Source organism: Alpinimonas psychrophila (genome assembly GCF_014137865.1).
GTDB classification, from domain to species: Bacteria; Actinomycetota; Actinomycetes; order Actinomycetales; family Microbacteriaceae; genus Alpinimonas; species Alpinimonas psychrophila.
In genome coordinates, this window is the sequence record NZ_JACGWU010000001.1 from 461,373 (window position 1) to 575,231 (window position 113,859).

Below are 113,859 nucleotides of genomic sequence, written 5' to 3' on the forward strand. Positions count from 1 at the left end.
TGGAAATATCGAGTCCGACGGAGGCGCCCGGGCGAACGGCCCCTTCGGGAACTGACTGTGAGATCACAATCCCTTTGGGGACGCTGTCGCTAAATGACTCCGTAGGCGTTGACACGATGAGGCCAACCGAAACCAACTTTGCGGTTGCTTCCGCCACGGTGAGGCCAATAACACTCGGAATGGAGCCCGCCGAGACGACAAAACTTACGGCGCCACCGTCGGGATACTCGGCGGGTAGTGGCGCTCCCGTTGCGTCAAGCGCCTCGATGACGTGCCCCAAAACAACGTCTGCCGAGAACTGCTTGACCGAGGCACCGACCACAAATCCAGTTCTCGTGGCAAGCTCCGAAGCGGCCGCCTCGCTGAGATTGGCAAAGCTCGGCACTTTCAGGATCTGCGGTCCCGTTGACACAAAAATTGAAATAAGCGAGCCTCGTGTCGCATGGCCGCCCTCTGCGGGGTCGGTGGCAATGGCCAACCCAACCGGGACAAGGACGCTGCTTCGCTCGACAAGCTTCGTCGTGAAACCTTCAGCGACAATCCGCGCGGTGGCTTGTTCTGAGCCCTGGCCGGCAACGGTGGGAATGAGCGCGAGCGACCCGGGACCGGATCCAAAGTACCAGCCTGTTCCGCCCGCGAGAGCGGCGAAGATGACGACCAGAGCGAGGAGCCAGGCGCCGCGGTTTCGGCGCGATATTGCCACGGCAGAGAGTGTGGACACGGCGTTGACCGGTCGAGAACGACCGGCGTGGGCACCGGCCAAGACGCTTGCCGTCATGACTCGGGTTTCATCGTCTTGCAGGTTCAAAACGCCGGCCGGCATCACCATCGTCTGCTGGGCACTCAGGTCCGAGCGTGAACTGCCCGACCGAATACTGGGCTCCGCCTCGAGCAAGCGGTCCAACAGAGCACCCGCGTTCTCCGGACGATCACTGGGGGTGCGACTCGTAGCCCAGATCACAACGTCGTCGAGGGATGCGGGAACGCTGGGGTTGACGAGAGAGGGCCGAGGCACCTTTTCATTTGCGTGTTGATACGCAACTTGCATGGGCTGCTCGCCGATAAATGGCTGGACACCGGTCAACATTTCATACAGCATGATGCCCACGGCATAGATATCGCTCCGAGCATCGGCCACGCCGCGCGTCAGAAGTTCTGGGGAAAGATAGGCGATCGTTCCGAGGAGGGCTTGTCCCGTAGCGGTGTTCGCCGTGGTTGCGCGGGCCAATCCAAAGTCGCCAAGCTTGATGCGTCCGTCATCGGCCAACAACACGTTCTCTGGCTTGAGATCTCGATGCACGATGCCGGCTTCATGGGCAGCCGCTAGGCCGCGGAGCACCGCATCCATGATGTCAAGCGTCTGCTCGGGGGTGAGTTTTCCATAGTCTTTTAGAAGGTCACGCAATGTGATGCCGGGTAGGTACTCCATGACCATGTACGCCATGTCGGAGTCTTGACCTTGATCGAAAACATTGACCACGTTGGGATGCGCCAGCCTCGCTGCGGAGCGAGCTTCTTGAACAAAGCGCGCCTTGAACGCACTGTCATCGGCGAGGTGGCCATGCATTATTTTGACGGCAACGCGGCGCTCCAGACGTAAGTCTGTCGCGAGGTATACAGTCGCCATTCCGCCACGGGCGATGCGCGACTTTACCTGATATCTGCCGTCAATAAGGCGGCCAATCATAGGGTCGGTCGATGCGGAACTCACTGTTCAAGTCTAGATAAGGGATGTGGTGTTGTCTGCCAGAAACACCGGTGCTCTAGCAGGAGTCCTCGGTGAGCGATACAAAAGGTGCTAGGCGACCGATTCGGCCGGCAATTCGCCCATGACATGAGAATCGGGGACGACGAGGCGTTGGCCAACGATAAGTCGGCTCGAACGATCCAGACCATTTGCTGTCATCAGGGCGCGCGGCTGAACCCCGTAGGTACGCCCGATCATTTCAAGGGTGTCTCCGGCATCCACTCGATGGCGTGTGATTGCCGGCGCCATGGTCGGCACGCTGGAGCCACTGGTCGAGCGAGGAATGAGGAGCTGCTGGCTCGTGAAAATTAGGGTCTTCCAGCTGAGACCGTTGGCCGCCAGGAGCTCGGCCGTTGAGATGCCGGCGGCCGCGGCAATCTGAGCGACCGTATCGCCTTCGACAACCGTATACTTTCCGCCACGAATGTTGGGGGAAACTTCACGCGGTACCTGGTGGAGCACGGACGGGTCAACGGGCTTGGACTTTAAAACGCGGTCGCCGCGAGGAGTGTCGGCGGCATGAGCTCCGGGAGCACTGTGTACCCCCAGCACGACGCCGACGATCGCGGTCAGTGCTACGGGAACGACCAAGGAAGCTCGAGGGTTCTTTCGAACACGAGCGGTGAGCGATGGCGTCACCATGTTGGCGTGATTGGACCGAAATCTTCGCCCGTCCATAGCGACACCCTTTCATCGACATTGAATGGCCCTCAGTCTCTACGTTAACCTGAAGGTTTTAGCTAAAGAACGTCGGCGTGGCGAAGATATGGGCCCAGACATGGAAAGCTTGAGGTGTGTCGAATGAAATGATCCCGCCCACTGTGTGGCTAACAATCCCTGACCTTGTCGAACGAATGGGCCTCAGTCCAAGTCGCATCCGCCGTTTGATTGATGATCATGCTCTCGCCGCTAAACGTGTTAACGGGATCCTCTGCGTTCCCCAAACTTTTCTCGACGGGGTTGAGGCGCGTCCCGAACTTCGCGGAACAATCATTGTGCTGAGTGATCAAGGCTACAAAGGTGACGCCGTGGTCGATTGGTTGATCACTGTGGAGGAGAGCCTCAACGCAACTCCCATTGACGCCCTGATTGCTGGTCGTAAGGCAGAGGTTCGTCGCATCGCGCAAGCCCTGGCCTAACCGGCAGCGCTGGGGTTTTTCGCCAGGGACTAATGGGCGCGTTGGGTGACGCCATCGGCGAGCGCCAAGAGCTCTGCGGCGGTTGCGACCGAGAATCCACTGCCAGAAAGCGCGCTCCGCGCCACCGAAACTTGCTCCGTTATGAGAGCCTCAATCTGATCAACAGCGCCGCTCACAACGAGCATGTCGCGTAGGTGGGCAATTTCTCCGCCGCTCAGGCGGGGGTTTCCCAGAAGATCGTCCATCTGCGATACGTCAGAAGCGGCCAGCGCGCGTTGAGCCAACGCAATCAGCACGGTGCGCTTGCCTTCACGAAGGTCGTCGCCGGCGGGTTTACCCGTCACGCTGGGGTCACCGAAGACGCCGAGAAGGTCATCTCGAAGCTGGAAGGCAATCCCTAAGGGCAGGCCGAAAGCACGCAGGGTGGTGAGGTGCTGATCGGAGGCTCCGGCGAGCGCCGCCCCGATAACGAGAGGCGCCTCAACTGAGTACTTGGCAGATTTATAGACCACGACGCGATGAGCGCGGGGGAGTGCGTCGAGTTTGTCAATGCTGGGCCATGCCCGCTCTTCCACGATGTCGAGGTACTGCCCGGCCGTGACATCGAGTCGCATGCGATCAAATTCTTTGCGAGAACGATGGGCTGCCTTTTTGTCGGGAGATTCGAGCAGTCCGGATGCGATGAGTTCGTCGCTAAAAGCGAGAAGAAGGTCGCCGAAGAGGAGGGCGGCCGACGTTCCGAAGTCAGCGCTGGAGCCTGCCCAGTGGGCGGAGCCATGAACGGTTTCAAATTTTCGATGGGCGGACGGCGCGCCGCGACGCGTGTCGGACTTATCCATGATGTCGTCGTGGACGAGGGCGGCCGCGTGAAAGATCTCCAGCGCGCTGGCAACGTCTATGGCGTAATCCGGAATCGCGGCGTTCTGGGTCCCGAAACCTAGGAGGGCGAACTGTGCCCGAAATCTCTTACCGCCGCTGAGAAATTGCCGAGAAAAGTCAATAAACGGCACGAGATCCGGTCCGAGAGAGCGCAGAATTGATTCGCGTTCGCTAATGAAACTGTCGAGCCGAGTACTGACTCGGTTCACCCACTGATTCCTATCTAGCACGCGCCTAGCCTATCCAGCGCACGACGGTTAGAATGATTGTCTGCTCGTTTTATCGCTTCAAGAAGTCAAGGAGAATCGCATGCCATTATCTGAGCATGAGCAACGTCTTCTCGACGAAATGGAACGCGGGCTTTACGGGCGAGAGGCCGACGTAGTGCAGGCACCGACGAGCGAGTCTCTTCGTCCCAACTATCGGGCCATCGTGGTTGGCGTGTTGCTCGCAGCCGTTGGGCTTGCCGCACTCGTGACGGGTGTTATGACGCACCTCGTCATTATCGGCGTCGTCGGCTTTGCCGTCATGTTCACGGGAGCCTTAGTTGCCGCCCGTCCGGCACCTTCCCTCGTGCCTGATTCACTTTCAGATATTTCGACCGCTCGGGCAAAATCTTCAAAAGGTAAGGCAAAGGGATCCTCGACATTCATGCAGCGGATGGAGTCTCGTTGGGACGACCGCCAGGATGGTCGCCTGTAGGCGCACTTTCTTCGCGCTTTAGCGCCACCGCGTAACCGACCTTCGGGTCGGTTATTTTTTTGTCCATTTTTTCTTTGCGAGGCTCCATTTCCCTCCACTAGCTAGATGCCTTTATTTGCTTGAACTAGATCGAAAAAAAGCGAATAAAAGCGACAATAACTGTAAATTGTGGTGTGTTGTGGAGTAAAGTGGAGCAAGCACCCAACGAAGGCCGGAATTGAAGGGAGGTGCTGCCATATGTTTCTCGGTACGCACTCACCCAAACTCGACGAAAAGGGCCGCATCATTTTGCCGGCAAAGTTTCGTGACGAGCTTGCCTCCGGCATTGTCGTTACCCGCGGTCAAGAGAATTGTCTTTACGTCTTTAGCTCGCGCGAGTTCGAAGAACTCCATGACCGCATTCGGCAGGCGCCCGTGACGAGCAAAATTGCCCGTGACTTTCTGCGCGTATTTCTCTCGGGGGCAAGCGCCGAGACTCCCGATCGCCAGTTCCGCATTACGGTGCCTGCCAACCTGCGAACCTACGCCGGTCTTGACCGTGAGCTCACCGTCATTGGTGCCGGTAACCGCATTGAAATTTGGGATGCCGAAGCATGGAACACCTACTTGAGCGCAAATGAAGAAACGTTCGCCAACACCACGGAGGAGGTGATCCCTGGACTCTTCTAAGACCTAGGTCCTGACTCCCAGCCATAGCTGCCCTGACACACCTTCCCCGGTTGCAGGTCGAGATGGATGGGGATCAGGATGTGGGATCGAAGTCCGGCTACTTATGGCTCTCAACGACATTCACATTCCCGTCATGCTTGACCGCTGCGTTGAGCTTCTGTCCCCGGCGATCAGTGCTCCTGGGGCAGTCTTGGTTGACGCAACGCTCGGCATGGGCGGTCATGCGGAGGCATTCCTCGAACGCTTCCCCGAGCTCACCCTCGTCGGTCTCGACCGCGACACCGATGCCCTCGCCATCGCTGGGGAACGCCTCGCTCCTTTCGGGGATCGGGTTCACCTCGTGCACACTGTGTATGACGGAATCGCTGAAGCCTTGGATGGCCTCGGGATCTCGGGCGCTAACGGCATCCTTTTTGATCTCGGAGTTTCTTCGCTTCAGCTCGATCGAGCCGAGCGAGGGTTTGCCTATTCCAAGGACGCACCCTTGGACATGCGGATGGACGCGACAGCGGGTCAAACCGCGGCCGATGTCGTGGCCTCGTATCCTGAATCAGCCCTGCGGAGCGTTTTTCAGCGTTATGGCGAAGAGAAACTGGCCGCTCGTTATGCGCGTGCCATCATTGCCGCCCGCGCGGTCGAGCCGATCGAGCGTTCGGCGCAGCTCGTCAGCATTCTGACCGATGCGACCCCGGCCGCACTCTCGCACGCGGGACACCCCGCAAAGCGTGTCTTTCAAGCTCTGCGAATTGAAGTTAATCAAGAGCTGGCAGTCTTGGAGACCGCCATTCCGGCAGCGTTGCGCTCGCTCAGTCTCGGTGGCCGCATTGTCGTCATGTCGTACCAGTCGCTCGAAGACCGCATCGTCAAGCAGCTTTTGGTTGCGGGAGCCGCTTCCACCGCTCCCGTCGGATTTCCCGTTGAGCTGGAACAGCACAAGCCTGAATTTCGTCTCCTCACCCGAGGGACAGAACTTGCCTCGGAAGACGAGAAGCTTCGAAACCCCCGCTCAACGCCTGTGCGCTTGCGCGCAGCCGAACGAATCAGGAACGTGGCATGAGCGCTGCAACGGCCATCAAATTCACGACCCCGCGGACCAGCCCTGATACGCCCCGCACGACGCCTAGGCCCACGCGCTTTCGTGTTGTCGCAACGCGAGCTCAACGCCACGCACGGCCCCGAGTCTTTTATGCCGTCGTCACGATGTCCGTCATCTTTGGCATCATTGTGGCTCAACTCCTCCTCAGCGTGGCAGTCTCGAGCGGAGCCTATGAAATCTCGGGATTGCAGGCACAGAACCGCGAGTTGATCCGCACGCATCAGTCCATCAGTCAAGACCTTGACCGCCTTGCGTCACCTCAGAACTTGGCGGCAAACGCCGAAGCCCTGGGAATGGTCAACAACAACACTCCCGTCTACCTTCGACTCTCCGATGGTGCCGTTCTGGGCAGTCCCGAAGCAGCTTCGGTCGGCGCAGGGGTCATTGGTGGCGGCACGCTCGTCTCCAACTCCCTCCTCAAAAACGTTCCCCTCGTGACGACCACTGCCGCCACTGCCGCCACTGCCGCCACTGCCGCCGCCGCTTCACAAGCTGGTGCCGGAGCCAGCGTGCCTACTCCTGTTGTCGCCACTGGCCCGGTACCGTTGCAAAATGGCCTGCCAGGTATGTCGACGCACTAAAGCGCGCTTCCTCCCGCGTCTATGCCGTCGCGACTATTTTTTGACTTTGAGGTTCTCCCGTGAATACTAAGCAAACACGGCGCAGGACCGTTGTTTCGATGCTGCTGATCGTGGTCTTTGTGGCCCTGTTCATGGTCAAATTGGTAGATATCCAGATCGTGCAGGCTTCGGCCTTCAACGAAGAATCGTTGGGCAAACGTTCCATACCGGCCACGATCTACAGTGAGCGCGGAAAAATCGTTGACGCTAACGGCATCATTTTGGCCGACAGCGTCATGCGCTACAACGTCACGATTTCGCCCAAGAACACCAAGGATTTTTTGCGCGTGACGGATCGTGCTGACGTCACCATCACACCGCAGCAGGCGGCCGTGGAAATTGGAAACATTACGGGCCAAAAGCCTGAGGAAATTTTGAAGATTGTGGCGGATGCCCTGGCCGCCAATCCGCTCAGTGACTTCGCGTACGTTGTCAAGGGTGTGGACGTTGATAAGTTTCGTGCCCTCAATGCTTTAGGGATTCCCTGGCTGTATTCAGAACCGTCGCCGGGTCGTAGCTACCCAAATGGCAGCGTCGCGGGAAATCTCCTGGGGTACGTCGGTCAAGATGGCCTCGCGCAGGCAGGCATTGAGCTGACGTCCAACGAGTGCTTGGCCGGCGTCAACGGCGAAGAAAACTATCAACGCGGGGCCGACGGCGTGCGTATTCCTGGCAGTACGGTCACGAGTGTTCAGTCCCAAGATGGCTCCAGCATCAAGCTGACAATCGACTCCGACCTGCAGTGGTTTACGCAACAAGTCTTGGCCAAGCAGGTCGATGCCACAGGGGCAAAGTGGGGCACAGTCGTGGTGCAAGAAGTTAAGACGGGCAAGCTCTTGGCCGTAGCCGACTACCCCACAGTTGATCCCAATAATGTCGGTGGCACGGCGGAGGCCAACCGCGGCTCGCTCGCGTTTATGGCACCGTTTGAGCCAGGTTCAACGATCAAGGCGCTCACGGCGGCTTCGCTCCTGGATGCCGGTCTCGCCGAACCAAACTCCCAAGTCCTTGCGCCCTACAGCATTGAGTTTCCCAACGGCGCTAAGGTCCACGATGCGTCGATGCACGGGGTCCTCCAACTCACGCTGACCGGTGTGCTGGAGCAGTCCTCCAACGTGGGCATCACCCAACTGGGGGAGGTTCTGAGCGCTGAAAAACGCTACGATTACCTCTCAAAATTTGGGTTTGGGGCCACGACTGCCGTTGGTTTCCAAGCGGAATCAACAGGCATCCTTCATCCTTGGCAGGAATGGGATAACCAGACCTATTACAACACCATGTTCGGTCAGGGGCTCGCGACCACCGCAATTCAGGTCGCCAGTGCCTACCAGGCCTTGGGCAATCACGGTGTTCGCCTCCCGGTGCAGCTCGTGGAGGGGTGCGTTGCCCCGGACGGTACGCTGACGCCGACGAAGCTCCCCGCGCCCACGCAGGTTGTTTCTGACGCTGCCGCCACGACCACGGTCAATATGCTCGAAAATTTTGTAACAAAGGGATGGATTTCGAAGTACATTTCGATTCCCGGTTACCGCATTGCCGCCAAAACGGGAACGGCCGAGCAATCGGCCGGTGACGGAACGTATTCAAACAGTTACATCGTTTCTAACGCTGCCCTCATTCCGGCCAATGATCCGCAGTACGTGGTAACCGTCACGATTGCGTCCCCGGCCAGTAACGGGTCGATGGCGTCGCCGCCTGTTCTGAAAGCAGTGATGGCGCAAGTGTTGAAAAAATACCGTGTGGAGCCGTCACCCGACGGAGCACCGGACTTGCCCATCCGTTTCTAGCCTGGCCGAAACCGATAAGATTTTGCTCATGAAGGGAGGTGTTTGAGATGGCCGAATCAGTGTTGTCTTTGCGTCCGCAGCACCCCCGTTCACGGTCCCTTGAGGCACTCCGTGAGACGTTTTCTCTAAGTTCCAGTGACGCTGGCGGGGGAACGGTCTCGGGGATCGAGATCAAGGGAATCACGATGGCGACCGGAGAGGTCGGCCACGGCGACATCTTTGTCGGCCTAGCGGGAAAACGTGTTCACGGTGCAAGCTACGCCGCAGCGGCAATCGATGCCGGCGCGGTCGCCATCATCACGGACGATGCGGGTGTTGAGGCGATCGCCGCTCCTGATCTTGAGACAATTGCCGAACGCGGAATCCCCATATTGGTGACAGATCGCGTTCGCGAAGTTCTCGGAGAACTTGCGGCGTGGGTGTATCGCACTGCTGAGGAAGCGCCGCTGACCTTGGGCGTGACGGGCACCAACGGCAAGACAAGCGTGGTTTACCTTCTCTCCGCTGTGCTCGAGCAGCTGGGGGTAAAGAGCGGATTGAGTTCCACCGCGGAACGACGGATCGGCGCGACCGCCACGGTCAGCCACCTCACGACCCCCGAAGCAACCGAACTTCATGCCCTCCTCGCGCGAATGAAAGAGGATGAGGTTCGGGCCGTTGCTATTGAAGTATCCGCTCAGGCACTCACGCAACACCGCGTCGATGGAATCTTTTTTGATGTCGTTGGATTTGCCAATCTGAGCCACGATCACCTCGACGATTACGAAACCTATGACGCGTATTTTGCGGCCAAGGCGCAGCTATTCACGCACGAGCGTGCGGCGCGTGGGGTCGTCACCGTCGATACCCCATGGGGGGTGAAGCTCGCTGCGCAGGCTAAGATTCCCGTCACGACGTTAGCGACCGACCCGAGAATTGCTGCCGACTGGCGGGTGACGATAACGGGGGAGACCCCGCGCAGCACGTCTTTTACACTTTCATCGTCGTCGGGTGCGAACGTCAGCGTCTCGGTTCCGCTTCTTGGCCAGTTCATGGCCGCCAACGCCGCTCTCGCCATTGTGATGCTGGTGGAGGGCGGATTCCCTCTTGCTGACATTGCCGCAGCACTCGAGCGCGATGGGGGAATCACCGTTTATATCCCCGGACGTGCGGAGATCGTCTCGGGATCGACAGGGCCAATTTTCTACGTTGACTACGCGCATACCCCGGATGCCTTCGCGAGCATCTTGGCTTCTCTTCGCCGTGTGATCACCGGAAAAATTGTGATGGTTTTTGGGGCGGACGGCGACCGGGACAAAACGAAGCGTGAAGACATGGGCAAAATAGCAGCGCTCGGGGCCGACGTCGTTGTTATTACTGATTTTCACCCGCGAACCGAAGACCCTGCGACCATCAGGGCCCAACTTCTGACCGGTGCGCGGAGTGCGGGCGCCGCCAGTGATCTGTACGAAGTTGCTGACCCCACCCAGGCGGTTCGCTTTGCGCTCACGCTCGTGGGTGAGGGAGATGCTGTTTTGTACGCCGGCCCGGGCCACGAAGACTACCGGGAGGTTGCCGGGCAACATGTGGCGTACGACGCCAGAGACGATGTGCGCCATGCCCTTCGGGACGCTGGCTGGGTGGATGCGAAGACCGTGAATGATTGATCTCACTCTGGCTGAAATTGCCCACATTGTGGGTGGCACGCTCATGGGAGGAGACGCCTCCACGGTCGTGTCTGGGCTGACCGACACCGACTCTCGCCTGATTGCACCGGGGGACATCTTCGTCGCTAAGCCCGGTGAAGAAACGGATGGTCACCTCTTTGTTCCTGCTGCCGTTGCCAACGGAGCGGCGCTGGTGATTGTTGAGCAGGAGGTCGTCGGTGAGGGAGATTTGCCACTCGCGGTACCGCAGATTGTCGTGCGCGACACGGTGGTGGCGTTGGGGGCACTGGCTAAAGAAGTCGTGGCTCGCGTGCGCGCACTCGGCGGACTCCGAGTCGTCGGCATAACGGGCTCCAACGGTAAGACGACGACAAAGAACCTCGTTGCCGCCATGTGTGGCAGGGCGGGCATCACAGTTTCGCCGCGCGACTCGTTCAACAACGAGGTCGGGGCACCCTTGACCATGTTGAAAGTCACTCAGGACACCGAGTTTTTGATCCTTGAATTAGGAGCTAGTGGCATCGGTCACATTTCTTTGCTAACGGATATGGTGCATCCGGACATTGCCGTTGTCCTGATGGTCGGCTTGGCCCATGCCGGTGAATTTGGTGGCGTCGAGGCCACGGTCACGGCCAAATCAGAGCTTGTCACAGCACTGCCCCCAACGGGCATCGCAATTTTGAATGCGGATGACGCGCGCGTGATGTCCATGCGCTCACGGGCGCCCGGGGCGGTTGTGACCTTCGGCTTCTCTGCGCGGGCGCAGGTGCGTGCAACGGATGTTGAAGCTTCCCTCGCGGGCACCAGCTTTGTGCTGCACGTGCCCGATTCGGAGCCTGTGGGCGTGCACTTTCAGGTTCTTGGTGAGCACCACGTGATGAACGCTCTGGCTGCGGCCGCGGTGGGGCGGGCTTTGGGCTTCTCGACCGCCCTTATTGTTGACGCTCTCGAGTCGGTTCAGCGCGCCGAGCATTGGCGCATGGAGGTCATGGGGGGTAACGGTGTCACGGTCATCAACGATGCGTACAACGCGAGTCCCGACTCCATGGCAGCGGCACTTAAGACGCTCGTTCTCGTAGCAGGACCACACAACCGCACCATTGCGGTGTTGGGCGAAATGGCGGAACTGGGTGAATTCTCCGGCGAAGAGCACGACCGCATTGCTCTTCTCATCGTGCGCCTGAACATCGACGAATTAGTTGTCGTGGGGGCCGGGGCGCGCCGGCTTCACATTTCTGCCATCAACGAGGGCTCGTGGGATGGCGAGTCGAAGTTCTTCGAGACGCAAGATGAGGCCTACGATTACCTTTCGGGCCTACTTGCCGTGGACGACATCGTTCTCGTCAAGTCATCCAACGCCGCTAACCTTCGTTTTCTCGGTGACCGAATAGGAGAGTTGTACGCATGAGCACTCTCCTCCTTGCTGGAGCAATTTCCCTCGTCTTTACGCTCTTCATGACGCCCGTTTTCATCCGCCTCTTCCGTGCGGTGGGCTGGGGACAATTCATTCGTGAAGATGGCCCCAAAGAACATCACCTGAAGAAGGGCACGCCCACCATGGGCGGCATTGTCGTCATCCTGGGTGTCGTTATCGCCTACTTCGGTGCGGTCTGGATAACGGGCGCGATCGTTGAAATATCATCCCTTCTCGTCATTTTCCTGATGGTGGGTCTTGGGCTTGTAGGGTTCATCGACGATTTTATTAAGACGCACAAGCAGAGAAGTCTCGGCCTCGGCGGAGTTTCCAAAATCATTGGCCAGGTAGTCGTCGCTGTTGCCTTTGCCCTCCTGGTCATCAGCTTTCCCGACGAGACGGGCAAGACCCCTGGCTCCACGCGTATTTCGTTCCTCCGCAATACCTCCATCGACTTCCTGCAACTGGGTCTCGTTGCCGGAATTATTGTCTTCTGCCTGTGGATTGTCTTGATCGTCACCGCTACCTCCAACGCCGTGAATGTGACGGATGGATTGGATGGTCTGGCAACGGGGGCTTCGATTTTTGCGATCGGCTCCTTTGTCATCATCAATTTTTGGCAGTTCAATCAGTCGTGCTACAGCCTGCGTCTCGACCCCGCCGTGCAATACAAGTGCTACGACGTGCGGGATCCCCTTGACCTCGCCATTGTGGCGGCAGCCATCGTGGGCGGCCTGATTGGGTTCCTCTGGTGGAACACGTCCCCGGCGCAGATTTTCTTGGGCGACACCGGTTCGCTGGCTCTCGGTGGAGCATTAGCGGCTCTCGCCATTCTCAGCCAGACCCAACTTCTTCTTATTATTCTTGCGGGACTCTTTGTCGTTGACACCGGTTCGGTCATTGTGCAGAGGGCGTATTTCAAGATCACTCACGGAAAACGAATCTTCCTGATGAGTCCCATCCATCACCATTTCGAGCTCAAGGGATGGGCGGAAGTCACCATTGTGGTTCGTTTTTGGATTATTTCTGGGCTCTGTGTGGCGGCTGGAGTAGGACTGTTCTACTTCGAGTGGCTGTCGAAATAGGCGGTTGAGCTTCGTGAGTGAATCGCCCCGTCTTGACATTCTGACGAGTTGGCATGCGCCGTGGTTAGGCGTGCGCGCCGCCGTCCTGGGACTCGGTGTGACGGGTTTTGCCGTTGCCGATACGTTGGCCGAGCTGCATGCCAACGTGTTGGTTGTTGCGGCCGGGGCCGATGACTTACGGATCCGGATGTGTGACGTTATTGGTGTCCCCTTCGTTCAGGAAACTTCGGGCGCGCTGGTTCCGAGCGAGCTCGTCGAATTTGCTCCCGAGGTGATTGTTGTTTCTCCGGGTTATCACCCGGACCATCCGATTCTGTTGTGGGCGAAGAAACAGGGCATTCCTGTCTGGGGCGACATTGAACTCGCCTGGCGCCTACGAGACAAGGTTGGAGTGCCGGCACCATGGATTCTCGTCACGGGAACCAACGGCAAGACGACAACGGTGCAGCTCACCGCCGCCATGCTGGCTACAGCGGGCTTTCGCGTGGCGCCATGTGGAAACATCGGCGTCCCCGTTTTAGACGCGGTGCGGGACCCGCAAGGCTTCGACGTCTTCGTCGTGGAGCTTTCCAGTTATCAACTGCACTACATGAGTGAGATTTGGCCGCATTCTGCCGTGTGCTTGAACGTGGCCGATGACCACCTTGATTGGCATGGTTCTTTTGATGCCTATGTCGCAGCTAAAGCGAAGGTCTACAACAACGTTTCGGTGGCGTGTGTCTATAACAAGGCAGACGCCCGCACCGAGATGATGGTGGAAGCTGCCGACGTCGTCGAGGGGGCACGGGCCATCGGATTTGGCCTCGGAGTTCCCGGGCGAAGCGACCTTGGGGTCGTTGACGGAATTCTGTGCGACCGCGCGTTTATCGAGGATCGGCACAACACCGCGACGGAACTAACCACGCTCACGGAGCTGCATGATCAGGGACTTGCCGCCCCCCACATTGTGGCCAATATTCTGGCGGCCACCGCGCTGGCCCGAGCTTTTGGGGCTTCTGGCGAAGATATCCGGGAAGCCCTGCATTCTTTTCGCCTGGACGCGCACCGCAATGAGGTCGTCGCCGAGATAAACGACGTGACGTGGATCGATGATTCCAAGGCCACGAATCCGCATGCTGCGGATGCCTCTCTTGCCGCGAATCAGTCGATCGTATGGATCGTGGGTGGATTATTGAAGGGTGTAGACATTGATGCGCTCGTTGCAAAGCACGTGAATCGCTTGCGCGGAGCGGTCATCATCGGCCAGGACCGGACCGCGCTTTCGGCAGCATTCGAGCGACACGCGCCGACCCTGCCGGTCGCACAGGTGAGCGCAGAAGAAAATAGGGACGTAATGATTCATGCGGTGAATCTTGCCGCTGATATGGTGCAGGCCGGGGACGTTGTCCTATTGGCGCCGGCGGCGGCATCGATGGATCAATTCACAGATTATGCGGAACGCGGTCGGCTCTTTGCGCAGGCCGTTCGAGACAGGGTTGGAGGTGAGGCGGATGAGTCATCCGCCTCGCACTAGTTCTCGCCGGAGTTCGCGCACCGGTTCTCGGGGCCAGGTCACGCCCCCGCCGTCAAGCTCCTCCGTGGATTCGTTTCTGACGGCGCGCATAAATCTCGGCAAGGTCTTTCGAGCTGATTCCCCAGATTTTTTCCTCCTGTTGGGGTTGACCATCGTCCTCACTATCATGGGCCTGCTCATGGTCCTCTCGGCATCTTCGGTTGATTCATTTCTCCAAAATGGGCAGTTCTTCGGGGCTTTCGGCCGCCAAGCGGCATTCGCGGCCATCGGTCTTCCCGTCATGATGGTGCTGAGTCAGTTGCCGCTCGTGTTCTGGCGCAAATGGGCACTGGCGATTTTGGTGATTGGCTCAATTGCGCAGCTTCTCGTCTTTACTCCGCTGGGGTATGAGTCGGGCGGAAACCGAAACTGGATCAACATTGCTGGCTTCACAGCCCAACCCTCTGAATTCTTGAAACTGGCGATCGTTATTTGGCTGGGCGTTGCGCTCCCGGTCAGCATCCGTCGAAACGGCGCGGCGAATTGGAAAGTTCTTCTCACTCTGGTGCCGGCGCTGATTCCCATCGGCCTGGTGCTGTTGGGAGGCGATCTCGGCACCGTCATCATCATGGGAATGATCACCATTGGCGCGATTTTCTTCGCCGGGGTTAAGCTTCGAATTATCTTGATTCCTGTCGCCCTCGGGGCAGCGATGGTCGGAGTTATGGCCGTTACGAGTCCCAATCGCATGGCCCGCATTTTCAGTTTCTTGAGCGAAAACTGCATCGACTACACAAATTCCTGCTGGCAGCCCCTTCATGGAAAATGGGCTTTGGCCGGGGGCGGAATATTTGGCGTGGGACTCGGCAATTCGAAAGCGAAATGGTCCTGGCTCCCGGCGGCGGATAACGATTATATTTTTGCCATCATCGGTGAAGAGTTGGGGCTCATCGGAGCTGCTCTCGTCTTGGTCCTCTTCGTCTTGTTGGCCGTTGCCTTCACGCGCATCATCAAGAAGGCAAATGACCCCATGGTCCGCATCGTAACGGGCGGCATCATGGTCTGGATCGTTGGCCAGGCATTCGTCAATATTGGTGTCGTCCTGGGGGTGTTCCCCGTCTTGGGGGTGCCGCTCCCTTTGCTCTCCAGCGGTGGTACAGCATTGATCGCTTCTCTGCTGGCCATCGGCGTCGTCCTCTCCTTTACGCGCGCGCCGTCTACGTTTAAGTAATGACGTCGTATCTGCTGGCCGGTGGTGGTACCGCTGGCCACATTAATCCTCTCCTGGCCATAGCCGACGAGTTGCGGCGCCGTGATCCGGAGGCCGCCATCGTTGTCGTCGGCACTGCCGAGGGTCTTGAGGCCAAACTTGTGCCAGAACGCGGTTATGAACTGGTAACGATCCCGCGATTGCCTTTTCCGCGTCGCCCCAATCTGGCCGCCGTTCGCTTCGTTTCGCGGTGGCGGGGGACGGTACACAGCATCGAAAAACTGATCGCTGATCGAGGCATCGACTGCGTCATCGGCGTGGGGGGATTTGCTTCGGCGCCCGCCTATGTTGCGGCCCGGAGAACGGGAACACCCCTGGTGATCCACGAAGCCAACGCCCGACCGGGACTTGCCAATCGACTGGGGGCCCGGAATACCCTTTTCGTCGGTGTCGCCTTCGCGGAAACGCCCTTGCCCCACGCCACCGTGGTCGGTATGCCCCTCCGACGCGAAATTGAGGGCCTTGACGTTGCGGCGCAACGCGAGGATGCCCGCGTCAGTTTTGGATTGGAGCCAGCACGGCCCACACTCGTGATTACGAGCGGTTCCCAAGGGGCACGCAGCATCAACGAGACGATAGCCGCGGCGGTCCCGCTAGTGATCGGGGCGGGTTACCAAATCCTGCACATCGTTGGCGTCAATGCACCCGCGACGTTACCTGTGGCTCGCGGGTATGTGTCGCTACCGTACTGTGATCGCATGGAAGCGGCCCTTGCCGCCGCGACGCTGGTTGTGTCGCGGGCGGGATCCGCCACGGTGTCGGAGCTGTCGGCACTGGGAATCCCCGCCGTGTATGTTCCGTATCCTGTGGGCAATGGCGAGCAACGCTTCAATGCCGCCGGGGTTGTGCGTGCCGGTGGAGGAATATTGGTCTCCGACCGGGAGTTCACTCCGGAGTGGGTGCGGGACAACCTGATTCCCCTGTTGCGCAATGAGGCAAAGATTGTTCAGATGGGTGCGGCGGCGAAAGCAACGGGTGTGCGTGACGGCACCGCTCGCATGGTCAATCTGGTTGAACTGGCCCTGTCGCACCGAGCATCCTCGGCTTTGTAGGTTATAAAGAAGGTTGGCACTTCGAGTTGTTTATGCCTGCCAGAAAAGAGTTGCGCCGTGATAAAGCCAGAGTCAACAGTATTGGCCCCCGAAACCTTGGGCACAGTGCACTTTGTGGGCATCGGTGGCTCTGGTATGAGCGGCATCGCCCGACTCTTTGTTGACGCCGGACTCACCGTCACCGGCTCGGACATTCGCGAGTCCCATGCCGTTAGCCAAATGCGCGACCTCGGTATTCCCGTGGCGATCGGGCATGATGCGGCCAACCTCGGCGATGCCGACACGGTCGTCGTCACCGGGGCGCTGTGGGAGAACAATCCTGAGTATCTCCTGGCCCGCGAGAAGAATTTACCCATCCTGCATCGATCGCGCGCACTGGAATGGCTGACGCGGGGGCATCGCCTCATCTCCGTTGCGGGTGCGCATGGCAAGACCACGTCGACCGGAATGATCGTGACGGGGTTACGTGAATGTGGTGAAGATCCCAGCTTCGTCAACGGCGGCGTCATCCAGTCCTATGGGGTGAGCGCTGATTCAGGCTCGGGGGACCTCTTCGTCGTCGAGGCCGATGAGTCAGACGGGTCTTTCCTGCTCTACAACACCGCCATAGCGGTCATCACAAATGTCGATGCCGATCATCTCGATCACTATGGAACCAGGGAAGCCTTCGATCAAGCGTTTGTCGATTTTGCCAATGCTGCAACCGACCTTGTTGTGATCTCGAGTGACGACCCCGGCGCCGTGGGTGTGACCCAGCACATTAGGGGACCTCGAGTTCTCACGTTCGGTGAATCCAGCATGGCGGATGTTCGGCTCAGCGTCATCGACACCTCCGGGGGACCGGTCCGAATCGTCATCGAATATGCGGGTGGTCGCTACGAGGGCACTCTGCTGGTGCCGGGGCATCACAATGCCCTCAATGCGGCGGGCGCGTTCGCTGCACTGGTGGGAGTGGGGATTGACCCCGCGGCGGCGCTGGCGGGTATTGCGCGATTTGGCGGTACCGAGCGTCGGTTTGAACTGCATGACACCGTGCGCGAGGTGAGCGTCTTTGACGACTACGCGCACCACCATACGGAGGTCAACGCGGTCCTGCGTGCTGCCCGAACGGTGGTTGGGGCGGGGCGATTGATTGCCGTGCATCAGCCCCACCTCTACAGTCGTACCCAGCTCTTTGCTGCGGAATTTGCCCACACGCTGGAAAATGATGCGGATCTCACGATTGTTCTTGATGTCTACGGCGCTCGTGAAGATCCCATCCAAGGTGTGACCGGGGCTCTTGTGTCCGATCACTTTAGTGACCCCAACAAAGTAGCTTGCATCTCGGATTGGCAGGATGCAGCCGACGCCGTAGCGGCGATGGCTCAGCCGGGTGACTTCGTGATTACGCTCGGGTGCGGAGATGTTTATCGCATCATTCCTCAGATTCTGGCGGCCCTGGAATCGACCCCAGCTTCGACAATCTCGAAGGTGTCGAATTAGGTGAAGAGACCTCCGCAGGAACCGGTCACTCCCAAACGGGTTGAGCCAGCACCTCGGGTGCCCAATCCCCGCAATATCCGCCTCGCGGCAAGGCAGTCGGCCCCGTCGGAGAAGACATCCCGGATCAGGGCAGCTCGTAACGCGCGTGAACCCGACGACGCCTCTATTGCTCGAAAGCGCCTCCGGGAAGCGAGCAAAGCTCGCAAGCTATTTGAACGGGAAGAAGTTCGGCGCTTTACTGCGCACATTCGACGTCGCCGGATTATCTGGTTGAGTGGTCTCGGGGCTTTTGCTTCCTTGATGGTGTTCGTCGCCGTCGGAGTCTTCACGCCGGTGATGGCGCTGCAAGAAATAACCGTGGTCGGGGCATCTCGTGTTCCGATTGCGCAGATTCAGATGGCACTTCAGTCGGAAATCGGCAAGCCCCTGCCCCTAGTGAACTTCGGCGCGATAAAAGATGCCGTTGCCGCGCAGCCGTTGATTCGAAGTTATTCAACGGAGTCTTTGCCGCCGCACACCTTGCTGATTCGAATTGTTGAGCGAACGCCCGTGGGATATCTGACGAGCGACGGGGGATTTACGCTCGTGGATCCTGCTGGCGTTGTCATCGAGAAATCTGCCGAGCGAATAGCCGGCTATCCCCTTTTTGAGGTCACGGGAAACTCCCCGGATTCTCTAGGGTTTCACGCCGGAATTGACGTTCTCAATGCCCTCCCCGCCTCGCTCGCGGGACGCGTTGATCGGGTTATCGCCACGACAACCGATGACGTCGTCATCGTGCTTGCTGATTCCGGCGCACGAGTCTTTTGGGGAGGTCCTGAGAACGCTGCATTGAAATCCAGTGTCCTAGCGGCGCTGATTGCGAGCGCGCCCGTGGGCACGGTCAGTGAATATGACGTTTCCTCGCCGCAGACCGCTGTGGTTCGCTAGCGCGCCCACATTTCATGGTTGTGAGCAACGCGCGTGTCGCTCACGCATTGCCGGGTGCGCGGCCCATAACCTCAAAGCAAGTAAATGCATACTGAGCATAACTTTAATCTTCAAGTAGAAGTTTAGGGTTCCAGTGGAGGCCAAACGTGTCAATGAATCAGAACTACCTCGCCGTCATCAAAGTTGTCGGTGTCGGCGGTGGCGGTGTCAACGCCGTGAACCGCATGATTGAGCTCGGCCTCAAAGGTGTTGAATTTATTGCCATCAACACGGATGCACAGGCTCTGCTTCTGAGCGAGGCAGACGTGAAGCTTGATGTCGGTCGTGAACTCACTCGTGGTCTCGGCGCTGGCGCCGATCCCGAGGTGGGTCGCAAGGCTGCTGAAGACCACGCTGAAGAAATTGAAGAAGCCCTGGCTGGAGCCGACATGGTCTTCGTCACTGCAGGGGAGGGTGGCGGAACCGGAACCGGAGGCGCCCCCGTTGTTGCAAAGATTGCAAAATCCATTGGTGCTCTCACCATCGGTGTTGTCACCAAGCCTTTCAGCTTCGAGGGACGTCGCCGCGCGGCTCAGGCGGACATCGGCGTCGCCCAACTGCGCGCCGAGGTCGACACGCTCATTGTTGTTCCTAACGATCGTCTCTTGGAGATCAGCGACCGCAGCATCAGTGTTCAAGAGGCTTTCACAACGGCTGACCAGGTTCTTCTAGCCGGCGTTCAAGGCATCACTGACCTCATCACCACCCCCGGGCTTATCAACCTCGATTTCGCCGACGTAAAGTCAGTGATGCAGGGTGCTGGTTCGGCCCTTATGGGAATTGGATCGTCGCGCGGCGCTGATCGCGCCATCAAGGCTGCCGAGCTGGCCATTGCCTCACCCCTGCTGGAGGCCAGCATTGACGGCGCCCGCGGCGTCCTCCTCTCGATTCAAGGTGGCTCAAACCTGGGGCTCTTTGAAATCAACGATGCCGCCGCTCTCGTGGGCGAAGCCGTTCACCCGGAGGCCAATATCATCTTCGGTGCCGTCATTGATGACACGCTCGGTGACGAAGTTCGGGTCACCGTCATCGCCGCCGGTTTCGACGGTGGAGAGCCTGCGCACCGACCGGCACCTCGTGCAACGTACAACTCCACGGACACTGGATCGGTCTTGCCGCTGACCGAGACTGTTGTGGTCGAAGAGACCGTCATCACCTCCACTACGGGCGTCTTTTCTGATGATGACTACGTGGCTGTTATGACGACACCGGCCGCCACGACGTCACTGTCCATTGATCCTGCCTTTGCCGACGACGACCTCGATATTCCAGACTTCCTCAAGTAATATGCTCGCTCAGCGACTCGAGAGCGTTCGTGACGGGATCAAGACGGCCTGTGCCACCGCTGGTCGTCCTGCTGACGAGATAACCCTCATCGTGGTGACCAAGTTTCACCCGGTGAGCACGATGCGGGAGCTCTACGCTTTGGGCGTTCGCGATTTTGGTGAAAACCGTCATCAAGAAGCTGAGCGCAAGGCCGAAGAACTCATGGATCTTGAAAAGAGGATTCACTTCATCGGCCAATTGCAGTCCAATAAGGCGGTAGCGGTCCGGCGCTACGCAGATGTTGTTCACTCGGTAGACCGTCCTGGCTTGGTGGCCGCTCTGGGCAAAGCTTCGACGCAAAAACTTGACTGTTTTTTGCAGCTAAATTTGACGGATGATCCAGGGCGCGGGGGAGTTGTGCCGGGTGATTTGGGGGCACTGGCTGAGCTTGCGGCCGCAACGCCCAGCCTTCGGGTGAGGGGCGTCATGGCGGTGGCGCCACTCGAAACGGACCCCCGTGAAGCTTTTGCGCGGGTGCGGGAGTCCTCTGAATTTCTGCGCACAATCATTGCTGAAGCGACAGAGATTTCGGCGGGGATGTCTCATGACTATGTGCACGCAATTGCCGAAGGCGCGACACACCTAAGAATTGGCACGGCAATCACGGGAGAACGTCCTCCAGCAAGTTAATGTCGTCTTAGACGTATAACAAAACTGGAGGTTTCAATGTCCAACCCGCTCAAGAAGACCATGGTCTATCTCGGTCTCGCCGACGAGGACGAATACGAAACCTCCGCTCCCGTGGCGGCCGCACCTCACGCTCACCCGGCTCCGGTCGGCCGTGCCCAAGTCACGCAAATTCGCAAGAACAACGCCTCGAAGCAGCAGGTTGTGAATGACATGAATGAAATCGTGACCGTGCACCCCAAGCAGTACAGCGATGCCAAGGTTATTGCCGAGAACTTTCGCGAGGGTATCCCCGTCATCATGAATCTGTCGCAAATGACCGAAACAGACGCCCGTCGCCTCATTGACTTCGCCTCCGGTCTGTCCCAGGGGCTTTACGGAAAAATCGAGCGCGTGACCAGCAAGGTCTTTCTGCTTTCACCTTCGCACGTCGCCACCACGGGTGATCCCGCTGCCAACACTGCTGAGGTCGACACGACCTTCTTCGGTCAGTAGCATTCGGCGTCTTCGTCGATCTCTCTCGTGAACCCCATTGCTCCCATCATTTGGTGGATTGCTGAGCTTGTTTATCTCGGGCTCCTCGTGTTCGTTTTTGCCATGTGGGGTCGGCTCATCCTTGATTTCGTTCAGGCGTTTGCTCGATCTTGGCGACCGCGGGGAATCATCCTCGTGGTTGTCAATCTCGTGTACACGGTGACAGATCGCCCACTGAAGCAGGTTCGTCGATTCATTAAACCCATTTCTTTTGGGGCCATTGCGCTGGACTTCGGGTGGACCGTCGTCATGCTGGGCGCGATATTTGCGATGTATGTCGTGCGGATTATTCAGGCTCAGGTTTAGTCTTTTTTCGATATCTCCAGCCGACTTTGCTAACGTAGTTAAGTCCCCTTGGGGTGACATAATTTTTTTTGATCGTTACGAAGGTGGCGCAGCATGGCTTTAACGCCCGAAGATGTAGTAAACAAAAGGTTTCAGCAGACCAAATTCCGTGAGGGATATGACCAAGATGAGGTCGACGACTTCCTTGATGAAATCGTTGTTGAACTTCGCCGCTTGACGCAGGAAAACGAAGAACTTCGAGCCAAACTTGATGCCCTCGACGCCCGCCAGGGTGGAACTGCTTCTGTTGCAATTGCGCCGTCTGTTGTCTCAGCGCCGACGCCCGTGGTTGCCGCCGTCGTTGCCCCCACGCCGGTTGCCGCCTCCGAAGATGTTGACACAACCAGCTCCAACAATCTTCTTCAGCTGGCCCGCCGCCTACACGAAGAGCACGTTCGCGAAGGTGTTCAGAAGCGCGATGAGCTCATTGCCGAAGGCCACGAAACGGCAACACGTCTCGTTCTCGAGGCAGAGACCGCTCAGCGCACCGCACTCAAGAAGTTCCAGTCGGAGAAGGCTCAGCTCATCACGGCCATTGACGAGCTCAAGAGCTTTGAAAGCGAATACCGCTCGAAGTTGCACGCCTACATTTCTTCTGAGTTAGCAAACCTCGACGCCATGGCCGAGGGTACTTCCGGATCCTCCGCAAAAGCGTAGGTGTCAATTTCGGAACGTCCCCGCGCTAAATGGGGAGTACTGGTTTTGCTGGGTGTCGCCGCTGTCCTTATCTATGCGGCCGATCAAGCATCAAAGGCGTTCGTTGTGGGCCACCTCGTTGAGGGGCAGGCCGTTTCGGTTTTCGATGACATCTTGGTGTTTCATTTCGTCAGAAATCCCGGGGCGGCATTTTCGCTGGCCTCCGGTTCAACGTGGATTTTTTCGATTCTTGCTGCCGTTGTCACAGCAGCGATCGTCTTTTTTTCCCGAAAAATTAAGTCACTTGCTTGGGCTGTCGTCTTTGGACTGTTGCTCGGCGGCACGCTGGGAAACTTAACGGATCGGCTGACGCGCGAGCCAAGTTTTGGTGAAGGTCACGTTATTGACTTCATTTCAACTCCGTGGATGTTGCCCGCAATCTATAACGTCGCCGATATTGCCATTGTCTCAAGCATGATTCTTTTTGTGTTGCTCACGATCTTTGGCATCAATATCGATGGCACCCGCAACCGCAAAGAAAAAATATCCGAAGAAGTGTTGTAAAAAAAATGGAATCACGTTCATGCTCAGTCCCCGAGGGACTTGACGGGGTTCGCGTTGACGCAGGGATCGCTCGTCTTTTCGGCTTTTCGCGCACGCTGGCCGCAGAAATTGCAGAAGCTGGGGGTGTTGAACTCGACGGCCGCATTCTGGGCAAGTCGGACAAGCTCGTTGGCGATGGCCTTCTCTCCGTTACCTGGCAGCCGAAGGAAGAACCCCGCATCATCCCGATGTTGGTTCCCGACTTTGGGATCGTTTATGACGATGCCGACATTGTCGTCGTCGACAAGCCTGTCGGTGTCGCTGCTCACCCAGCGGCGAGCTGGGAGGGTCCTACGGTTCTTGGCGCCCTTGCAGGGGCCGGCTTCACGATTTCTACCTCCGGAGCCGCCGAGCGCGCCGGAATCGTTCACCGCCTCGACGTTGGCACGAGTGGTCTCATGGTGGTTGCCAAAAGCGAGCTCGCCTACACAAACCTGAAAAAGGCCTTTCACGACCGGCACGTAACCAAGACGTATCACACGGTTGTGCAGGGTCACCCGGATCCGTTGGCTGGCACCATCGATGCTCCCATTGGTCGCCACCCACGATCGGACTGGAAGTTCGCCGTCATCACCGATGGCAAACGTTCCATCACGCACTACAAAACCCTCGAGGCGTTTCGCTCGGCTTCCCTCCTCGAAGTGAACCTTGAGACGGGCCGCACGCATCAAATCCGTGTGCACATGGCTGCTCAACGACACCCCTGCGTCGGCGACACGCTGTACGGGGCCGATCCGACAATTTCGGCACGACTGGGTTTGCAGCGACAGTGGTTGCACGCCCACAAGCTCGGATTCAACCATCCTGCCACGGGAGAGTGGGTTGAGTTCGAAAGTCCCTACCCGGCAGACCTCGAGCACGCCCTCGAAGTGCTCCGCTCCTAGCCCTTGACGCCTTAAGCTAGAGGTTCTTGATAAGCGCAAAAGACCGGAGTGAGACGTGGCGAAAGATAACGATTCGTTCGTTCATCTGCACGTTCATTCCGAATACTCCATGCTCGATGGGGCCGCTCGAGTAAAGCCGCTGATTGAGGCGGCCGTCGCGGCTGACATGCCGGCCATCGCCATCACCGACCACGGCAATATGTTTGGCGCCTACGACTTCTGGAATGCGGCTACCGACGCGGGAATCAAGCCGATTATCGGCACCGAGGCGTACCTCACCCCGGGAACTCATCGTACGGACAAGACTCGGGTGCGCTGGAATGCCGGCGGTGACGATGACGTTTCGGGTTCGGGTTCCTACACGCACATGACCCTGCTGGCGTCCTCGACCGAGGGCATGCACAACCTCTTTCGCATGTCGTCGCTGGCATCTCTTGAGGGTTACTACTTCAAGCCCCGCATGGACCGTGAGCTGCTGCACACCTATGGCAAGGGGCTCATCGCCACGTCGGGGTGTGTCGGTGGTGAGATTCAGACACGCCTCAGAATTGGCCAATACAAAGAGGCTCTCGACGCCGCCGCCGAATTTAGAGACATCTTCGGCAAAGAAAATTTCTTCATCGAGATCATGGACCATGGCCTCGATATCGAACGTCGCGGTATGGCTGACCTCCTCAAGCTGGCCAAAGAACTCGATCTGCCGCTTTTGGCCACCAACGACTTGCACTACACGCACGCTCACGATGCCACGGCGCATGCGGCTTTGCTGTGCGTTCAGTCCGGCTCAACGTTGGACGACCCCAAGCGGTTCAAATTCGACTCCAACGAGTTTTATCTCAAGTCTGCCGCCGAAATGCGCAATGTCTTTCGGGATCATCCGGAATCCTGTGACAACACGTTGCTCATCGCCGAGCGCTGTGAGACGTCATTCGCAAAGCGTGACCTCATGCCGCGCTTTCCGGTGCCCGAGGGCGAGACGGAGGCTTCGTGGTTCTCCAAGGAGGTTGACCTCGGTCTAGCCAAGCGCTTCCCCGACGGTGTGAGTGACAAGCACGTTGCCCAGGCAAAGTACGAGGTCGACGTCATCATCCAGATGGGCTTCCCAGGCTACTTCTTGGTCGTCTCCGACTTCATCGCGTGGGCCAGAGCCCAAGGCATCCGCGTGGGACCTGGTCGTGGATCGGCTGCCGGATCGCTTGCCTCCTACGCCATGGGAATCACCGAACTCGACCCGCTGCACCACGGCCTGATCTTTGAAAGATTCTTGAATCCCGAACGTGTCTCGATGCCCGACGTCGACGTCGACTTCGATGATCGACGCCGTGGCGAGGTTATCCGTTATGTGACTGATAAATATGGTGACGACCGTGTGGCCCAGATCGTCACGTACGGCACAATTAAAGCCAAGCAGGCTCTGAAAGACTCCGCACGCGTTCTGGGCATGCCGTATTCGGTGGGGGAGAAGCTGACCAAGGCGATGCCGCCTTCGATCATGGGTAAGGACATCACGCTTACCGAGATCACCGATCCCAAGGCGCCACGCTATAAGGAGGCTGCCGATTTTCGGGCCATTGTGGACACGGATGCCGACGCGGCCACGGTCTTTGCGACCGCCCGCGGAATCGAGAACCTGAAGCGCCAGTGGGGGGTGCACGCCGCCGGGGTGATCATGTCGGCCGAGCCCCTGATTGACGTCATCCCCATCATGAAGCGCGAAGATGACGGCGCCATCATCACCCAGTTCGACCAGCCGCCGTGCGAGGCTCTCGGGCTGCTGAAAATGGACTTCTTGGGGCTGCGAAACCTCACGGTCATTCAGGATGCCCTCGTCAACATTCAGTACAACCGCGGCATAACGGTCGAGCCAGAGGGCCTCGACCTCGACGCCGACCCGGCCACCTATGATCTTCTCAGCCGCGGCGACACTCTCGGCGTCTTCCAGCTCGATGGTGGCCCCATGCGCGCGCTGCTGCGTCAGCTGAAGCCCACGAGCTTCGAAGACATTTCGGCCGTTATCGCTCTGTACCGCCCGGGCCCCATGGGCATGAACTCGCACACGAACTACGCCCTGCGGAAAAATGGGCTCCAAGATATTGAGGCCATTCATCCCGAGCTTGAGGGCCCTCTTGCGGAGACCCTCGGTACTACCTACGGTCTCATCGTGTACCAAGAGCAAGTCATGGCCGTAGCTCAGAAGGTCGCCGGATTCACGCTCGGCCAAGCCGACGTCCTGCGCCGCGCGATGGGAAAGAAGAAGAAGTCCGAGCTGGATAAGCAGTACGCCGACTTTGAAGCAGGAATGCTTGTCAACGGCTACTCCGCGGCAGCCGTAAAGGTGCTGTGGGACACCCTCATGCCTTTCGCAGATTACGCCTTCAACAAGGCACACTCGGCTGGCTACGGCGTGCTCAGCTACTGGACGGCGTATCTCAAGGCCAACTTCCCGGCCGAATACATGGCGGCACTGCTGACCAGCGTGGGTGACTCCAAAGACAAGCTCGGGATCTACCTCTCCGAGTGCCGCCGCATGGGGATGAAAGTCTTGCCCCCCGACGTGAATGAGTCCGATGGCGTCTTCTCTGCTGTTGGAACGGATATTCGTTTTGGTCTGGGCGCCATCCGAAATGTTGGCTACAACGTCGTGGAATCCATCAAGCTCGCCCGCACCGAGAAGGGCCGCTTCGAGTCATTCCATGACTTCTTGAAGAAGGTTCCCATTCCGGTGGCGAACAAGAAGAATATCGAATCACTTATTAAGGCCGGCGCCTTCGATGCCATGGGCGCCACGCGTCGTGCACTTCTTGAAATTCATGAGGATGCGGTGGAGTCCGCCGTGAGTCTCAAACGTAATGAGGCCCACGGCCAGGTCGACCTTTTTGGTGACATGTTCGAGTTCACACAGGAGCAGAACAACGTTCCCGACCGCCCCGAGTGGAACAAGCGTGACAAGCTCGCTTTTGAACGAGAAATGCTGGGACTTTACGTGTCGGATCACCCGCTGGCGGGGCTCGAACTGCAGCTGGCCAAGCACGCGAGCATCACCATCAACGAACTCACCATGTCCGATCACACGCAAGACTCTGACGTTGTGACGCTCGCTGGCCTTGTTACCGAGGTGCAAAGACGTATTGCCAAGAACTCCGGCAACCAGTACAGCATCATCAAGCTCGAAGATTTTGGTGGCGAAATTGACATCATGATTCTGGGGCGTGTGTACCAAGAATTTGGCCCCACGCTCGAGACAGACCAGGTCTTGGTGGTCAAAGGGCGCGTCAACGTGCGTGATGATGGCCTGAACATTCAGGCCATGAGCATGTTTGTGCCCGATGTCGGGGGAGCGCTCGACAACGGACCGCTTACCCTCACGCTCTCGGAAGCGCGAGCCACAACCAAGACCATCCAGGCACTGTCCGAGGTGTTGCGACGCCATCCGGGCCAAAGCGATGTTCGCTTGCGGCTCACCAAGGGGCTCACAACGCGAATTTTTGAAATTCCCACGCCGGTGATGCTGACGCCAGACCTCTACGGCGAGATCAAGTCACTGCTGGGCCCGGGATGCCTGGGCTAACGTCCGTCCTCGGTCTTCTCTAGACTGGAGAGAACATGATTCGTACGCTCAATCTTCGCGGAAAGCGCCCCTCGCGCTCAGAATTGCTGACCCTCATTCCTCGTAACGCCATTGATGTGGATGCCGCGTCGGCCGTTGCTTCGGACCTCATTGCCGATGTGCGCGAACGTGGCTCTGTGGCCCTGCGTGAGCAAGCTCAGCTGCTCGACCATGTCAGCGAATATGACATTCGCGTTCCCGCTTCGCACTTCGAGGATGCCCTGACCGCGCTCGATCCCGACCTTCTCTCCGCTCTTCAGGAGACGATCGCCCGGGTGCGCTTGGCATCGGCGGCTCAGGTTCCTCCCGCGCACACGACACAGGTAGCTCCCGGCGCCACTGTCATTCAGCGCTGGCAGCCGGTGGAGCGCGTGGGCCTTTACGTGCCCGGCGGCAAGGCTGTCTACCCCTCCAGCGTCATCATGAATGTCGTGCCCGCGCAGGTTGCCGGAGTTGACTCCATTGCATTGGCCTCCCCGCCCCAGCAGTATTTTGGTGGCCGAGTGCACCCCACAATTTTGGCGGCGGCGTCACTGCTTGGCGTGACGGAAGTCTATGCCATGGGCGGCGCCGGGGCTATTGGCGCCTTCGCTTACGGCGTGCCCGATCTTGAACTCGAGCCGGTCAACGTCGTGACAGGCCCCGGTAATCTGTACGTGGCGGCCGCCAAACGACTCGTTCGTGGCGTCGTGGGAATCGACTCTGAGGCAGGACCCACCGAGATTCTCATCATCGCCGACCACACGGCGTCGGCAGACCTTGTGGCGGCTGACCTGATCTCCCAAGCAGAACACGACGAACTTGCGTCAGCTGTTCTTGTGACTGATTCGGCCGATCTCCTTGACGCCGTTCGCGCTGAACTCGAGCGCCAAACATCGACGACAACCCACCGGGAACGTGTCCAGACCGCTTGTGGCGGGGAGCAATCGGCCCTGGTTTTGGTTGATGACCTTGAGGTTGCCACGGATTTCTCAAACGCCTATGGCCCCGAACATCTAGAAATTCAGACCGCGAACCCCCAAGTGGAATTGTCGCGGATCGTGAACGCCGGCGCTGTGTTCTTGGGTGACTTCACCCCGGTCAGCCTTGGCGACTATTCGGCGGGCTCGAACCACGTTCTCCCGACAGCAGGGCAGGCGCTCTTCTCGGCGGGCCTCGGGGCCTACACATTTTTGCGGGCCCAGCAGATTATCCAATACGACAAGGCTGCCTTGGGCGTTGTTGCGGCGGGAATTCGCCGCCTCTCCAATGATGAAGACCTCCCGGCTCACGGCGATGCCGTTGATGCGCGTTTCACCGTGAACAACAACTGAAAGAAGAGCGCGCATGTTTTGCCCTTTCTGTCGCCACTCCGACTCGCGCGTCATCGACTCTCGCACCTCAGACGACGGACTCTCCATCCGCCGTCGCCGTCAGTGTCCCGAGTGTGGCGGTCGCTTCTCTACGACGGAAACGGCGAGTTTAAGCGTGATCAAGCGCTCCGGGGTCATCGAGCCTTTCAGCCGAGAGAAAGTCGTTTCCGGCGTGCGCAAGGCATGCCAAGGGCGTCCGGTGACGGATGCTGACCTCGCCATTTTGGCGCAAAAGGTCGAAGAGACTATTCGTGCCACCGGGGCATCGCAGATCGAAGCCAACGAAATAGGCCTGGCAATTCTTCCGTCGCTACGCGATCTCGACGAGGTTGCCTACCTACGTTTCGCCAGTGTTTATCAAGGTTTTGAGTCACTCGAGGACTTTGAAATGGCGATCGCGGACTTGCGCTTGCAGCATGCTCGCTCACTTTCCGACTCGGCGGATTCGGCGTCATGACCTATGGCGCGTCGTTGACGGCTTCTCAGGTCCGCGGTTCTCGGTTGTACGCCGCCCTCTTCTCATTGGTTCTCTCAAAATTTGACCCGGAAGATGCCCATCACCTCGGGGCCTTGGTCATTCGGGCTGTGGGTAATACGGTTTTTCGCTCGGTCAAAGCTGGTGCCACGCGGGCATCAGTATCCGATCAGGTTCAGACCTTGGGACTTCATTTCGATTCTCCTTTTGGCGTGGCCGCCGGGTTCGATAAGGATGCCACGCTCGTCGCGGGTCTCGGTGCCCTGGGATTCGGGCATATTGAAGTTGGCACGTTGACGGCTGTAGCCCAACCGGGAAACCCGCGACCCCGTCTTTTTCGCCTCGTGAGTGATCGGGCGGTCATCAATCGCATGGGATTCAATAACGGCGGCGCTGCGGCTGCCGTTCCCCGATTAACGAAACTTCGAACACAAAAAAATCGCCCCGTCATTGGTGTGAACATTGGAAAAAGCCGGGTCGTGGCCGTTGAAGATGCGACGGCTGACTATCTCGTTAGTACGCGTCTTTTGGCTCCCGTAGCCGATTACCTGGTTGTGAACGTTTCCTCGCCCAACACTCCAGGGCTCCGGGGTCTGCAGGAGCTCGACCAACTTGAGCCATTGCTGACGGCCGTCAAAGCCGAGTGCGGTTCGACGCCGCTCTTGGTCAAGATATCTCCCGACCTGACAAACGACGAGGTTGTGCGAATCTCTAAACTCGTTGTGCGCCTCGGGCTTGCCGGCATCATCGCAACCAACACAACGCTCTCGCGTGACGGCCTCAACGCGAGCCAAGCGGCCGTTGAGCTCGCCGGTGTGGGCGGACTCTCCGGAGCGCCGCTTGCCGCTCGATCCCTCGAAGTCTTGACCGTGATCCGCACTGTGGTTCCAGCCGAAATGTGTGTTATTTCGGTCGGGGGCGTTGAGAACGCTGCCGATGTGCAGGTTCGTCTTGACGCCGGCGCCACCCTGGTACAGGGCTATACCGCTTTTATTTACCGGGGCCCAACGTGGGCGTGGCAGATAAACCGCGGGCTGGCGCGCATTCGCGCCGTTCGCTAGTTGGGGAACTCGCGGCGCTTGACCTGAGGTTTTGGCAGACGCAATTGACGCATCTGCAGGGTGCGCATTGCGGCGTACCAGCGAACACCGCGCTCCATTTTGCCTTCACCAAACTTTGCGTCGATGCGTCGACGCAAGGACCACGTCGCGAACAAAACGTCGATGATGGCAATGAAGAAGAATCCCCACAGCGTCAAGATGCCCAACTGAGCAATGTTCTGGTCTGGTAGGAAGGTCATGATGATGACCAAAAACATAAAGGGAACCATGAGCTCGCCTACGTTGTAACGAGCGTCAACGTAGTCACGGGCGTAGCGCTTCTGAACGCCACGGTCACGCATGGGAAGGTACTTTTCTTCGCCAGCGGCCATACCGATGCGGGCACGGTTGCGGGCCTCGGCCTGCTGAGCGCGGTATTCCTTTGAGGCACCCTTGCGGTCGGAGGGAACAAGGGGGCGCTGATTCGCCGCTTCTCGTTCCTTTCGGGTGGGGGTCGCGTGTCCCTTGGAAGGCTCGGTGACAGCGTTCTCGTCGGCATTCCTGTCCGTTGAAGATTTTCCCAGTGCCACGTTAGATCCCTTGTTCGTGAAGTACGTCCCTAAGATTACCAACATGAGCCTGAGAACTGCTGACGTAGAAAACGTTGCCAACCTGATCGCCCGTGACCTCGACGCGATCCTTGCCGAATTGGCGTCGCTCGTTCGAATTCCGTCCGTCTCGTGGAACGCGTTTGACCCCACCCAGGTGCAGCGAAGCAGCGAAGCGGTAGCCGCATTAGCGACCGGGCTCAGTTTTTTTGACAGTGTCAGCATCCTGCAAGCGAAGAAAAGTGATGGCACTGGATTGGGGCAACCCGCTGTTGTGGCACGCCGCGATGCCCGGAACGGTCGCCCCACGGTCCTGCTTTACGCGCATCATGACGTACAACCTCCGGGGGCCGATGCAGACTGGCTCACCACACCTTTCGAGCCCGTCATCATCGAGGATCGAATGTTCGGGCGCGGCGCGGCCGACGACAAGGCCGGTGTGATGTCGCATATCGCTTCACTGCGGGTTCTCACCGAACTGTCCGATCAGGTTGATCTCGGAATCGTGCTCTATGTGGAGGGAGAGGAAGAATTTGGTTCGCCGTCGTTTCAAAACTTCCTCAACGACAACCGGGAGGTCTTGGCATCCGACATCATCATCGTTGCGGACTCGGGTAATTGGAGCGAAACGGTTCCCGCCCTCACCGTGAGCCTTCGCGGCAACGTCACGTTCAAGCTCACCGTGCGTACCCTCGACCATGCCGTGCACTCGGGCATGTTTGGTGGCGTCGTTCCGGATGCGATGCTCGCCATGATTCACCTCCTCGCCTCCCTCAACAACGCCGATGGTTCGATTGCTGTGGAAGGACTCGTTTCGAATGCTCCGGAGACTCCGGACTATGACGAGGCACAGTTGCGCCGTGAATCCGGACTTCTCGATGGTGTGAGCCCCCTCGGCACCGGGAGCTACCTGAATCGCATCTGGAATCAGCCGTCGATTACGGTAACGGGCATTGACGCCCCGAATGTGGATAACGCGTCCAATACATTGCTTCCCGAAGTTTCGGTGCGGGTCTCCGTCAGGGTCGCTCCGGGGCAGGCCGCATCAGAAGCAGCTGCTGCGGTGACGGAACATCTCCTCGCGCACGCTCCGTGGGGTGTCGTGCCGGTCATCTCCGACCTGAGCACGGGGGAGCCCTTCTTGGCCGACACCACGGGGACGGCTGCCATTGCCGCGAGAGCCGCCATGACGGATGCCTGGGGCGTGACGCCCGTTGATATGGGGGTTGGTGGATCTATCCCGTTCATCTCGGATTTTGTGGCGATGTTCCCCGAGGCACAAATTCTCGTTACCGGGGTCGAGGACCCTGATTCTCGGGCGCACAGCCCCAATGAGTCTCTTCATATCGGTGCCTTCGAAAAAGCTATTTGCGCGCAAACACTCTTGTTGTTGCGTCTCAATGACGAGCAGTGAATCAGGAATAACCCAGCCTGCTGTGGTGTTCATTACATAGACTATAGACACTGACGAAACATGTTCCGAGGAGTGGAAATGACCGAAACAATCTTGACTGATGTCCGTGCCCACGGTGTGGGTCTTTCTGCTGTGGCCCAAGAAAAGGTTCGGAGCCTGCTTTCTCAGGAGGGGCGCGATGATTTGCGCCTGCGCGTTGCCGTTCAACCCGGTGGCTGTTCAGGGCTCATTTACCAGCTCTACTTTGATGAGCGTGTTCTCGACGGAGATGCTGTTGTCGATTTCGAGGGAGTCGGCGTCGTGGTTGACAAGATGAGCGTTCCCTATCTTGATGGTTCCTCTATCGACTTCGAAGACACGATTCAAAAGCAGGGTTTTACGATCGATAACCCTAATGCCGAGGGCAGCTGTGCCTGTGGAGATTCCTTCCACTAAACGCATCCTTTTCAATGATTTTTGTGAGCGGAAACGGCCCTTGCGAGCACAACATAAAGCGCCCTAAGCGATAAGCTGAGCGGTGACCACACGTAGGTGTTGTGGTTCCCGGCAAGTCTTTGTGAAAGGTCAGCGGTGCGTACTTCTCGTCGTCTCCGATGGGCTGCGATTCCAATCGCGGCAACGTTAGCGTTTGTTCTGGCTGGGTGTACTCAGCAGCAGCTTCAGGGGTATCTCCCTGTTGGTGATGGTGGTGCTGCAACCAACCACGTTGATCGTGTTGTTGGTCTGTGGGTCACCAGTTGGATTGTTCTCCTCGTTGTGGGAGTCATCACCTGGGGCCTCATGATCTGGGCGATGATTGTTTACCGTCGCCGCAAGGGTCAGACGGGCTTCCCCGTTCAGTTGCGTTACAACATGCCGATCGAGATTTTCTTTACGATTGTGCCCCTCATCCTTGTGCTTGGCTTCTTCGCCTTCACCGCTCGTGACCAGGCCATCATCGAAGCGCGTTATGACAACCCCGATGTGACGATTCAGGCCTTTGGCAAGCAGTGGGCCTGGGACTTCAACTACGTAGACCAAAACGTCTACACCTCGGGGATTCAGGTTCAGCCCTCCACCGATCCGACCGCGCCAGTGGGCTCCATCGATCGTTCTTCGATTCCCACGTTGTACCTGCCCGTGGGCAAGACAGTCGAAATCCAGCTCGAAGCTCGCGACGTCATCCATTCTTTCTGGGTCATTGATTTCTTGTACAAGAAAGACTTGATTCCGGGCAAGACCAACTACATGTCATTTATCCCCGAGCGTGAGGGAACGTTCACGGGAAAATGTGCTGAACTCTGCGGTGAATACCACTCGCAGATGCTCTTCGAGGTGAAGGTCGTTTCCGAAGCGGAATACCTCGCCTATACGAAGAAACTTGCATCCGACGGCTTTGTGGGCCAGCTCGGTTCCGAGTACAACCGCAACCAGAATCTTCCGGGCGTTGTAGCGCCTGCTTCCGAGACCGCAAAGTAGAGGCGACCAGAATGAGCTCAACTCTGACACCCAGCACAGTGCAAACGACTGCTTCCAAGCCGCAAACGGTGGGCGTTACACGCCCCGTGAGCAAAGGAAATATCGTCGTCAGCTGGATTACATCCACCGACCACAAGACGATCGGGTACATGTACCTGATTTCGTCCTTCGTGTACTTCCTGATTGGTGGCGTCATGGCGCTCATCATTCGCGCTCAGCTGTTTGCGCCCGGCCTCGAAGTTCTACAGACCAAAGAACAGTACAACCAGCTCTTCACCATGCACGGCACGATCATGTTGCTCATGTTTGCAACGCCGCTCTTCGCTGGTTTTGCGAACGCGCTCATGCCGCTGCAAATTGGTGCGCCGGATGTCGCGTTCCCTCGATTGAACGCTTTGGCTTTCTGGCTCTTCTTCTTTGGAAGCCTCATTGCCGTAGCCGGTTTCTTCACGCCTCAGGGTGCCGCAAGCTTTGGGTGGTTTGCCTATGCCCCACTCTCCAGCCAGACATTCTCGCCGGGAATCGGTGGAAACATGTGGGTCATGGGTCTTGGCCTCAGTGGTTTCGGAACGATTATGGGTGGCGTCAACTTCGTCACGACCATCATCACGATGCGTGCACCTGGCCTCACCATGTGGCGCATGTCGATCTTCACGTGGAATACGCTCGTGACGTCGATTCTGATTCTTCTCGTATTCCCCGTTCTCGCGGCAGCGATGCTGGCGCTGGGGGCAGACCGCATCTTCGGCGCTCACGTTTACGATGCTGAAACCGGCGGTGCCATTCTGTGGCAGCATCTGTTCTGGTTCTTCGGTCATCCGGAGGTGTACATTATTGCGTTGCCGTTCTTTGGAATTGTTTCTGAAGTTATACCGGTATTCAGTCGCAAACCAATCTTTGGTTACAAGACGCTCGTGTACGCCACAATCGCCATTGGTGCTCTCTCCATGACGGTGTGGGCTCATCACATGTATGTCACGGGCTCGGTCCTTTTACCGTTCTTCTCGCTCCTGACCATGTTGATTGCCGTTCCTACCGGTGTGAAGATCTTCAACTGGATTGGCACGATGTGGCGTGGATCCGTGACGTTTGAGACTCCCATGATGTTCGCACTGGGGTTCCTTTTCACGTTCGTGTTTGGTGGTTTGACGGGTGTCATTTTGGCCTCACCTCCGCTCGACTTCCACGTGTCTGACACGTACTTCGTGGTTGCCCACTTCCACTATGTCGTTTTCGGAACCGTTGTTTTTGCAATGTTCTCGGGCTTCTACTTCTGGTGGCCTAAGTGGACTGGTCGAATGCTCAACGAGCGTTTAGGCTACTGGCACTTCTGGCTCCTCTTCATTGGGTTCCACACCACGTTCCTCATTCAGCACTGGTTGGGCGTAATGGGGATGCCTCGTCGTTACGCGACCTATCTGCCGGAGGATGGCTTCACGTGGATGAACCAGCTCTCGACCATTGGCGCCATGATTCTCGGTGTCTCGATGATTCCGTTCCTCTTGAACGTGTACCTCACGGCTCGTAATGCGCCCAAAGTCACGGTCAACGACCCGTGGGGCTTTGCTCGTTCACTCGAGTGGGCAACTAGTTGCCCCCCACCCCGCCACAACTTCACCTCGATTCCCCGGATCCGTAGCGAGTCTCCGGCATTCGACCTGAACCATCCCGAACTTGCACCGGCCGGCTACTCCAGTGGCCAAGGTTCGACGACCGCTGCTATCGGCGAGAAGGCTTAAGGTCATGCGGGCAAATGTTGTTTTGATGTGGGTTCTCGCCGGGTATTTTCTCGTCGCGGGCGTCCTGTACATCGTGTGGAATCACAATGCCGGGCATCCTTTTGACCCCGCACCGACCCTGACCATCCTGCTTTCCGCAGGCCTGTCCGGATTGATCGGTTTTTACCTCAACGCGGTGAACCGTTCTCAAGGAGGCATCCTCCTCCCTGAGGATCGTCTCGATGCCGACATTGATGATGGTGACCCAGAGATTGGGTACTTCAGTCCGTGGAGCTGGTGGCCCTTCATCTTGGGTCTCGGTGGCGCTGTTGTCATCCTCGGCCTTGCTGTTGGCGTCTGGATCGCATTGTTCGCCATCCCAGTCGTGCTCATTGCCCTCGCGGGTTGGAGCTTCGAGTACTACCGCGGTAACTTCGGTCGCTAGGCGCACATATTCTCTGAAAAGGGCCGCTTTCCCAAACGGGGGAGCGGCCCTTATCTTTTACGTTGTCGCGTTGTCGCGTTGTCGCGTTGTTGAGTTGTCGCGTTGTCGCTCACAGACGCTGCGGCCATGCGGCCATGCGGATCAGTAGAATGCATCCGACCAACGCGAAATACCGCCTCGCCAGGGGACGTAGGCGCCGAGACCCCACGTTGTACGACCTCGCGACGAGGTAGCCCGTTTTTCGTGGTACCTCGGCGGGGGAGGCTCGGCGCCGGTCGGATTTCACGGCAACTCGCCACCCAAGCTGTGAAAGAGCCCCACCAACACCCGGCACCCAATACCAGCCGCCAGAGCCCTTCCCAGCCAAGTGGACGGTCTCGTCGCACTGCACGCCTTCTTGCGGCGCATGTCTGAGAGGATTCACCGTGGCAAACATGATTGGCGGAGGGTGCCCACCGTCGACACGGCGCACACGGCGTGCAGGGCCGCACCTGACTAAGGAAGTCGTCAGCGGCGGGGTGCCCCTTGCAACAAGGTAACGCCCCCGGTTTCAAAAACCGAGGGCATTACGTGTGAACACCAAAGTGTTGGGTGCCGATGAGCAATTAGCGGATGACCTAGTGGTGGCTTTGTTCCAGCTCGAGTGCGTGCTCGGTCGGGGTGACCGGTGCAATACGATCCTCGAAGAACCACCGTGACAGGCGAGCGCGTGCCCGCATTCCGCCGGTGATCTTTCCCTTGGGGTTCGGGCGCAACATGAGCGGAGCGTTGTCGTTGAAGGAAACCAACTTCCAGCGGTCATACTCATCTAGCTGCTGGTGCACCTCGATGTACTCTCCGCCTGGCATGCGCACGATGCGGCCCGTCTCAAAGCCGTGAAGGGCCATGGTGCGGTCCTTCTTCTGCAGGGCCAAACACACGCGCTTCGTTACTGCGAAAGCGATGATGGGCCCGAGGATCAGAAGGATTTGAAGGGTGTTAATAACGCCCTCCATCGTCACTTTGAAGTGGGTGGCAATGATGTCTGAGCTCGCCGCAGCCCAGAGGACCGCATAGAACGTCACGCCAGCGGCACCGATTGCGGTGCGCGCGGGAGCATTGCGAGGACGGTCGAGAAGGTGGTGCTCACGCTTATCTCCCGTGACCCACGCCTCGATGAAGGGGTAGGCGAAGACAGCCGCCAAGAACACCAGCAAAATGAGAATCGGGATCAGAATGTTCCATGACCACACGTAGCCGAGCCAGACGGTCTCCAAGTGGGGAGGGATCAGGCGCAGGGCGCCATCCGCGAACCCGATGTACCAGTCCGGCTGGGTTCCCGCTGAAACGGGGGAGGGGTCGTAAGGCCCGTAAACCCAAATCGGGTTGATGGTGACTAGTGAGGCCATTAAGGCGACCACACCGAAGACGATGAAGAAGAATCCACCAGCTTTTGCGGCATAGACCGGCAGGATGGGGAAGCCAACAACGTTGTTTTCCGTCTTGCCGGGGCCGGGGTACTGCGTGTGCTTGTGAATAATGACAAACATCAAGTGGAGCACGATGAAGATCAGGAGAATCGCTGGCAAGAGCAAAATGTGGAGCGTATACAATCGCCCGACAATGTCGCTCCCTGGGAACTCCCCACCAAAGAGGAGGAAGGTAATCCACGTACCGACAACGGGAACGGCGTTAACCATTCCATCGATGATGCGAAGACCGTTACCCGAGAGGAGGTCGTCCGGCAGGGAGTAACCGGTGAAGCCTTCGGCCATCGCCAGAACGAAGAGAACGAAACCAATCGACCAGTTCAGCTCACGGGGCTTGCGGAACGCTCCCGTGAAGAAGACACGCAACATGTGCAGGCCAATAGCTGCCACAAACAGCAACGCTGCCCAGTGGTGAATCTGGCGCATGAGGAGTCCACCGCGAAGGTCAAAAGAGATATCGAGTGTTGACGACATCGCTGCCGACATCTCGATGCCCTTGAGGGGAACGTATGAGCCCGTGTAGGTCACGACATCCATGGATGCCTGGAAGAAGAACGTGAGGAAGCTGCCCGAGAGCAGAATGATCACGAAACTGTAGAGGGCTACTTCACCGAGGAGGAAGGACCAGTGGTCGGGAAAAATCTTGCGACCGAATTCCTTGACGGCACCGGAGATGCTTGTGCGCTCGTCGAGGTAGTTTGATGCTTTGCCGACGAAGCCGGTCTGTTGATTAGTGGCGACGGTACTCAATTGAGACGCTCCCAGAAACTAGGGCCAACGGGTTGATCGAAGCCTCTTGCGGCGACGAGGTAGCCTTCGCTGTCCACCGTGATGGGGAGCTGAGGCAGGGGACGAGCAGCGGGGCCAAAGATGACCTTGCACTCGTTTTCAAGGTCAAATTGCGATTGGTGGCACGGGCACAACAGGTGATGCGTTTGCTGCTCATACAACGCGACGGGGCAACCGACGTGGGTGCAGATCTTTGAATACGCCACAATGCCTTGGTAGGACCACGACTCACGTTCGGCACTGGTCCAGTTGAGTTCTTCAGGCTTCATGCGAACAAGAATGACGGCGGCCTTAGCCTTGGCATCGAGTCGCTCGTGCGGGGGAAGGTCTGCCAGTCCCTCTGGAATGACTTGGAAAGCCGAGCCAATCGTGAGGTCTGACGCCTTGATGGGAAGGCCGGAAGGGTCACGCGTGAGACGTAAGCCCTTCTCCCACATAGTGTGCTTGAGCTCGTTATTGGGATCAACATCCATGGGGGCGAGTCCGCGGAAGAGGGCAATCGCGGGAAGCGGGAAGGCTACGAGCGACGCAATGAGACCGTTGCGAATAAGCGAGCGGCGGCTGAAACCAGACTCCGCGTCCGCTTCTTTGAAGATTTCAATGGCACGGGCGCGAGTTTCTTCGGAGCCGCGGGTGGGGTGACGCTCATCGACTGACTCGTGGTCGGCCATGACAGCTTTGCCCCAGTGCACGGCGGCGATGCCGATCGCCAGGAGGGACAACGTAATTCCCAAACCGATGTACAGGTTGTTCAGACGCACTGAGTTCAGGTCGTTGGGGTCTAGTGCAAAGAACATGTACGCAAAGACAGCAAAAACGCTGCCAACGATGGAAAGGTAAAAGAGAGCGTAGACAACGCGCTCGGCCTTCTTCGCAGCCTTGGGATCTGTGTCCACAACGCGTAGGCGGTGAGGGGGTAGTCCTGGGTCAGGGAAGGCGTCGGGGGAGACCACGGCGGTGCCTAAGACAACGTCGGTGCTTCTCTCGTGACCCGATGCGGGAACGATGTCGGCGGGGCCGCTCTCGTTCTTAGCCATGGTTCTCCTTCAGTTGCTTTAATTCGAGACCGAAAGGTCGACTAGTTCGATTTTGCGGTAATCCATACGGTCAGGGCGACAATTGAGCCCAAACCAAAAATCCAAAGGAAGAGGCCTTCCGATACGGGACCCAAGGAACCAAGCTCCAGGCCGCCCGGGGATGGGTTGGCTTCGTTGTAGGCCAAGTACGCGATGATGTCTTTCTTCTCATCGGGGGTCAAGTTCAGGTCGTTGAAGACCGGCATGTTCTGGGGGCCGGTCAACATGGCCTCGTAGACGTGCACGGCAGCGACACCCTTAAGGACCGGAGCAAACTTACCCTCGGTGAGTGCTCCACCGGCACCAGCAACGTTGTGGCACATGGCGCAGTTGATGCGGAAGAGCTCGCCACCGTTGGAAACGTTTCCGTTCTCCAGCTGGGTCTGCGTAGGAATCGAGGGGCCTGGTGCTAACGAGGATACGTAGGCGGCAAGGGCCGAAGTTTGCTCCGCAGTGAACTGCACGGGCTTCTTCAAAGCTTGAGGGCCTTGAGCCTGCATTGGCATGCGCCCGGTGCCGACCTGGAAGTCGACGGCGGCGGAACCCACACCGATCAGGCTCGGACCGTTTGCGGTTCCTTGCGCCTGCATTCCATGACAGGTCGCACAGTTAGCCGCAAATAGCTTCGAACCCTCGTCGATGACGGCGGGGCTAGAAAGGTCTATCGACGCCGTGGCCGAGACGCTGCTAAATGCGACGTAAGCACCGCCTGTGGCGGCAAGTCCGAGAGCAATAAGGACGATTGAAGCGAGGGGGCCCCGGCGGCCTGATCGGCGAGCGGAGCGAGAAGTCTTGTTGCGCATGCGAGTCAGTATCCGTCCGATTGCTATTTGAGTACGTAAATGACGAGGAAGAGGCCAATCCACACGACGTCAACAAAGTGCCAGTAGTACGAGACAACGATTGCGCTAGTGGCTTCGCGGTGCCCGAAGTTCTTGACCGCAAAACCGCGACCAATGACCAGAAGGAAGGCGATGAGGCCACCCGTCACGTGAAGGCCGTGGAAGCCCGTGGTAAGGAAGAAGGCCGATCCATAAGCGTTTCCGCTGAGCGTAACGCCCTCGCTCACCAGCATGGCGTACTCGTAAACCTGACCGGCCACGAAGATAGCACCGAGGGCATAGGTAAGGAAGAACCACTCGACCATGCCCCATTGAGATGGTCGCCAGCCTGTTGAGCGAGCCTGAAGTCGCTCAGCTGCGAACACACCAAATTGTGCGGTGAAGGAAGACGACACGAGAATGAGGGTGTTGGTGAGTGCGAACGGAAAAGCGAGCTTGTTCGCCTCCGATGCCCACATTTCCGGAGCCGCGGCCCGAAGCGTGAAGTAGATCGCGAAGAGGCCTGCGAAGAACATAACTTCGCTACCAAGCCACACGATTGTGCCGACCGCAACAGGGTTGGGTCGACTCACAACTGGGGCCATGGATGTGGGTGTAATAGAGGCGGTGGTCACTCGTCCATTATGGCGCAAAAGTGGCCCGTCGACACAGAGATGCAATCTCGCCACGCGGGTCCCAAGTAACCTTGAGGACATGACCTTGACACTGACGTGGCCGACACTCTTGACCCAGTTGCTTTCGGGAGAAAACCTCACCATCACGGAGGCAACGTGGGCCATGAATCAGGTCATCACCGGTCAGGCCACGAATGCTCAACTTGCCGGCTTTTTGGTCGCGTTGAAGTCAAAGGGTGAAACGGTTGATGAGCTTGTCGGCTTTAGGGATGCGGTGCTCGCCAACGCGGTCCCTCTCCCTGTAAATGCGCTGGCGTTAGACATTGTTGGTACGGGCGGAGACCGCCATAACACGGTCAATATTTCGAGCATGGCGTCCATTGTGTGTGCTGCTGCCGGCATCCCTGTTATCAAACATGGCAACCGGGCTGCCAGTAGCGCGTCAGGTTCTTCGGACGTCCTTTCGGCCTTGGGCCTAGACCTGGCGCTCTCGGGCGAGCGGGTTGCCGAGGTCCTCAAAGAGGTCGGAATCACGTTCGCATTCGCGGCGCAATTTCACCCCGGTTTCCGCCACGCGGCAGAGGTGCGCCGTGAGCTCGGCATCCCGACCGTGTTCAACATTTTGGGACCCCTCTGTAACCCGGCTCGGCCAGAGGCATCGGCGGTCGGAGTTGCGCAATTAGACCGCGTCGCCCTCATGGTGGGCGTTTTTCAAACCCGCGATGCTACGGCTTTGGTCTTTAGAGGTGACGATGGTCTCGACGAACTGACGACAACCGGTCACAGCCACATTTGGGAGGTCTCGCGCGGCCAGGTCATTGAACACGATATCGACCCCCTCGACTTTGGAATTGTTCGTTCGGATCTCGCAGATCTCATTGGGGGCGACCCCGAACACAATGCGATGGTCGTGAGAAAACTTGTTGCGGGGGAGACCGGCCCCGTGCGTGACATTGTTCTCCTGAACGCTGCCGCTGGACTCGTTGCCTTCGCCTTAACCAAGGACTCGACCCAAGTTCTCCGACCCATCAACGACAGGTTTCGTGAGCAGCTAAGTGTGGCCACGGATGCGATCGACTCCGGTGCCGCGTCAAAAAAGCTTGACGAGTGGATCGCTGCAACAGCGAGCTAATGCGCCGAATGCGCCGAATGCGCCGAATCACGCGAGATTTCTCGAGGCTAGCCCTCGACCGAGTCTGCATCGACCCAGTCGAAACTTTTTGACACGGCCTTCTTCCAGATGCGCATTCTGCGCGCGCGTTCGTCATCATCAATTTCGGGAGTCCAACGCCGATCCTCGAGCCAAATCTTGCGAATCTGATTCCGGCTATGCCAGAAGTTAACGGCCAGGCCGGCGGCAAAGGCTGCCCCTAAGGCTGTTGTTTCGGTGATCTGGGGCCGTACTACCGGCACTCCCAAAATGTCAGCTTGCACCTGCATGAGGAGCTCATTGGCGGTCATTCCGCCATCCACGCGAAGTTCCGTGAGGGGAATTCCAGTGTCGGCGTTAATGGCATCGAGAACGTCGCGGGTCTGAAATGCAGTCGATTCCAGCGCGGCGCGAGCGATGTGAGCTCGCGTGACAAAACGTGTGAGGCCGACGATGGCGCCCCGAGCATCCGGACGCCAGTAGGGGGCAAAGAGCCCCGAAAATGCCGGGACAAAGTAGGCTCCGCCGTTATCTTCCACGGTGCGCGCCAGCTGCTCGGCTTCGGAAGCAGAGGAAATGATGCCGAGGTTATCGCGCAACCATTGAATGAGTGAGCCGGTGACGGCAATCGAGCCTTCGAGGGCGTAGCGCGCGGGCTCCTTGCCCACTTTGTAGGCGACGGTCGTGATGAGACCGTTTTTGGAGTGCACGATGTCGGTGCCGGTGTTGAAAATCAGAAAATTTCCGGTGCCATAGGTGTTCTTGGCCTGGCCCTCGTCGAAGGCGACCTGACCAAAGGTGGCCGCCTGCTGATCTCCGAGGATGCCCGCCACGGGAACGCCCTGAAGCGTGCCAACGCAGGTTCCATAGACCTCAGAAGAGCTGCGGATCTCGGGCAGGAGCGAGCGTGGAATATTGAACGCTACGAGCAGGTCGTCATCCCACGCAAGGGTCTCCAGGTTCATGAGGAGGGTACGGGAGGCGTTCGTGACGTCCGTGACGTGAATGCCCCCGTCAAGGCCCCCTGTGAGGTTCCAGAGCAGCCACGTGTCGGGAGTACCAAAATAAAGTTCCCCGGCCTCGGCGCGGGCGCGCACGCCCTCGACATTGTCGAGGAGCCACACAATTTTGGAAGCGGAAAAGTATGTCGAAAGGGGGAGGCCCGTTGTGATGAGAAACCGTGAGGGGCCATCGGCGCCGGCAACGGCATCAATGATGTCCTGGGTTCGAGTGTCTTGCCACACGAGCGTGTTGTAGACGGGTTCGCCTGTCTTTCGATCCCACAGCATGGTGGTTTCGCGCTGATTTGTGATGCCTACCGCAGCAATTTCGCCGATCGTTGCCTGCGAGCCGTCGATGGCGAGCGCGATGACTTTCTGGGTGTTCTGCCAAATTTCTCGGGGATCCTGTTCGACCCAGCCGGGGCGGGGAAGGATTTGCGTTGTCTCTAATTGCCCCGAAGACACCTTGGCACCCGAATGATCAAACAGGATGGCGCGCGTGCTCGTCGTGCCATGGTCGATGGCCAAAATATAGCGAGACATGCCGGCGTTCTATATGGCCGGGGGAGCGTCGAGGGTGGAGGGGTCCATCCAACCGATATCCCACGTGTGACCGTCGGGGTCCTCGAATTGCCGCGCGTACATGACACCGTGGTCTTGAGCGGGAACCGGCTCTCGGGCGCCTGCGGCCAGGGCGAGCACAAGCAGCTCATCGACCCGGTCACGACTGTCGTACATGAGGGCATTGAGGGTTTCGACCTGATTATGGGCATTCACTATCGTCTTCGTCGTGAATTCGGCGAAACGGGAATTTTCGAGAAGCATGACAAAGATTGTGTCGCTGACGATCATGCATGCGGTGCGTTCATCCGAAAATTGCGGGTTAAAACTGAAACCCAACTTCGTGTAGAAGTCGACCGATCGTTTCAGGCTTTTTATCGGCAAATTGACAAAAATCATCGTTGACATGGGCATGACATTACCAGCCCGACTGTCATGTCTAGTTCGGGACGAGTTCGTCTGTGCCCTGCTCTGCATCCGCAGGAGTTGGAAGCGGCTTTGTTGCCTTATTGACGGAAATGCCTGCGGCAATCAACGCCACCGGAATCGCGAAGGCGACGAAAAGCCCCAGGTACTGACCGATTCCGCCGAGCATCGGTGGGATTGCCAGGCTGCCGAAGTTGCCGCTGACGTAGACCATGCTGACGCGGGGAGGTGCGAGGCGGGGATCATCTGTTATCGAGGCAATGCAGAGCGGGAAGCCGAGGGAACACCCCAAACCCCAGAGGGCAGCACCGAGGTAGGGGAGGTTGATGACATTGGTCAACATGACGATAACGATTCCGGATGCGGCAATCACGGCAATCACGAGGAGCACCCGCGAACGGCCATAGCGGTCGACGAAGATGCCACCACCGAGCCGCCCAACGGCCATGAACGCGACAAAGACGGTGAAACACGCGGCCGCCGCTGCGGGCGTAAGGCCCGCATCGACCAGCGAGATGGGGAGCCAGGTGGCCGCCGTTCCCTCGGCAAGTGTGAAACTGAGACCGATGAGAGCCACGCGCAGGGTGCGCGGCTCACGCCACACCGCGAGGCGTTCCTTTTTTGAGGGAATGGTGCGAATTTCCATGGTTGACATATCGGCATGTTGGCGAAGGCCGGAATCATTAGGGATAAAAGACGCGGCAACGACGGAAGCCACGATGGAAATGACCGCCATGGCCGAGAATTGAACCGCGACACCGACCCCCAAGACAATCGAAATGGTCCCTAAGCCGGCACCAATGAGTGTGCCAAAACTGAAAGATCCGTGAAGCGAGGGAAGGAGGCTCCGGGTGGATCTACTGTCGAGCATTGCGCCCTCAATATTGCTGGCAATACCACCGGCGCCCATAGAGGCGCCATACAAAAAGGCTGCCACGATAGAGAGCACAAGATTGTGCTGGATCGCCGCAAAGCCGAGCACGGGGAGGACCGCGGCGGCCACGATGAAGCTCAAAACAATTGACTTTCGGGCCCCAAAAAGCGGGACGGCCGTGTTTCCCAAAAGAAGGCCGGCCAATGAACCAATAGCAAGGATGAGGGCGAAGAGACCCATTTGGCCCGTATTGAGCGACAGGAGCTGCTGAATCTCTGGCGTGCGACTCACCCAGGTCGCAAAGAAAACTCCTTGAATGCCAAAGGAGGTAAAAATGGCCCAGTACCACGCTCGGTTGCTGGGTCGTTTGGGGGAGGTCACCGCATGAGTTTAGTTCCTTCACTTGACACCAAGAGAATGGTGGCGTGGTGCTCAGATGTTGGCCGCAATCCCGAAACTGGGTGCATGTTCAGGGCGACCTGTTAGCGTCAATGTGCGTAAGTTTTTTTACGAAGGGAAGAGGCGTTGCATGGTTGAATTTTTCGTGGCCTATGGCTGGATATTCTGGCTTGGCCTCATTCTCCTGTTTCTCACCATTGAGATGTTCACGCTCGACTTCACCTTTCTGATGATCGGGATCGGAAGCGTAGGAGGTCTCCTTTCTTCTCTGGTGGGCGCGCCGTGGTTTGTGCAGGTTCTTTTGGCCGCCGTGGTGAGTACCCTCCTCATCTTTACCCTCCGCCCGCCACTGTTGCGACGACTTCGGCGGAACGCTGATCCTGTGCAAAGCAACATTGCTGCTCTGATCGGTCTGGGCGGCGCGGTCGTGGCCGCGATGTCGCTTGATGGTGGTCAGGTCAAGCTCGTCAACGGGGAAACGTGGACAGCCAAGCTTTCCCCCACGATCGAAGCACAGGAACTCGGCCTCGGCGAACGTGTCGTCGTCGTAGAAATTGAGGGAGCGACGGCACTCGTCGTCCCAGAAGAAAGGACAACCCAATGAACGTGGACGTTATCGGACAGATCGTCGTAGCGGTGATTGTTATCGTCGTCGTGATCTTCGTGTTGGTGATTCTGGCGCGCTCCATCCGCATCATTCCCCAGGCTTCGGCTGGAATAGTTGAGAGACTTGGGGCATATCAGACGACCCTGACGCCGGGCTTGAAGATACTGATTCCCTTTATCGACCGGCTTCGCCCGTTGATCGACATGCGGGAACAGGTCGTCTCTTTCCCGCCTCAGCCGGTGATTACTGAGGATAACCTCGTTGTCTCCATCGATACTGTGGTGTTCTTTCAAGTAACAGATGCCCGGGCCGCCACCTACGAGATCGCCAACTATCTTGGTGCCGTTGAACAATTGGCCACCACCACCCTTCGTAACGTCGTGGGTGGGCTGAATCTCGAGCAGGCTTTGACCTCTCGAGATGAAATCAATGGCAAGCTGCGCATCGTGCTGGATGAGGCAACCGGCAAATGGGGAATTCGCGTCGGCCGCGTGGAGCTAAAGGCGATTGACCCACCCGCATCCATTCAAGATTCGATGGAAAAGCAGATGCGTGCTGAGCGCGAGCGCCGAGCCGTTATTTTGACCGCAGAGGGAACGAAGCAGGCTGCAATCCTCGAAGCCGAAGGTTTTCGTCAAGGAGTCATTTTGCGGGCCGAGGGTGATGCCAAGGCTGCCGTTCTTCGTGCCGATGGTGAGGCTCAGGCCATCTCCACGGTGTTCGAGGCCATTCACCGCGGCGAACCCGACCAGCTCCTGCTGGCCTACCAGTATCTCCAGGTACTGCCCAAGCTGGCCGAAGGTACGGCCAACAAGCTCTGGATCATCCCGAGCGAACTCACAGAAGCCCTCAAGGGCATCGGGGGAGCCCTCGGCGGTCGCAAGGAGTCTGCCTAGCGCTAAAAACCATGGAGCTCTTGGCATTGCGCGTGCTTACAGGCTCGCTTGTGACTCTTGAACCGCTCTCAACGTCTCGTTCGGGCGTGGCTCACCGGGAGTGGATACGCTAATTAAATGATGGTGCCGGATGGATTTCATCAAGCGAACCGAGAGTTCTTTGCCCGGGAGGTGCTCGATGTCGCGCCCGAAATTCTCGGCTGCATCCTTCAACGCACCGATGACGATGGCACTGTGACCATTCGAATTACCGAGGTCGAGGCGTATGCGGGTGAACGCGACCCCGGCGCGCACACGTATCGGGGCAAGACGAATCGAAATAAGACAATGTTCGGTCCCGCCGGGCACCTCTACTGTTACTTCACCTACGGAATGCACCACGCGCTGAACCTCGTCGCCGGACAACCAGACCAGCCATATGGTTGTCTTATCAGGGCAGGAGACGTGGTGGGAGGTACCGTCATCGCCCGCAGCCGGCGAGAAAGCAGACCGCGGAAGGTTCCTCTCCTCAATAGCAGTTTGGCGCGGGGCCCCGGTTGCGTTGCCCAATGCTTCGGGGCAACCCTGACGAACGACGGTGATGATCTTTTCGGCGGACAGTGGAAGTTTTTCGTTCCGGATGACGGTGTGGTACTACCTCATCGGACCGGACCACGCGTTGGCGTCAGCGGGCCCGGCGGCAATGCGGCGGAATTCCCCTGGCGATACTGGTTAGCTGATGCGTCATCCGTCTCCGCCTATAAACCTGCCCGCCCGCCATCGGCGCACCATCTTGCCCCAGATCCGGATTTGTAGCCACGTTGATTAATCTTCCGCTGGGTACCAGACGCGGTCACCATCGACCTTCGCGAAGCTGGTCATGGTGTGTGGCGTGGTCGAGGTAAGGCTCATAATGTCGGCAACCTGCAGGCCGCGAGCAAGCAACGCGTCTCCGATCAGCGATCGGTGACAACGCCATGGCACGGCTTCGGCACACATGATCGCCACCGTCTGCTTCTTCGCCAACACAATCAACTCACCGACGCCGGCAACGAACTCTGGGGTTTGCATGTAGTCGGCGTAGTTGCGAAAGCTTCTGTTACGCCACGCTCCGTTGATCGTCGCTGCTGCCGCCGGAGTGTGCCGTAACCCGCCGAGCTCTGGGAGTCGCTGATAGTCAATACCTGCCTTCGGCATGCTTTTGACGAGTTCATGTTCCCCGAATTGCGGGTTGTGCCGAGACCCGGGAACGGTGCGCACATCGATGAGGCGTTCGATACCATTTGCTTTCAACATTCCGACGAACTCATCAATCGGATGAGTCGAATGCCCAATCGTGTACACGCTGGTTCCAGCCATGCTCCTATTGAACCTTATGTGCTGACGGAAGCCCCTGAACGAACGGAGGAAGTAAGCGACCGATATTGTCCGATTCCGACCATTCTCACCAAGCTGAATCTCATTTCACGACTGCAAATTGCCTCGTTCGCTTACGAAACTGGGCTGCTGAGGTGATCGTGGCAGTGTCCAAGACGGCGTAGCGTTACCTCATGGAACTCTTGGCATCGCCCATGCTCACAGGTTCGATTGTGACTCTTGAACCGCTCTCGCATGATCACGTTGATGACCTGCGGGAGGCAGCGGGGGAGGGGGAGCTGTGGCGGGCGTGGTACACGTCGATACCGCATCCGGATGCGATGGCCGCCGAGGTTGAACGTCGGCTAAGCCTTCATGATCAGGGCCAGATGTTGCCCTGGGCCACCCGCCTCGCGTCGACGGGCCGAATTGTCGGAATGACGACCTTTATGAACCCTCAGACAGATTCACCGCGATTAGAAATCGGCTACACCTGGCTCGCGACAAGTGCGCAAGGGACAGGGGCGAATAGGGAGGCCAAGCTACTCCAGCTAACCTATGCTTTCGACGAATTGGAATGCATCGCTGTGGAGTTTCGCACTCACTGGCATAATCGACAATCACGCACAGCGATAGCAGCGCTCGGGGCGAAGCAGGACGGAATCATTCGCAATCACTCGGTTGGTCCTGCCGGCGCGCTTCGAGACACCGTCGTGTTCTCAATCATCGCCAGCGAGTGGCCGGCCGTGCGTGTTGGGCTCGAATACTCATTGGCTTCGCGAGGTCGTTCGTCTCAATAGGTTCACTGCTTGTGGCGTCATTACTTACGCTCCGTCGCGAGAAGTAGCCGTGCAGGCGGCAATCACTCGGTTGGATTAAGCAGCTGGGGAGCACTAACGCTGATCGGCCGCTTCGAATTCCGCGACAGTATCCTTTGTACCTCGCGGGGATCAGGCCAGGCGGTGGTCGTGTTTGGTGAATGTACCGGTTAGACACCCTTCACCGGGCATTTTCTCGGGCGGGTGTTACGGGAATCGGGCGTCCGCGGAACCATGCGGACCGTCTTCCGGGGTCTTTGGCCATTCGCGTGTCCCGCTGATCGTCCCTTATATGGATACCCAGCCGATAGATTCGGCCACAGTGAAGTCAATCAAATCGACAGCAGTCGCTACCGTCCGGTGGCATTCGACTGATCTATAGCGGTCGGCTTTCATGTCGTCGGCAGCGTTGAGCGCTGACTCTAAATCGTTGACCGCAGTCGCCGCATCGAAGTCAGCCACGGCCAGTGTTGATGCCTGGCTGCACGCGGCGTGGTCAGATCCGACCCGTATCAACCAATTATTATGCAGATGACAAAGTCCGAGATTGGGTACCGCTGGACTGTACGAATTGTGGCAATTTTAGGGGTGATCGTTGCCGCGGGTGCCGCCTTCGCCACCGGGCCAATGTTGATTCACGGACATCCGGCCTATCTCATCTTGCTGGCCGCGGCTTTCGTCATCAGCGTGACGGTGGGCGTGCGGTCGTGGCGGCTACCTGCGTCGCGTAAATCTGCTAGCTGGGGGCGCAGAGTGGTGCAAGGGATGCTGATTGGCGCGAGTGTTCTGATGATCGCGGTGATTGCCTGGCTGGTACCGTCGACAGCTGAAGCTCCTGCGCTGGCTGCAATGACGTCCGACCGCACCGTTACTGTGACGGAGAACTCCACCGAAATTGTGTTGAAGCCGACCGGACCCGAGAGCCCGGTTGGGGTTTTCTTTCAGCCCGGCGCTCGTTTTGACGCTCGCGCCTATTCCGCGATTCTTCGCCCCCTGGCCGAGGCGGGGCATCTGGTGGTTATCACCAAGCAGCCGTTTGGAATCGCTTTTCTGTCGACCGGAGCGTTTGCGGCTGCCCGAGCCGAACATCATCCGGTCACACGGTGGGTGGTCGGCGGTCACTCCCTTGGTGGGCTGGTGGTCACTCCCTTGGTGGGCTGGTGGCGGCCACGGACGCTGAAACGTATGCCATGTCCGATCGTGATCCAGTCGTCGGGTTGCTATTTTTTGCCTCCTATCCAGCAACGAATATCAGTCACGTGAATGTCAAGGTGTTGTCGATCTCGGGGTCGAAAGATGGCCTTTCCACCCCCGCGAAAGTTAAGGCGTCGAAGCCGACACTTCCGGCCACTGCCAGCTACCTTGAGGTGGAAGGCGGGGTTCACGCGTTCTTCGGGGATTACGGGCCGCAGGACGGAGACGGTAAACCTGCTATTAGTCATGAACAGGCTCGGGCTCAAATCTCCGCAGCAAGCGTCGAATTTGTGAACGGGCTTAGCGGCTAATCGATCCGACACGCTGCGCAGAATTTTACCGGCGAGAAGGTAGGGCACTTTTCGGCCGTTACAGAGCGCAGGACGGCAACTAATATTAAAGCGTTCAGCGAAATTCGTAACGCGACCCCGTGATAAGAGGCCAGACGTGAAATATCTTGTACCTGCTCTGCGAAGCTCTGTCGCACTTCTGGGTCTAGCTGCAATTGTGTCGACATTCTTCGACACTGCCACCCGGGCGACGATCAACCCTTTCAACTTTTTCGGGTTTTTCACCATGCAAAGCAACATCATTTTGGTTGTCGTGTTACTTATCGCGGCTGCTGTTTCCCTGTCCGGAAAAAGCCAATCCGAGGGTGTGATACTCGCGCGTGGATGCGCCACCACGTACATAGCAATAACCGGCGTCGTTTACAGCATTTTGTTGGCTGGACAAGAAGGCGGCGTGACTCTCGCCTGGGCCAACACTGCGCTGCACGTGATCCTGCCCTTGTATGCCGCCCTGGATTGGGTGATCTTCAGCGACCGCAGCCCCCTCCCGTGGAACAAACTGTGGGTTGCGCTCATCTACCCGGTCGTTTGGATAATCGTCGTTCTCATCCGCGGCGCAACCGACGGATGGGTGCCCTACCCGTTCCTGAACCCCGCACAAGGTTACGGTGTCGTCGCGCTTTTCGCTCTGGCTATTGCGGTTGCTGCCGTCGTGTTCGCGGTGGTTATTTGGGCTGTGAGCCGAATACAGCTTCTGCAGGTGTCACGCTCGGCTGAGGAAAGCGCATCCCTCAACGCACGATGAAGCTGATTCGTTCGGAGCGCTTTGCCGCGTCTTCGTTCTTGTCCCCGCCGCGGTGTGCTTTCTTCTCGCAAACACCAGTGCAGACCCCGCGCCCGTACTCTTGCCGAATAGCCATCTGGCAATTGTGGGCACGCCGCTGAGGAGGCAAATCGATGGGCGCTCGGAGTGCGCAGCCGCCACACATGAGAGTCTCCCGTTTTGGTGATCCAGCCCTCAATCCTGGACTGGCCGGAGAAACACTCTGAACCGGATTTTCAGCAGCGTTCTTTCTGGTGAAAAGACAGGATTCAAGCCGAGAAGGTGCCCGGTCGACGTTCCGCATACGGACTGTGATTAGAAGATTGGTGATACTGCGGTGTAGTAGTCAAACTGGTCGCGAGGGAAGGTTTTCCAAGAATGACGTCTTCGATCATGTTCAACACGACAGGGACCACGACGAATATTTTTTCCCGCGCACGTCAAGAGGTCCCGACGTTCTTATCGGCTGGGGCCGTCGTTCCGGCAGTTGACGGGACCGTCTTTTGGATCGAGAACATACGCGGCTACAGCACCGGATTGACGCTCCTGACCCAACTTATCGTGTCACCCGAGTTGTAGACTCGGCTCGGTCTCGAGGTGGGACCATCGCTCCCCGGATACCATCGCGCCGAGTTCGATCCAGCAGCGGAATTCATCGAAGTATGGATCGACACAGATGGAACAAGACGAACCAGTGCCAATGGCAGCCTCGTCTCAATCGGTGGAGGCGGGACACCTCGACTTATCCACGCGTCCTGGTGGGTTCCTGTTGCCCTCCCTCAGGAACTCACCATTGGGGTCTCCTGGCCGGCCGCGTCCCTCACCGGAGAAACCACAATCGATACATCCGGGTGGAAAGCCCTGCACAGCGACATCCTCACTCTCTGAGCCCACCTGACGACTAAAGCCGCAGTTGACGATGCGCACAGGGTTCCCAAGTGAGGCAACCCGAGATGGGCGATTTCCTGCTCGAACTGCGTCGCGGAAAGTCCGACCGGTGGGCACGCAGGGGCGAAGTTGGACGTTCGGCTTCGTCGATATTGGCAAGCAACAGTGCTCGGTGTTCCGTTTCGCTTGCCAGGATGCGAGTTACGGAGCAGTCATCGGAGCAATTGCCAAGTCGACGCTTCCGAATGGGAATGGGTAATAGAAGGCATACGGCCCTGACGAACTCCATTCGGTGACAGGGATCAGCGCAAACCACACCTGCGCGATGACGATCGATACAGCGATGAGGATTCCGACCACTGCCGTCGCGCGACCCAGAATTTGCATAGCAGCTTCTACGTCTGGCGCCTTCTTCAGTACCTTGGTGATCGCAAAGATAACGATGAAGGCGATGGCTGCGTAAACGATGGGGCTCGGTCCGAGCGTGAGAGTGACGCACATTGGTGCAGCACTTGTGGCTTTACCTGCGGCATCGATGAATCCGCCATCAGCGTCGAAGCCGCCAGGGCAGTACCCCTTACTGGCCCGCAGAAATAACGCATAGGCGATCCCAGAGGCGAGAGCCACGACGAGCAACCTACGGATGTGGGCCACGATCGGCACGTAGGAATTCAAAACAAGATCTGAACCCAAGACGGGCGACTGTATTTGAGACACCGGTGCACCCCTTTTCTTTGATTGTTTGTCAACGATCGTCGTAACTGTGCGCCGTTGTCAAGAAGCTCGGCACTTAGCCGGTGATCGTGTTTCTCTAGCGGGGGTCTGTCGCAACGGAAATCGCGCGGCGATGCAACCAGGAACACCGTGGTGCGCATGACGTTCCCATCTGACACAAGGTGGGAGAGCTGGACAGCCTGGTGATGCGACTCGCAATCTGTCCCGTAGACCGTCCCGCTTGCGGGCGGCTCGTCGAGCGAACTATCTCGCCGTTAGATGCTTTTGGTCACGCCTTGGTCACTCCTTGGACCAAACGGGGACAAGCTGCTTGACGTCAGGGGGGCCCAGGAGAAAAGGGGTGACCTCGTGCTCGTAGTCGCGGTAGGCGTTGGTGGTCAGGAAAGCGGCGGAGGCGGCCGCATCGCGATACACCTGGAAGGCGCACACGACGTCCGGGACGGCGGGGTCGACGCAGTAAAAGTAGGCGTCGTGGCCGTCGTTGGCCTGGACGGCCGGGGCCATGTGCCGGTGCCAGATGGCACGAACGGTATCGCGTTGACCAGGCTTGGTCCGGTGCGTGATCAATACGGCGATCTGAGACATGGTTGCCCTTTCGATTCTGGCGAAACGAAGCGTTTCGGTTTGCAGCCTACACGAATCGTTTCGTTTCGTTAGACTCGCCCTGTGACCGATCAACACCGCGAGAAGCCGATCCCTCCCTCTCGGCGTTCATCACGCACACACGAAGCGGTCTTGAAGGCGGCGATCGAGCTATTCGAAAAATCTGGATACTCACGCATGACCATCGACGCGATCGCGGACCGGGCTGGCGCGAGCAAAGCCACAATCTACCGGTGGTGGGCGGGCAAGGGAGCGATACTACTCGAAGCGTTTCTGTCCGGGGTCGAAGCTGACCTTGCTTTTCCTGACAGCGGGACCCTGCGGGAGGACCTTGTCGCACAGGTGTCCGCTCTCGTAGACGTGCTCGGACAAACCAATCTGGGGCTGATGGCTGTCGCGCTTTTGGGCGAGGCTCAGCACGACACGCAGCTAGCGGCGGCATTCCGGTCGGGCTGGCTTGAGCCGCGGCGGACAGTGGGGCGCGACGTCCTCTTCCGCGCCACTGAGCGTGGCGAACTGCGTGCTGATCTCGACCTTGAAGTCGTGCTCGACGGCCTGTACGGACCCGTGTACCTGCGGTTATTGTTCGGACACGGTCCTCTGGACCGGCCCACGATCGAGACGTTGGTCGACCAGGTTCTGCAGGGAATCGCAACGCCAGAAAGGCGCTGAAAGGAAGTGTTCGCCGGCCCACGCGAATCCGACGGTGGAAACGGAACGCTGGGCCATCCTCACCGATAGCGCGTGAGATACCCAATACCGCTGAGCCTTCGGTATGCGGCCTTCCTGTCTCTTTCGGAAGGCTCAGATGAGGTTTTTGAGCATCTTCACCGAAGTTGTTTCGTACCCAAGCGAGTTGTAGAGCCCCCGAGCACCGGTGTTGAAACCGAAGACGCTAAGGCCGAGAGAATGCGCACCATGTGAGCGTGCGTATTCCTCGCCGAGGAGCATGGCCGCTCTCCCGAAACCCTGACCACGCTGGTCAGGGTCGATGACAACGTCCCAGACCCACCACGCCCCTGGATCGGCGCTGACATCCTGTCCGATCCACAGGTATCCCACTGCCTCACCCGCTTTGTTCATGACGTGAAAGACCTCATTACCAGGGCTCGGAGCACCATCCGGGAACGAACGAGCCATGCTCTCGGCCGCTATGCGTTGAGCTTCCTCGTGCGATCCACCCTGGGTAACTAAATCACCGACGTATTCGGTGCAGCTGCGGTCCAACCACGACGGGAACTCGCTAGTGAGGATTCGCTGAAGGGTCACAGTCATCTCCCGATTCTTCCAGACAAGAATCGGCATCAGCGCCAGCCGAAGATTGCTCGAATGGCGTTCGGGTTACGGGACGGTTCGATCCAAACGGAATGCACTCTCTCCTCACTGAAAACGGTGCAAGTATGGTGGTTCACATGACCCTCCTAGAACTCGATTCTCTTTTGGCCACGGAACGCGCAGGTTGGGATTCACTCTGCGAGGGAAGCGGTGGATCTTTCTACGGAGACCTAATGACCCCCGACGGGTTGATGATCATCTCCAATGGGATGGTCCTCGACCGCGCGGCGGTCAAGGCGAGTCTTGATGGTGCACCCACGTGGGATCAGTACGAGATGTCAGAGACCCGACATGTCCCGCTGGGTACTGAAACCGCCGCGTTGATCTATAGCGCCCAATCGGTTCGTGGCAATGAAGCACCTTTCGTCGCGACAATGACCAGCGTCTACTGTGTAATTGAAGAACGGCTGCGCCTAGCGCTCTACCAGCAGACTGTCGTCTCCTACTGACAACGCCAGCCTGACCCATTCCGCGAAAGTGGAACGGATATGTGGCGAGGCGCATCTGGTGATCGAATCGGTTGAGCAGTCGTCCCGTTGACCATTAAGACCGATACCGGGACCACCCGCATCCAGGTTCCAATCGGTAAGCGTTGCCCATAAAAGTTGTCCCGAATGACCCGTGAATTGGGAAACCGACACCGGGTGGATCTCAATCTCTGGGCCAAACGGGGCCCGCAAGCGAGACGGCTTGCGGGCCCCGGCACACGGTGGGACGTTTGCGTCAAGAGTTACTCGACCGGTATAGCGGATGCGCCCATGGCCGTCGTAGGAGCCTGAGGAAGTTCGGTACGGTCACACTCGCTGCTGGCCTTGGCGGTGCTGGACTTGTTTCAGGATCCTTGGCTCCGCTCGGAAGTCAATTCGCTGGACCATTCCACAATCGATTCTGAAGTCGAAAACAACTTTCGGTTCGCCGCGGTGAATCCAGGCGGCTCCCGGCCGCTCTTCAATGTAGACGGGGAACGCGGCTTTGGCTGCGCCATTGAAGAACCGCGCCACCTGTTCAGCCCCCTCTAGGTGGTCCGGTGTTCCGAGGGTGACGGCGGCTGGGTCGCCTTCCACTACGACGTTGGGGGCGAGGAGCTCCAGCAATCGGGTGAAGTCCCCGTTTCGGGCTGCGGCCAGGAACGCGTCGACCACTTGCCAATCGGCTTGCCCCTCCAAATTAACAGACCGTGTCGTCGGCTGCGCCACTTTGCTCCGTGCCCTAGACGCCAGCTTGCGTGCGGCCACCGGTGTCCTGCCCAAGATTTCCGCGATCGTGTGAAAGTCGAACCCGAAGCTGTCGTGCAGCACAAACGCAACCCGCTCTGTAGGGGTCAACCGATCAAGCAAGAGGTGAAGGGCTACACCAACCGTCTCAGCGAGAGCTATTTTCTCAGACGCATCGGGTGCAGTCTCAACAACGTCGACGTCCGCTTCGGGGACCGGGATGCGAGCCCGCAGCCGGTCCAAACACAATCGGGTGGTAACCGTCGTCAACCAGCCCGGAAGATTGTCAATGTCGCCGTCTGCCGCATCCATGCGCAGCCACGCGTTCTGGACGACATCCTCAGCTTCATGTGGGTCGTTGAGTACTCGCGCTGCGACCCGCAGCAACCGGGGCCTCTGCTGCTCGAACTCGGCGGTCTGTTCCATAGTGGTCCTAGTCTTCATCAGCCTGCGCGGACGGTCGAGGCTCACCTTAGTCCTCAGGGAGCGCGGCGAACGCCTTTTTCGTGCCTGAGTACCAGTCCATCGATTGCTTCGGGTGTTTCCAACGGTTTTTCATGTCCTCACGCGCCTGCTCATGTGTGGCGTCACCGTCCTTAACTGCCTGCTTGAGGTGGCGGTCTTGGTACTTGATGACCTGATCGGCTGTCTGCGCACGAAGCTCATGGTCACACGGACCGCCTAGCTGTCGGCATGTCATTGTTTTCATCAGTGTGCTTCCCGTTCGTTTGGTTGCGCAGGGCTGCGAATTGCATCCCTTATCTATATGACGATTCGCGCGGGGCGCGTGTGACCGCCAACCGCTTAAGTTTTCGGAGAACGACAAAATGACCAACCCGATGAGGGCGGCCCTACGCCTACTCTGACCGTGCTGCGTCATAAAGGGAACGAGAGGCGAAAAGGTCGTCCTCTCAGAAACGCAAATCCACTAGCCCTCCACAATTATCAACGGCCAAGCCTGCGACACCCGTCCGTAATCAAAGGAGAATCAGCGTGAGCCACAGGGAGTCTTCCCCCATCACCGGTCCGTTGCGCAGCCCTTCACCCGCTCGCGCTGCCGCATAGGTCTGGAGGCTGAAGGCGACGAGTGCTTCGAAGAAATCGCCGAGGCGACTCCGGTCCCGGTTGTTCGTCGCGGTCCCGGTGGCTGAGAGCAGTTTGACCTCATTGAGGCCCAGCAGGCGCGCGGAGAGTGCCGGATCGGCGAGAAAGTGCTTCGGCGTGAGGGGTACACGGGAGCCCGCGTGGGCTTATGGACTCTGTTAGCTACCGCACGATGGCTGGGCGGAGGAGGAGCCATGTTCCGATGGCAGCGAGAATGATGACGGTGACGGATGCGGCTGCGAGCCACCAAAGTTGAAAGGCGGTGGCGATGGCGGCGGCCTGGGGTACGAGGGTGATTGCCGCAATAGCGAGGGCAAGGACGACGCCAACCGCGATGAGTTGTGGACCGAGTGCGCCGAATCGTACCCAGCCTGCGGCGAAGACTCCGCCGATGGTTAGTGTCGTGAGCACCCCGAGGAACACGATCAGCAACAGCCGCGGCATGTCAGCGCCGCCCAGAACGTAGATATCGAAGATGTAGAAGCCGACGAACCAGTGGTTGGTAGCGATCTCGATCGCGGTCAGGATGGCAAATATGACGGCTATGTAGGCAGCCATCATTGCGTCCCAGATGAGGGTTCCGGCGACAAACGCTCGTCTGGTCGCTCCGAGGGTGAGTGCGAAAGGGAAGGTGGTGGCAACGGTCGAGACCCCCAGATAGCCAAGGAACCCCAGGAGGGCGTACACGATGCCGGGATTGCTTTGTGATCCGTAGATCCAACCCTCGCTGCCCGGCTGACTGCCGGACCGCCAGAAGATCAGCGCAATCAGCACCGAGATGAGGGCGACCGTTCCGGCGATGGTGAGTGGCACGATGAACGTTGCTGCTCGACGGTTCAGGTGGAGCCTGACGGTGGAGACGACGGCACTCATGCGCGTGCACCTTTCTTGATGAGAGTCGACTCCGGGGCGTCTGCACCGTATGCCGCCACGAGTTCTGGAAGGGATGCCGATGAGATCGTGGCGCCCAGGGTGCGAGCCTGAAGAACGAGCTCGTCGCTGGCTTCTCCCGTGATGGTCGCTGATCGAAGGCCGCCAGCGGCGTGGGTGAGCAGGACCCTACGGTTGGTAGACAGCTTGTCTACGGCGTCCGCGGGTCCGCTGATGGTGAACGCGAGATTCGAAGCTTCGTCACGCTCGCAATCGACGCGGACTCGACCCCGATCGATGATGATCACTCGGTCGAAGAGCGCCTCAGATTCCTCAATGAGGTGCGTTGAGAGTATGACGGTGCGGGGGTGTGCGCTGTAGTCGCGCAAGAGCAGGTCGTGAAACAGGGCGCGTGCGGTGATGTCCAGGCCGAGGTAAGGCTCGTCGAGGAGTGTGAGCGGTGCGCGCGATGCGAGGCCCATCACGATCGCGATGGAGGAAAGTTGCCCACGGGAGAACTTCTTGATAGGAATTTTCGCAGGGATCCGCAGCCCGTCAACGAGTTCCGCAGCAACGTCCACGCTCCAGTTCGGGGCGAACCTGGGTGCGATTCGGAGCACGTGATGAAGGCGATAGTCATCGGGATAACGCTGGTTGTCGCGAACAAAGCTGATCTTGGACAGGGTTGAAGAGTTTTCAAACGGATGTTCCCCGAACACTTTCGCGTTGCCGGAGGTTGGTCGGTCTTGACCGGCCAGGATCGACATGATCGTCGTCTTGCCAGCACCGTTCCTGCCAAAAAGACCGCAGATTGACCCGTCCGGCACGGAGAGTGTGATGTCCTCAAGTGCTCGCGTGCGCCCGAAGCTGCGGCTGATGGAGCGAATATCGACTGCGTTAGTCATCTTGGATCCTGTCCTTCGTCATCGATCATCGAATGCAGTTTGCCGGTCGTGATACCGAGAACGGCAGTTTCTCGAAGAAGCGGCTGCAGGTATTTTTTGCGGAACTCATCGCGACGCTGGGCGCGGAGAATCTCCCTCGCCCCCGACGCAACAAACATGCCGACCCCGCGCTTCTTGTAGAGCACACCAAGGTCAACGAGCGTGTTGACGCCCTTGCTCGCCGTGGCCGGGTTCATTCGGTGGAACGCCGCGAAGTCAGTTGCCGAGGGTACAGCCGTCTCCTCGAGATAGGTTCCGTTGACGATCCCGTCGGCGATCATCGCAGCGAGTTGCTGAAATATCGGGCCCTCGTTCGTGAACATAAATCAACCCTAGTCCATTAGTTTACTAATGGACCAAAGGACCGCAGTTAAATCGGTTTCGGGTCGTTTGAAAGAACCTAAAGAACCCATCGCTACAACGTCCCGTGACACGTTTCCTTTGCGATTCCCTTGAAAGCCTATTTCATTCGATACTTACACTTCATAGCGAGAAGTAGTAGTGCAGGCGGCAGTCCTCGGTGCATTAAGTAGTGGGGGAGTGCTAACGCTGATAGGGCGCTTCACATTCCGCGAGCACTCGGTACATCGGATCGATTTTGGATGAACCTCCAGACCCGATACGACCTTGATGTGCAATCTGCTGCTCACGCAGGTGAACTCATTTATATAAAGTCGCTCCTGAGCGTCTAACGCAGCTGTGACACGTCTCGTGAGAGCGTTCCCCCAATACTGGACGGTCGCGCTCGATCAATTGACGCGATGAGCGGTGCGATCACAGAGCGGTAGCCATACTCCAGCCGGCTTCCACTCCCAGGTGATCTCTTGACTGCGACCGTCAACACTGAATCTGTAGGTTGCTCGCTCGTGCCCGCCGGTCAGCGTCCACGTACGACCGTCGACGGTCACGGTGTAATCGCGAGCGAAACCATGGTTCTCAATCGTTCGGATGAAATAGCGGCCAGCTTCCACGTCCCAGCCCATCAGACTGAGTGTGTCGAACGGACCGTTCGCTCGCTCGTCTTGCACGATGAAGTAGTTGCCCGAGTGCCACCGAGCGGAGTGGATGCTGTTCCACGGACTGGCTCCTGCGTGCGGATTGTCCAGCGACTGCTCGTCACCACCATACGAGGTTCCCTCAGCGTGCCAGTCGCCCAGGAAAACTGCCAGCTCTTCATGCTCAGCCATGATTGGACACTACATTTGGTAGCCACGTCGTGCAATCATCTCAAGCCGTTGCCGGTATTTCTTTGTGAGGTTTCTTGCCTCAATGGATTCACTGCTTGTGAGGTCAATACTTATGTAGCAGGGGAGTGCTAACGCTGAGCGTTCGTTCCAAATCCAGGACGTTGAGTGCGATCTTGTAATCTTTCGAGTTCTTCGAAAATCGTGATTTGTTGCCCGGCAGGGGCCTCGAGCCGTGAATTCAGGGACTTCCACGGTGTCTCGCGTGGATCGCCAACGATGACGGCTCCGGCGGTCTCGAGTTGTGCAGTGACACCGCGCCCGTCCGTTACCTCGAACGCGAGCCGAATACCGGGACGCTGAGGTGCGCCCGTCTCGACCAGGTCGATCATTCTTTTTTGGGCAGGGTTTGCAATTTCGAGTGTCGCTCGTCCAGCATCCAGGATTGACACCCGGGCATCGCCGTCGCCTTCAAACGCTGCTTGCTCGGGCAAACCGAGCGCGTCTCGATAAAAGGCAATTGCGGCGTCGAAATCTTCGGCCTCGACGATGACCCGGAGTTGGAGGACGGGGACGGGTTGGTTCGCAGCTTTGCTCATGAGCGCCACCCTAATCGAGTCACTGTAATAAACACTGACCATACTGACGGCTGATGCGTAACAGGGCTCATGGTTTCTTTAAACTGACATAATGTGCATTATCGGACATATCTTTGTGAGACGGAGCACGATCGAATTTACTCGTCTAGGCTGGTTGACATGGACACTATGCGGGGTACATCCATCGAATTTCAGTCGATCACTAAATCATTTGGCGCTGTCAAGGCAGTGAGCAATCTCAGCTTCACCGTTGAACCAGGCGTTGTAACAGGCTTCCTAGGACCCAACGGTGCGGGAAAGACCACGACATTGCGCATGTTGCTTGGGCTTGTTCGTCCCACGAGTGGTACCGCGACATTCGCCGGGGCTGCCTACCGCGACCTGCCCAACCCGCTCTCGACTGTGGGTACTGCATTGGAGGCCTCCAGCTTTCACCCAGGACGAACTGCACGCAACCACCTGCGGGTGTACGCGGCAGCCGCGAGTATCCCGCGCGAGCGGGTCGGAACGGTTCTGGACCTTGTCGGTCTGCACGATGACGCCGACCGCCGTGTGGGCGGTTACTCTCTTGGCATGCGCCAACGCCTTGGTCTGGCCTTCGCCCTGATTGGGGACCCTGGTGTGCTCGTACTCGATGAGCCAACAAACGGGCTCGACCCGGAAGGAATCCGCTGGATGCGCGGTTTCCTGCGCGCGCGGGCTGCAGAGGGCCGTACAGTGCTTGTCTCCTCTCACCAACTCAGCGAGGTACAACAAAGTGTAGACCGCGTGGTGATCATCACGCGCGGTGAAGCTGTCTACGAGGGATCGCTCGCCGGCCTCGAGTCGGGCGCGCGGGTAAGGGTCAGTGCGGTCGACCAACCCGCGCTCGCACTAGCTCTCATTGCCGCTGGTGCCGAAGTTCACCCGGATGCCGGGGTGTTGGTTGCGACAGGACTCACGGCGGACGAGGTTGGCGCTGCTGCGCTGGCAGCGGGCATCGTCCTCAGCCTCCTTGCGCCGGAACATGTCGGCCTTGAAGAAGCATTTCTCGGACTCGTGGGTGCCGACCCCGATCCGGCCGCTCAGGTCGTTCCGACCGCGACGGAGGAAGCCCGATGATCGCCGCAATGCGTTCCGAAACTCTCAAGCTCGTTACAGTGCGCCTCTGGTGGATTCTCGCACTGATTCTCTTGGGCTACGTCGGTTTCACGGCGGGCTTGCTCGCCGGCCTGTTTGGGGCGCTCGGTAATCAGCTCGCAGCCAGCCCCGGCGCGCCGCAATTGCCTCCCGAATCACTGCCGGCCATCGTCTACAGCACCACGACGGCCGTCGGCTACGTCTTCCCCCTCATCTTCGGTGCGCTTGCCGTAACCGGTGAGTTCCGCTACCAAACACTCACCCCCACTTTCCTTGCCGAACCTCGCCGCGGTGTCGTGCTTGCCGCGAAGCTCGTGGTGGTGGGCGTGGCTGGGGCGATCTTTGGGGTCGTTGGGCTTGTGGCATCCATGGGAATTGGGGCCCCAGTGCTCGCTCTCACTGGCAACGACGGTGCACTCGGTAGTTCCGAGACGTGGTTACTCGCGGTACGCATTGTGCTAGCAATGGCGCTCTGGGCCGTCATCGGTGTAGGAGTGGGTTCGCTCATTCCCAACCAAATTGCCTCGATCATCGTCGTGCTCGCCTTCACCCAGTTCGTCGAGCCGATCCTGCGCTTTGGTACCTCCATTTGGGACTGGACAGCCCAAATTGGCCAGTTCCTGCCGGGATCAGCCGGAGATAGCCTCGTCGGCGCCAGCTTCTTCACGTCTTTCGGCGCTGGTGCAGCCGGTGCAGTAAGTCTCGAATGGTGGCAGGGCGGCCTCGTACTGGTCGCTTACGCTATCGTGCTCTCGCTCGCAGGACTTGCAACCTCGTGGCGACGAGATGTCACCTGATCACTCCGGTTAGTGCCTTCCTGTAATAACATTGGCGACGCGGGCGATGGCCGAGGTGCTGGCACTGTGGCTGGTGTCTTCGCGCGCATCGGCAAGAGAATATGCCGCGTACAGACCGTGCGTGGCGATCCAACGTAGTGGCTCAATCTCCCATTTGCGGGTCTGATGGTTCACCCACGGCAGTTTGGTGAGCTCGGTGTCGCGTCCCAAAATAAGGTCGCACAGCGTTCGGCCGGCAAGGTTCGTGGCCGTAACGCCGGTACCCACGTATCCCCCGGCCCACGCAATTCCTGTGGTGGCATCCAGCCCAACAGTTGCGGCCCAGTCTCTGGGAACACCCAACACGCCTGACCACGCCCGATCAATGTTGGCACCAGCGGCAGCCGGGAAATAGCGTTTAATGAGGCCCGAAAGTGATTCCACGGTGGAGGCCTGAGTCGTGCCGTCATTGTCGGTGCGAGAGCCGAAACGGTAGGGCACTCCCCTGCCGCCCATGGCGATGCGGTTGTCGGGCGTGCGCTGCGCATAGAAGTAGACGTGGGCCATGTCCCCGAGGGTCTCGCGTCCTTCCCAGCCGATGTCGGTCCAGACAGCTTCCGAGAGCGGTTCTGTCACCACGATGGAGGAATTCATGGGCAGCCAGGTGCGATGCTCCCCCTTGAGTGATGCCGTAAAGCCCTCCGTGGCGCGAACGATGTGGTCGGCAGTGACACTCCCTCGCCCGGTGTGCGCAACGTGCGGCGCAATCTCGGTCACCCGGGTGTTCTCGTAGAGTTCGACGCCGAGCGCCAGCACCGTGGCTCGCAGACCCTGCACAAGCTTTGCCGGATGAGTTCTGGCGCAGTGTGGATGCCACATGCCAGCCATTACCCCAGGGATATTGATGCGCGCGGCCGCCTGGGCGGCATCCAGAATCTCGACATCGTCGAAACCCCAAGCATGCTCATCCTTGACCGCCTCGCGCAGACGGGCAAGCTGAGCCGGATTACTCGCGATGTTCAGCTCGCCGCCCTTAACTATGGAGGCGTCGATACCCTCGGCCGTAGCAACCCGGATGACCTCATCTACGGTGTCATTCATCGCGTCCTGAAACGCAGTGACAGCGGTTTTGCCGTGACTCGCGACATATTGATCGCGGCCCCCCGTGATGGAGTTGGTGAGCCAGCCCCCGTTGCGACCGGAGGCACCATAGCCCGCAAAGCGCTCCTCGAGCATGACAATGCGGAGGGTCGGGGATGCTTTCTTGAGGTAGTAGGCCGTCCACAGGCCCGTATAGCCGGCACCAACAATGCAGACATCTGCGGTGAGCGACTCGGCCAGAGCCGGTCGCGGGGCAGGAATCCCCTCTTCGTCGTACCAAAAGGAAACATTGCCGTTGACGACGTGAGCACTCATATGCCAACTCTAGATTGTGGTTGCCACCCGTGTGGGGCGATGATGATGACATGCATATTTCAGCGGATGCCGCACTCATCGTTATCGACGTTCAACAAGGTTTCCAGATCAATGACTATTGGGGCCCGCGCAACAACCCCGCGGCCGACGACAACATTGCCCTCATCTTGGAGGCTTGGAAAAAAGCCAAGCGCCCCATTGTGATCGTGCATCACGACTCTGCCGATCCCGACAGCCCCTTGACTCCTTCCCATCCGGGCAACGCGCTTAAGCCCTACGTGGCAGCGGCAGAACCGGCTCTTGTCATTGCAAAATCCGTCAATTCTGCTTTTTATGGCACTCCTGACCTGCATGCGTGGTTGCAAGAGAAAAATATTGGTCAACTCTTCATCGTGGGGATTCAAACAAACATGTGCTGCGAAACGACAGCACGCATGGCGGGAAATCTCGGCTATGACGTATTTTTTGTAGCGGATGCCACCCACACGTTTGACCTTAAGAGTGACGATGGTGACACCATGACCGCGGCGGAACTGTCCCGCGCTACCTCCATCAACCTTTCGGGCGGAGAATTCGCAACCGTCGTCACGACCGCCGAAGTTGTGGCGTAAATGCCGGCAAAGTGGTCGATGCCTCGCTAGGGTTACGTGTTGGACCCACTTCGGGACCGAAATGTGAATGGGGAGAAAAAAATCCATGTCAACACCAAACTCAGAATTTCAGGGTTTTGCCTTCTACGGCGACTCCGCTAACACGGCCAAGGCCACGGTAAAAGTCATCCAAACGGGTCTGATCATCGGTGCCGTACTGTCGGCGCTCGTTGGCATCATTGTTTTGTCCTGGCCGATGGCAACGCTCGTTGTTGTCGCCGTTCTCTTCGGTCTCTACTTTCTGGTTCGCGGCATCGTTCGCGTCGCCGTCGGAATCTTTGCGCCCGGACTGACCGCGGGCGGCCGCACCCTGAGCATCATCCTGGGCGTTCTGCTCGTCGCCGTGGGAATTTTTGCCCTCAAAAACCCCGGTGATTCCCTTGCACTGCTCGGTATTCTCATTGGTATTTCGTGGATCATTGACGGCATTGCTACCCTCGTGGAATCCTCCAACAAGGCGTCGCGCGGTTTCGCCATTGCTGCGGGCATCATCAGCGTTGCTGCGGGTGTCGTCGTATTGTTCGTGCCCATTGATGGTGTCGCAACGCTCACCATCATTGCCGGCATCTTTCTCATCGTGCTCGCTGTTGCTCAGGCGCTGGGAGCCATCACGTTGGCTGCTGCCGCTAAGAAGGCTACGCAGGCGTAAGTTTTCTACGTTTAAGCGACGTGGGTTTCGGCATTTGTGCCGGGGCCCACGTTTTTAAGGGGTGAGGGCAGCTTCAACCAGCGAAATGAGTGGCTCCGGTGAGTAGGGCTCGTCGGTCGACTTCAGCTCTTCGAGGCTCCACCAGCGAACATCGCGAATGTCATCGAACTCGTTTTCCATCCAGTGATCGGTCACGGGGGTGAAAGCGGGGGTGCGCACGACAAAAAACTCGCTGTGCGTGGTTTGCACGTGGCCCGAAGCAAAGAGGCGACTGCCATCAATGGTGAACACAGGTGCGCCGACGTCGCTTACGACGAGCCCCGTCTCTTCAAAGAGTTCACGGATGGCGCCCTGCTCGTGACTCTCCCCCGCCTCGACTCCCCCACCGGGAGTAATCCACTGAACGACCGGGATCTTTAGCCGCGAGGAGACCGTGAGCATCAGGAGAAATCTGTCTCTATCATCCAGCAGAATGACACGGGAGGCCCGACGGTGCTTCGGAGGGGTCATGAATTATTGGACGAATCCGCTGACATCTCCGACGAGACGAGTGTTGTCCGTTGGAACAGGCTCGACGGCTGCCAGCACAACCTCGGCCGCAAATTCACTTACGTTATAGAGTCGGCCGGCTGATTCCTTTCGGGCGCTGATGGAGCCTGGATTAGCGCGTTCCAGCAGTGTTGCCGTGATGGTGCCCTCAATCATGTCGCCAGAGACCACGGTGAATCCGATGCCGCGGGCCTCGAGCAATGGAATCATGGCACGCAAGGCGTCCTCGCCAGCGCGCTTCGACAGAGCGACCGGAAGGTACTCGTGCATTGTGGGGGTTGTGTGGATGAAATGGGCTTGGTGACTGGTCACGAAGACGACGCGGGCGCCATCGACCAGAACGTCGAGGGCCGCGGTCAACAGGTTGACTTGGGCGTCGCGGTTGAGCTTCATGGCGTAGTCCTCGCCCATGCCGCTTTCCATGCCACCAGACGCATTCATAATCAAAATATCTAGTCCACCGAATGTTGTCTTTGCCTGCTCAAACATGGCCTCAACGGAAGCGGAATCGGTCAGGTCTGCCCCGACGGCAATGGCCTGGCCACCCTCGGCTGTGATCGCATTCACAATCTTCTGGGCGCGAGCTTCCTTATTGCGAAAGTTCACGACGACGCTGGCGCCTGCGGTGGCGAGGTAACCGACGGTCTCGGCGCCGATGCCGCGAGAGGAGCCGGTGACCAAGGCGCGCTTGCCGAGAAGGGATCCGGGGGCAAGAGGGTTTGTCATGAGTGCTCCAAGGGGTGGCTAGATGAAAGAAGATACTTCCTCCAGACTAGCAATGCGCACCTCGCCGCTCTTCGTTCTGCTGGGAGTCGATTACCGGTGCTAGGTTCACTTCGTGAGCCGTCCCCGAGATTTCCCTCCGAGAGTCTGGTCGCCTTTTTTCGATGGCGAGCTCCCTCGCATTTTGGCCCACCGGGGGCTTGCGCTTGAGGTCGACGAGAATACTCTCGCTGCTTTTGGCGCGGCCCTTGCTGCCGGCGCCCAGATTATTGAAACGGATGTTCGTGCCACGGCCGATGGCATCCCCGTTCTCGTTCACGACGAGGTTTTACCCACGGGCGCGCGGATCGCAGACCTCACCTGGGCGGAGCTGCAGGCAGTTCCCCTCCCCCGCGGGGGAAGCATTCCGTCGCTTGACCAAGCCTTAGCTTTCTTCCCGGAGGCAAAATTCAATATTGACGTGAAATCATCCGACGCCATTTTACCTACGGTCTTGGCCATCACAAACGCGTCAGCCACGGATCGCGTTCTCATTGCCTCGTTCTCCCGAGCTCGTCAACGACGCACTCTCCGACTCCTTGCGGGCGTGGCATCCAGCGCGAGCGCAATGACCGTTCTCGGGGCCGTTCTGGCGGGAAAAGTTGGGTGGGTCGCCCTGATGCGTTACCTGTTACGTCACGAGAATGCGGTTCAGATCCCGCTCCAGATTTTAAGCTTGCGAACGACGAGTTTGCCGATGATCAGGCATTTTCACGCCGCCGGCGTCGAGGTGCACATCTGGACCGTCAATGAAGAACGGGACATGATCGCCCTGAAAGCCGCCGGGGTTGATGGCATTGTGACAGACCGGTGTGACGTGGCGCACAGGGTTTTTGCCCTGTGAGTTAGCTGTGAGGCTGCCCCCAGAAGGAACAGGACTGCACTCTGGGGTGTTGGCTTAGATAGGGACAACTAAGGAGGTCGCACATGGCTCAGAAAAGTCTTCGAGGAGTTCGGCTCGGAAGTCAAAGCTTACAAAGTGACATTGGCGTTGAACTTTCGGAACGCAAACGGTGTGTCTACACGTGTGTTTCCTGCGGCCATGATGTAGCGCTGATGTTTTCTGCCGACGCAGAGGCACCACCCACATGGTCCTGCCCCGTCTGTAGCGCAGATGCTCGGCTCACGGATGCCGACGGTGTCCTTGTTGCACTGCCCGATGCCCCCGACGAGAAGCCGGTTCGCACCCACTTCGACATGCTCCTTGAGCGCCGCTCGCGCGAGGAACTCGAAGTTTTGCTGGAAGATCGCCTGTTGTATTTGCGGTCGCGCCGCGGACAAGAGAAGCTGGGCGCTTAGTTTCGACGCCGTAGTTTTTTGGCGCCAACGGGATTCTTGATCAGGACGAGCGTTAACCCCACGAGTCCTGTAGCAACGATGCCGAGTTCAATGGTGCGGCCCCACGCCATGGCTGGGGTAATTGTCGTGCTCAAAGGAACATCGTTGAGCATGGCCCCCGCGGTGAATGTGGGGAGCTGATTTAGGGTGGATCCGCCGGGAGTGATGATGGCGCTCGTCCCTACCGTAGAAATATTGACCACGCTCCGGCCGGTTTCCACCGCGCGAAGGCGGGCGATCGCGAGCTGCTGAACACTCTCATCGGTATGCCCGAAGTCGGCGTTGTTGGTCTGCGCCAAAATAATCTGAGCTCCGCGAGCAATCATGTCGAACGCCTGCTGATCGTCGGCGATATCGAAGCAGATTGCCACGCCCGCGGGGACCCCCGCGACATCGACCACGTTAGGGCGGGTTCCAAATTGATAGTCACGCGAGACGAGGTCCACGAGGTCGGGTTGGAGCGAACGAAAGAATTCCCGATTGGGCATATATTCGGCAAAGGGCACCGGATGAATTTTGTCATACTGGGCCGTGGCGCCTTTTCCGGCTTGCCAAACGAGCGAACTATTGAAGTACTGTCCTGGTTCGGGGTTTGTGATGGTACCGACGACGATCGGGGCGTTGAGCGCGGTGCTCACGTAATTCAGCGTCTGGGCCGAAAGAGTATTGCGCAACGGATCGATGTCAGAGGCGTTCTCGGGCCAGATCACCATGTCAATTTTCTCCCCGGCATAGGGCAGAGTTTCTGACACGTGATCCTGCAAAATCTGTCCCGGGGTGTATTGGGCAAAGAGACCAGAATCAGAGTTTCCTTGGACAGCAAGGACGCGCGTGGATCCCGAGATCTGGACGGGGAATGGTGGAATGACGAGAGCGACAACGGTGGCTACGGCAAAAACGGGCCACATTTTGCGCGCCTGCCCGGATCGCAGAATTTGAAAGAGAATGGCGGCCAGGAGGGCAACGATGAAACTCAAACCTGATGTTCCGACCCAGGCGACGAGGTTGACGAATGGCCCCTCCGACTGGGAGTGAGCAAGCCTCCCCCACGAGAATCCACCGTAGGGCCACACCGCGGAAATTGCCTCCCGCGCGGTGAACAGTGCTGCCACAACAACAGGCACAAGCCCAAACCGCCCCCAGCGAGAAGGCCACCGGGCGTTGCCGCGATTGAGAACGACCGCAAGCGCCATTGCTCCGAACCCGAAGAAAATAGTTTGGAGGCCTGCCAAGGCCAGCCAGGGAACGGGACCCAAGTAGAGCGTTAACCAGTGAATCAATGAACCCCAGAACGCTGCCCCGGCGACAATACCAATGAGAAAAGCTGTCCACAGTCCGCGGCCGACGAGGGACCAGAGGAGCAAAATCACTCCTGCAAAGGCCAGAGGCCACCAGCCGCGCTCCGGGAATGAGGCTTCTAAAGCAAAACCGCTGATAGCCGCCACGATCAAGGCGAGCCACAGTGTGAGGGGACGAAGAAGGGCAGTCACCTAGCCCACCGTGGAATAGGCGACAATGCCGCGTCGAACGTTGTCGAGAGCGGAACGAGCCGTTCGAGCGACGTCGCCGTCGCCGACGTTGGAAAGCTGGTCGAGCAGGTCAATGGTCTGCTTGCACCAGCGCACGAAGTCCCCGGCGGCCATATCAGCATCGAAGAGAACATCGTCGAGGCGACCGCCCTTGGCCCAGCGATGCATGGCTTGACAGAGGCCCGTTGACAGCGGGTTGCCCCCGGGAAGCTTGTGGTGGTGCTCGAGTTCGTCGAGCTCGGCAATGAGAGTCTGAGTGTTAGCGAGGGCTTCTCTGAATTCTCCCTTGGGGAGGTAGCGTTCGTTGATGACCCCCTCGTCGCGGCGGGGCTCAAAGACCACCGCGCAGGCCATAGCCGCCAGTGAAGCGGCATCGAGCTTGTTCCAGAGGCCCTGGCGCAAAGCCTCCGCCACGAGGAGGTCGCGTTCCCCATAGATACGTCCGAGGGTGGAGCCGCTGGGGGTGAGCGCAAGGTCGCGGGAGTCCGGGTCCCGGGCCAGATAGTTCAAGTCGACGAGCACGTCACAGACTCGGTCAAAGACGCGCGCAACGGCACCCGTGCGGGTATTGATTTGCTGAACCAGTTTGTCGGTCTCACGCTTGAGGCGCCACCAGCGCTCGGCCCAGCGGGCGTGTTGTTCCCGGTCCGGACACGAGTGGCAGGGATGGCTCTTCAGGCTCTTTCTCAGGCGTGCAAGCTCCTGGTTGCGCTTTTCCCGCTCCGCCCGCGACCCGTGCTCGACCTGGGCGCCGGTCTTCTCCAGATCGGTGAGGCGGCGTCGAAGGGTGGAGTAGCTCTCAAAGTCCCCGAGGTGGCATGCCATTGGTTCGGCAAATCCCAACAAGGATTCCTCTTGCTGTTTTACTTTGCGGGCGAGATCGACCACGGAGCGGTCCGCTTGGAATTGAGCAAAGGAGGACTCGAGAATGTCACGCGTTCGCGAACGCCCGAACTTCGTGATGAGGTTGATGGCCATGTTGTACGTGGGTTTAAAACTTGAGTTCAACGGATACGTGCGTCGGCTCGCGAGGGAGGCAACCGTCTGCGGATCCAGGGCATTACTCCACTGAATGACGGAATGTCCCTCCACGTCGATTCCGCGGCGCCCGGCGCGGCCAGTGAGCTGCGTGTACTCCCCCGGCGTGAGTGGAACGCGGGCTTCACCGTTGAACTTGTCGAGTTTCTCGAGAACGACTGATCGCGCCGGCATATTGATGCCCAAAGCCAAGGTTTCGGTTGCAAACACGGCTTTGACCAACTTGCGTTGAAAGAGTTCCTCCACGACCTCTTTGAACGCCGGGAGCAGACCGGCATGGTGCGCTGCGACACCGCGTTCGAGGCCGTCCAGCCAATCCCAGTAGCCGAGGACACCGAGGTCCTCATCGAGCAAAGACTGGCAACGGTCATCGACGATCGCACGAATCTCTTCCCGTTCCTGGGCGTCAGTGAGTCGGATCCCAGAGCGAAGAACCTGCTCCACAGCGGAGTCGCAACCCACGCGCGAGAAAACGAAGAAAATAGCCGGCAGAAGGTTCTTCTCCCCCAGCATTTGCACGACATCGGCACGATTCATGCGCCCGAGCATTGGTGCATTAGCACCAAAACCGCCCTGGCCACCACCCTGACCGCCACCGTTGTGACCGCCTCCGCGTTTACCCTTGCCACCACCACCGCGACTGGATCCCCCGCCACCAAAGCTTTGACCGCCACGAATGTGAGGGGCTCGAGATTGGGACTGAGCCAGACTCAGGAGCTCCGGGTTGACGCGATGCTGGGCGGCAGATGCTGCCGAGTCAAAGAGGTCGATGAACTTGTTGCCAATGAGAACGTGCTGATCAAGCGGCACAGGCCGATCTTCGGAGACCACGATCTCGGTGTCCCCGCGCACGGCCTGAAGCCAATCTCCAAACTCCTCGGCGTTGGAAACCGTTGCGCTGAGGGAGACCAGCCGCACGGGCTGCGGCAAGTGGATAATGACCTCTTCCCACACGGCGCCGCGAAACTTATCCGCCAAGTAGTGCACTTCATCCATCACGACAAAGGCAAGGTCATTCAAGGTATCCGAGCCGGCATAGAGCATGTTTCGCAGAACTTCTGTGGTCATCACCACGATGCGGGCGTTGGAATTTACGTTCGTATCTCCCGTGAGAATCCCGACGTTATCAAAACCCCACTCCTCGACAAACTCGTTGTACTTCTGGTTACTGAGAGCCTTCATGGGGGTCGTATAGAAAATCTTTGCCGCCGGACGGCTCATGGCGAGAAAGACCGCGAACTCGGCCACAATCGTCTTGCCGGCCCCCGTGGGGGCAGCGACGAGGACGCTCTTGCCCTCCTCCAGGATCTGGCACGACGCAATCTGGAACGGATCTAGATCGAAGGTGCGTCCCGAGCGAAACTCTTCGAGGAGAGGAGCCTTGGAGCGTGCCTGGGAGAGCGCGAAGCGCTCGGCGGCCGAGAGTTGCGTCACAAAAGAGCCCTAAACCGGTAGTTGTTCGCTGGGAGGGAGAACGCTGGCGACATCGGGGTCAATCAGCAACAATTTGGCTTTCTTTGCCTTACGCCGGTCGTGTAGCCAGGCAATTCCGGCGGCGGTGAAATACAGCACCACCATAGGGATAGCGAGCATAAACATCGAGAGAATGTCGGCGGCTGGTGTGGCGATCGCGGTGAAGAGGACAATCAACAAAATGGCAACGCGCCAAGACTTCAGGATGCTCTTCGCACTAATGACCCCGGCGAAGTTCAAGAGCACCAAGAAGACGGGCAGAACGAACGCGACCCCTACGACGAGCACGAGTTTGAGAACGAAGTCAAAGTAGGTTTTCGCCGTGATAATGGCCGAGTCTTGGGACGGTGCAAAGCTCGTCATCAGTTCCACAATGTGGGGAAAGACGGTCCAGCCGGCCCAGCATCCGAGAAGAAAAAGAGGGATCGCGCTCAGGAAGAAGCCGAGCGTGTACTTCACCTCACGACGGGTGAGTCCCGGCATGAAGAAGGCCCAAATTTGATAAAGCCAGACGGGACTTGTCGCCACAATCCCGAGCGTGAGGGCTATCTGAAGTTTCAAGTCAAAAGCACTGGAAATACCGTCATAGTTCAACGTTGCCACACGGTTTTGGGCTTCCGCAATCGTATAAATGGGTTGGCGAAGCAGATTGAGTAAGAGGTCTGCCACGAACCACCCGCCGACCGTGCCGACCAAAATTGCTGCGGCAGCAATGTAGAGACGCTTGCGAAGTTCTAGGAGGTGATCTCCCAGAGTCATTCGTCCTTCGCGGTTCTTGCCACCCCGAAACCGGGCTGCCACGGTGCTACGAACTGGACTTCTGGTCGCTCTGAATCTTCTCGGAAGACTCGGCCGCGACCGACTTTGCTTCTCCCGCCGAGGAAGGAGCCGAGTCTGCCTTTGCGGCAGCTTCAGCCTTTGCATCCGCGCCTTCATCCTTCATTGTCTTGATCTCAGACTTGAAGATGCGCATGGACTGTCCAAGGCTCCGGGCCAAGCCGGGAAGCTTGGGGGCACCAAAGAGCAAAACGACGACAGCAATGATGATGAGCAGGTGCCAGCCGGTGAAAGCGTTTCCAAAGATGCCCATGATTAAATCCTTAGGTTGAGTGACCTGAGCGGTCCCAATCGTAGGTCTAGCCTACCTCCGAAGCTGGCAAACAGCATGTGAAACCCTGAGCGCGAGATGTAACGGGCTAGACGTAGCGGGCGCGTGCCTCGCGAGCATATTCGGCCACCGCACGGATGGCCTCAGGCGGTTCGATAACCTGCACGATTCCGGGGTATCGGGCCACTAGGCGCGACAGGTTGGTGAGGTGCGCAAAAAGGATGGTGGCCAGAACCTGACCACCCGAGGCGGCACTGTGGACATCAGGGTGGTATTCCGCGATCAAGGGCAATGCTTCCTCGGCTAGGCGAACGACCACGGCAAGGTCTGTTTCGCGCACGTCGAAAAGAGCCTCGGGAAGAGTCAGCGCGTGATCCTCGGGAGAAATTTGACGGTCGGTGACCACCATTTCGTCTATACGGTCGAGGCGAAAGGTTCGAAGGGCGTCACGCAAGTGGCACCACCCCCGCAGGTACCACGTGTCCCCCACGAGATCGAGGCGAAGCGGTGACACGGACCGCATCTCGGCCGCCCCGCGGGCATTTTGGTAGTGGAAGCGAACCTGACGATTCTGAGAGAATGCCGTGCGCAGAAGGTCAAAACAGGCGGGGGGCTCCGGGGTAGCCACGAAAATACTGGAGGGTTTGGCCGAGGCGCCCAGCCCAATTTTTTCGATGAGCGTCGCGACGGAGGCGCGCTCCTCCGCGGCCACGATGCCCGAAATGAATTGCAATCCCGCTACGAGTGTTGCCGCTTCGGTGCCTGAAAACTTTGGCGTGGCGACAATACCAACCGCACTGAGGAGATCGATGATGTCGTTATCTTCGAAGAGATCGAAGTTGATTTCGAAGAGGTCGTTAGGTAAGTAATATCCCTCGGAACCAGGAATACCGAGGTTGGAGAGCTTGCCCACAAGGTCACGCATGTCCGCCGGAGAGACATGGAACCGGGAAGCTGCTTCAGCGACACTCACGGGTGAGTTCTGCAGAAGATACGGCACCAGTGCTAGGTAGAGCGTAACGCGATCGCTCGCCCCCAAGGCGGGCGTCTTTTCTCGGCCGGTCTTAGACTCAGCGGCACCCGTGCTGGTGGAACGTGCGGTTGTGGAAGGGGTTCCCGATGTTGTCACGACCGGCCTCCCGCAGTGTGCTGCAGCTCCACAAGGGTGAGCTTGGCAATAATGCTGGTGATGAGCTCGGGGGGTGAGACGGCGAGCACATCGCTTCCAAATTCGACAAGCTCGTCGGTGAGGAGGTCCAGGTCAGCAAACGGAATGACGACGCGACCCTCAAGCGGTTGTCCATAACGTGAACCCAGTCGCCGGGCAGCATCAGTATGTGGGGAGACATCGACAACCGCCTCGGCGCCGGCGGCCCGCTCATCCAGTTCCGAATGGAGTCGGGACGCAAAATCCTCGACCACGCGTTCATGAGTCCTATTGGGTACTTTTCGGACATCGGAAACAATGCGCGACAACAGAAACGTTCGTTCGACTCCGGCGGGCAGATCACAAGCCAGGACGTACCAGTTTCCGTGCCAATTCGTCAACCCCAGCGGAGCTGCCGTGCGCTCGTGTGCTTGAGTATCCCCTGGCTTGATGTAGCTGAAAACGGCGACGCCGTGGGCGGCTTGAATCGATCGCAGGGCCTCGAAGGCGCGATCATTCGTGCGGATGCGCGGGGCAACACCTAAGAGCTGGCTATCGGCGGTCACGCCCAAGGAACGTAGTTTAGTGAGAGCGTGACGCGATTCTGTGGAGAGCGAGCCTTCCCGCCAGGCTCGTGCCGCCAGCTCCAGTAGAGCCATCTCCTGTGGTGTGAATCCCACATCCGCGGGTAATTCGTAAGCGTCCTCAGCGATGCGGTATCGCTGATTCTTATTGTCATCAACGTCATCAAGCGGCGTCAGCGTTTCAATGACGACCCCCATTTCGCGCACCGCATCTTTATCGCGTTCAAACATGCGATCCAAGGAGGCGTTTGCCTGCGTAGCGGCTGTGGATGACCCACTGGCGTAGCCGGGCGAATACCCGTAAACGGTGGAGAGAATCTGGTCTTTGGTGAGGCCATGGCGCGAGGAGATGAGCGCGAGGATGAGAGAGAAGAGCCGCTCATCCACACGCACCATCGGGGGAACTTAGTTCGACGCGAGAATGTCGATAACGAAGACCAGCGTCGAACCTGCAGGAATGGCCCCGCTGGCCTGGTTGCCATAACCAAGGGCCGGCGGAATGATCGCGATAACTTGCGATCCCACCGTTTGCCCTTCAATAGCTTGAGCAAAACCAGGAACGACAGCCGTCAGGCTGAAGGTGGCCGGGGCGCCCTTCGACCAGCTGGAGTCAAAGATACTGTTATCGGCCCAGAGGGCACCGGTGTAGTGAACCGTGACGGTAGCTCCCGTCTTGACAACGGGTCCATCGCCTTTTTTGAGAACGGCAACCTTGAAATCGGTGGGAGCAGCGGTCTTGGGAATGGTGATTCCGGGAACGCCCTTGTCATCCAGCACTACGGACGGGAAACCATCCACAGCAGGCTGGCTCGCACCGTTAGCTTTTGCAAGAGCGGTACTGACGATGTCCGCAACCAAGACGATGGTCGTATCGGGGCCGATCCCGGCTTGCGCGTTTCCGGCCGTGCCAAATGCGTCGGCGGGAGCAATCGCCGCGGCAACACGGGTGCCGATGGGGAGGCACTCAAGCGCCTTGACAATCCCAGGAAGCGTCGCCGTGTCGCTGAGGGTGACCGCCATGGTGGTCGAGCGGTCAAACTTCGAGTCCTGAAGGACCTGGCCGGTGGCACCGTTGTAAATGCTGACGTCAATAGTGACGGTCTGACCCGAGGTGACCATGTCGCCACTGCCTTGAGTGATGACCTGGCGCTGGGTGGTCGAGGTTGTCAATGCCGACGGAATCACGACGGTGGGAACCGTGCCGAAATCGCCGGTGATGTTTAGAGCCTGGGTCGCCGAACCGGTCTCGGCACGAACGGTGCAGTCAGCAGAGGCGCCGCCGGCCGCCGAACATCCTGCCAGGGCCGCAATGAGTGTGACGGATGCTATGAGCGCTACAGATTTGCGCACGAGTGCCTCGCTTCAAAAGTGTGAAAAAGTGGGAGTTTGGACAGCAGCAGCAAAGCGCATCCTGTATTACTGAGTGTATCGGCCACGTTACTGGGAATCTGGTGATGCGTCGTCCACGGGGGCCATGGCCAGCTCGGAACTTTCGGTTGCCGCCCGAACGCGCTTGCGAAGGCTCTTAGGGCTTATTTCTCGTCCGCCGAGGGCTCCCGGTGTCCACGCCTCAACATCTTCATCGGTGAAATCACTCTTGGACGCACGTCGTTTCAGGTCGGGCAAGATGGCTCCCGGAGCGAGGCGACGTGCGGTGACCAAGAAGGCTGTGTGGCCAATCATGCGGTGATCGGGGCGAACGGCGAGTCCCTCGACATGCCAGGTGCGAACGAGAGTTTCACTTGACGCGGGGTGGGTGAAATTACCGGATGCCCGCAACGCCTCCACGACGCGCGAAAGTTGGGTGACCGTGGCGACGTAGCAGAGCAGTACTCCCCCGGGCACGAGAACGTCCGAGACGGCATCCACGCATTCCCACGGGGCAAGCATGTCGAGAATGACCCGGTCAGCGGTTCCGGCGGGCACAGTGGCGGGAAGGGATTCGACGAGATCGCCTACCGTGATGGTCCAGTTTTCGGGGTCGTAACCGTGAAAGGTGCTTCCGTTTGCCCGCGCAACGTCGGCAAATTCTTCGCGACGCTCGTAGGAAAACAGGTGGCCGGTGGGGCCGATGGCGCGAAGGAGCCACAGTGAGAGTGCCCCGGAGCCGACACCAGCCTCGACCACGCGCGCACCGGGAAAGATATCGGCTTGACCCAAAATGGCTTGGGCTTCCTTGGGATAAATGATGGCGGCGCCGCGGGGCATCGACATGACAAAGTCGATCAGGAGCGGGCGCATGGCCAGGTAAGGCACCCCCACGGTATTGGGCACGACAGACGCATCCGGAACACCAATGATGTCGTCATGCCTGATGGCGCCTCGATGCGTGTGATACTCGCCGCCAACCTGGAGTGTGAAGGTGTTCAGCTTGCCCTTGGGGTCCGTGAGTTGCACGCGGTCGCCGGCACGGAAGGGTCCTGGAAGGAAACGAGCATTCGTGGTGTCGCTCATGCGCGAGCCTCCTGTGCTTGGGAATACAACGAAAAAATGTCCTCGGCCGTGACGCCCGCCAGCGAAGGCAAGATGACGAAGCCCATGTCGCTGGTGAGGTCAACCATGTGGTGCACGCCAATGGCCACGGTTCCGGCTGTGCGCGCCGAGCCCAAACCGGCTGGAGAATCTTCGATGGCCACACACTCCGTCACGTCAACGCCGAGAAGCGTGGCGCCCAGAATATAGGGCTCGGGATGCGGCTTGGAGTTTTTGACATGATCGCCAGCCACGATATGAGAAAAGGGCTGCCCGGGAACGAGTTCGGCGATTCGGTTTGCCATGCGCTCGAAGGACATCGTCACCAGGGCCTGGGGAATACCGGCGGCGGCCAGCTCGGTGAGAAGCTCGAGAGCTCCAGGGCGCCAGGGCACCGCAATTTCGAGCTGCTCCACTACGCGGGTGGTCAGGCGCTCAATAATCTCACTCAGCGGGAGGTCGACGCCGCGCTCGAATAGTTTGGCGGCTGATACGGCGAGGCCGTTTCCGACAAGGCTGAGACCGTCGGCGTGGGTCCACGTTTGACCGAAGCTTTCGCACAGCTCAATTTCGGCCACGATCCAATAGGGTTCGGTGTCGACAATGGTTCCGTCCATGTCCCACAGGACACCGGAGGGCAAAGGAAGGGGGGTATTTCGTTCAAGGCTCACAACTCTCAAGCCTACTGTCGGCAGTAGGTCGTATCCTTTGAAGTGGACGTAAACGAGATAAGGCTGGGCGTAGTGAGTGAAAAAGACAAGGTTTTTCGGGGGCGACTGCTGGTCGTTGCCTTTGAAGGTTGGAACGACGCGGGCGATGCCGCGAGTTCCGCTGTGCGCACCTTGCAAGAGCAACTCGAGGTTATCGAACTCATCTCGGTAGATTCCGAGACCTACTACGACTTTCAGTTCAACCGCCCAACTATCGGTTTTGATGACGAGGGCAACCGCACTCTGGCGTGGCCGACGTCCACCTTGTACGCTCCCTTGGTTCCCGGCCAGTCGCTCCCCGAGCCCGTTGAGGAACCCATGTTGAACGTGACCGGGACCAACACGGCCAACATTTACTTGCTGCAGGGTGTGGAACCGTCCCGTAACTGGCAGACGTTTGTGACCGAAATTATGGATGTCGCGCTCGCCGCTGATATCAGCGGGATGGTCTTTCTGGGAGCGATGCTGGCCGATGTACCCCATTCCCGGCCGGTGCCCACGTTTGTCTCTAGTGACAACGCCCAGGTGCGCTCTCAGCTGGAAGTTGAACGCAGCACGTATGAGGGCCCCGTGGGGATTCTGAGCGTATTGGCCATCGCTGCCGAGTCCGCGGGAATCCCGACTGTCTCGGTTTGGGCCTCGGTTCCGCATTATGTTCACCACGGACCCTGCCCCAAGGCAACGTTGGCGTTGATTGACAAGCTCGAAGAGATCATCGATGTTGTCATTCCGCGCGGAACCCTCGTGGAAGACACCGCCGAGTGGCAAAAAAACATCGACAAGCTCGCTCAAGACGATGAAGATATGACGGCGTACATCACACAACTGGAGCAGGCGCGAGACGTCGTGGACTCCCCCGAAGCCACGGGCGAGTCGATCGCTCAGGAGTTTGAGCGTTTTCTTCGGAGCGAAGACAAGCCCGACGCGAATGGTCCTGCAGGATTCGGTGGCCCGACCGGCCCGACCGGCCCACCTAAGGCTTAGCGAAGGCCTAGTAGGGCTGAAGCACTCCGGTGAGAAGGAGGGCAACGAGCGCCATTCCGAGAACGATGCGGTAGATGACAAATGGCATAAAGCTGTGCTTGCCGAGCCAGTTCATCAGGAACGCGATGATGGCGAGACCCATGAAGAAGGCAACCACAGTGGCGGTCAAGGTTTCAAAAGGCCCAAAAACGGACGGTTCTTTGAAGCTCTTAGCGAGCTGGTAGAGCCCGCTTCCGAACACAGCTGGAATCGCGAGGAGAAACGAATAGCGGGCTGCTGCCGTGCGGCTAAAGCCCATGAAGAGCCCGGCTGTAATGGTGCCGCCCGAACGGGAAACCCCGGGAATCAGGGCAAGGGCCTGAGCGAGACCGAAGATAATTCCGCGTCCAACAGTGATCTGGTTGAGGTTTTTGGTCTTTCGCCCCACGATGTCGGCGATCCCTAAGAGGATTCCAAATCCAATGAGCGTCCCGGCGACTATCCAGAGGGAACGCAGGGTCGTTTCGATCTCTTTTTGGAAAAGGAGGCCCAAAATGATGATCGGGAGAGAGCCGAGAATGATCAGCCACCCCATTCGGGCATCCTCGTTGCGGCGGGCAACGCGGCCGATGAGGGATCCGGCCCACGCCTTGACGATGCGCACAATGTCGCGCCAGAAGTACAAGATGACGGCCGTCTCGGTGCCGAGCTGGGTTATCGCAGTAAACGTTGCCCCCGGGTCGCCGGCGTGAGGCAAGAACTCACCGAGAATGCGCAGGTGCGCCGAGCTCGACACGGGCAGGAACTCGGTGAGTCCCTGAACAAGTCCGAGAATGATGGCTTCGAAGAATCCCATGGCTATTTCTTTCGCGAAAGGGGGCGCCAGAAGCGCGCGTGAAAAATCTAAAGGGGGTTATTTAGTACGTGCGGAGAAGGTCTGTGAGAACGGCCCTGCCAAACACTAACGCGTCGAGCGGGACGCGTTCGTCAACGCCATGAAACATCGACGGAAAATCAAAATCTTTAGGAAGCTTGAGAGGGGCGAAACCAAATCCGCGGATGCCCAGTTTGGCCAGGGCCTTGTTGTCGGTTCCCCCGGAGAGCATGTAGGGCAAAACGTGAGCATCAGGGTCAAACCTGAGGAGAGAGGACGTCATCTTCACGGCAAGAGCACCGTCGAGGGTGGTCTCGAGGCCAATGTCGCGATGGGAAATAACGATCTCGATGTCGGGCCCGACGATGTCAGCGATGGTGGCAAGGGTGGCTTCCTCATCCCCGGGTGCCGTGCGCACGTCAATGAGGGCACTCGCCTGGTCGGGCACGACATTGTGCTTGTAGCCGGCCCTCATGACCGTTGGATTCGCGGTGGTGCGCAGCGTGGCGAGAATAAACTTGCTGGCGCTCCCGGTGGCAATGGCCACCTGTTCGTGGCCGATCTTCTCGATATCGGTGCCCAGGATGCCGGCAACCTTGGTCAGGAGCTCTTCTGTGGTGCGTGTCAGGCGCAGTGGCCACTCGTGTCGCCCCAGGCGAGCAACGGCTTCAGCGAGCATTGTCACGGCGTTGTGGGGGTTGATGAGAGAACCGTGTCCGGCGGTCCCCCGTGCCACAAGTTGGATCCAGAGCATTGCCTTCTCGGCCGTCTGCACCAAATAGGCCGTTTCGCCGGCAAGGTCCACTGAGTACCCGCCAACTTCACTAATGGCTTCGGTGGCCCCCTCGAAGAGTTCTGGATGTTCATCGACGAGGTGATGGGAGCCAAACGCTCCGCCATTCTCCTCGTCGGCGAAAAATGCGACGACGAGGTCTCGTTCGGGTTGGTGACCGCCTCGAATGATGTCGCTGAGGGCAGTCAGGATCATGGCATCCATATTCTTCATGTCCACGGCACCGCGACCCCACAGCATTCCGTCTTTGATCACACCTTCGAAGGGGTCTACCGACCAGCTTTCCGCGTCCGCGGGAACCACATCGAGATGCCCATGCACAACCAGTGCCGGCTTGGTGCGGTCGCGACCGGCAACCCGGGCGACAACACTCGTGCGGCGAGGGGCTGCATCAATCAGCGTGGGCGTGAGTCCGAGGTTTGTGAGATAGGCGGCAACGTATTCGGCAGCCTCGGTCTCTCCATTACTTTTTCCCGAACCAAAGTTTGAGGTGTCAAAACGTATGAGATCCCGAGCAATGAGGGCTGTCTCATCGAGAGAATCTTTCGCGATGTGGGTGGGCATGACTTAACCGTACTTTGATTCGTGATAGTCTAAATTTTTGTTGCTTCGGCATCAAAACCTGCGCGGGTGGCGGAATGGCAGACGCGCTAGCTTGAGGTGCTAGTGTCCGAAAGGACGTAGGGGTTCAAGTCCCCTTTCGCGCACAGGTGTGATGTCTCAGGACATCGCGTACAGAGAAAACCCCGGCCCTGTGTGGGCTGGGGTTTTCTACATTTCTGAGGCAAAGGGCTAATAAGCAAAATCTTTGCCCAGACTGGGATGATCACCCGTTTACAACCGAGGTGGACTTCGCCGCGTATGCCGACGTCGCTAAAATGTAGTGCACTATCCTTCTTGACCACGGAATTGGGATCATGCCACCGGCCCACCTGCATAATTTGATGCTGCAGAACAGCACGTCCACGAAACATATCCGTGCCGGACTCACGGGCAATGACGTCACCTGTCTCCTTCTGCGCGAGCTCGACCAGTGAAAAGCCCAAAGCCTGTCTGGCAACGGCAATGGCGCCTGCGCCTCGTTGTTGCCTGGGTGGTCGGAACAGTTGGGGTGACTGCCACCATTATTTCGATTTCACCGAGTTTAAGTTTGACATTCTCTTTTTTCGGCAATTCTTCATACGGCGTTTTTCATCTCACCACCTTTACGATCGCGGCGGTCGAGTTGGCCATCCCCATCTTCATCGCTCTCGCGATAGCAAATGCCCGTAGACGCTGGTGGCTTTGGCTCGGTTCAACCGTTATCCTCGTGCTACTACTGCTTCTCCTGCGACCAGCTTTCGGGTCGCTAAATGTTTTCTGGTTAGGGTGAAATTAGGTGTAACAAACCACGCCGGCCTCAACCCGGATTTCGTTTGGACTCCACGGCGACGGCAATTTAATCGGTGAGACGTTAATCGGACCCGATGTTCGTGAGCCATTGCTGTCAGGCGTTGACGAGGGCTTCCTGAGCCAGTGACGCTTTCCAGCCGACGAGCTTGCGCACGGTTTCGCTCTTATCAGAGGCGAGGAGGGTCATGACGTCATCGGGCACGAAGAAGTTCACAGCAACCCAGCTGCGGACCTGTTCGCTCTTGTCGGTGCCGAGGTGGCGCAAGATGTCGCACGGCGTGCTCTCGTTGCGGGCTACACACACGCGCACACCCTCGTTTTTGTCCTTGGCCAAGTCCCACATGACATCTTCGGGTGTGTGGTACCCGAGGGCAGCACTTTCGCGAATCTTAGGGTTCTTGTCCTTGGCCATGGCGCGAATCCGCAGAATCTTGGATTCCGTGATCACGGGAGAAAGAAACTGGGCAATGGACTGGTCGCGTTTGCTCTTATCGCCCCGAAGTTCATCGAGTTGACGAAGCTGGGCTGGGGTATTGAAACGGATGCACGACATCCAAAAATATTACCCCCGAGTTCTCGTTATCGGGGGCTCGAAATGCGGCGGCGCATGAGATCAATTCGCGACTGCAATTGCGCAACCGTTGCCGTAGCCACGGCAGGTCCCCCGCAGGTTTGACGGAGCTCGTTGTGCACCATGCCGTGCGGCGTGCTGGTCTGCTTTGACCAGAGCGAAACCAAGGAGTTGAGAAGGGTGCGCTGCTCTTTCAAACTTCGGAAAAGCGCCTGTGGGCGAACCTCGGCTACGTCATAGGACGTGGCTCCAGGTTTACTCCCCCGGGCGGATTGACGGCGTTGCCGTTGCTTGAGGAGGTCACTGATCTGGTCCGGTTCCAACAAACCCGGGATCCCAATGAAGTCGAGTTCTTCGTCACTGCCCGATTCGGCGTACGCGCCAAACTCGTCACCCTGAAAAAGGGCTCGGTCAAAGTTCGCATCCGACCCGAGAGCGGCAAACTCAAATTCTTGTTCGAGAGCCTCGCTGGCCTTGTCATCACGCTCGGCCTGTTCCATGAGGTTGGCCTCGGGATAATCGGCGTCCTCCCCCGGCTTCAGGCGTCGCTCAAGAGCGTGATCACGCTGCACTTCGAGTTCCGTGGACAGCGCCAGAAGCGACGGCACGTTGGGGACAAAAACGGTGGCGGTCTCTCCGCGGCGGCGTGCCCGCACGAAACGTCCGATGGCTTGGGCGAAGTAGAGGGGGGTTGCCGCGCTGGTGGCGTAGACACCGACTGCTAAACGAGGAACGTCCACTCCCTCCGACACCATGCGAACGGCGACCATCCAGCGACGATTCGAGGCCGAGAACGTGTCGATGCGCTCCGAGGATCCGGGTTCGTCCGAGAGGACCAGCGTCACCTCTTCGCCGGAGATTGTCTGCAGAATGGCGGCATAGGCGCGCGCGGCATCTTGATCAGTTGCGATGACCAGACCCGCGGCATCCGGAATGCTATGACGTACTTCGGTCAGACGCCGATTGGCGGCCTGCAAGACCTGCGGGATCCAGTCGCCTGCGGGATCCAGAGCAGTGCGCCACGCTTGCGCCGTGATGTCCTTGGTGTTGTCTTGACCAAGCCGGGCTTCCATCTCATCGCCGGCACGGGTACGCCAGCGCATGGCCCCGGCATAAACCATGAAGATGACCGGCCGCACAACGCCGTCACTGAGGGCGCGGGAGTAGCCGTAGTCGTAATCGGTTTGTGACACGAGAACGCCGTCGCGGTCGGGCAGGTACGCCACGAAGGGGATGGGAGCGGTGTCGGAGCGAAAGGGAGTACCGGTGAGCGAGAGTCGGCGCGTGGCACGATCAAAGGCCTCGCGAATCGCGTCCCCCCAACTGAGGGCGTCTCCCCCATGATGAATCTCGTCGAGGATAACCAGAGTGCGGGAGGACGCGGTGAGGTCACGGTGCACATGGGCCTTGGTGGCGACCTGCGCGTAGGTCACGGCAACGCCGTGATACTGGCGGGCATGGCGCTTTTGGGAGTTCGTGAAGCCGGGGTCGAGCCGGATGCCGACGCGGTGCGCCGCTTCAGCCCATTGATTCTTGAGATGCTCGGTGGGCGTAACCACCGTGATGCGGTCGATGATGCGCCGGCGCAGGAGCTCGCTGGCCAGACGCAGGGCAAACGTGGTCTTGCCGGCACCAGGGGTTGCCGCGGCGAGGAAATCCTTGGGTTCGGTGGCGAAGTACACCTCGAGGGCTTCCACCTGCCACGCCCGCAATTTCTCGGCGGTACCGCGGGCGGCGCGATCCGGAAAGGAAGGAGAGAGGTGTTCGGCGGCGGCGGTTCCAAAGCTCGTCGATTCACCCGTCATGATGATTCAATTTTACTAGGCGTTAGAACAATTCACCGGCGTGCGTCAGCCGCCATCCGGCCCCGGGGTCATCCAGTGCCACGGTGAGATCAAGCGGGATCGACAGTGACTCGGTGCCAACGGATATTTCGAGGGTGCCGACAACGGTGCCGATTCCCCCGGAACCGACCCGGGAAACAACTGGCGTCACGATGATGGGGGTATCGCCAAATACAACGCGGGTCAAGGACTCCTGGGAGGCAATATCAGCGGATGCACCCCAGGCGGTCACCGCGGAGCCGAAGGTTTGACCGTCTGTCGTGACGGTGACCTCGTGAAAGCTCGCGCGAACGGAAGCCAGGAGGGCCGTCACGGAATCTCGCAACTGTGCGTGCGTTTCGGCCCCGAGCGTGACCCCAATCACGTGCACGCTCTGGGTGCCCACCTGGAGGACTGCCGAATAGAGCAGCGTTGCGCCGGCATCAAGGGTGGTGCCGGTTTTGATACCGTTGACTCCCTCGGTACCCAAAAGTTGATTGCCGTTGCGGATGGCCCCAATCTCGGGAATATCGGCGGTTTGAGTGCCAACAATCTCGGCCAAAGAAGGGCTTGCCATGACAAGGGAACCAATGGTCAGCATGTCGGCGGGAGTGCTGCGACTTCCCGAGGAGATCCCGCTGGCATCGTCGACGACTGTGTCAGTAAGCCCCCGCGTGGCCAGCCACGTGTTCGCCGCCACGAGGTAGGAGTCGAAAGAGCCATACGCCCAGGTCGCGAGAGAAACAGCATAGTTATTCGCAGACACCATGAGCATCACCGTGAGGGCCTGCTTCTGCGTGAGTTGCATGCCGTTAGTCACGACTTCAAACGAGCCCAACTCCGCCTGCGTCTGTTGCAGAATCTGAACATCCGTTTGGGTAAACGTAATGGTGGGGCCAGGGTCGGCGGCATCCGCGAGGGGCTTGGCGTCGAGGATGACGAGAGCCGTGATGACCTTGGTGATGCTGGCGATGGGGACCTGCTCTTGTGGACCATCGGTAGCCAAAGTGCCGAACCCCTCGGCGGCAATCGCACTTTCGCCGTAACCGGGGAGCGTCAATACTGCGGCGGGCTGCGTGAGCGCCGGAGCATCCAGCAGGGTGACCGCGGCTGCGGGAAGTGGGGCGACAAGGGTGGTGACGGCAAAGATAACAGCGAGCAACATGGCGGATGCCGTGCCAAAGACGACCTGCCGGCGGCGGCGGAACACGGCGGGAGAGGGCATTTGACCAAGCGTAGTCGGGACTATTGCTGCAGGGCGTATAACGCGACGGCGCTCGCCGAAGCCACGTTCAATGAATCGATACCGTGCAACATGGGGATGGTCACAATGGTGTCGGCGGCCTCTAGGGCCGTGCGACTGAGGCCGTCCCCCTCTGTGCCCAGAACAAGGGCAACACGTTCGGGAGCGTGTGCGGCGAAATCGCGCAGACTGACGGCGTCATCGGCTAACGCGAGGGCAGCAACGTGGAAACCCGCATCGGCCAAGAGCGTGCGCGCCTCGGGCCACTCGGGCAACCGGGTCCACGGCACCTGAAGCACCGTGCCCATGCTCACTCGAACGCTGCGGCGGTAGAGCGGATCGGCGCACCGGGGGGTGACAAAGACGGCGTCGGCCCCCAGACCCGCAACCGCACGAAAAATGGCCCCCACATTGGTGTGGTCGACGATGTCCTCGAGAATGACGACGCGTTTGGCGTTCGCCAGCAATGCAGCAGGATCGGGAAGGGGCGGCCGATGCATGGAGGCGAGGGCGCCGCGGTGCAGGTTGTATCCCGTGAGGCTCTCCAAGAGCTTGCTCTCCCCCACATAGATCGTGCAGTCCTCAAAACCTTCAACCAAAGGTTCAAGGTCTGGCAGCCACTGTTCCTGCAGGAGTACGGAGCGCGGACGATGGCCGGCCGCTAACGCACGCTGGATGACTTTCGTCGATTCCGCGATGTAGAGGCCCCGTGCTGGTTCGCTCATGCGGCGCAGAACGGCATCCGTCAGACGATTGTAATCAGCCAATCCGTCGGCAGTGAGATCTTCGATGTGAACGATAGTGGCCATCCCCCCAGTTTGTCAGTGAACTGAAACATGCACGAAACGCGTGCCCTTTAGGCTCGGCCTATGGCCGCGGTGCTCACGAGCGAAGTGTATGTCGAGGGACTAGATTCCCTCGTCGAAATTTTGGCGGGCAAACGCGTGGCGGTTCTTACGGGTGCCGGGGTCAGTACTGACTCGGGAATCCCCGACTATCGAGGACAAGGTGCGTCCAAGCGCACGCCCATGAACATCTCCAGTTTTCTGAACAGCGAGACCTCGCGTCAGCGCTATTGGGCCGGAGCGCACATTGGCTGGCGCACATTCTCAGATGCCGAACCAAATGGTGGCCATATCGCCCTAGCGGCGATGGAGCAGGCCGGCATTATCGAGGGTGTCATCAGCCAAAATGTGGATGGGTTACATCGCCGTGCTGGGTCCTCGCACGTTGTCGACCTGCATGGAAGTCTTGACCGAGTGCGATGTTTGGACTGCGGCCAAATGTTTGACCGCACCGGCGTTGAGCGCCAACTTCAAGAGCGCAACCCGTGGCTCGACCTTGCCGACAGCGTCACGCTAGCCCCCGATGGTGACGTGGAGGTTCGAGAATTCGAGCGCATCGTCGTGCCGCACTGCACCGTGTGCCTCGGAACGTTGAAGCCGGATGTCGTATTTTTCGGTGAATTCGTGCCGCCTAAGACATACGCGTCAGCGGCTTCCTTGGTTAAGCGCGCCGACGCTCTGTTGATCGCGGGATCCTCGCTCACCGTGAATTCTGGGATTCGCTTGCTCGAACAAGCGCGTCGCAGGCGCCTCCCCATTGTGATCGTGAACCGCGGAGAAACCAAGGGCGATCAGCGTTCAGTGTTGAAGCTTTCCGCCGGCACGAGTGACGTCTTGGCCCAGCTAGCCCTTCGCTTGGGCGTCGGCGACCTCTACGAGGACATCGAGTAGTTTTTTCGCAGACACGGGCCAGCTGAACGCCGCCGCTTGTGTCAAAGAGGCGTGGGATGCGCGGCTCCACGATCTATCCTCCTCAAGGGTGCGAATCGCTGAGGCAAACCCGGCAGCATCTCGTGGGGTGACGTAGCGGGCCGCTGCTCCCCCAATTTCGTGAAAAATCTCGATGTCACTGACGACTACCGGTGTTCCCAAGGCCATTGCCTCCACGAGAGGAATCCCAAAGCCTTCATCCAGGGAAGCGGAAACCAGTGCCGTGGCGGTGCGCAGCGTGGCCTGATAGTCCTCTTCGGAGGTGCCGTTGTGAAATATGAGTCGCCCGGTTGGCGCAATGGCCTGAAGACGTGTTTTGTCGGCTTCAGACACTCTGCTCAGGAGGTGTAAGTCGTATTCCGGTAACAGGTCCATGGCTCGCACGAGGGTTTCGACGTTCTTGTAGGGCATGAACGATCCCATGTAGATCAGGGACTTTGTGCGGGTAACAGGATCGCGAAAGGATGTGGCTCCAGACGCGACGGCGGCAGTGTCGGCGGCGTTCGGTACGACGTAGACGGGCTTGCGGGTGAGGTGATGTTCGGCGATCAATGTCGCGGTGGTGTTTGAGACCGCCACGATGGCGTCGGCGCCGTTCAGCAACAAGCGTTGCGGCCACCAGGCGAGGTGGTACAGGCGCCACAGGAGGCGCACGGGCCATGACAGCGATGTTGGAGGCTTGGGGTGCCGGTAGTAAATGAGGTCGTGCACAGTGAGAACCAGCGGATACCGGCGACCGCGTGAGCCCATTGTCTGCATGGGGCTGAAGACGATGTCGGGGCCGAAGGCGTTGATCTGGTGGGCCACGATCATCTCGCGGGCACTGGTCGGCGCCGAGATGAGCTTCCATGGCACAGCGGGGAGCAGGGCGAGCTGAGCTGGGTCATGGATGAGCATGGTGACGGTGTGCTCCCCCGTTTCCGCGGTAATAGCCGCCAACTCTTCAACGAGCCGAGCGCTGAAGCGCGAGATTCCATCGTGATGGTCGGTACGCACGTAACGGCAGTCAAAGAAAATCTTCATGGCGTGCGGGTTGTCGCGGAGGTCGCCTGCCGGGGTGGTAGCCCCAGAAAGGATCGAATGTTGTGGGCAGCGAAATCCGGGGCTTCGTAGTGAACGAGATGGCCGACGCCCTTGACAACTTCGAGGCGGGCTCCCGTGAGGCGTGAAGCGAGGGCTTTTTGCTCGGGAAGAGCGGTGATGTCGTCTCGATCAGCCACCAAAAGCAAAAACGCCACCGGATCTTTGCGCGCATTGATGGCATCCACGAACTGGTTGACGTCGTTGTTCACGGATGTCTCGAAAGCCTCGAGAACGGATGCCCGGCTCACAAAATCGCTGAAGTACGAGTCGTGCTGCTCATGGATCCAGGTGCGCAGCTCTGGGTCCTTGGTCTTGGCCATCGTGACGCTCATGATGCGCACGATGGCGGTGTTCTTCAGGAGCGCGAATCCGGCTTTCTCCGGCAGGACCGCCGCGGCCTTGTAATACAGCACGGCGAGACGCGTCATGAAACCGTTGGGTCCCTTGAGCGCGTTGACCGCAATCGGGTTGATCAAGACGGCCTGATGTGCCGGCAGCCCCCCGGCCAGCGCTGCAGCGACGACGATGGAGCCAAAAGAGTGGCCCAGAATCACGCTGTGAGGGTGTGCCGACGGGACCGTCACAGCTGCGTAGAAATCTTGCAACCACAGGGAGTATGCCTGGATATCACTAACGCCGGGTAAGGCATCCGAAGCGCCGAAGCCTGGAAGGTCCGGGATAATCACTCGGACGTCGCCGCCCAGTTCGGCCACAATGGGTTCGAGGCCGTGATGATCGCCGCGGAATCCGTGAATCATGACGATGGTCTTCGAGGCGTCGGGTTGACCGTATTGCCAAAAGTGTGTGGTGACGCCCCTGACGCCCACGGTGTGCTCGTTCACGGGGATAACGGCCAGCTTGGCGGCGAACGGGGAGAAGGGACTCATGGTGGCTAAAGTCTACGGCTCACGGCGCACAGGGCCCGAGATGTCGGGGGCCGCCTCTAGAGTGAAGGGGTGACTGACTCGAAACTGCCCGAATGGGCCAATGTCCTAGCCGTCTTTGATACCGAAACAACCGGCATCGCAACGGAGACCACCCGCATCGTGAGTGCGCATGTCAGTGTGCTGACCCCCGATGGCGAGAGTACTCAGGGGCGTGATTGGCTGATTGATTGTGGCATCGAGATCCCCGCCCAGGCGACCGCCGTTCACGGCATTACGACCGAACGAATGCGGGCAGAGGGTGCCCCCGCTCCCGACAGCATTTTCGAGATTTTGACACTGCTGCAAGGGTATTTCGACGCGGGCGTCCCCGTTGTCGCGTACAACGCCTCCTATGATTTCTCGATTCTTGATCGTGAAGCGAAACGGTACGGCTTAGACACAATTGCGTCGGTGAAGCCCGTCATCGATCCTCTCGTCATCGACAAGCAGGTCGATAAGTATCGCAAAGGCAAGCGCACCCTCGAGGCGGCGTCGGCCTACTACGGTGTTTCTCTCGAAGGAGCCCACGATGCTGCAGTGGACGCAATTGCAGCCGGCCGTGTCGCGCAAGCTATCGGCCGCAAATACGCCACGGAGCTCAACATGAGCGCTAACGATTTACATGATGCTCAGGTCACGTGGGCGGCTGCTCAGGCGGCAAGCTACGCCGAGTGGCGTCGCGGCCAGGGCCTCGCTGTTTTCCCGGGAGATGGTCTTTGGCCCGTCCGCTAAGGCGATTTTTCGGGAGTAGAGGCAATAAAAAAAAGTGGTCAGCTGATGCTGACCACTTTTTTTGTGAAAACTAAAGAGAAGTGTCGAATTACGCGCCGAAGCCCTTGAAGCGCTGGTTGAACTTCTCGACACGACCGGCGGAGTCCATGATGCGCTGCTTGCCCGTGTAGAACGGGTGCGAGGCGCTGGAGATCTCAACGTCGATGATGGGGTACGTGTTGCCGTCGGTCCACTCGATCGTCTTGCTGCTCGTGACGGTCGAGCGCGTGAGGAACGATTCGTCTGAAGCGAGGTCGTGAAAAACGACGGCGGCGTATGTGGGGTGAATGTCAGACTTCATCAGGAATTCCTTTGAGTGATAATGCGTGGTTATGTGTGGTGAGAACTCTCACGCACGAAGCTTTCGGCACGAACATACTAGCTACGATGCCGACTTATAACTATAACAGACGGGCAGGCATGCTCAGGGCGTTGCTGTGGGCCTCATCGCGTTGGGCCTCATCGTGTTGAGCCTCAGCGCCGGTGACGAGAAAGCAGGGATTACTGGGGTCGTGCCGCCGCACTAAAGCGACCGTTATTATTCACGACGTCAACACTCACGCCGAATGCCTTCGTGAGGTTGTCGCTCGTCAGAGTTTCGTTCAGAGGGCCCGCAGCGACGACCCTGCCGTTAGCCAGCAGGAGCGCGTGGGTGAAGCCCCGAGGAATCTCTTCGACATGGTGAGTGACCATGATGATTGCCGGAGCGGTCGAGCTGGACGCGAAGGCGCTCAGCATGGACATGAGTTCCTCGCGCATTCCCAAATCGAGGCCGGCCGAGGGCTCATCCAACAAAAGAACCTCTGGATCGGTCATGATCGAGCGGGCAATCTGCAGGCGCTTCTGTTCGCCTTCGCTCAGCGTGCCAACCTCACGGTTGGTCAAGCCCTCCAAACGCCATTCAGTGAGGACGCGACGGGCGCGGCGGAGGTCAATGTCTTCGTACACTTCACCACGACGCTCGGCGGCAGCATAGGCGGCCGTGACAACCGCATCGACAACGATCTCGGTCGGAGGAATGCGCTTGGCCATGCCGGAAGACGCCAATCCCACGCGTGGACGAATCTCTTCGGGATCACCGGTGGCGAGATCCTCGCCTAAAACGAGGGCCGTGCCAGAGGTGGGGACTTCCCACGCGGCAGCTAATTCAAGAATGGATGTCTTGCCCGCGCCGTTGGGCCCGAGGATGACCCAGCGCTGGTCAGAAGTAACTTCCCAGCTGACGTTGTCAACGATGGTGTTACCACCTCGTTCGAGGGAAACATTAGAGAGTCGGAGCACCAAAGACATAGCTCCCATGTTATCGACCTATCGAGTGCAGACGATGTCGTAGACGGCCCGTGTCTGGGTGGCAATGCGTGCCCAGTCAAAATGATCCTTCGCCCGCTGGCGCGCGGCACGGCCCATCTCCGCGGCGCGAGCAGGGTCGGCGAGGGCGTGATTCAAGGTGGCGCTTAAATCTTTGATGAATGTCTGGGGGTAAAGCGGCGTGCCTGTCCCGTCCGTGACTTGTTCGAGAGGGACGAGCCAGCCGGTCACTCCATCCTCAATGACTTCAGGGATGCCGCCGGTTGCTGTACCCACAACGGGAATCCCGCAGGCCATGGCCTCGAGGTTGACGATCCCGAGAGGTTCATAGATCGAGGGGCACACAAAGATCGTGCCCTGCGTGAGGACTGCCGAGAGCTCGTGCCGAGGAAGATGCTCGGAGATCCAGATCACCCCTGATCGTGTCTGGCGAAGGGTCGCAACTTTTGCTTCAACCTCGGTAAGGATCTCGGGCGTATCGGCGGCACCGGCACACAGGATGATTTGCACGTCGGCAGGTAATGTTTGAACAGCCTCGAGAAGGTAGGGCAACCCCTTTTGGCGAGTAATGCGTCCAACAAAAACAACCGATGGACGGGTCGGATCGATGTCATAACGCTCAAACACGCCAGCGTTCTCGGTTGGACGCCACGCCTCACAATCGATGCCGTTGTGAATCGTGTGCACCTTGGCTGGATCAATGGCGGGGTAACACCGCAGGATGTCCTGACGCATGCCTTCGCTCACGGCAATCACGGCGTCCGCTGCTTCATAGGCCGATTTCTCAATGAAGCCGGACAGCCGATATCCTCCACCAAGTTGCTCGGCCTTCCACGGGCGTAGCGGTTCGAGGGAGTGTGCGGTGATGACGTGCGGGATGCCGTGCACGAGCTGCGCGAGTCGTCCAGCCTCGTTGGCATACCAGGTGTGGGAGTGAACAACGTCGGCGCCCACAACATCGTTTGCCATCTGGAGATCGACGCCGAGGGTGGCAAGGGCACTGTTCGCCGAAGTCAGTTCGGCAGGTACCCGGTACGCAAACACGTCGGCCTCAGTGCGGTCCGCGCCAAAACAACGAACGGTCACGGAAATACTCTCGCGAAGAGCCGCGACAAGCTCTGTGACATGCACGCCCGCTCCCCCATAAATTTCGGGAGGATATTCTTTGGTAAGTAGCTCTACACGCATGTTTTCCACGTTAGTGCAGAGGTGCCAATGCCATCGTGAAAACACTTCTTGATTGAAAGAAGGAACCGAGAAAATACTGAGATTGCTGGCGTATGATTTTGGCCATGACGCCACAGAAGGTTTTCGGGATTGTTCTTGCTGGAGGCGAAGGAAAACGGCTGATGCCGTTGACCGTAGACCGGGCAAAGCCCGCGGTTCCCTTCGGTGGTCAATACCGCCTCGTGGACTTTGCAATTTCGAATCTCATCAATTCTTCGCTCCGCCAAATTGTAGTGTTGACGCAATACAAGTCACATTCCCTAGACCGCCACGTTTCGCAGACGTGGAGAATGTCATCGCTCCTCGGTGCCTACGTAGCATCTGTTCCAGCGCAGCAGCGCCTGGGGAAACGATGGTTTAGCGGCTCAGCCGATGCGATTCTTCAAAGCCTCAACCTTGTGCGCGACGAGAAGCCAGACATCGTTGTTGTGGTGGGCGCCGACCACGTGTATCGCATGGATTTCGATCAGATGATCGCGGCCCATGTTGCCTCTGGAAAACGCGCTACCGTCGCTGCTATTCGGCAGCCCATCGCTTTGGCAGATCAATTTGGTGTAATCGAAGTCGACCCCGCTGACCCGACGGCGATCACTCAGTTTCTCGAAAAGCCCAAAAATCCCATTGGGTTGCCCGACGCTCCCCACGAAGTGCTCGCCTCGATGGGGAATTACGTCTTTGACACGGATGCGCTGATCGAGGCCGTCGAAGCGGATGGCGAACGGGCCGAATCGACGCATGACATGGGGGGCGACATCATTCCGTATTTCGTTGACCGTGGTGAGGCCGGCGTGTACGACTTTCAACGCAACACGGTTCCGGGCTCTACGCTGCGCGATCGTTACTATTGGCGCGATGTCGGATCTATAGATTCATTTTTTGACGCGCATCAGGATCTCATTTCGGCCCTTCCGATCTTCAATTTGTATAACAGCGACTGGCCCATCTACTCGATGCAGGTGAACTCGCCCCCGGCCAAGTTCGTGAGGGATGCCAAAGGCAGTTTGGGGGCGACGATTGATTCGATCGTGTCACTGGGTTCCCTCATCTCGGGTTCCCACATTGAGCGCAGTGTTCTCGGTCCTTGGACCAGGCTTCACTCGGGTTGCAGAGTTGTTGACTCCGTGCTGTTTGATCACGTTGAGGTCGGTCAGGATGCGGTTGTGATTCGAGCGATTCTTGACAAGGAAGTCGTCGTCAGGCCAGGTGCCACAATCGGTGTGGATGCCACGCGCGACCGTGCTCGGGGGTTTACGGTGACGGACTCGGGCATAACCGTCGTAGCAAAGGGAGTGTTGGTCGAGCCATGAGTTATGTTGCCACCACGACAAGTCCGATCCGCACAATCCGGTCGCAGCGGGTTCTCGTCGTCCTCGATGTCGATTCCACCCTCATCGAGAATGAAGTCATTGAACTTCTTGCCGCCGAGGCAGGCTCGCTGGAGCTTGTCGCCGAGGTCACCGAACGAGCCATGCGCGGTGAGCTCGATTTTGTGCAGAGCCTACGAGAGCGTGTTGCCACACTGGCCGGCCTTCCCGAGAGCGTCTTTGACGTCGTTCGCTCCCGCATTCGCGTCACGAAGGGTGTCCCTGAGCTCATTGCCGGTGTCAAGGCCTTCGGCGGCCACGTGGGTGTCGTTTCGGGAGGCTTTCAGGAACTTCTTGATCCCCTCGCTGAGGACCTCGGTCTTGATTTTTGGAAGGCCAACCGCCTGGAAGTTGTGGACGGTCGGCTGACGGGTCATGTCGTCGGTGAAATTATTGATGGTGCCGCGAAGGCTGTAGCGCTCAGCGCGTGGGCCCTCGAGACCCAGACCTCGCTGAACGACACCGTCGCGATTGGCGACGGCGCCAATGACCTCGCCATGATGGCGGTAGCCGGTCTTTCCATTGCGTTTTGTGCCAAGCCGATCGTTCAAGAGCAAGCAAACGTTGTACTCAATGAGCGCGACCTCGCCAAGGCACTCGACATCATCGGCTTGATCTAAAGAGCTAGTGCCCCATTCCTAGACCGCCGTCTACGGGAATGACGGCTCCCGAAATGTAGCCCGCGTCATCGGAAGCGAGCCACGCTACAACTTTCGCCACCTCTGACGGTGTGGCAAACCGGTTTGCGGGAATGTTCCGCTTGTACTCGGCCTGCTGTTCTTCGGGTAACGCGGCCGTCATGTCGGTTTCGATGAACCCCGGGGCGACGACATTTGCGGTAATACCCCGTGACCCTAGTTCCCGGGTCAGTGAGCGAGCCATTCCGACGAGAGCACTCTTGGAAGCAGAATAGTTAACTTGGCCCGCGGACCCGTAGAGCCCGACGACGCTGGAAATCAAAATAATTCGACCGAAACGAGCCTTGAGCATGCCTTTGGTCGCACGCTTGACAACTTTAAAGGCACCGCCCAAGTTGGTGTCCACAACAGTGTCGAAATCTTCATCGCTCATGCGCATGATGAGCGTGTCCCGCGTGATACCAGCGTTTGCAACGACGACCTCCACCGGTCCAAGTTGAGCTTCAATCAGAGCGTAGGCGGCATCTAACGAAGCCCCATCGGTAACATCGGCAGTGACAGTTAAACAACCGGCGGGACCTTCCCCCGATCGTGCCGTGACTGCCACGCGGTGCCCTTGGGCCACGAACTCTTCGGCCAAGGCGTAGCCGATGCCACGATTACCACCAGTAATGAGAACGGTACGAGCAGTCACTTTTCCTCCAGCCGGATGCGCTTCACGCGCTTTGAGCGAAATCACGGGCTCCTAGGGGCGAACGGGGTCCATTTTAGATGCGCAGAGGCAAGCCTAGCCGTAGGCTTTAGGCCTAACAGTTCACCTAAGGACACGTCTCAAGATGAAGAAAGCCCAGCAGTCCGTCACCTCTCTCCCCGCTTCTCCTGATCATGAGCGTCACGTTCGCATGATCAAGTATTCGGTTGCCATGGGAATTCGCATGGTCTGTATCGTTCTCCTTCTCGTCGTGCAGGGTTGGTGGTTGATTATCTTTGCGGCTGGGGCCATCGTTCTTCCCTATTTTGCGGTCGTCGTTGCAAACGTTGCTGCTGCCCCTAAACATGCTGAGGTTGTTCGGCCAGGCTCGATTGTCTTAGCCAACAGTTTCGGTGCTCATAACGGCGGGAACGACAAGCGTTCGTGATCTCTCTTGCTCCTCTCGACGTTCAGTGTTCACGGGCGGGATGTCGAAATACGGCGACGTCTCAGGTCGTCTGGCGAAACCCGAAAATTCACGCCAGTGACCGAAGAAAAATCTGGCTTACCTGTGTCGAGCATGAAAAGTTCCTGCTTGAATTTCTTTCATCTCGGTCATTTCCTGCCGTCGTTGAAGAGTTGGATGGAGCCGAGTGAACGCGCCGTGGCTCAAGCAGGTCTTCACCCGACGGTGGTTGGCCTACCTTCTGGTGACCATATTGTTCGCCATTTCCTGCGTGGCCTTAGGGATGTGGCAGTTTGCACGCCGGGACGAAGCGCGCCTGGAGATGACGCGAATCTTAGAGAACTTTGACTCGACACCTGTGTCACTCACAGACGCTCTTCCCGCACTGGACGCCTTCAACGCCGACGAAAAATGGTTACCGGTGACAATGACCGGCACCTATGTCGCCGAAGATGAAATGCTCGTGCGCGGCCGTCCACGAGATGGAGCTCCCGGCTTCGAAGTTCTTACGCCGCTCAGGTTGCCTTCCGGCGCGGTGTTTATTGTTGATCGCGGCTGGCTACCAACCGGGGAGTCGCAGGATGCCCCCGACCATATTCCTACCCCTCCGAGGGGGGAGGTCACCGTCGTGGCACGGCTCAAGGCGGGAGAACCGAGCATCGTTGGTCGGGGAGCTATCCCGGGCCAGGTTGCGACCATCGAATTGCCGTTGATTGCTAGCATGTTGGCCCAGCCAACGTACACCGGTGCCTACGGGGTCATGACATCAGAATCGCCTGATCCCATCGAGGCTCCCCCGGCATCCGTTCAACGACCCCAGTTAGACGAGGGCCCCCACTTGAGCTACGCGTTCCAATGGATTCTTTTCGCGATTATGGGTTTCATTGGGCTCGGCTGGGCCATTCGTAACGAGTGGCGCATCCGTAATGCCGACGATCCGAAAGAGATCGAACGAAATGCTGGCGTGCGGGCTAAGAAAGCTCTTCGTTCTCCATCAGATGCCGAGATCGAAGATCAACTGATGGATGAATCACACTGACCGATTCTGGTCCGTGAGGTCCTATTCGAGACCGATGAGGTCGAAGTAATCCTTGTTCCAGTGGTCTTCAACGCCATCAGGCAAGATAAGTACGCGTTCGGGGTTGAGGGCCTCGACAGCGCCCTCATCGTGGCTCACGAGAACGACGGCACCCTTATAGGATGCCAAAGCACCGAGGATCTCCTCACGACTGACGGGGTCCAAGTTGTTCGTCGGCTCATCCAAGAGCAAGAGATTGGCGCTGGAGACGACGAGCATCGCCAAGGCCAGACGAGTCTTTTCACCACCGGACAGAACTCCGGCAGGTTTTTGCGAATCGTCCCCACTAAAGAGGAACGAACCGAGGACCCGGCGCGCTTCCATCTCCGTAAGGTGAGGGGATGCGCTGACCATGTTCTCCAACACGGAACGCTTTACATCTAGGGTTTCGTGCTCTTGGGCGTAGTAGCCGATCTTTAGACCAAAACCAGGAATCAGCTCCCCGGTGTCGGGCTTGTCGACTCCTGCGAGAATACGGAGGAGGGTGGTCTTTCCGGCACCGTTGAAGCCCAAGATAACGACCTTGGAACCGCGGTCGATGGCCAGGTCCACGGCGGTAAAGATCTCGAGCGAACCGTAGCTGCGCGAGAGATCGGTGGCCATGAGCGGCGTTTTGCCACACGGTGCGGGATCGGGGAAGCGTAGCTTGGCAACGCGATCGGTGGCGCGAACGTCGTCCAGTCCAGCCATGAGAGTCTCGGCACGCTTGACCATCTGCTTGGCAGCTACGGCACCCGAGGCACGGGCACCCATCTTGGCTGCCTGGGTTTGGAGCGTCGTGGCTTGACGTTCGGCGTTGGTGCGTTCACGTTTGCGTCGTTGTTCATCCGTCTCACGTTGACGCTGGTAATTCTTCCAGTTCATGTTGTAGATGTCGATGACCTGACGATTTGCATCGAGGTAGAAAACCCGGTTTACCGTGTCGCCAACGAGTTCGACATCGTGGCTGATCACGATCAGGCCACCTTTGTAGCCCTTCAAAAATTCGCGCAACCAGACGACGCTGTCGGCATCGAGGTGGTTCGTGGGCTCATCGAGAAGCATGGTCTCGGCGCCGGAGAAGAGAATGCGGGCAAGCTCAATGCGGCGGCGCTGACCACCGGAGAGGGTGCTCAGGGGCTGATCGAGGATGCGGTCGGGCAGGCTCAGGTTGCTGGCGATCGATGCTGCTTCGGCTTCGGCCGCGTAACCCCCGAGCGCCATGAAACGGTCGGAGAGATCACCGTAGGATTTCATCGCTGCTTCGCTGACCTTGAGGTCGGTGCTGGCCATGCCATCCGTTGCTTCGCGCATCTGCAGAACGATGGAACCGAGACCTCGGGCATCGAGGATGCGTGTGCGCGCAAGGTCTTCCGGGTTGCCAGAACGCGGGTCCTGGGGAAGGTACCCAATCTCGCCAATGCGTTCGATGGAACCACCGGAAGGCTGTAAGTCCCCGGCTAATGTCTTGGTGAGGGTGGTTTTACCCGCACCGTTACGACCCACAAGGCCGATTTTGTCCCCGTTAGAGACGCGGAACGACACATTCTCCATGAGAACACGAGCGCCTACGCGAAGCTCAAGGTCTTGGACGTTGAGCACAGAAATACCCGATCTTTTGTGACGCGATTGCTAAGCCCGAGTTGTCGGGGGCTCCTCTAGTATAAAAGCAAGGCGAAGACTCTGCGGAGCACCGCCTGTAATATTCCCTTTGACTCTAGGAGACCTGTGTCCAATTTGACTCTCGCGCCAACGCGTACTGTATTAGTTGATCGGCTTGGTGCCCGCAGCGCGGCGGCAAATATCACGATGGTTGTTGCCGGAGCTGCCTTGACCGCGGGAGCGGCTCAGCTTGTCATTCCAATGTGGCCCGTGCCGATTACCGGTCAAACATTCGCTGTGCTCCTCGTAGGGACGACCTTGGGCGCGCTCCGGGGTGCCCTTTCCATGGTGCTCTACATCGCGCTTGGGGCAATCGGCCTTCCGATCTTTACTGAAGGTTCCGCCGGCTGGCACGTCATCGCTGGCCCCACCGGTGGTTACCTTGTCGGCTTTGTCCTTGCGGCCGTGCTCACAGGCTGGCTCGCACAACGCTCGTGGGATCGTCAGATTGTCGGCGCCGCTGTCGCGTTCTTGGCCGGTACCGCTGTTATTTATGCTGTGGGACTCCCCTGGCTTTCCGTTGCCCTGGGGCAACTGGGGTACCCCAATGACATGGGTGCCACGCTTCAGGCCGGTTTCTTGCCTTTCGTCCCCGGTGACATTCTCAAGGCCGTTGCGGCCGGAGTGCTTTTGCCCGTGACCTGGAAACTCGTCTCTCGCGCCAAGAAATAGGCGTCTTTGACGACAATCGGCCCTCTCCTGTGACGGAGGGGGCCGATTGCCTTTTCCTGGTGGCTGGCGGTCGGCAGTGAAAGGCGACTCTAGAGAAGGTGCGGGTGATGAGCTGCGACCACATTGGGATGGGCCCGGACCCGACTCTTGAGCCAATTTTGCCCATAGACCGAGTGAATAATGTTGCCGGGGTCCGTGGTGATTCCCTGTGCGGCATTGCGGTATTCAAGGTCGAGATCAATGACATTTATGTGAGCGTCCAGTCGAGGTCCGTAGAAAAACGGCAAGGAGATTCGGTCCTCTCCCTCCTGAGACGAGATAACGCGGTGCAACGTTGCCTTGAGATAACCGTCTGTCGCAATCTCCAATAGCTCTCCGATATTGACAACGAAGGCGTGACTCACGGGCGGAGCATCGATCCACTGACCGTCATGTTGGACCTGCAATCCTTCCTTTCCCTCTTCGACATAGAGCAACGTCAACACGCCCAGGTCCTTGTGAGCACCGACGCCTTGCACTGGCTCTTGGCCCGCTCCCGCGCGCGAGCCTGGATAGCGCGCAATCTTGAGGTGAGGTGACGGCATGCGATCAAAGGCCGTGTCGAACGTGTCGCGCGGGGCTCCAAGAGCCACCGCCCACTCGGCCAAGAGCGTGCGACTTATGTCTCCCAGACGTTCCATCCAATCGATGGCGGCAGGTTCAAGTTGAGGGAGATTTTCTGGCCAGAGATTGGGCCCCTGTAGGACCCAAAAATCGTCTTGCTGATCAGTGGCGGAGACGGCGTGGCGTTCCGCACCGATATCGATTTGCTCACGCCAGTCCGTCTTGCCCTGCGTCAGCTCTCCACCCATTCTGGTGTAGCCCCGAAAATGGGGACTGTTCGTATTCTCGATAGCGAGCTTCTCGAACTCCGGGAGGGCGAAAAATTGTCGCGATACCTCCATCATGTTGTCGATGACAGCCGTCGGAATTCCGTGGCCGATCAGATAGAAGAACCCAACTTCGTGAGTTGCCCTGCGCAGTTCTTCACGGAATTCTCGAACGTCGGCCTCAGATCCCGCTAGGAGAGAGAGATCAATTACGGGAAGCGTCGTTGTGGTGGGGGTCGTCATCAGATGCTCCTTAAGCGTTGTTCGCTAGCGAGTCGAGCGAGTCGAGGGCGGCGACAATGTCGTCGGTGAGATCGTCGACGTCTTCGATGCCGACGCTGAGGCGAACGAGATTCTCGGGAACGGCGAGGGCGGTTCCGGCGACCGAGGCGTGCGTCATGGCAAAGGGGAATTCAACGAGGGATTCCACGCCGCCCAGAGACTCCGCCAGGGTAAAGAGATGCGTGTTGGCAACGACATGACGAGCGGCCGCCTCTCCCCCGGTGACGGTGATCGAAATCATGCCGCCGAATCCTGACATCTGAGCCCGAGCAATGTCATGACCAACGTGTGAGGGAAGCCCGGGGTAGAAGACATTTTCTACCCGCGGATGCGACTGAAGGCGCTCAGCAATTGCCCCCGCGTTCTGCGAGTGACGGTCCATGCGTACCGCAAGTGTCTTGATGCCGCGAACTGTGAGGTACGAGTCAAAAGGTGAGGCAATGGCACCGGCCGCGTTGTGGAGGTACGCCACCTGCTCGGCGAGCGTGTAGTTCTGCAAGATGACGGCACCTCCCACGACATCACTGTGCCCACCGAGGTACTTTGTCGTGGAGTGAACCACCGCGTCGGCACCGAGCGAAAGTGGTTGCTGGAGTGCGGGCGTGGCAAATGTGTTGTCGACCACGACGACGGCGCCAGACGCGTGAGCAACCTCAACCATGGCGGCGATGTCAATGATCCGAAGCATGGGGTTGGAGGGTGTCTCGATCCAGACCACCTTAGGCTTCGTGCTGGCGATGACGGCACGGGCACCCTCAGGATCACTCATGTCGATGGCGGTATGGGTGATTCCCCATTTGCTGAAAACACCGTTGATGAGACGGTACGTACCCCCGTAAACGTCATTGGCAATAACGACGTGATCCCCTGGTTGAAGCAGGGACCGCAGAAGCGTGTCTTCGGCGGCAAGGCCGCTGGAGAATGCAAAGGCGTGCGATCCTCCCTCGAGCGCCGCGAGGTTTGTTTGCAGGTTGGCCCGGGTCGGGTTGCCGCTGCGAGAGTACTCATAGCCGGCCCGCATGTTGCCCACGCCGTCCTGTTTGAAGGTCGAACTGAGGTGCAGCGGCGGGATCACGGCGCCGGTTGCGACGTCGACATCTTGACCGGCATGGACGGCGAGGGTATTGAATTTTGACATGGCAAAGCTCCTTTATTGGGGGTAAGTGGTCGCCGTTTTAGGCGAAAATAGGGTCGAGGACGGCGGCGATCCGCGCGCGAAGCTCAGCTTGCTCAGGGGTTATCGCCACGTCGTAGCCGTGGTCGATCATCCATTCGTCATTAAAGATTTTGCCGAGGTAGCCGCGTCCACTGTCGGGAAGCAAAGCTACGACAACGTCATCTTTGGTCAGGGCTGCGGCTGCCTTGAGAGCGGCAACCACGGCCATGCCGGATGATCCGCCGACGAGCAAACCCTCCTCACGGGCAAGGCGACGTGTCATGGCAAAAGATTCAGCATCCGTGACCATGATGACGTCATCGGGCAGGCTCGCGTCGAAGGCGCCGGGCCAGAAGTCCTCACCGACTCCCTCGACGTTATAACCGTGGATCGGTCCGCCCGAGTAGATGGATCCTTGGGGGTCGGCACCAATGATCGTGACGCGGCCGTCCGATGCTTCTTTTAAGAAACGACCGGTGCCGGTGATGGTGCCGCCGGTACCAACCCCCGCGACGAAATGGGTGACTCCGCCATCGGTATCGTTCCAGATTTCGGGACCGGTGGTGGCGTAGTGGCTCGCAGGTCCGTTGGGGTTGTCATATTGGTTGGGCTTGAAGGCTCCGGGAATCTGCCGGGCGAGACGATCCGAGACGGAGTAGTACGATCGCGGATCGCTGGGTTCGACGTTTGTGGGAGTGGAGATAACCTCGGCGCCATAGGCACGCATCGTGTTCTGCTTATCGAGGGAGACCTTGTCGGGAACAACGAAGATGGTTTTGTATCCCCGTTGCTGGGCAAAGAGTGCCAGCCCAACGCCCGTGTTGCCCGAAGTTGCCTCGACGATGGTGCCGCCCGGCAAGAGAAGGCCGTCGCGCTCGGCAGCATCAAGGATGCGTTCAGCAATGCGATCTTTTGAGGATCCCCCTGGATTCGCGTACTCAATTTTGACGAGGATTGTGGCCGTTATTCCTTCGGTGACGGAGGTCAGGCGGACGAGGGGGGTATTGCCGATGGTGCCCGTAATGGCGTGTGAATACTTCACGTAGAGGGTTCCCTAAAGATGAGGGAGAGCATCCCCTGTGAAAGAGGAAACGTCTCGAAATTGTTGTGTGGGGGCGTGCGCTACAGATGGCACGCAAACGAACTAGTTCAGTTATGAACTAGAGACAACAACAACAGAGACGAGTGTTTATCACGATGGGGCAACGTTAGCACGAAGCAGCGTGACCCCTTTCGCGGATGATGAATTGTTACGTCACAATTCCGTCGCGCTACGTGAACTGACGACGGGTTTGCTGACTTTGTATTGATAACCGCGGTGGGCGGGGGCCAGGTGATCACCCTTATTGAACAGTTTTTGGCGGAATGTTCCGGTGGCGTATTCGGTCGGGTATACGCCCCGACGTTGGAGTTCAGGGACGATCCACTTCACTATGTCCTCGAACGTCCCGGGGGTAACGGCGTAGGCCAAGTTGAAGCCGTCGGCATCCGTGAATTCTGCCCACTCTTCGAGCTGGTCGGCAATCTCACCAGGGTCGCCAACAATGACGGAGCCGAAACCGCGCACCTTGGAATATTCAGCGATGTCGCGCACGGTCCACTCCCCCGCAGGCTTGTCACCCTCCTGCTGGGCAGCGGCAATAGACTGTATGGCGTTTGATTTGATGTTGCCGAGAGGTTCATCGAGATCGAACTCCGAGAGGTCCACACCCATCCAGCCCGACATCAGGACCAGCGCGGCCTCCGGCGAGGCGTAGTCAAGGTATTCCTGGTGCTTGGCATGCGCCTTCTCGTTCGACTCGTCGACGATGACCGTGAGCATGGCATAGATGCGCGCCGAATCACGACCGCGACCGGAGGCTTCGAGGGCTTCGCGAATCTCGGTGACCTGACGAGCCACAATTTCTTTCGTCGGACCCGCAACAAAGATCGCCTCGGCGTTATCGGCAGCAAACGCGATGCCACGCTTCGACGCTCCTGCCTGGAAAATAACGGGGGTGCGCTGCGGCGAAGGTTCAACCAAGTGAATGCCGGGAACCGTGAAAAACTCGCCTTTGTGGTTGATGCTGTGCACCTTAGCGGGGTCGGTGTACACGCCGGTCTCGCGGTTGCGAATCACCGCGTCATCTTCCCACGAGCCTTCCCAGAGTTTGTAGAGCACCTCGAGGTATTCATCGGCATGGGCATAGCGCGCGTCATGCTCGAGCTGATCTTCGTTGCCCATGTTGCGGGCAGCTGAAGGCAAGTAGCCCGTCACGATATTCCAACCGATGCGACCCTTCGTCAAATGATCCAATGTAGACAGACGGCGGGCGAAAGGGTACGGATGCTCGTAAGAAGTTCCGGCGGTCACACCGAACCCCAAGTGTTTTGTGGCTGCAGCCATGGCCGACACCACCATCAAGGGATCCGTCACAGGGACCTGTGCGGCGTGAGCGATAGCGGCATCGTGGTTGCCGCCGTAGACGTCGTAGGTTCCCAACACGTCCGCAATGAAGATGCCGTCAAAGATGCCCTTTTCTAGCAACTGGGCGAGCTCGGTCCAGTAGTCGATGTCTTTGTAGCGGGACGCTTGGCTGTCGGGGTGGCGCCAGGTTCCCCCGGTGACATGCCCGACGCAGCTCATATCGAAAGCGTTGAATCGAATCTGACGGGCCATGGTGTGGAGTCCTCTTGTTATTTCGCGTCACTTTCACGAGGCGAATGGGTACGCCATAAGCATGCAGTGAAAGCCCGGGATGAGGAATTTGAGTTGAGACTTGTAACGACTTGTGACGTTATGTAACCTCATAAGTCGTATCTTGACGCACCGTTTTGCTATCGATTGCTGAGGGAGTCCAATGCCTGGGTAATGTCCGCGAGTAGATCCTCGATGTTTTCGATGCCGACACTGAGGCGAACGAGGTTATCGGGCACTTCAAGCACGGTGCCTCCGACCGATTGATGGGTCATGGCACTCGGGTATTCAATGAGAGACTCGACGCCGCCCAGTGATGGCGCGAGAATGAAAAGTTCCGTGCGTGTTTGAAGGGCACGGGCTGCTGCGGAACCGCTGGCAAGTTGAAGGGACAGCATTCCACCGAAGGCGCTCATCTGCCGGCGAGCAACATCGTGCAACGGATGCGAGGCAAGACCCGGGTACAACACGCGGGAGATTGCGGGGTGACGCTCCAACGCTTCGGCAAGCGTTTGGGCGTTACTGGAATGGCGCCCCATCCGAAGGCCAAGCGTCTTGATCCCGCGGAGGGTGAGGTAAGCATCGAAGGGCGAGGAAACGGCGCCGAGCCAGTTCTGAATCTGCGCGACTTTCTCGGCAAGTTCGTCATTGTTGACAACAACAGCTCCGCCAATAACGTCACTGTGGCCCCCGAGATACTTCGTTGTGGAGTGCACGATGGCATCCGCTCCGAGCTCAAATGGACGCTGCAAAGCAGGCGTTGCAAAGGTATTGTCCACGAGGACCAGCGCTCCGTGCTGATGGGCAATGGCGCTCACGCCGGCAACATCGACGATGGTCATCATCGGATTCGTGGGGGTTTCAATGCGAACAACGCGTGGTTTCGTGGCGCTGATGACCTCGGCCACATGGGCCAGATCGGTGAAGTCGATACACGAGTGGGAGACCCCCCACGGAACAAGGATGTTGTCGATGACGCGGTAAGTTCCTGCATAGGCATCGTTGCCTAAGACAATGTGGTCGCCAGGCTTGAGCGTTGCCCGCAGGAATGCATCCTCGGCCGCCATCCCGCTGGCGAAGGAATAGGCGTGCGTTCCGCCCTCCAGAGACGCCAGATTTGCTTCCAGAGCAGATCGCGTGGGGTTCGCGCAGCGCGAATATTCGAAACCGCCAAGTGGCTCTCCTGGAACGTCTTGCCGAAAAGTAGTTGTGAGATACAAGGGCGGGACGACAGCGCCCGTGACGCGATCAGGTTCCTGTCCAGCGTGAATAGCACGAGTGTTGAAGCCAGTCATTTTCGTGGATCTCCTGTTCGACGAGGTATCCCAAAACTTTAGCTCAGGGGGCATACCCCAATGCTGGAGCGGTGAGTTTAACGTCATAATTCGCCCCGATGAGAGGCATCTGGCGGGCGGCTACCAATACCTGAAGCACCGGAACGGTGGTATGCGAACGTGCCGCAAGGGGCGTTTTCGTATCAGCGACTAGGGTGACTAGCCCGTCATGCCCAGCGAACGAGGTCTCGGTTACGCGCCACCCCTGGCCCGTAACGAGAGAGAGTGATTCTGGGCGAACCATGAGGGAAACAAGCTCTCCAGGAACTGGTTGCGTGCCACCTTCCATCCAGGTCATTGGCGTGATTCCAAGAGCACTTAACGCTGAATCATGAGGGCCATTTAAGCCGTTGGGATCGCTTTCGCCCTGAACCGTCGTGGCGTGAAGAACGTTCGCGTCCCCCAAAAACTCGGCGCACCACACCGTAGCTGGCGACGAATAAACGTCCAGCGGAGATCCGGCTTGCTCAATGATGCCGTCATGCATGAGAGCGACATGAGACGCCAACGAAAGGGCTTCCGTTTGGTCGTGGGTGACGAGCAACGCGGCCGTTTGGGCACGCGCCAAGATGGCTTTGACTTCGGAACGCAGATCAGACCGCAGGATGGGGTCGAGGCCAGCAAACGGTTCGTCGAGCAAAACGAGTTGAGGCCGGTTCGCTAGCGCTCGCGCAAGGGCCACCCGCTGGGCCTGACCTCCTGAAAGTTCGTGGGGCATGCGAAGCCCAAATGCGGTGAGGGAAACGAGCTCTAGAAGCTCTGCCACCCGGTTACTGCGGGCGGCCTTCTTGACTCTCCTGAGCGATGTTGCCAACCCAAAAGCAATGTTTTCCGCGACGTTGAGGTGAGGAAAAAGAGAGGCATCTTGGGGAACCCAACCGATATTACGTTTGTGAGGGGCGAGGTGAATGCCGTGAGTGGTCAACATCTGAGTGCCGAGGCGCATGTCGCCGGATGTTGCCCGCTCAAGACCGGCGATTGTGCGCAAAAGTGTCGTCTTTCCGCATCCACTCGGGCCCACAATGGCGGTGAAATCAGCATCGGATACATCCAACGTGATTCCGCGTAAGACGGGGGTTGCACCGTAACCAACTGTGAGATCAGTGATGCTGAGAAAAGCGGTCATAGCGGGGAACCTCCGCGGCGATCAGATTGGGAGAGCAGAAAAGCAGGAATGGCGGCCAACACTATAAGCATGAGGGCGTACGGGGCAGCCGCTCCGTAGGACGCCACATCTGTTCGGGACCAGAGCAGTGTTGCCAGGGTGTCCATCCCCGTAGGTCGAAGCATGAGGGTGGCAGGAAGTTCTTTCATCGCCGTGACCATGACCAGGAGTCCCCCGAGAAGGAATCCGGGGCGCGATAGCGGCCCGGTGACAGAGCGCCAACTCTGGAGCGGGGTGTAGCCGAGCGTTCTCGATACGTCATTAAGGGATGACGGGATAGCCGCCACTCGAGATCGGATTCCGCCGATTGCCTTGGGGAGAAACATGAAGCCGTAGGCGAGGGCCAGCAGAAAAGTTGTTTGGTAGAGCGCTGGTGCTGTCCCCAAAGCGAAAAAGACAAGTGAAAGACCGACGACGACTCCGGGGAGGGCCAGGGGAAGATATCCGGCTGATTCAATGGCGCCGACGAGGCGACCACCATAGCGCGCCGCCAGAAGGGCAATGGGAGTTGCGAGGGCCACGGCAACCAGAGCTCCACCAAGACTGAGGATGAGAGTATTGACCGTCGCTGACCATAATCGCGCCGGATCAAGGCTCGCCAGGGCCTCGGCTGAAAACATTCGAAGGAGCATGACGGTCACGGGAATCACTACCACTGCGAAAGCGGGAAAGGAAAGAACCGCAAACAACGGTGTTAGTCGTGGGTGAAGGTCACTAATTCGCGTTCGCCCGACAGTGAGCCTCGAGACATTTCTGGTCCGGGCTTTTCCCCTGGCGAGCCGTTCGCCAAACACAATGATGATCGCCAGGGTGATTAGGATAAGGCTCAGAACGGCGGCCAAGTTTCTGTCGTAGCTTGCCCCGTACGCCTGGTATATGGCGGTCGTCAATACGGGAAAGCGAAAGAGGGCCACTCCCCCAAAATCGGAAATTACGTAAAGAAAAACAAGTAGTGAACCGGCAAGCGCGGGGGTGCGAACGTTGTGCCACGACCCTGACAGCAATGCGGAGAAGGGTGACCTTCCCAAGGTTCTCGCGACATCTTCAAAGTCGGTTGTTGCCGACTGCAAGGCTGAGGCGACCGGCAGCGTGATGTAAGGAACCGTGACCATGGTCAAGACGAGCCATGCTGCCGCGAATCCCTGCATGGTAGGAAACGCTGCCAGAAGTCCGTACGCGGCAAGGTAGCTGGGAACGGCAAGTGGAAGAGCGGCTATCACCATCCAGAATGCGCGCAGCGGGATTCTGACGCGAGAGAGGAGAAAAGCACTGGGGAGGCCAATTGCAAGGGCACTGAACGTAACGGTGATGGCCAACCCCAGAGAATTACCAATCAGGAGCGGGAGGCGCGGACGCTCCAAGAGGCTCAGAAATGATTCGCCACCTTCAGCAAATGCCCGAACGAGGAGGTAGCCAACGGGAATCACCGCGACAAGCGCGGCGACGGCGGCTACCGCGACAAGAGGTCGGGGTAGCCGCTGATTTGCTACGGTACGTGGCACGGTCGCAGAATCCCTTGGGTTACTGGTTTTAGGTTCTCGGGGTTTACAGGAGACCGTGCTTGGCGAGCATTCTTTGGGTGTCGCTGAGAGACTCTAAATCGTCAAGATTCAACTCTACATTGGCAAGACTTGAGAGGGACGGCAATCCAACCGGAGCATCGATTCCCGGCAACAACGGGTATTCGAAGGTCTCATTGACAAAATACTGCTGGGCTGCGGATGAAATCAAAAAGCGGAGAAATTGCAGTGCTTCCGCATTGGACGCCGAGCCTTTCATGATGCCGGCTCCGGTAACGTTGACGATTCCACCGGCGTCTCCTGGCAAGAATTTCAATTGCGCGCGCATGTTCTCAACCCCTAACTCTGCGGCACTCTGGTACCAGTAGTAGTGGTTGATCAACGCAATATCGAGTTGCCCAGAATTGACGAGGTCGAGGGTTGCACCATTCTTCTCGGTCAAAACGGGGCTGTTAGCGGCCATATCTGACACCCATTGCTCAGCTACGGTTTCACCCTCAATCACACGCAAAGCGGTGACGAACGACTGAAAGCTGGCGTTCCCGGGAGGGAACCCTACGCGACCGCTCCATTGGGGCGCCGTTAGCTCTAGGACGGAATCGGGAACATCCGTGGCCGCAATTTTTTGAGAATCATATGCAATAACACGAGCGCGGCCGGTTACCCCAACCCAATCGCTATTGGTCGAGGAAAAGTCCTGAGGAATCACTTCAGTGATGTCGTTGGGGAGGCCCGCCAGTAGGTCAGCGGTTGACAGGGCACCTAACGCCCCTGCATCCTGCGAGAGAAAGACGTTGGCCGGAGACCTATCTCCCTCTTCAATCAACAGCGCGGCGAGTTCTGGGCTCGTGCCGTAACGCACGTCCACTGCGATGCCGGTCTCTGCCGTGAACATTTCCAGTAACGGAGAAATCAGAGCCTCATCGCGACCGGCATAGATTGTGAGGACGCCAGCGTTTGTTGTGCCGCTGCCCGAGCCAACTTCGGCGCTGGTGGCGCCGGCGCAACCCGTCAGGGCAAGAGCTGACGCGGCGATTAGTGAGATAAAGGGAACGGTGCGTGACCGTGTGGAGAGACGCAAAAGGAGACTACTTTCAGCAATGTTTCAGTAATAGTTCAGGACACAAGCTAAAACAAGCCCGGCCGAGCCATGTCTTACTTAGGTAAGCCTAACCTAACAAATCTAACAATGCTAGAGGGAGAAACGAGATCGAAAAACTAGATGGAGAAGCCGAGGGCGCGCATCATGTCACGACCGTCATCCGTGATTTTCTCAGGTCCCCAGGGTGGCATCCAAACCCAGTTAATGCGAAAGGCATTCACGACGTTATCGAGCGACTCGGCGGTCTGTTCCTCGAGAACATCGGTCAGGGGGCAGCCGGCGCTCGTGAGGGTCATGTGAATGATGAGAGCGTCATTCTCCTCGTCCCACGCGAGGTCATAAATGAGACCGAGGTCGACAATGTTGATGCCGAGCTCGGGGTCCATGACCTCTTTCAGGGCCTCAATGACCTCGTTGTACTTCTCGTCGCTCAGTGAAACAGACACTCTTAAACGGCTAACTCAAGGAAACGGTCGTATCCCTCGTTTTCGAGGCGATCGGCCAGTTCAGGACCACCCTCTTCGGCAATGCGGCCATTCACGAAGACGTGAACAAAGTCGGGCTGAATGTAGCGAAGAATGCGGGTGTAGTGCGTGATGAGGAGAACGCCAAGACCGGTGCTTTCCTTCGCGCGGTTGACGCCTTCCGAAACAATCTTGAGCGCGTCTACGTCGAGGCCTGAGTCGGTCTCATCCAGAACCGCAAAGCGAGGCTTGAGTAATTCGAGTTGCAAGATTTCGTGACGCTTCTTCTCGCCGCCGGAGAATCCTTCGTTGACGTTGCGCTCGGCGAACGTCTTGTCCATGCGCAAGCTTTCCATGGCAACGCGAACATCCTTGATCCAATTACGGATGGCCGGTGCTTCCCCGTCAATAGCGGTCTTGGCGGTGCGCAAGAAGTTGGTGACGGTGACGCCAGGAATCTCAACGGGGTACTGCATCGCCAAAAATAGGCCGGCACGGGCACGTTCGTCGACGGTCATGGCCAAAACATCGGCACCGTCCAGCGTGATTGAACCACTCTCGACTTTGTACTTCGGGTGACCCGCGATGGTGTATGCGAGCGTTGACTTGCCGGAACCGTTGGGACCCATGATGGCGTGGGTTTCGCCCGAGTTGATTATCAGGTCGACTCCGCGCAGAATCTGCGTGGTGCCCTGTTCGGTCTCGACGCTGACATGCAGGTCGGTGATCTTCAGTGTTGACATGAGTTAGATCTCTTTCGTGAGCGTTGGGTCAATGTAAATGTCACCGTCGATGGTCACGACAGTAAACACGGGAACGGGTTCGTAGGCAGGAAGCGTGAGCGGCTTCCCGGTGCGCAGCTCGAACTTTGAGCCGTGAGCCCAGCATTCGAGGGTGTCATCTTCAACGAATCCTTCGGAGAGGGAAATGTCACCGTGCGTGCACGTGTCACCAATGGCGTGGATGTCACCAGCCGAGTCCAACACCAGTGCCATGGGAATTCCACCGACGATGACGCGCTTGGCGGTGTTTAACGTGAGCTCTGATACGGAGCAGACTTTTTCTTGAGCCATTAGCGAAGACTCGCAATGTGAACGTTCTCAAGTTCGCTATCGAGCGCCGCATGAATGTCGGCTTCGAGCGCGGGAACATGCAATTGCTGAACAATTTCGTTCAAGAATCCGCGCACAACCAGTTTGCGAGCCTCTTCTTCGTTGATGCCGCGAGCTTGCAGGTAGAAAAGCTGTTCGTCATCGAAGCGCCCTGTGGCACTCGCGTGACCAGCGCCGGCGATGTCGCCCGTTTCAATTTCAAGGTTCGGGATCGAATCGGCACGGGTGCCTTCGGAGAGAACAAGGTTGCGGTTCTGCTCGTAGCTGTCGGTTCCGATCCCCTTGGAACCGATGAGTACGTCACCGATCCAAACGGTGCGAGCACCCTTGCCTTGAAGGGCGCCTTTGTAGGTGACCCGAGACTTGGTCTGGGGTGCATCGTGGAAAACGTAGACCTGCTGCTCGATGTGCTGGCCGGCGTCGGCGAAGTACAGACCGAGCAGCTCAACGGATCCCCCGGCTTCGGCAAGGTGGGCGGAGGGGTTGATACGAATCACATCGCCGCCGAGTGAAACAAGGGCGTGTTTGAGGTTGGCGTCGCGTCCAATGCGTGCAAAATGCGACCCCAAGTGGACGGCGTCGGCATTCCACTGTTGAACAGAGATCACAGACAGATTCGCACTCTCCCCCGCCAGAATCTCCACGTTCTCGACGAGCTGAGCGGCGCCAGTGTTGCGAATAATGACGGTTGACTTTGAGAATGGAGCGGCCTCAATGATGATGTGCGCGGCGCGCGGCGCGGAACCCAGAGCATCGCGCGTGATTGTGACCTCGCTCACGTCCTCCGCACCGATCGACACGAGAAGCACCTCAGTTGCGGCGCTCCACGCATTGGCCGATGCTCGATCCTCGGGGATGCCGACCGAACCCACGCGGGGGTCGGTCACGGGAATCCAAGAGAAGCTCACACCGGCAGACTCCGTTGCGGAGTATGGAAAACGCGAACCGTCGAGGTCGCCACCGGTGAAAGCTGTGAGCTTGGCGACCGGGGAATGCTTCCAGTCGAGTTCGCGACCGTTGACGGCCTCGAAATCTTCGGGGTGAGTGGATTTAAAACGCGCCGAACGCGTCTGAACGGGCGCAACCCGGCCGGCTCCATTGGAATGGGCCTTGATGCCGTGCTGTTCGGTTGTCGTTGTAGGGGTGGTTGTCGTAGCGGTATCGGGTGAGGCGAGGGACATTTAGCCGACGGACCCTTCCATGCCCATTTCAATGAGCTTGTTGAGTTCGAGCGCGTATTCCATGGGCAACTCGCGGGCAATGGGTTCGATGAAGCCGCGCACAATCATGGCCATGGCTTCGTCTTCGGGCATGCCGCGAGACATCAGGTAGAACAACTGTTCTGCGCTGACTTTCGAGACGGTCGCTTCGTGACCCAGTTGCACATCATCGACACGAATATCGATGGCAGGGTAGGTGTCACTTCGGGAAATGGAATCAACCAAGAGCGCGTCGCAACGGACGGTATTGGCGGAGTGGTGTGCGTTGGCATCAATTCGTACTTCGCCGCGGTAGCCGGCTCGGCCACCGCCACGGGCCACAGACTTCGAGATGATTGATGACTGAGTGTACGGAGCCATGTGAATCATCTTCGCGCCGGCATCTTGATGCTGACCGGGGCCGGCAAACGCTACGGACAGAGTCTCACCCTTGGCGTGCTCGCCCACCAGGTAGATCGAGGGGTACTTCATCGTGACTTTGGAGCCGATGTTGCCATCGATCCATTCCATGGTGGCCCCCTCGTGCGCTATGGCACGCTTGGTCACAAGGTTGTAGACGTTATTCGACCAGTTCTGGATGGTCGTGTAGCGAACGCGCGCGTTCTTCTTCACGATGATTTCCACAACTGCAGAGTGCAACGAGTCGCTCTTGTAGATCGGGGCGGTGCAACCCTCGATGTAGTGAACGTAGCTTCCCTCGTCGGCAATGATAAGCGTTCGCTCAAACTGCCCCATGTTCTCCGTGTTGATGCGGAAGTAGGCCTGGAGAGGAATCTCCACGTGAACGCCGGGCGGCACGTAGACGAACGAGCCACCGGACCACACCGAGGTGTTGAGCGCCGCAAACTTGTTGTCTCCCGCGGGGATAACCGTCGCAAAATATTCCTTGAACAATTCAGGATGCTCGCGAAGCGCCGTGTCGGTATCCATGAAGATGACGCCCTGACGCTCGAGGTCCTCGTTGATCTGGTGATACACAACTTCAGACTCATACTGTGCCGCCACACCGGAGACGAGACGTTGACGTTCTGCCTCGGGAATTCCAAGGCGTTCGTAGGTCTCTTTGATCTCGTCGGGAAGATCGTCCCACGTTTGGGCTTGCTTTTCCGTGGAGCGAACAAAGTACTTAATGTTGTCAAAGTCGATGCCCGAGATGTCGGCGCCCCATTTTGGCATGGGCTTGCGCAGGAACATCTTGTAGGCCTTAAGGCGTGCGTCCAACATCCACTGAGGCTCGCTCTTGAGGTTAGAAATATCGGTGACGACATCCTCGTTGATTCCGCGGCGAGCACTGGCTCCAGCGGCGTCTTTGTCGTGCCAGCCGAATTCGTATGTCCCTAAGCCATCAAGTTCGGGCCGGTCGATTAGTACGTCTGACATGGCTTCCTCTCATTGCGTTGTGTTCTTTAATAAGTCACGCGCGCATCAATGCATTCCCGCCTTGTTACGAAAGCGAAAGAGAACGTCGACCAAGGCGACTCCAGCGAATCTAGAATGATGAAAGAACTCGAAAGGCAATCACGAAACCCGCAGGTACCTTGCGTGTCCTCGCCTTCGAGATATCAGCTTGCGCTGACC

General features: G+C 58.5%; 115 protein-coding genes, 1 tRNA gene and 2 pseudogenes (1 of these 118 cut by a window edge). 57 read left to right on the forward strand and 61 right to left on the reverse strand.

The features are described 5' to 3' along the window. Positions 1-1,711 carry the 5' portion of a Stk1 family PASTA domain-containing Ser/Thr kinase gene (gene pknB, locus FB555_RS02065; RefSeq protein WP_343046375.1) on the reverse strand. Its footprint begins 203 nt before the window's first position, so only the first 1,711 of its 1,914 coding nucleotides appear in the window; it begins with the start codon at positions 1,709-1,711; its stop codon lies off the left edge, out of view. An 87-nt stretch (positions 1,712-1,798) separates the two neighbouring features. Beyond that, on the reverse strand, positions 1,799-2,425 hold the full coding sequence (locus FB555_RS02070; protein WP_182483768.1) for a lytic transglycosylase: 627 nt from the start codon (positions 2,423-2,425) through the stop codon (positions 1,799-1,801). Between the two features lie 116 nt (positions 2,426-2,541). Between FB555_RS02070 and FB555_RS02075 the strand changes: the two genes are divergently transcribed. Continuing rightward, the gene (locus FB555_RS02075) at positions 2,542-2,886 is read left to right on the forward strand and encodes an Rv2175c family DNA-binding protein (RefSeq protein WP_425485575.1); all 345 of its coding nucleotides are present in this window, start codon (positions 2,542-2,544) and stop codon (positions 2,884-2,886) included. 29 nt (positions 2,887-2,915) lie between these two features. On the opposite strand, the gene FB555_RS02080 is transcribed toward FB555_RS02075, so the two are convergent. Further along, entirely contained in the window at positions 2,916-3,974 is a 1,059-nt protein-coding gene (locus FB555_RS02080; protein WP_182483769.1) for a polyprenyl synthetase family protein, read from the reverse strand. Positions 3,975-4,074: 100 nt separating this feature from the next. Between FB555_RS02080 and FB555_RS02085 the strand changes: the two genes are divergently transcribed. The 24 genes from FB555_RS02085 (at position 4,075) to FB555_RS02200 (ending at position 30,499) form a co-directional block, all read left to right on the forward strand. Continuing rightward, positions 4,075-4,467: a DUF3040 domain-containing protein gene (locus tag FB555_RS02085; protein ID WP_182483770.1), complete on the forward strand. Its 393-nt coding sequence runs from the start codon at positions 4,075-4,077 to the stop codon at positions 4,465-4,467. Between the two features lie 237 nt (positions 4,468-4,704). Further along, the gene (gene mraZ / locus FB555_RS02090) at positions 4,705-5,136 is read left to right on the forward strand and encodes a division/cell wall cluster transcriptional repressor MraZ (RefSeq protein WP_182483771.1); all 432 of its coding nucleotides are present in this window, start codon (positions 4,705-4,707) and stop codon (positions 5,134-5,136) included. A gap of 103 nt (positions 5,137-5,239) precedes the next feature. Next, positions 5,240-6,193: a 16S rRNA (cytosine(1402)-N(4))-methyltransferase RsmH gene (gene rsmH, locus FB555_RS02095; protein ID WP_182483772.1), complete on the forward strand. Its 954-nt coding sequence runs from the start codon at positions 5,240-5,242 to the stop codon at positions 6,191-6,193. Then, entirely contained in the window at positions 6,190-6,813 is a 624-nt protein-coding gene (gene ftsL, locus FB555_RS02100; RefSeq protein WP_182483773.1) for a cell division protein FtsL, read from the forward strand. The genes rsmH and ftsL overlap by 4 nt, the downstream gene beginning before the upstream one ends. Positions 6,814-6,872: 59 nt before the next feature. After that, on the forward strand, positions 6,873-8,639 hold the full coding sequence (locus tag FB555_RS02105) for a peptidoglycan D,D-transpeptidase FtsI family protein (protein ID WP_343046376.1): 1,767 nt from the start codon (positions 6,873-6,875) through the stop codon (positions 8,637-8,639). Positions 8,640-8,686: 47 nt separating this feature from the next. After that, entirely contained in the window at positions 8,687-10,285 is a 1,599-nt protein-coding gene (locus FB555_RS02110; protein WP_182483774.1) for a Mur ligase family protein, read from the forward strand. Next, positions 10,278-11,693, forward strand: coding sequence for a UDP-N-acetylmuramoyl-tripeptide--D-alanyl-D-alanine ligase (locus FB555_RS02115; RefSeq protein ID WP_182483775.1), 1,416 nt, complete (start codon positions 10,278-10,280; stop codon positions 11,691-11,693). The genes FB555_RS02110 and FB555_RS02115 overlap by 8 nt, the downstream gene beginning before the upstream one ends. Beyond that, positions 11,690-12,784 (forward strand): phospho-N-acetylmuramoyl-pentapeptide-transferase, encoded by a 1,095-nt coding sequence (gene mraY, locus FB555_RS02120; RefSeq protein WP_182483776.1) that lies wholly within the window; start codon positions 11,690-11,692, stop codon positions 12,782-12,784. The genes FB555_RS02115 and mraY overlap by 4 nt, the downstream gene beginning before the upstream one ends. Positions 12,785-12,797: 13 nt before the next feature. Next, positions 12,798-14,297 carry a UDP-N-acetylmuramoyl-L-alanine--D-glutamate ligase gene (gene murD / locus FB555_RS02125; RefSeq protein WP_182483777.1) on the forward strand — a complete coding sequence of 500 codons (1,500 nt, stop codon included), beginning with the start codon at positions 12,798-12,800 and terminating at the stop codon, positions 14,295-14,297. Beyond that, entirely contained in the window at positions 14,275-15,507 is a 1,233-nt protein-coding gene (locus tag FB555_RS02130) for a peptidoglycan glycosyltransferase FtsW (protein ID WP_281362534.1), read from the forward strand. Before murD ends, FB555_RS02130 begins: the two co-directional genes overlap by 23 nt. Next, positions 15,507-16,598, forward strand: coding sequence for a UDP-N-acetylglucosamine--N-acetylmuramyl-(pentapeptide) pyrophosphoryl-undecaprenol N-acetylglucosamine transferase (locus FB555_RS02135; RefSeq protein WP_182483779.1), 1,092 nt, complete (start codon positions 15,507-15,509; stop codon positions 16,596-16,598). The genes FB555_RS02130 and FB555_RS02135 overlap by 1 nt, the downstream gene beginning before the upstream one ends. A gap of 57 nt (positions 16,599-16,655) precedes the next feature. Beyond that, complete coding sequence (gene murC, locus FB555_RS02140) at positions 16,656-18,080, forward strand: UDP-N-acetylmuramate--L-alanine ligase (RefSeq protein WP_182483780.1); 1,425 nt, start codon at positions 16,656-16,658, stop codon at positions 18,078-18,080. Then, positions 18,081-19,010, forward strand: coding sequence for a cell division protein FtsQ/DivIB (locus tag FB555_RS11065; protein ID WP_182483781.1), 930 nt, complete (start codon positions 18,081-18,083; stop codon positions 19,008-19,010). Between the two features lie 146 nt (positions 19,011-19,156). Continuing rightward, entirely contained in the window at positions 19,157-20,335 is a 1,179-nt protein-coding gene (gene ftsZ, locus FB555_RS02150) for a cell division protein FtsZ (protein ID WP_182483782.1), read from the forward strand. A gap of 1 nt (position 20,336) precedes the next feature. Continuing rightward, entirely contained in the window at positions 20,337-21,005 is a 669-nt protein-coding gene (locus FB555_RS02155) for a YggS family pyridoxal phosphate-dependent enzyme (protein WP_182483783.1), read from the forward strand. 36 nt (positions 21,006-21,041) lie between these two features. Then, positions 21,042-21,497 (forward strand): cell division protein SepF, encoded by a 456-nt coding sequence (locus FB555_RS02160; protein WP_182483784.1) that lies wholly within the window; start codon positions 21,042-21,044, stop codon positions 21,495-21,497. 27 nt (positions 21,498-21,524) lie between these two features. After that, entirely contained in the window at positions 21,525-21,842 is a 318-nt protein-coding gene (locus tag FB555_RS02165) for a YggT family protein (protein WP_343046377.1), read from the forward strand. A 93-nt stretch (positions 21,843-21,935) separates the two neighbouring features. Further along, positions 21,936-22,538 carry a DivIVA domain-containing protein gene (locus tag FB555_RS02170; protein WP_182483785.1) on the forward strand — a complete coding sequence of 201 codons (603 nt, stop codon included), beginning with the start codon at positions 21,936-21,938 and terminating at the stop codon, positions 22,536-22,538. Further along, on the forward strand, positions 22,539-23,081 hold the full coding sequence (gene lspA / locus FB555_RS02175) for a signal peptidase II (RefSeq protein WP_343046378.1): 543 nt from the start codon (positions 22,539-22,541) through the stop codon (positions 23,079-23,081). It begins immediately after the preceding gene. A gap of 5 nt (positions 23,082-23,086) precedes the next feature. Next, complete coding sequence (locus FB555_RS02180; RefSeq protein WP_182483786.1) at positions 23,087-24,004, forward strand: RluA family pseudouridine synthase; 918 nt, start codon at positions 23,087-23,089, stop codon at positions 24,002-24,004. A gap of 55 nt (positions 24,005-24,059) precedes the next feature. Next, a complete protein-coding gene (gene dnaE / locus FB555_RS02185; protein WP_182483787.1) occupies positions 24,060-27,572 on the forward strand; it encodes a DNA polymerase III subunit alpha in 3,513 nt (1,170 codons plus the stop codon). 35 nt (positions 27,573-27,607) lie between these two features. Continuing rightward, the gene (gene hisD / locus FB555_RS02190) at positions 27,608-28,924 is read left to right on the forward strand and encodes a histidinol dehydrogenase (protein ID WP_182483788.1); all 1,317 of its coding nucleotides are present in this window, start codon (positions 27,608-27,610) and stop codon (positions 28,922-28,924) included. Between the two features lie 13 nt (positions 28,925-28,937). Next, entirely contained in the window at positions 28,938-29,420 is a 483-nt protein-coding gene (gene nrdR / locus FB555_RS02195; RefSeq protein ID WP_182483789.1) for a transcriptional regulator NrdR, read from the forward strand. Between the two features lie 44 nt (positions 29,421-29,464). Continuing rightward, positions 29,465-30,499, forward strand: a complete 1,035-nt coding sequence (locus tag FB555_RS02200; RefSeq protein WP_182484261.1) for a quinone-dependent dihydroorotate dehydrogenase — start codon at positions 29,465-29,467, stop codon at positions 30,497-30,499. On the opposite strand, the gene FB555_RS02205 is transcribed toward FB555_RS02200, so the two are convergent. Further along, complete coding sequence (locus tag FB555_RS02205) at positions 30,496-31,113, reverse strand: DUF3043 domain-containing protein (protein WP_182483790.1); 618 nt, start codon at positions 31,111-31,113, stop codon at positions 30,496-30,498. The genes FB555_RS02200 and FB555_RS02205 overlap by 4 nt on opposite strands. Between FB555_RS02205 and FB555_RS02210 the strand changes: the two genes are divergently transcribed. The 5 genes from FB555_RS02210 (at position 31,112) to FB555_RS02230 (ending at position 36,121) form a co-directional block, all read left to right on the forward strand. After that, on the forward strand, positions 31,112-32,500 hold the full coding sequence (locus FB555_RS02210; RefSeq protein ID WP_182483791.1) for a M20/M25/M40 family metallo-hydrolase: 1,389 nt from the start codon (positions 31,112-31,114) through the stop codon (positions 32,498-32,500). The two genes, FB555_RS02205 and FB555_RS02210, sit on opposite strands and share 2 nt — an antisense overlap. A 78-nt stretch (positions 32,501-32,578) precedes the next feature. Continuing rightward, positions 32,579-32,935, forward strand: coding sequence for a HesB/IscA family protein (locus FB555_RS02215; RefSeq protein WP_182483792.1), 357 nt, complete (start codon positions 32,579-32,581; stop codon positions 32,933-32,935). Between the two features lie 135 nt (positions 32,936-33,070). After that, complete coding sequence (gene ctaC, locus FB555_RS02220; RefSeq protein WP_182483793.1) at positions 33,071-33,958, forward strand: aa3-type cytochrome oxidase subunit II; 888 nt, start codon at positions 33,071-33,073, stop codon at positions 33,956-33,958. A gap of 11 nt (positions 33,959-33,969) precedes the next feature. Further along, entirely contained in the window at positions 33,970-35,697 is a 1,728-nt protein-coding gene (gene ctaD, locus FB555_RS02225) for an aa3-type cytochrome oxidase subunit I (protein ID WP_182483794.1), read from the forward strand. Between the two features lie 4 nt (positions 35,698-35,701). Continuing rightward, the gene (locus FB555_RS02230) at positions 35,702-36,121 is read left to right on the forward strand and encodes a cytochrome c oxidase subunit 4 (RefSeq protein ID WP_182483795.1); all 420 of its coding nucleotides are present in this window, start codon (positions 35,702-35,704) and stop codon (positions 36,119-36,121) included. 617 nt (positions 36,122-36,738) lie between these two features. Here the strand turns inward: FB555_RS02230 and qcrB are convergent. From qcrB to ctaE, 4 genes are read right to left on the reverse strand one after another with little or no spacing between them, the layout of a single operon-like run. Then, the gene (gene qcrB, locus FB555_RS02235; RefSeq protein ID WP_246323498.1) at positions 36,739-38,340 is read right to left on the reverse strand and encodes a cytochrome bc1 complex cytochrome b subunit; all 1,602 of its coding nucleotides are present in this window, start codon (positions 38,338-38,340) and stop codon (positions 36,739-36,741) included. Continuing rightward, positions 38,337-39,416 carry a cytochrome bc1 complex Rieske iron-sulfur subunit gene (gene qcrA / locus FB555_RS02240; RefSeq protein ID WP_182483796.1) on the reverse strand — a complete coding sequence of 360 codons (1,080 nt, stop codon included), beginning with the start codon at positions 39,414-39,416 and terminating at the stop codon, positions 38,337-38,339. The genes qcrB and qcrA overlap by 4 nt, the downstream gene beginning before the upstream one ends. 41 nt (positions 39,417-39,457) lie before the next feature. Then, positions 39,458-40,258, reverse strand: coding sequence for a cytochrome bc1 complex diheme cytochrome c subunit (gene qcrC, locus FB555_RS02245; RefSeq protein WP_182483797.1), 801 nt, complete (start codon positions 40,256-40,258; stop codon positions 39,458-39,460). Between the two features lie 23 nt (positions 40,259-40,281). Further along, positions 40,282-40,881, reverse strand: a complete 600-nt coding sequence (ctaE, locus tag FB555_RS02250) for an aa3-type cytochrome oxidase subunit III (protein WP_220475787.1) — start codon at positions 40,879-40,881, stop codon at positions 40,282-40,284. A gap of 109 nt (positions 40,882-40,990) precedes the next feature. On the opposite strand from ctaE, the gene trpD reads away from it, so the two are divergent. Further along, positions 40,991-42,043, forward strand: a complete 1,053-nt coding sequence (gene trpD, locus FB555_RS02255; RefSeq protein WP_182483799.1) for an anthranilate phosphoribosyltransferase — start codon at positions 40,991-40,993, stop codon at positions 42,041-42,043. Between the two features lie 47 nt (positions 42,044-42,090). On the opposite strand, the gene glpK is transcribed toward trpD, so the two are convergent. The 3 genes from glpK to FB555_RS11070 are packed head-to-tail and all read right to left on the reverse strand — an operon-like array spanning position 42,091 to position 45,304. Beyond that, complete coding sequence (gene glpK / locus FB555_RS02260; RefSeq protein ID WP_182483800.1) at positions 42,091-43,605, reverse strand: glycerol kinase GlpK; 1,515 nt, start codon at positions 43,603-43,605, stop codon at positions 42,091-42,093. Between the two features lie 9 nt (positions 43,606-43,614). Continuing rightward, positions 43,615-44,031 (reverse strand): VOC family protein, encoded by a 417-nt coding sequence (locus FB555_RS02265; RefSeq protein ID WP_182483801.1) that lies wholly within the window; start codon positions 44,029-44,031, stop codon positions 43,615-43,617. Between the two features lie 31 nt (positions 44,032-44,062). Further along, on the reverse strand, positions 44,063-45,304 hold the full coding sequence (locus FB555_RS11070) for an MFS transporter (RefSeq protein WP_182483802.1): 1,242 nt from the start codon (positions 45,302-45,304) through the stop codon (positions 44,063-44,065). Positions 45,305-45,452: 148 nt separating this feature from the next. Between FB555_RS11070 and FB555_RS02275 the strand changes: the two genes are divergently transcribed. Beyond that, a complete protein-coding gene (locus FB555_RS02275) occupies positions 45,453-45,926 on the forward strand; it encodes an NfeD family protein (protein ID WP_182483803.1) in 474 nt (157 codons plus the stop codon). Here FB555_RS02275 and FB555_RS11130 read toward each other — a convergent pair. Next, positions 45,862-46,020: pseudogene (locus FB555_RS11130) on the reverse strand (hypothetical protein); the annotation flags it as partial. The gene FB555_RS02275 and the pseudogene FB555_RS11130 sit on opposite strands and share 65 nt — an antisense overlap. Here FB555_RS11130 and FB555_RS02280 point away from each other — a divergent pair. Both FB555_RS02280 and FB555_RS02285 read left to right on the forward strand, forming a co-directional pair. After that, positions 45,992-46,825, forward strand: coding sequence for an SPFH domain-containing protein (locus tag FB555_RS02280; protein WP_425485591.1), 834 nt, complete (start codon positions 45,992-45,994; stop codon positions 46,823-46,825). The pseudogene FB555_RS11130 and the gene FB555_RS02280 sit on opposite strands and share 29 nt — an antisense overlap. 117 nt (positions 46,826-46,942) lie before the next feature. Next, positions 46,943-47,620 (forward strand): DNA-3-methyladenine glycosylase, encoded by a 678-nt coding sequence (locus FB555_RS02285; RefSeq protein ID WP_182483805.1) that lies wholly within the window; start codon positions 46,943-46,945, stop codon positions 47,618-47,620. 9 nt (positions 47,621-47,629) lie between these two features. Here the strand turns inward: FB555_RS02285 and FB555_RS02290 are convergent, their stop codons facing one another. Then, positions 47,630-48,163: a DUF488 domain-containing protein gene (locus tag FB555_RS02290; protein ID WP_182483806.1), complete on the reverse strand. Its 534-nt coding sequence runs from the start codon at positions 48,161-48,163 to the stop codon at positions 47,630-47,632. Between the two features lie 191 nt (positions 48,164-48,354). Between FB555_RS02290 and FB555_RS02295 the strand changes: the two genes are divergently transcribed. The 6 genes from FB555_RS02295 to FB555_RS02320 all read left to right on the forward strand — a co-directional run bounded on the left by FB555_RS02295 (position 48,355) and on the right by FB555_RS02320 (position 52,173). Continuing rightward, positions 48,355-48,960, forward strand: coding sequence for a GNAT family N-acetyltransferase (locus tag FB555_RS02295; protein ID WP_182483807.1), 606 nt, complete (start codon positions 48,355-48,357; stop codon positions 48,958-48,960). Between the two features lie 543 nt (positions 48,961-49,503). After that, positions 49,504-50,241, forward strand: a complete 738-nt coding sequence (locus FB555_RS02300) for an alpha/beta hydrolase (RefSeq protein WP_220475744.1) — start codon at positions 49,504-49,506, stop codon at positions 50,239-50,241. Beyond that, positions 50,139-50,483, forward strand: coding sequence for an alpha/beta hydrolase (locus FB555_RS11135; RefSeq protein WP_425485577.1), 345 nt, complete (start codon positions 50,139-50,141; stop codon positions 50,481-50,483). The genes FB555_RS02300 and FB555_RS11135 overlap by 103 nt, the downstream gene beginning before the upstream one ends. Before the next feature lie 136 nt (positions 50,484-50,619). Continuing rightward, entirely contained in the window at positions 50,620-51,267 is a 648-nt protein-coding gene (locus FB555_RS02310) for a Pr6Pr family membrane protein (RefSeq protein ID WP_182483810.1), read from the forward strand. A gap of 396 nt (positions 51,268-51,663) precedes the next feature. Next, on the forward strand, positions 51,664-51,864 hold the full coding sequence (locus tag FB555_RS02315) for a hypothetical protein (RefSeq protein ID WP_182483811.1): 201 nt from the start codon (positions 51,664-51,666) through the stop codon (positions 51,862-51,864). An 18-nt stretch (positions 51,865-51,882) separates the two neighbouring features. Then, a complete protein-coding gene (locus FB555_RS02320) occupies positions 51,883-52,173 on the forward strand; it encodes a hypothetical protein (RefSeq protein WP_182483812.1) in 291 nt (96 codons plus the stop codon). Positions 52,174-52,374: 201 nt separating this feature from the next. Here the strand turns inward: FB555_RS02320 and FB555_RS02325 are convergent, their stop codons facing one another. Together FB555_RS02325 and FB555_RS02330 are read right to left on the reverse strand one after the other, a co-directional pair. Further along, positions 52,375-52,890, reverse strand: coding sequence for a hypothetical protein (locus FB555_RS02325; RefSeq protein ID WP_182483813.1), 516 nt, complete (start codon positions 52,888-52,890; stop codon positions 52,375-52,377). Between the two features lie 297 nt (positions 52,891-53,187). Continuing rightward, complete coding sequence (locus FB555_RS02330) at positions 53,188-53,493, reverse strand: putative quinol monooxygenase (RefSeq protein ID WP_182483814.1); 306 nt, start codon at positions 53,491-53,493, stop codon at positions 53,188-53,190. Between the two features lie 81 nt (positions 53,494-53,574). Here FB555_RS02330 and FB555_RS02335 point away from each other — a divergent pair, with 81 nt between their 5' ends. Further along, a complete protein-coding gene (locus FB555_RS02335; protein WP_182483815.1) occupies positions 53,575-54,183 on the forward strand; it encodes a TetR/AcrR family transcriptional regulator C-terminal ligand-binding domain-containing protein in 609 nt (202 codons plus the stop codon). Between the two features lie 132 nt (positions 54,184-54,315). On the opposite strand, the gene FB555_RS02340 is transcribed toward FB555_RS02335, so the two are convergent. Beyond that, entirely contained in the window at positions 54,316-54,786 is a 471-nt protein-coding gene (locus FB555_RS02340; protein WP_182483816.1) for a GNAT family N-acetyltransferase, read from the reverse strand. 125 nt (positions 54,787-54,911) lie between these two features. On the opposite strand from FB555_RS02340, the gene FB555_RS02345 reads away from it, so the two are divergent. After that, a complete protein-coding gene (locus tag FB555_RS02345) occupies positions 54,912-55,295 on the forward strand; it encodes a nuclear transport factor 2 family protein (protein WP_246323499.1) in 384 nt (127 codons plus the stop codon). A 345-nt stretch (positions 55,296-55,640) separates the two neighbouring features. On the opposite strand, the gene FB555_RS02350 is transcribed toward FB555_RS02345, so the two are convergent. The 7 genes from FB555_RS02350 to FB555_RS02380 form a co-directional block, all read right to left on the reverse strand. Further along, on the reverse strand, positions 55,641-56,486 hold the full coding sequence (locus FB555_RS02350; RefSeq protein ID WP_182483818.1) for a sigma-70 family RNA polymerase sigma factor: 846 nt from the start codon (positions 56,484-56,486) through the stop codon (positions 55,641-55,643). Between the two features lie 46 nt (positions 56,487-56,532). After that, a complete protein-coding gene (locus tag FB555_RS02355; RefSeq protein ID WP_182483819.1) occupies positions 56,533-56,769 on the reverse strand; it encodes a hypothetical protein in 237 nt (78 codons plus the stop codon). 557 nt (positions 56,770-57,326) lie between these two features. Next, on the reverse strand, positions 57,327-58,037 hold the full coding sequence (locus tag FB555_RS02360) for a hypothetical protein (protein ID WP_182483820.1): 711 nt from the start codon (positions 58,035-58,037) through the stop codon (positions 57,327-57,329). Beyond that, positions 58,034-58,939, reverse strand: a complete 906-nt coding sequence (locus tag FB555_RS02365; RefSeq protein WP_182483821.1) for an ABC transporter ATP-binding protein — start codon at positions 58,937-58,939, stop codon at positions 58,034-58,036. Before FB555_RS02365 ends, FB555_RS02360 begins: the two co-directional genes overlap by 4 nt. Then, positions 58,936-59,301 (reverse strand): GntR family transcriptional regulator, encoded by a 366-nt coding sequence (locus tag FB555_RS02370; protein ID WP_182483822.1) that lies wholly within the window; start codon positions 59,299-59,301, stop codon positions 58,936-58,938. The genes FB555_RS02365 and FB555_RS02370 overlap by 4 nt, the downstream gene beginning before the upstream one ends. A 426-nt stretch (positions 59,302-59,727) precedes the next feature. Continuing rightward, positions 59,728-60,165, reverse strand: a complete 438-nt coding sequence (locus FB555_RS02375; RefSeq protein ID WP_182483823.1) for a hypothetical protein — start codon at positions 60,163-60,165, stop codon at positions 59,728-59,730. A gap of 128 nt (positions 60,166-60,293) precedes the next feature. Beyond that, the gene (locus FB555_RS02380; RefSeq protein WP_182483824.1) at positions 60,294-60,761 is read right to left on the reverse strand and encodes a VOC family protein; all 468 of its coding nucleotides are present in this window, start codon (positions 60,759-60,761) and stop codon (positions 60,294-60,296) included. A gap of 159 nt (positions 60,762-60,920) precedes the next feature. Between FB555_RS02380 and FB555_RS02385 the strand changes: the two genes are divergently transcribed. Further along, positions 60,921-61,862, forward strand: a complete 942-nt coding sequence (locus FB555_RS02385; protein ID WP_246323500.1) for an ABC transporter ATP-binding protein — start codon at positions 60,921-60,923, stop codon at positions 61,860-61,862. Beyond that, complete coding sequence (locus FB555_RS02390; protein WP_182483825.1) at positions 61,859-62,677, forward strand: ABC transporter permease; 819 nt, start codon at positions 61,859-61,861, stop codon at positions 62,675-62,677. Before FB555_RS02385 ends, FB555_RS02390 begins: the two co-directional genes overlap by 4 nt. A 9-nt stretch (positions 62,678-62,686) precedes the next feature. Here the strand turns inward: FB555_RS02390 and FB555_RS02395 are convergent, their stop codons facing one another. Next, positions 62,687-64,072 carry an NAD(P)/FAD-dependent oxidoreductase gene (locus FB555_RS02395; protein ID WP_182483826.1) on the reverse strand — a complete coding sequence of 462 codons (1,386 nt, stop codon included), beginning with the start codon at positions 64,070-64,072 and terminating at the stop codon, positions 62,687-62,689. A gap of 50 nt (positions 64,073-64,122) precedes the next feature. Here FB555_RS02395 and FB555_RS02400 point away from each other — a divergent pair, with 50 nt between their 5' ends. Beyond that, positions 64,123-64,683, forward strand: coding sequence for a cysteine hydrolase family protein (locus FB555_RS02400; protein WP_182483827.1), 561 nt, complete (start codon positions 64,123-64,125; stop codon positions 64,681-64,683). A gap of 85 nt (positions 64,684-64,768) precedes the next feature. Beyond that, a complete protein-coding gene (locus FB555_RS02405; protein WP_182483828.1) occupies positions 64,769-65,371 on the forward strand; it encodes an HdeD family acid-resistance protein in 603 nt (200 codons plus the stop codon). A 54-nt stretch (positions 65,372-65,425) separates the two neighbouring features. Here the strand turns inward: FB555_RS02405 and FB555_RS02410 are convergent, their stop codons facing one another. Beyond that, positions 65,426-65,881, reverse strand: coding sequence for an NUDIX hydrolase (locus FB555_RS02410; RefSeq protein ID WP_182483829.1), 456 nt, complete (start codon positions 65,879-65,881; stop codon positions 65,426-65,428). A 3-nt stretch (positions 65,882-65,884) separates the two neighbouring features. Continuing rightward, complete coding sequence (locus FB555_RS02415; RefSeq protein ID WP_182483830.1) at positions 65,885-66,646, reverse strand: SDR family oxidoreductase; 762 nt, start codon at positions 66,644-66,646, stop codon at positions 65,885-65,887. Positions 66,647-66,758: 112 nt separating this feature from the next. On the opposite strand from FB555_RS02415, the gene FB555_RS02420 reads away from it, so the two are divergent. Together FB555_RS02420 and FB555_RS02425 are read left to right on the forward strand one after the other, a co-directional pair. Next, positions 66,759-67,526 carry a glycerophosphodiester phosphodiesterase family protein gene (locus FB555_RS02420; RefSeq protein ID WP_182483831.1) on the forward strand — a complete coding sequence of 256 codons (768 nt, stop codon included), beginning with the start codon at positions 66,759-66,761 and terminating at the stop codon, positions 67,524-67,526. 83 nt (positions 67,527-67,609) lie between these two features. Continuing rightward, positions 67,610-67,981, forward strand: coding sequence for an RNA polymerase-binding protein RbpA (locus tag FB555_RS02425; protein WP_182483832.1), 372 nt, complete (start codon positions 67,610-67,612; stop codon positions 67,979-67,981). On the opposite strand, the gene lnt is transcribed toward FB555_RS02425, so the two are convergent. The 9 genes from lnt to FB555_RS02470 all read right to left on the reverse strand — a co-directional run bounded on the left by lnt (position 67,978) and on the right by FB555_RS02470 (position 78,042). Then, the gene (lnt, locus tag FB555_RS02430) at positions 67,978-69,510 is read right to left on the reverse strand and encodes an apolipoprotein N-acyltransferase (protein ID WP_182483833.1); all 1,533 of its coding nucleotides are present in this window, start codon (positions 69,508-69,510) and stop codon (positions 67,978-67,980) included. The two genes, FB555_RS02425 and lnt, sit on opposite strands and share 4 nt — an antisense overlap. Continuing rightward, entirely contained in the window at positions 69,511-72,021 is a 2,511-nt protein-coding gene (locus tag FB555_RS02435) for a DEAD/DEAH box helicase (RefSeq protein WP_182483834.1), read from the reverse strand. 9 nt (positions 72,022-72,030) lie between these two features. Further along, positions 72,031-72,819: a twin-arginine translocase subunit TatC gene (gene tatC, locus FB555_RS02440; protein WP_182484264.1), complete on the reverse strand. Its 789-nt coding sequence runs from the start codon at positions 72,817-72,819 to the stop codon at positions 72,031-72,033. A gap of 46 nt (positions 72,820-72,865) precedes the next feature. Then, positions 72,866-73,150, reverse strand: a complete 285-nt coding sequence (tatA, locus tag FB555_RS02445; RefSeq protein ID WP_182483835.1) for a Sec-independent protein translocase subunit TatA — start codon at positions 73,148-73,150, stop codon at positions 72,866-72,868. Between the two features lie 106 nt (positions 73,151-73,256). Further along, positions 73,257-74,297 carry a helix-turn-helix transcriptional regulator gene (locus FB555_RS02450; RefSeq protein ID WP_182483836.1) on the reverse strand — a complete coding sequence of 347 codons (1,041 nt, stop codon included), beginning with the start codon at positions 74,295-74,297 and terminating at the stop codon, positions 73,257-73,259. Further along, positions 74,294-75,295, reverse strand: a complete 1,002-nt coding sequence (locus FB555_RS02455; protein WP_182483837.1) for a helix-turn-helix transcriptional regulator — start codon at positions 75,293-75,295, stop codon at positions 74,294-74,296. Before FB555_RS02455 ends, FB555_RS02450 begins: the two co-directional genes overlap by 4 nt. A gap of 9 nt (positions 75,296-75,304) precedes the next feature. Then, a complete protein-coding gene (locus FB555_RS02460) occupies positions 75,305-76,249 on the reverse strand; it encodes an FKBP-type peptidyl-prolyl cis-trans isomerase (protein WP_182483838.1) in 945 nt (314 codons plus the stop codon). 87 nt (positions 76,250-76,336) lie between these two features. After that, positions 76,337-77,353 carry a tRNA (adenine-N1)-methyltransferase gene (locus FB555_RS02465; RefSeq protein ID WP_182483839.1) on the reverse strand — a complete coding sequence of 339 codons (1,017 nt, stop codon included), beginning with the start codon at positions 77,351-77,353 and terminating at the stop codon, positions 76,337-76,339. Beyond that, the gene (locus tag FB555_RS02470; RefSeq protein ID WP_343046379.1) at positions 77,350-78,042 is read right to left on the reverse strand and encodes an HAD family hydrolase; all 693 of its coding nucleotides are present in this window, start codon (positions 78,040-78,042) and stop codon (positions 77,350-77,352) included. The genes FB555_RS02465 and FB555_RS02470 overlap by 4 nt, the downstream gene beginning before the upstream one ends. A gap of 72 nt (positions 78,043-78,114) precedes the next feature. Between FB555_RS02470 and FB555_RS02475 the strand changes: the two genes are divergently transcribed. Then, positions 78,115-79,065, forward strand: coding sequence for a PAC2 family protein (locus FB555_RS02475; RefSeq protein WP_182483840.1), 951 nt, complete (start codon positions 78,115-78,117; stop codon positions 79,063-79,065). A 7-nt stretch (positions 79,066-79,072) separates the two neighbouring features. Here FB555_RS02475 and FB555_RS02480 read toward each other — a convergent pair whose 3' ends face one another. Both FB555_RS02480 and FB555_RS02485 read right to left on the reverse strand, forming a co-directional pair. Continuing rightward, positions 79,073-79,900 (reverse strand): undecaprenyl-diphosphate phosphatase, encoded by an 828-nt coding sequence (locus tag FB555_RS02480; protein ID WP_182483841.1) that lies wholly within the window; start codon positions 79,898-79,900, stop codon positions 79,073-79,075. A 61-nt stretch (positions 79,901-79,961) separates the two neighbouring features. Next, positions 79,962-81,275 (reverse strand): M20/M25/M40 family metallo-hydrolase, encoded by a 1,314-nt coding sequence (locus FB555_RS02485; protein ID WP_182483842.1) that lies wholly within the window; start codon positions 81,273-81,275, stop codon positions 79,962-79,964. A gap of 60 nt (positions 81,276-81,335) precedes the next feature. On the opposite strand from FB555_RS02485, the gene FB555_RS02490 reads away from it, so the two are divergent. Continuing rightward, positions 81,336-81,418, forward strand: a tRNA-Leu gene (locus tag FB555_RS02490). A 779-nt stretch (positions 81,419-82,197) separates the two neighbouring features. Here the strand turns inward: FB555_RS02490 and FB555_RS02495 are convergent. From FB555_RS02495 to FB555_RS02510, 4 genes are read right to left on the reverse strand one after another with little or no spacing between them, the layout of a single operon-like run. Then, positions 82,198-82,656 (reverse strand): hypothetical protein, encoded by a 459-nt coding sequence (locus FB555_RS02495; protein ID WP_182483843.1) that lies wholly within the window; start codon positions 82,654-82,656, stop codon positions 82,198-82,200. 26 nt (positions 82,657-82,682) lie between these two features. After that, the gene (locus FB555_RS02500; protein ID WP_182483844.1) at positions 82,683-84,479 is read right to left on the reverse strand and encodes a DEAD/DEAH box helicase; all 1,797 of its coding nucleotides are present in this window, start codon (positions 84,477-84,479) and stop codon (positions 82,683-82,685) included. Between the two features lie 22 nt (positions 84,480-84,501). After that, positions 84,502-85,722 carry a D-alanyl-D-alanine carboxypeptidase family protein gene (locus FB555_RS02505; RefSeq protein ID WP_182483845.1) on the reverse strand — a complete coding sequence of 407 codons (1,221 nt, stop codon included), beginning with the start codon at positions 85,720-85,722 and terminating at the stop codon, positions 84,502-84,504. A gap of 20 nt (positions 85,723-85,742) precedes the next feature. Beyond that, on the reverse strand, positions 85,743-86,549 hold the full coding sequence (locus tag FB555_RS02510; RefSeq protein WP_182483846.1) for a TrmH family RNA methyltransferase: 807 nt from the start codon (positions 86,547-86,549) through the stop codon (positions 85,743-85,745). Positions 86,550-86,609: 60 nt separating this feature from the next. Between FB555_RS02510 and FB555_RS02515 the strand changes: the two genes are divergently transcribed. After that, complete coding sequence (locus FB555_RS02515) at positions 86,610-87,476, forward strand: Sir2 family NAD-dependent protein deacetylase (RefSeq protein WP_182483847.1); 867 nt, start codon at positions 86,610-86,612, stop codon at positions 87,474-87,476. Here the strand turns inward: FB555_RS02515 and FB555_RS02520 are convergent. Continuing rightward, the gene (locus tag FB555_RS02520; RefSeq protein ID WP_182483848.1) at positions 87,429-88,538 is read right to left on the reverse strand and encodes a glycosyltransferase family 4 protein; all 1,110 of its coding nucleotides are present in this window, start codon (positions 88,536-88,538) and stop codon (positions 87,429-87,431) included. The genes FB555_RS02515 and FB555_RS02520 overlap by 48 nt on opposite strands. Continuing rightward, the gene (locus FB555_RS02525) at positions 88,535-89,485 is read right to left on the reverse strand and encodes an alpha/beta fold hydrolase (protein WP_182483849.1); all 951 of its coding nucleotides are present in this window, start codon (positions 89,483-89,485) and stop codon (positions 88,535-88,537) included. The genes FB555_RS02520 and FB555_RS02525 overlap by 4 nt, the downstream gene beginning before the upstream one ends. Positions 89,486-89,554: 69 nt before the next feature. Here FB555_RS02525 and FB555_RS02530 point away from each other — a divergent pair, with 69 nt between their 5' ends. Continuing rightward, the gene (locus tag FB555_RS02530; protein WP_182483850.1) at positions 89,555-90,256 is read left to right on the forward strand and encodes an exonuclease domain-containing protein; all 702 of its coding nucleotides are present in this window, start codon (positions 89,555-89,557) and stop codon (positions 90,254-90,256) included. Between the two features lie 88 nt (positions 90,257-90,344). Here FB555_RS02530 and FB555_RS02535 read toward each other — a convergent pair whose 3' ends face one another. The 3 genes from FB555_RS02535 to glgA form a co-directional block, all read right to left on the reverse strand. Beyond that, positions 90,345-90,596 carry a type B 50S ribosomal protein L31 gene (locus FB555_RS02535; RefSeq protein ID WP_182483851.1) on the reverse strand — a complete coding sequence of 84 codons (252 nt, stop codon included), beginning with the start codon at positions 90,594-90,596 and terminating at the stop codon, positions 90,345-90,347. A gap of 200 nt (positions 90,597-90,796) precedes the next feature. After that, the gene (locus FB555_RS02540) at positions 90,797-91,585 is read right to left on the reverse strand and encodes an ABC transporter ATP-binding protein (RefSeq protein ID WP_182483852.1); all 789 of its coding nucleotides are present in this window, start codon (positions 91,583-91,585) and stop codon (positions 90,797-90,799) included. Positions 91,586-91,603: 18 nt separating this feature from the next. Continuing rightward, positions 91,604-92,791 (reverse strand): glycogen synthase, encoded by a 1,188-nt coding sequence (gene glgA, locus FB555_RS02545; protein WP_182483853.1) that lies wholly within the window; start codon positions 92,789-92,791, stop codon positions 91,604-91,606. Between the two features lie 104 nt (positions 92,792-92,895). Here glgA and FB555_RS02550 point away from each other — a divergent pair, with 104 nt between their 5' ends. After that, on the forward strand, positions 92,896-94,137 hold the full coding sequence (locus FB555_RS02550; protein WP_182483854.1) for a glucose-1-phosphate adenylyltransferase: 1,242 nt from the start codon (positions 92,896-92,898) through the stop codon (positions 94,135-94,137). Further along, the gene (gene serB / locus FB555_RS02555) at positions 94,134-94,814 is read left to right on the forward strand and encodes a phosphoserine phosphatase SerB (RefSeq protein ID WP_182483855.1); all 681 of its coding nucleotides are present in this window, start codon (positions 94,134-94,136) and stop codon (positions 94,812-94,814) included. Before FB555_RS02550 ends, serB begins: the two co-directional genes overlap by 4 nt. Before the next feature lie 4 nt (positions 94,815-94,818). Here serB and fabG read toward each other — a convergent pair whose 3' ends face one another. After that, entirely contained in the window at positions 94,819-95,571 is a 753-nt protein-coding gene (gene fabG, locus FB555_RS02560; RefSeq protein ID WP_343046380.1) for a 3-oxoacyl-ACP reductase FabG, read from the reverse strand. A gap of 97 nt (positions 95,572-95,668) precedes the next feature. Between fabG and FB555_RS02565 the strand changes: the two genes are divergently transcribed. Then, the gene (locus FB555_RS02565) at positions 95,669-95,971 is read left to right on the forward strand and encodes a DUF3099 domain-containing protein (protein ID WP_182483857.1); all 303 of its coding nucleotides are present in this window, start codon (positions 95,669-95,671) and stop codon (positions 95,969-95,971) included. 205 nt (positions 95,972-96,176) lie between these two features. Beyond that, the gene (locus FB555_RS02570) at positions 96,177-97,028 is read left to right on the forward strand and encodes an SURF1 family cytochrome oxidase biogenesis protein (protein ID WP_460359592.1); all 852 of its coding nucleotides are present in this window, start codon (positions 96,177-96,179) and stop codon (positions 97,026-97,028) included. Between the two features lie 21 nt (positions 97,029-97,049). On the opposite strand, the gene FB555_RS02575 is transcribed toward FB555_RS02570, so the two are convergent. Then, positions 97,050-98,648, reverse strand: coding sequence for an ATP-binding cassette domain-containing protein (locus FB555_RS02575; protein ID WP_182483858.1), 1,599 nt, complete (start codon positions 98,646-98,648; stop codon positions 97,050-97,052). A gap of 126 nt (positions 98,649-98,774) precedes the next feature. On the opposite strand from FB555_RS02575, the gene FB555_RS02580 reads away from it, so the two are divergent. Then, positions 98,775-99,380, forward strand: coding sequence for a biotin transporter BioY (locus tag FB555_RS02580; RefSeq protein ID WP_182483859.1), 606 nt, complete (start codon positions 98,775-98,777; stop codon positions 99,378-99,380). Positions 99,381-99,469: 89 nt separating this feature from the next. On the opposite strand, the gene FB555_RS02585 is transcribed toward FB555_RS02580, so the two are convergent. The 13 genes and pseudogenes from FB555_RS02585 to sufB all read right to left on the reverse strand — a co-directional run bounded on the left by FB555_RS02585 (position 99,470) and on the right by sufB (position 113,661). Further along, entirely contained in the window at positions 99,470-100,492 is a 1,023-nt protein-coding gene (locus FB555_RS02585) for an isopenicillin N synthase family dioxygenase (RefSeq protein ID WP_182483860.1), read from the reverse strand. A gap of 10 nt (positions 100,493-100,502) precedes the next feature. Then, positions 100,503-101,669 carry a cystathionine gamma-synthase gene (locus FB555_RS02590; protein WP_182483861.1) on the reverse strand — a complete coding sequence of 389 codons (1,167 nt, stop codon included), beginning with the start codon at positions 101,667-101,669 and terminating at the stop codon, positions 100,503-100,505. A 112-nt stretch (positions 101,670-101,781) separates the two neighbouring features. After that, positions 101,782-102,729 (reverse strand): annotated as a pseudogene (locus FB555_RS02595) (pyridoxal-phosphate dependent enzyme); the annotation flags it as partial. 213 nt (positions 102,730-102,942) lie between these two features. Beyond that, positions 102,943-104,346 (reverse strand): LLM class flavin-dependent oxidoreductase, encoded by a 1,404-nt coding sequence (locus FB555_RS02600; protein ID WP_182483863.1) that lies wholly within the window; start codon positions 104,344-104,346, stop codon positions 102,943-102,945. 158 nt (positions 104,347-104,504) lie between these two features. Next, positions 104,505-105,746: a cystathionine gamma-synthase gene (locus FB555_RS02605; protein ID WP_425485578.1), complete on the reverse strand. Its 1,242-nt coding sequence runs from the start codon at positions 105,744-105,746 to the stop codon at positions 104,505-104,507. Next, entirely contained in the window at positions 105,703-106,824 is a 1,122-nt protein-coding gene (locus tag FB555_RS02610) for an ABC transporter ATP-binding protein (RefSeq protein WP_182483865.1), read from the reverse strand. Before FB555_RS02610 ends, FB555_RS02605 begins: the two co-directional genes overlap by 44 nt. Then, positions 106,821-108,365 carry an ABC transporter permease subunit gene (locus FB555_RS02615; RefSeq protein WP_182483866.1) on the reverse strand — a complete coding sequence of 515 codons (1,545 nt, stop codon included), beginning with the start codon at positions 108,363-108,365 and terminating at the stop codon, positions 106,821-106,823. The genes FB555_RS02610 and FB555_RS02615 overlap by 4 nt, the downstream gene beginning before the upstream one ends. 43 nt (positions 108,366-108,408) lie before the next feature. Next, positions 108,409-109,464 (reverse strand): extracellular solute-binding protein, encoded by a 1,056-nt coding sequence (locus tag FB555_RS02620; RefSeq protein ID WP_182483867.1) that lies wholly within the window; start codon positions 109,462-109,464, stop codon positions 108,409-108,411. A 137-nt stretch (positions 109,465-109,601) separates the two neighbouring features. Then, positions 109,602-109,931 (reverse strand): iron-sulfur cluster assembly protein, encoded by a 330-nt coding sequence (locus tag FB555_RS02625; protein WP_182483868.1) that lies wholly within the window; start codon positions 109,929-109,931, stop codon positions 109,602-109,604. A gap of 2 nt (positions 109,932-109,933) precedes the next feature. Further along, on the reverse strand, positions 109,934-110,692 hold the full coding sequence (sufC, locus tag FB555_RS02630; RefSeq protein ID WP_182483869.1) for a Fe-S cluster assembly ATPase SufC: 759 nt from the start codon (positions 110,690-110,692) through the stop codon (positions 109,934-109,936). A gap of 3 nt (positions 110,693-110,695) precedes the next feature. Next, on the reverse strand, positions 110,696-111,022 hold the full coding sequence (locus FB555_RS02635) for a non-heme iron oxygenase ferredoxin subunit (protein WP_182483870.1): 327 nt from the start codon (positions 111,020-111,022) through the stop codon (positions 110,696-110,698). Further along, complete coding sequence (gene sufD, locus FB555_RS02640; protein ID WP_182483871.1) at positions 111,022-112,242, reverse strand: Fe-S cluster assembly protein SufD; 1,221 nt, start codon at positions 112,240-112,242, stop codon at positions 111,022-111,024. Before sufD ends, FB555_RS02635 begins: the two co-directional genes overlap by 1 nt. Beyond that, the gene (sufB, locus tag FB555_RS02645; RefSeq protein ID WP_182483872.1) at positions 112,243-113,661 is read right to left on the reverse strand and encodes a Fe-S cluster assembly protein SufB; all 1,419 of its coding nucleotides are present in this window, start codon (positions 113,659-113,661) and stop codon (positions 112,243-112,245) included. It abuts the gene before it with no gap. Positions 113,662-113,859: the final 198 nt, after the last annotated feature.

What these genes read in the sequence shown, in the direction of transcription:
- FB555_RS02205 (WP_182483790.1), bottom strand. Translation starts at nt 31,113, where the DNA reads ATGTTGGTAATCTTAGGGACGTACTTCACGAACAAGGGATCTAACGTG.
- FB555_RS02360 (WP_182483820.1), bottom strand. Translation starts at nt 58,037, where the DNA reads ATGAGTGCCGTCGTCTCCACCGTCAGGCTCCACCTGAACCGTCGAGCA.
- FB555_RS02635 (WP_182483870.1), bottom strand. Translation starts at nt 111,022, where the DNA reads ATGGCTCAAGAAAAAGTCTGCTCCGTATCAGAGCTCACGTTAAACACC.
- FB555_RS02495 (WP_182483843.1), bottom strand. Translation starts at nt 82,656, where the DNA reads ATGTCGTGCATCCGTTTCAATACCCCAGCCCAGCTTCGTCAACTCGAT.
- nrdR (WP_182483789.1), top strand. Translation starts at nt 28,938, where the DNA reads ATGTTTTGCCCTTTCTGTCGCCACTCCGACTCGCGCGTCATCGACTCT.
- FB555_RS02515 (WP_182483847.1), top strand. Translation starts at nt 86,610, where the DNA reads ATGGCCGCGGTGCTCACGAGCGAAGTGTATGTCGAGGGACTAGATTCC.
- hisD (WP_182483788.1), top strand. Translation starts at nt 27,608, where the DNA reads ATGATTCGTACGCTCAATCTTCGCGGAAAGCGCCCCTCGCGCTCAGAA.
- FB555_RS02485 (WP_182483842.1), bottom strand. Translation starts at nt 81,275, where the DNA reads ATGCCCACCCACATCGCGAAAGATTCTCTCGATGAGACAGCCCTCATT.
- FB555_RS02400 (WP_182483827.1), top strand. Translation starts at nt 64,123, where the DNA reads ATGCATATTTCAGCGGATGCCGCACTCATCGTTATCGACGTTCAACAA.
- glgA (WP_182483853.1), bottom strand. Translation starts at nt 92,791, where the DNA reads ATGCGTGTAGAGCTACTTACCAAAGAATATCCTCCCGAAATTTATGGG.
- FB555_RS02300 (WP_220475744.1), top strand. Translation starts at nt 49,504, where the DNA reads ATGCAGATGACAAAGTCCGAGATTGGGTACCGCTGGACTGTACGAATT.
- FB555_RS02285 (WP_182483805.1), top strand. Translation starts at nt 46,943, where the DNA reads ATGATGGTGCCGGATGGATTTCATCAAGCGAACCGAGAGTTCTTTGCC.
- FB555_RS02230 (WP_182483795.1), top strand. Translation starts at nt 35,702, where the DNA reads ATGCGGGCAAATGTTGTTTTGATGTGGGTTCTCGCCGGGTATTTTCTC.
- FB555_RS02180 (WP_182483786.1), top strand. Translation starts at nt 23,087, where the DNA reads ATGGAATCACGTTCATGCTCAGTCCCCGAGGGACTTGACGGGGTTCGC.
- rsmH (WP_182483772.1), top strand. Translation starts at nt 5,240, where the DNA reads ATGGCTCTCAACGACATTCACATTCCCGTCATGCTTGACCGCTGCGTT.
- FB555_RS02535 (WP_182483851.1), bottom strand. Translation starts at nt 90,596, where the DNA reads ATGAAGTCTGACATTCACCCCACATACGCCGCCGTCGTTTTTCACGAC.
- FB555_RS02315 (WP_182483811.1), top strand. Translation starts at nt 51,664, where the DNA reads ATGACGTCTTCGATCATGTTCAACACGACAGGGACCACGACGAATATT.
- ftsL (WP_182483773.1), top strand. Translation starts at nt 6,190, where the DNA reads ATGAGCGCTGCAACGGCCATCAAATTCACGACCCCGCGGACCAGCCCT.
- FB555_RS02365 (WP_182483821.1), bottom strand. Translation starts at nt 58,939, where the DNA reads ATGACTAACGCAGTCGATATTCGCTCCATCAGCCGCAGCTTCGGGCGC.
- FB555_RS02330 (WP_182483814.1), bottom strand. Translation starts at nt 53,493, where the DNA reads ATGTCTCAGATCGCCGTATTGATCACGCACCGGACCAAGCCTGGTCAA.
- FB555_RS02170 (WP_182483785.1), top strand. Translation starts at nt 21,936, where the DNA reads ATGGCTTTAACGCCCGAAGATGTAGTAAACAAAAGGTTTCAGCAGACC.
- FB555_RS02345 (WP_246323499.1), top strand. Translation starts at nt 54,912, where the DNA reads ATGGTGGTTCACATGACCCTCCTAGAACTCGATTCTCTTTTGGCCACG.
- FB555_RS02425 (WP_182483832.1), top strand. Translation starts at nt 67,610, where the DNA reads ATGGCTCAGAAAAGTCTTCGAGGAGTTCGGCTCGGAAGTCAAAGCTTA.
- qcrA (WP_182483796.1), bottom strand. Translation starts at nt 39,416, where the DNA reads ATGGCTAAGAACGAGAGCGGCCCCGCCGACATCGTTCCCGCATCGGGT.
- FB555_RS02410 (WP_182483829.1), bottom strand. Translation starts at nt 65,881, where the DNA reads ATGACCCCTCCGAAGCACCGTCGGGCCTCCCGTGTCATTCTGCTGGAT.
- FB555_RS02290 (WP_182483806.1), bottom strand. Translation starts at nt 48,163, where the DNA reads ATGGCTGGAACCAGCGTGTACACGATTGGGCATTCGACTCATCCGATT.
- ctaD (WP_182483794.1), top strand. Translation starts at nt 33,970, where the DNA reads ATGAGCTCAACTCTGACACCCAGCACAGTGCAAACGACTGCTTCCAAG.
- sufC (WP_182483869.1), bottom strand. Translation starts at nt 110,692, where the DNA reads ATGTCAACACTGAAGATCACCGACCTGCATGTCAGCGTCGAGACCGAA.
- FB555_RS02265 (WP_182483801.1), bottom strand. Translation starts at nt 44,031, where the DNA reads ATGTCAACGATGATTTTTGTCAATTTGCCGATAAAAAGCCTGAAACGA.
- FB555_RS02110 (WP_182483774.1), top strand. Translation starts at nt 8,687, where the DNA reads ATGGCCGAATCAGTGTTGTCTTTGCGTCCGCAGCACCCCCGTTCACGG.
- FB555_RS02210 (WP_182483791.1), top strand. Translation starts at nt 31,112, where the DNA reads ATGAGCCTGAGAACTGCTGACGTAGAAAACGTTGCCAACCTGATCGCC.
- FB555_RS02155 (WP_182483783.1), top strand. Translation starts at nt 20,337, where the DNA reads ATGCTCGCTCAGCGACTCGAGAGCGTTCGTGACGGGATCAAGACGGCC.
- mraZ (WP_182483771.1), top strand. Translation starts at nt 4,705, where the DNA reads ATGTTTCTCGGTACGCACTCACCCAAACTCGACGAAAAGGGCCGCATC.
- FB555_RS02340 (WP_182483816.1), bottom strand. Translation starts at nt 54,786, where the DNA reads ATGACTGTGACCCTTCAGCGAATCCTCACTAGCGAGTTCCCGTCGTGG.
- FB555_RS02585 (WP_182483860.1), bottom strand. Translation starts at nt 100,492, where the DNA reads ATGACGACCCCCACCACAACGACGCTTCCCGTAATTGATCTCTCTCTC.
- FB555_RS02415 (WP_182483830.1), bottom strand. Translation starts at nt 66,646, where the DNA reads ATGACAAACCCTCTTGCCCCCGGATCCCTTCTCGGCAAGCGCGCCTTG.
- FB555_RS02520 (WP_182483848.1), bottom strand. Translation starts at nt 88,538, where the DNA reads ATGAAGATTTTCTTTGACTGCCGTTACGTGCGTACCGACCATCACGAT.
- mraY (WP_182483776.1), top strand. Translation starts at nt 11,690, where the DNA reads ATGAGCACTCTCCTCCTTGCTGGAGCAATTTCCCTCGTCTTTACGCTC.
- qcrC (WP_182483797.1), bottom strand. Translation starts at nt 40,258, where the DNA reads ATGCGCAACAAGACTTCTCGCTCCGCTCGCCGATCAGGCCGCCGGGGC.
- FB555_RS02395 (WP_182483826.1), bottom strand. Translation starts at nt 64,072, where the DNA reads ATGAGTGCTCACGTCGTCAACGGCAATGTTTCCTTTTGGTACGACGAA.
- tatA (WP_182483835.1), bottom strand. Translation starts at nt 73,150, where the DNA reads ATGGGCATCTTTGGAAACGCTTTCACCGGCTGGCACCTGCTCATCATC.
- FB555_RS02510 (WP_182483846.1), bottom strand. Translation starts at nt 86,549, where the DNA reads ATGGCCACTATCGTTCACATCGAAGATCTCACTGCCGACGGATTGGCT.
- FB555_RS02505 (WP_182483845.1), bottom strand. Translation starts at nt 85,722, where the DNA reads ATGCCCTCTCCCGCCGTGTTCCGCCGCCGCCGGCAGGTCGTCTTTGGC.
- FB555_RS02130 (WP_281362534.1), top strand. Translation starts at nt 14,275, where the DNA reads ATGAGTCATCCGCCTCGCACTAGTTCTCGCCGGAGTTCGCGCACCGGT.
- trpD (WP_182483799.1), top strand. Translation starts at nt 40,991, where the DNA reads ATGACCTTGACACTGACGTGGCCGACACTCTTGACCCAGTTGCTTTCG.
- FB555_RS02115 (WP_182483775.1), top strand. Translation starts at nt 10,278, where the DNA reads ATGATTGATCTCACTCTGGCTGAAATTGCCCACATTGTGGGTGGCACG.
- FB555_RS02160 (WP_182483784.1), top strand. Translation starts at nt 21,042, where the DNA reads ATGTCCAACCCGCTCAAGAAGACCATGGTCTATCTCGGTCTCGCCGAC.
- FB555_RS02610 (WP_182483865.1), bottom strand. Translation starts at nt 106,824, where the DNA reads ATGACCGCTTTTCTCAGCATCACTGATCTCACAGTTGGTTACGGTGCA.
- tatC (WP_182484264.1), bottom strand. Translation starts at nt 72,819, where the DNA reads ATGACTCTGGGAGATCACCTCCTAGAACTTCGCAAGCGTCTCTACATT.
- FB555_RS02480 (WP_182483841.1), bottom strand. Translation starts at nt 79,900, where the DNA reads ATGGGATTCTTCGAAGCCATCATTCTCGGACTTGTTCAGGGACTCACC.
- FB555_RS02355 (WP_182483819.1), bottom strand. Translation starts at nt 56,769, where the DNA reads ATGAAAACAATGACATGCCGACAGCTAGGCGGTCCGTGTGACCATGAG.
- FB555_RS02385 (WP_246323500.1), top strand. Translation starts at nt 60,921, where the DNA reads ATGGACACTATGCGGGGTACATCCATCGAATTTCAGTCGATCACTAAA.
- FB555_RS02465 (WP_182483839.1), bottom strand. Translation starts at nt 77,353, where the DNA reads ATGAGCGACACCACGAATGCTCGTTTCCTTCCAGGACCCTTCCGTGCC.
- glpK (WP_182483800.1), bottom strand. Translation starts at nt 43,605, where the DNA reads ATGTCTCGCTATATTTTGGCCATCGACCATGGCACGACGAGCACGCGC.
- FB555_RS02390 (WP_182483825.1), top strand. Translation starts at nt 61,859, where the DNA reads ATGATCGCCGCAATGCGTTCCGAAACTCTCAAGCTCGTTACAGTGCGC.
- FB555_RS02525 (WP_182483849.1), bottom strand. Translation starts at nt 89,485, where the DNA reads ATGAGTCCCTTCTCCCCGTTCGCCGCCAAGCTGGCCGTTATCCCCGTG.
- sufB (WP_182483872.1), bottom strand. Translation starts at nt 113,661, where the DNA reads ATGTCAGACGTACTAATCGACCGGCCCGAACTTGATGGCTTAGGGACA.
- FB555_RS02085 (WP_182483770.1), top strand. Translation starts at nt 4,075, where the DNA reads ATGCCATTATCTGAGCATGAGCAACGTCTTCTCGACGAAATGGAACGC.
- FB555_RS02380 (WP_182483824.1), bottom strand. Translation starts at nt 60,761, where the DNA reads ATGAGCAAAGCTGCGAACCAACCCGTCCCCGTCCTCCAACTCCGGGTC.
- FB555_RS02070 (WP_182483768.1), bottom strand. Translation starts at nt 2,425, where the DNA reads ATGGACGGGCGAAGATTTCGGTCCAATCACGCCAACATGGTGACGCCA.
- FB555_RS02370 (WP_182483822.1), bottom strand. Translation starts at nt 59,301, where the DNA reads ATGTTCACGAACGAGGGCCCGATATTTCAGCAACTCGCTGCGATGATC.
- FB555_RS02565 (WP_182483857.1), top strand. Translation starts at nt 95,669, where the DNA reads ATGAAGAAAGCCCAGCAGTCCGTCACCTCTCTCCCCGCTTCTCCTGAT.
- ctaE (WP_220475787.1), bottom strand. Translation starts at nt 40,881, where the DNA reads ATGGCCCCAGTTGTGAGTCGACCCAACCCTGTTGCGGTCGGCACAATC.
- FB555_RS02605 (WP_425485578.1), bottom strand. Translation starts at nt 105,746, where the DNA reads ATGACGTTAAACTCACCGCTCCAGCATTGGGGTATGCCCCCTGAGCTA.
- FB555_RS02550 (WP_182483854.1), top strand. Translation starts at nt 92,896, where the DNA reads ATGACGCCACAGAAGGTTTTCGGGATTGTTCTTGCTGGAGGCGAAGGA.
- FB555_RS02405 (WP_182483828.1), top strand. Translation starts at nt 64,769, where the DNA reads ATGTCAACACCAAACTCAGAATTTCAGGGTTTTGCCTTCTACGGCGAC.
- FB555_RS02215 (WP_182483792.1), top strand. Translation starts at nt 32,579, where the DNA reads ATGACCGAAACAATCTTGACTGATGTCCGTGCCCACGGTGTGGGTCTT.
- serB (WP_182483855.1), top strand. Translation starts at nt 94,134, where the DNA reads ATGAGTTATGTTGCCACCACGACAAGTCCGATCCGCACAATCCGGTCG.
- FB555_RS02600 (WP_182483863.1), bottom strand. Translation starts at nt 104,346, where the DNA reads ATGGCCCGTCAGATTCGATTCAACGCTTTCGATATGAGCTGCGTCGGG.
- FB555_RS02500 (WP_182483844.1), bottom strand. Translation starts at nt 84,479, where the DNA reads ATGACGGGTGAATCGACGAGCTTTGGAACCGCCGCCGCCGAACACCTC.
- FB555_RS02455 (WP_182483837.1), bottom strand. Translation starts at nt 75,295, where the DNA reads ATGGTGCGTGTGGATGAGCGGCTCTTCTCTCTCATCCTCGCGCTCATC.
- FB555_RS02540 (WP_182483852.1), bottom strand. Translation starts at nt 91,585, where the DNA reads ATGTCTTTGGTGCTCCGACTCTCTAATGTTTCCCTCGAACGAGGTGGT.
- FB555_RS02135 (WP_182483779.1), top strand. Translation starts at nt 15,507, where the DNA reads ATGACGTCGTATCTGCTGGCCGGTGGTGGTACCGCTGGCCACATTAAT.
- FB555_RS02295 (WP_182483807.1), top strand. Translation starts at nt 48,355, where the DNA reads ATGGAACTCTTGGCATCGCCCATGCTCACAGGTTCGATTGTGACTCTT.
- FB555_RS02590 (WP_182483861.1), bottom strand. Translation starts at nt 101,669, where the DNA reads ATGTCAAAATTCAATACCCTCGCCGTCCATGCCGGTCAAGATGTCGAC.
- sufD (WP_182483871.1), bottom strand. Translation starts at nt 112,242, where the DNA reads ATGTCCCTCGCCTCACCCGATACCGCTACGACAACCACCCCTACAACG.
- FB555_RS02275 (WP_182483803.1), top strand. Translation starts at nt 45,453, where the DNA reads ATGGTTGAATTTTTCGTGGCCTATGGCTGGATATTCTGGCTTGGCCTC.
- FB555_RS02350 (WP_182483818.1), bottom strand. Translation starts at nt 56,486, where the DNA reads ATGGAACAGACCGCCGAGTTCGAGCAGCAGAGGCCCCGGTTGCTGCGG.
- FB555_RS02375 (WP_182483823.1), bottom strand. Translation starts at nt 60,165, where the DNA reads ATGGCTGAGCATGAAGAGCTGGCAGTTTTCCTGGGCGACTGGCACGCT.